This window comes from Staphylococcus sp. NWU MK-U1 (genome assembly GCF_033283505.1).
Lineage (GTDB): Bacteria > Bacillota > Bacilli > Staphylococcales > Staphylococcaceae > Staphylococcus > Staphylococcus haemolyticus.
This window is the reverse complement of sequence record NZ_JAVSMG010000005.1, coordinates 1-115,343: the sequence shown is the minus strand read 5'-3', so window position 1 is coordinate 115,343 and position 115,343 is coordinate 1. Positions and strand designations below refer to the sequence as shown.

The window sequence follows — 115,343 nt, the reverse complement described above, 5'->3', positions numbered from 1 at the left end:
TTTATCGAAGCCATATAGGGGGACACGCTCAAGGGTTACATGATTATATTGAGCAACAGATTGGTTTAGAAAAGAAACAAAAAATATATGATGAGCATAATGATACCAGCCATGAACTCGACATTATTGATACAGTTTCTTCATTAATGAAATATTTGAAACAACGACACATACCTATGGCGATTGCAACAAGTAGTTATAGAGAAGAAATTATGCCTACGATAAATGCGTTGGGTATCAATGAGTATGTCGATGTTATTGTTGGAAGAGAAGATGTCGAAGCGGTTAAACCTGATCCAGAACTTTATCTAACAGCTGTTCAACGTTTAAATTATTCACCAGCCCATTGCTTAGCCATAGAGGATTCAGCTAATGGAGCAACAGGTGCTATGAATGCTGGATTGGATGTAATAATTAATACTAACGAGATGACAGAAGCACAAGATTTTTCGACTATAAATTTTGTAGGTAAAGATTTAAGCTTTGAGGAAATTAAAAATCATTTCTTTGAGCTAAAAAAGGAGTAAACATATGTCGTGGCAAGTTATCCTATTCTTTTTAGCAGGTCCTATTATAATCGGCATAGGAAATCTAGTATTAGGTCCAATATTTAGTAAACATATACCATTTAAAGTTCAAATGCGTTCTTTCTTAGTTGGAACAATGATTTATTTACTTTTAGCTACAATCGGTTATTACTTATTATTACAAGGAAGAATATAGATTACGTAGTATAGTTTAAAAAAGAGATGGAAAAGGGTAGGAACATTGAATGATGTTCCACTGCCATTCCATCTTTTTTTTAATGACTGAAAATCATATGAGTTTAGTTAATAAATAATTTTAGTATGATTGTAACAACTAATAATACGATTAGGATTAAATCAATACCTACCATAATTGTAAAACGGGTTGATTTCTGTCCTTGCGATTTAGCTTGTTGCATCGCTTTGTAATTCGGCACTAAACTAAGAATAAGTAAGACAATAATTAATATAATTCCTATTGTGACAGACATTAATTTGTACCTCCATTTCGTTTGTCAATCCATTCCCAAATAAAACCGGCTGCTAGGCCAATGATAAGCCCTGCAATAATTCCAATTTCAAGCGTAAAAAAGATTCCACCTATAATTAAGCAAACAATTAAAGAGAGGGGTAACGTAATACCAAATTTAAGTTTGCGTTCATCTGAATTGAAAATCGTAAATATAGCTAAATATAATAAGAAAAATGTTAGAGTTGCGATAATCGTTCTTATTATTAGCGGATAAACTGTATCATGCTTGGCACTGAAATAATTTAATAGGAAGAAGACAATGCCAAATATTATAGAAATTTTAACGCTCTTTTTTAATAATGACTGCATTCATTAATTCTCCTTTTACCTAACAGTAAAAATCTATCAAAAGTATATCACACTCTAAATCGATTTTTTACGAAACACTAAGCAATACATTTCTATCGAACTGATTATATGCAATAGTATAAAATGATTTTTATTTATAAAAGTGAAATATTCCAATAAAAAATATTGTAAAAAGTAACTCATTTTTATTAATGAAAACGTTGTAAAATCAACGTTTTTTAAAATTTGAAAAGAGTAATCATAACAGTAATGGAAGCGATTTCAAAAATTTGTAAAATTTATGTTTTAATTTTGTCAAATTATAGTATAATAACTTCATTAAGGTAAAGGAACTTTTAAGGGAAAAGAAGGAAAGCAAAAGAGGGTTTTCTGAAAGACAAAAGTATTCGAACCTTAGATTTAATAGAGATGGGGTTATTTTAATGGATAACAATGAATTACATAGGGGGCTAAGTGCACGTCAGATTAGAATGATCGCACTTGGCGGTACTATCGGTGTTGGTTTATTTATGGGAGCAACTAGTACAATTAAATGGACTGGTCCATCAGTTATTTTTGCGTACTTAATTGCAGGTATCTTTTTATTCTTAATCATGAGAGCAATGGGAGAAATGATTTATTTAAATCCAACTACTGGATCTTTCGCAACATTTGCAAGTGATTACATTCACCCTGCTGCAGGTTATATGACGGCATGGAGTAATATATTCCAATGGATTGTAGTAGGTATGAGTGAAGTTATTGCAGTCGGTGAATATATGAACTATTGGTTCCCGAACTTACCTCAATGGATTCCTGGTGTGGTTGCAGTACTATTATTACTAGCAGCTAACTTGACTTCAGTAAAAGCGTTCGGTGAATTTGAATTCTGGTTTGCAATGATTAAGGTTGTAACGATTGTATTAATGATCATTGCAGGTTTCGGTTTAATCTTCTTCGGTATTGGTAATGGTGGCCATGCGATTGGTATCTCTAATTTATGGTCTCATGGTGGATTTATGCCAAATGGATTTGTAGGTTTCTTCTTTGCATTATCAATTGTTATTGGTTCTTACCAAGGTGTAGAATTAATTGGTATTACTGCTGGTGAAACTAAAGATCCACAGAAAAATATCAAAAGTGCGGTAAATGGTGTTATCTGGCGTATTTTGATTTTCTACATTGGAGCGATTTTCGTAATTGTTTCTATCTATCCTTGGAACCAATTAGGTGAAATCGGAAGTCCATTCGTAGCTACATTTGCAAAAATTGGTATCACATTTGCTGCAGGATTAATTAACTTCGTTGTATTAACAGCAGCATTATCTGGATGTAACTCAGGTATCTTTAGTGCAAGTCGTATGATTTTTACATTAGCACAAAAAGGTCAAATGCCTAAAATCTTTACAAGAGTAATGAAAAATGGTGTACCATTCTACCCAGTATTAGCCATTGCTTTAGGTATCTTAGTTGGTGCATTATTAAACGTTATTCTTCCTTTATTCATTAAAGGTGCAGATAGTATTTTCGTATATGTTTATAGTGCATCTATTTTACCGGGTATGATTCCTTGGTTTATGATTTTAATTAGTCATATTCGATTCAGAAAATTACATCCTGAAAAAGTTGAAGGACATCCATTTAAGATGCCTGGCGGTACATTTGCAAGTGCAATTACGATTTTATTCTTATTAGTCGTATTAGTAGGAATGTTATTTAACAAAGAAACAGTTGTTTCTGTAGTGATTGGTATTATCTTCTTAGCTGCGGTAACTGTATACTACTTCGTTCGCGGACATCATAAAAATGATGGATTCCGAAAAGTTAAATAGAATACTAAATAAATCATATTATAAATAATCAACACATTATTCAAACTAAACTAAGGCACAAAGTACTTAGATTCATGTTTAAAAGAGGTTGAGACAATAACGTTGTCTCAACCTCTTTTTGTGATAGTTTTTACTTAATAGCAGAATAACTGTGAATAACTTAGGTTAAAAGAAGAATAATAAACTTTGTTCATATTCATACCTTCTATATGTCTTGAATTTTTAATAGGAATCTTAATGTTTAAATTCCACATTAGATAGGTATTTTCGATAATTATCAAGAGCCATTTTAGATTGTGTGATGAAGTCTAATGACGATTCATAGTTTAGTGCGATATAACGATAGAAAAGAACATCAATGGTAAACATTTGCGCAAATAAAGAAGTTGTCGCACCCATACGTAATTCATTTTCGTCTGAATGTCCATATGTCAGAACAATGTCAGAATGCTGAGCTACGTGATTATGCTCTGAACTTGAAATTGTAATAACAGGGATATTATAATCCGACACAACTTTAACCATTGCACGAAGTTCACTTTGATCGCCATTATTAGATATAAATACAACGCAATCTTCTTTATCATGCGTAGACAACATGGTTGTGAATAAATGAGTTTCTTGAACGAGTTGGACATTGAGGCCAATTCGAGATAATTTTTGATATAAATCTGTCGCACAGACATACGATGCACCATAACCAAAGATAAAGATGTTATTTGCACGTTTAAAATGTTGGCATATGTTATCAATCGTTGTGTTATCTGCAAATGTAGAACTTTTTTGAAGTGCTTCTTCTGCACGATGATAAAGTTTCTTTTTTAAAGTATCTACCGATTCATTGTTAAGCAATTCTATCTTATAAGGTGTTTGTTGTTTTGGAAATAACATCGCAAGTTGTGATCTAACTTCATGAAAACTTTGATTGATCAATTTTTGGCTATATCGATTTAACGTTGAAACACTCATTTCAAGTTCTTTAGCAATCTCTTGATTCGACATGCTAATAACTTTATGTGGTGAGTTTAATATAAATCGTGATAATTTCTTTTCATTTTTAGAAAATGAAGCATAATTTTCGTCGATTAAATGTAAAATGTTTGTCATCTAATCACCTAGTTTGTTTAAGTTTCTCATTTCTTTAGTCGTACCGAAGAAGTATGTGAAAATAAAGCCAGCTAGGTACGCAGATAATAACCCTATGATGTAACCTAAATATTTTTGATGGGCAATTAACGGTAATAATGAAATACCACTAGGTCCGATAGCAGTGGCACCTATATGACCAATGCCACCTATAACTGCGCCACCGATTCCACCACCAAGACATGCTGTGATGAATGGGCGACCTAACGGCAAGGTAACACCATAAATAAGTGGTTCTCCAATTCCTAAAAATCCGACTGGTAACGCACCCTTAATTGCATTTCTTAAAGTAGTATTGTTTTTACATCTTACCCATAGTGCTAATGCAGCCCCAACCTGACCTGCACCAGCCATAGCGGCAATAGGTAACAAATATGTTGCACCTGACTGATTTATTAATTCAATGTGTATTGGGGTGAAAATATGATGCAATCCTAACATAACTAGTGGTAAGAAAAATGCACCTATAATAAACCCACTAAATATACCACCTACACCAATTACCCAATTCACTACGCCTACTAATCCATCAGAAATAAATCCAGCTATAGGCATAAAGAAGAATATGGTTAGTAATCCTATGATAAGTAGTGAAATTGTTGGTGTTACAATAATATCTATAGCATTGGGAACTATTTTATGTAGTTTTTTCTCAATTATACTTAATAACCATACCGCTAAGATCACTCCTATAATGCCACCTTGACCAGCTATTAATGGTTCGCCAGTAAATACATTTTTAATTGGATTATCTTCAGTAATACCTGTTAATAAAGTCGTACCCCCAATGACACCACCTAAACCTGGTGTTGCACCGAATACTTTTGCTGCATTAAAACCAGTGAAAATAGCTAAATAGGCTAACATGCCATCTTTAATGACATTTAATACGGCCACAAGTTGTTTTACCCAATCAGCTGAAATAGTACCAGCAGTTATAAAGTTATTCAATACAGCTGCAATACCACCAATAAGTCCAGCTCCTATAAATGCGGGTATGAGAGGTATGAAAATATTAGCAATTGACTTTAAAATTGTATTCATTTTACTTTGTTTACGCTTTTGTTGGAATTCACGTTTATTTTGATGTGCTTGATTTTTAATATTTGACGTGTTACTTAGATGGGGGATATCTTCACCTAATTGAACACCACTTAGCTTTACCATTTCTGCGGATACTTTATTTACCGTTCCAGGTCCGACTACAATTTGAAGTCGTTCATCTTGTACGACTCCGAGCACGCCTTCTATGTTTTTAAGTTTAGGATAATCAACTTGTGTCTCATCGTTAATTTTTAAGCGCACACGTGTCATACAATGGATAATATTATCCACATTATCAATGCCACCAACCGCATCTAAGATGTGATGGGCCAATTGTTGATCCTTATTCATATCGCTGCCTCCTTAAGATTGAATTGCTTTTTTTACAATGCCATTATTATTTACGAGTCTTGATTGAGCATCGCTCTTAGTTGTGTTACATAAATTCATAACGATTGCAATTTTAATATCATTGTCGGCTTTTATATAGAGTTCTTGAGCTTCTTCAAAAGTTAAGCCACAAATCTCTTCGATAATATGTATGGAACGCTGTTCAAGTTTATAATTTGTCGCTTTTAAATCGACCATCAAGTTATCATAAACTTTACCAACACCAATCATAGTCATTGTTGAAATCATATTAAGCACAAGCTTTTGAGCGGTACCTGACTTTAAGCGAGTAGATCCTGCTAATACTTCTGGACCAACATTGACTTCAAGTGCATGGGAAGCGACAGTACTAATGTCACTATTCGTATTGCAAGAGAGAGCAACAGTCGGTGCACTTATTTCATTCGCGTATATTAATGCCCCTTTAACATAAGGCGTGCGACCACTTGCTGAAATACCAATAACGACATCTTTTTCATTTAAATGGATTGCTTTCAAATCAGTCATTCCCATTTCATAGTTATCTTCAGCACCTTCAATCGCTTCAGTCATAGCTTGTTGCCCTCCAGCAATTAAGCCAATTACTTCATTAGGATGCGTATTGAAAGTTGGAACACATTCAGCTGCATCTAATACACCTAAACGACCACTTGTACCAGCTCCTATATATATTAGACGTCCACCATCTCGAAAGCGCGTAATTGTTTGTTCGATTACTCTGTTTAACTGGGGTAAAATAGGTTCAATTGCTTTAGCTACTAGTTGATCTTCTTTATTCATTGTTTTTAAAGCTTCTAAAATCGACATCTCATCTAAATGCATTGTTTGTGTGTTTCTGCTTTCAGTAGTTAAATGTTCCATTAGCGTTTCTCCTTTTCAGTAATAAATTCAAATGTGTCACCAGGTTGTATTAAATCAATAACGACTTTATCTTCATCACATATCGTTGCTACATGATTAATCGCCTTATGATTAGGCAAATCTGCTTTAATCACTTGTAGCTCACCTTCGTAACGTTGATTAAGTGAATTATCAACCGTGACGTCTCCCTTATAGCGATAATGATTGAAGTTATTGATTGGAGGAATATTTACTTTTGTTAATCTAGAATACTTGGAGCGTATTACATTCTCAGGTGCATCCAAACGAGATGTATGTTGTTTGAAAATGAGTTGTTCATATGATTTATCAAAATAAGATAGACGAAGTTTGAAATGACGGTGATAAATCATCTGCTGTAATGCAACTGCTTCTGCATAGTTGATTGCAGTATCACCAATAAGAATATAATCCAAGTTATATTTTAATAGTGAATGTGCAGATTGAAGTAATGTCATGTGTCTATGTTGTTCAATGGTAGGAAGTCCTTTATACAATGGACCTCTCAATGTAGTTCCAGGAATAAAAGCCATTATTGAGGCATGTTCATCATATTTTCTAATGAGGTTATTTCGTTGTTCAAAAAGGTTTAAAGCTAAACCTGTATCAGGTCTAGGATAATAGTTATGACAAAAATAGACTTTAGGTAATGATTTTTGATTATAAAGTGTATCCAAAATTTCAGTAGTGATAGTACTGGCATTTAGACAACACTGTAAATTATGATGAAACAAATCTGCAATTAAATCATAATTAAAATGATCATCAATTCTAATAACAAAGTCTCCATTAGAAAATTGATTGAAAAAACGATAAACATTCTGATTCAGTAATGATGGATTTATATCAATAATGTAGGTTACCGATTCATCTTTTAGCAATTGGCATAATTCTCCCAAATATGTCAATTTAGTTTGATCGTTTTCCTCAGGTATTTGTAGTGATGTGAAAATAACGTCGTAACCGAGATCAACCATATTTAATATGTATGATTTGTTTAATGGTTGACCTAAATAGACTGAGAAACCTAGCATATGAATCCTCCTAATTACTGTAATCACTTACAATTATAGCGTTTCACGTTTTTTATTACAATTTACATATATATTATATAATTTTTATAATTAATTGCTTGAGCGACTTGGATAATTAGTTAAATTGAAGGAGGTAGTTGAGGCGTTTATTACGCTATTAAAAAATCAAGGATTGGATATTGAAATTGCAAATGTGATATACGAGGTTCATTTACTTATATTCATTTAACAAATAAACTAATGTTTGGTGCAATTGGTCTTGACGTTGTTGTAAATCAACTAATATCGTCCCTTGATGGAATTTGTGTAGTGGTTTTAATGATAGATCATTTAGTAATTTAAAAAAGAAGTGATCTGATTCCATAGAGGATTTAGAGTCAAAGTTATTAGTACTGTTTTGAAGGGTTAACGATAAATTGTCAGTAAAATTTTTAATGGATGTGTTATACGCTTCTATTTCTCGATTTAAAAATCGATTGTCCATTAAATAGTAATATCTTATTTTTTCAACGTGAGTGAGTAAAATTATGAGTTGTTGACGCATTAATGTGGATTGAAGCATATTCAATGCAACTCCTTGAAAATATTAAATTGTAGAAGAGGTATGAATGAGGAGAACCAATCGAGAAAATTATTCATTCGTCTCAATTGGATTTAAAAATTGGGTATAATTATCAATGGATATGTCATAAGTTTTAATGGTCTTTTCAAAGGAATAAGAAATGTCATAAATATCAAGAACTGGTAATTCTCTTGTTCTTCCTAAACCGATTTCATAAATAATTGATAGCCACTCACCATTACGACATAGTAAACCAATGAATATGACATTCTCAGCAATAGTCTCTTGATTATCAATAAAGTCTATCAACATAACATTTCGTTCAGAACTAAAAATTAAAATGTCTGCAAATAAATGGGGTAATGTTATTTGTTCTGTATCTTCAAACTTAATTAAGTTAGTCATTTGGTTTAGTGATTTACGAACACGAGTATTAGGAATATTGATAATCTGATTAATGATAGATTGAATCTCGTTAGTGTATGGTAATGTTGAATAGGATTGGCTTTCTATTAAGGTAAGATACAGAGATAATAGTTGCTGTTCAGTAAAATTTAGTTTTATTTTATCTTCAGATTTTTGAATCTGATATCCACCATTTTTGCCTTTATGAGCATATATTTGAACACCTTGATTTTCTAAATCGACAATGTCACGACTAATTGTACGAACAGAAACATTTAAGTGTTGCGCCAATTCAGATGCATTAATTGTATGACCTTGTTGTATTAATGAAATAATTTGATTCTGGCGATCTAATTTCTTCAACATAAACACCACCTATAACCATTACATATTACATTAATTATAACATAACACTGCGTATGAAGACATTTTCATTACTTTAGTAGATTATGCGTGTAAAATTAAACATTTTTTTATTAGGAAAACGCTTACAAAATTAAATGTTTTATGCTATTATAATATTTGTAACAGGGGAGAACGAGTTCAAACAAAGGGGTAGAAGCTATATAACAGATAGCTTGTTGTGAATCGTTCAAGTTACATCGAAACATCTTCAATATTTATTACTTACTTTCCTTTCTATTTGTCGGCTAGCAGATGACTAGCCGATTTTTTTGTGTCTTCATTTAAAAATTCCTATGACAAATATGAGCAGTAAGATACAATAAAGTGAAATAGATAGTTGAGGTGAAATCATGCAAAACAAACTTCATAATATAGATGCGCATATCATGGATTGGTTAAAACATCTCGATGATGTTATCCCCAATTTGATAACAGATCTGATTACTGATACTAAAATAAATCGATTTGATTTAGTTACAAATGTAGATAAACAACTTCAAAATAAGTTTGAAGCGTATTTAGCTGAACACTTTCCAAGTCACCAATTATTAGGTGAAGAAAAAGATAATAGCATGATTCGGCCATATGAGGGACATTTATGGATTATGGATCCAATTGACGGTACAGCTAATTTAGTAAAACAGCAAGAAGACTATTGTATTATCATCGCATATTTTGTTGATGGCGAACCTAAACTTTCTTATATATATGATTATCCTCACGATAAATTATATAAAGCAATAGCGGGTGAAGGTGCATTTGTTAATGGGCAACAATTGGTGCCACCTAATGAATTAAAATTGCAAGACGCCATTATCTCTTTTGGGACTCAATATATAAATGATGATACAAGAAAAGCATTATACGATGCTTCGTTCAGTGTGAGAAATATTGGTTCATGTGGTTTAGATTCAGTAAGAGTGATTAAAGGACAATTTGGTGCACATATTAATACAAACCCAAAGCCATGGGACATTGCAGCGCAATTTTTATTTGCGAAAGAATTAAATTTGAAAATGAGTCAATTAAATGGCGAACCGTTAGACTTTGCTAAGAGTGGACCATTCATTATTAGTAATCACGGATGTTACAAAGATATACTAGCAATTATTAATCGGAATGGCGGGTATCATATTTAATAATATTGATAGCTGTTTTATGAAAAGTTACTTCTTAAGACGTATAGAAAGTTAATCATTTTAATATATAATAATTATATTAATTCATAAAACAGAATAGGAGTGGTAGGATGCGTAGAACGCATAGACGAATGAGCCTGCCCGTTAAAATAATTACATGGTTTATAGGAATATTAGTTGTTTTAGCAATAGTTGCGTCAATTTTTGTAGTAGCTAGTATTTTTATTACAAGTGGTAAGATTCATAATCCTCTAAACAGACAACATTCAGAATTGAGAACGAAAAATGTAAGTTTGTCAAATGGTGATCCATTTACTATTGCATTATTTGGTGTAGACTCAAATGCTCAACGTAAAAGTGAGAATGACGGTGAAAGAAGTGACACAATTATGCTTCTTTCTATTAACCCTAAGAAACAAACTACAGAAATTGTAAGTGTACCTCGTGATACACAAGCTGAAATTGTAGGTAAAGGCACGACTGAGAAGATTAATCATGCATATGCTTATGGTGGACCAACGATGGCTGTTAAATCATTAGAAAAATTAATGAATGTTCCTATTGATCATTATGCAACAGTTGATATGGATGGGTTACATGATATGATTGATGCTTTGGGCGGTGTGAATGTTACTAGTAATGATACTTTCACCACTAAAGGAACTAACTTTGTAAAAGGTCAATCAACTCATGTGGATGGAGATACTGCAATGGCCTTCATACGTAGTCGTAAAGAGGAAGGTGCTGGAGGAGATTTTGGTCGTCAAGAACGACAACAACTTATCCTTCAAGCAATGGCTAATAAGATGACAAGTACTTCGGCGCTCACGCATTTCCCATCATTAATTAATCAGATCCAGAAAAATGTTAAAACCGATTTAACATTGAATGACATGAATGATATTAGAAAGAATTATAAAAATGCTAATACAACTGTAAACCGACATCAATTAGAAGGTCAGGGTGGTATTCAAGACGATGGATTGTGGTATTTCATACCTAATGACGATTCAAAACAAAGTGCCACAGAAATATTGAATAATAATTTACAAAATTAAATTTTTAATGCAATAGACGTTTTTACTTTAGCAGTTAATACTAGGAAATTTATAGAGGTAGGACAATGAGTGAGAAATCATTTCAGTCCTATCTCTATTTTTTATTTTTAAATTGTATCTGCATTAAAGTTAGTTTTTTTAACATTTGAAACACAATGTATATTTAATTCTTTTAAAATTGCAAAAATTTATGAAACGCTTAACATTTAATGAAATAAGTAATATAATTAAAGTAATTCTATGTTCAATATATGTGGGGTATTGAAATGGAATAGTTAAGTAGCCAAAGTCATTTTACGGAAAATTTATATAGATGGGGTGGAAAGTATGCAAGAACATTTAATCGTCACGCTTGATGGCACTGATTATCTTGTAGAACCTGGAACAAGTTTACTCGAGTTTATAAAATCTCGTGATACTTTCGTACCTTCAATTTGTTATAACGAATCAATGGGACCAATTCAAACATGTGATACATGTATGGTTGAAATTGATGGCAAAATTGAACGTGCGTGTAGTACTGTTGTAGATCGACCTATGACAGTTAATACTCAGAATAGTGATGTTAAAGTTAGCCAAAAGGAAGCTTTAGATCGCATTTTAGAAAAACATATGCTGTATTGTACAGTATGTGATTATAATAACGGTGATTGTGAAATACATAACGCTATGGACGCATGGGGATTAGAAGAACAATCATACGAATACAAAACGAAACCATATGAAAAAGACTATGGTCCATTCTATCGATATGACCCAGACCAATGTATTCTTTGTGGTCGTTGTGTAGAAGCGTGTCAGGATATCGAAGTAAATGAAACAATTTCAATTGATTGGAATCGTGAGCATCCTAGAGTTATCTGGGATAATGATGTTCCTATTAATGAATCATCATGTGTATCGTGTGGACAATGTGCAACTGTATGTCCTTGTAATGCCATGATGGAAGTGAATATGGAAGGTAATGCTGGTTACATGACAGATACTGAACCAGGTTCACTTGCTGCAATGATTGATTTAACTAAAAAGGCTGAACCAGGTGATGGATTACTATTTGCAGTTTCTGATTCAGAAGCGGAAATGCGTAAAGAACGCATTAAGAAAACGAAAACAGTTTGTACATATTGTGGTGTAGGTTGTTCATTTGATGTATGGACTAAAGACAGAGAAGTGCTTAAAGTTCAACCATCACATGATTCTCCTGCAAACAAAATTGCTACATGTGTTAAAGGTAAATTCTCTTGGGGTCACATTAACTCAGACCAACGTTTAACGAAACCACTTGTTAGAAAAGATGGAGAATTCCATGAAGTTGAATGGGATGAAGCTTTAGATGTTATTGAAACTAACTTTAAGCGAATCAAAAATGAATATGGTGGCGATCATTTAGCATTTATCGCATCTTCTAAAGGTACTAATGAAGAATCATATTTAATGCAAAAACTTTCACGACAAGTCTTTGGATCTAACAACGTTGATAACTGTTCAAGATATTGCCAAGCACCAGCAACGAAAGGTCTATTTAGAACTGTAGGTCACGGTGGTGACTCTGGTTCAATTGAAGACCTTGAGAGAGCGGCTATGACTGTTCTAATCGGTACAAACACAGCTGAAGCGCATCCAGTTATTGCATCTAGAATGAAACGTGCACAAAAGTTATTCGGGCAAAAGATGCATGTATTCGATATTAGAAAACATGAAATGGCTGAACGTGCAGATGCATTCTATCAACCTAAGCCAGGAACAGATTTAGTTTGGTTAGGTGCAGCTACTAAATATATCATTGACAACGATTTACACGATAAAGCTTTCTTGAATGATTGGGTCGATAATTATGAGGATTACTATAAATCACTAGAATTGTTCACTATGGATTTTGCTGAAGAAACAACAGGTATTCCTAAAGAACAAATCATTAGTTTTGCAGAAGAAGCTGCAAAAGCTGAATCAATGTCAATTTGTTGGGCAATGGGTGTTACACAACAAGATATCGGTAGTGATACAAGTACAGCTATCTCAAACTTATTGCTCGTGACAGGTAACTATAGAAAACCAGGTTCAGGTGCTTATCCATTACGTGGTCACAATAACGTACAAGGTGCAAGTGATATGGGAAGTATGCCAGATCAATTCCCAGGTTATCAAAAAGTAGCTGATGATGAAGTGAGAGCAAAATTTGAAAAAGAATATGGTGTAGAATTAAATCCAACACCTGGACGCGATAATCACCAAATGATGGAAGGTATCCATAATGGAGATATTCAGTCATTATACTTATACGGTGAAGATACAGGTATTGTTGATTCTAATATTAATTTTGTTCAATCTGCTTTAGAAAAAGTAGACTTCTTAGTTGTTCAAGATGAGTTCCTAACTTTCACAGCAACATATGCAGATGTCGTCTTACCAGCTAGTCCATCATTAGAAAAAGATGGTACATTCACGAATACAGAACGCCGAATTCAACGTATTAATAAAGCATTACAACCGCTAGGCGATTCTAAACCAGACTGGGAAATCTTCCAATTAATCGCACAACGCATGGGCGTAGATTGGAATTACAAACATCCAAGTGAAATCATGGATGAAATTGCACGATTAACACCATCATATTCAGGTGTAAATTATGAACGATTACAAGGTTTCAATAGTCTTCAATGGCCTGTAGCACCAGATGGTACAGACCAGCCAACATTATATATGGATGGCTTTAACTTTGAAAATGGTCGTGCTAAGTTATTCCCATTAACATTTGACAATTTCTTTAAAGAAGATGAAGTTTATGACCTACATGTAAATAACGGTCGTTTACTAGAGCATTTCCATGAAGGTAATATGACTTATCAAACTGAAATGATTAAGTATAAAGTGCCAAATGCATTTGTAGAAATTTCTCCAGAGCTAGCTAAAGATCGTGATATTCATGAAGGCGCAGAATTACGATTGATTTCAGAAACGGGTGAAGCAACATTAATTGCAACAGTAACTGATCGAGTTAAAGGCAGAGAAATTTATATTCCTTTAAATAATGATGCTATGTCAAATGGTGATTTAGGTGCTATCAATAAATTAACTAATAGTGATGTAGATAAATATACAGATACACCATCTTATAAACGAACAAGTTGTCGTATGGAAGTATTGACCCGTAAAGGTAAATCACCATTAAATCCAACAAACTTCCGTGTCGATAAACAACGTAACCCGCAGTATAGTGTCCAAGTACAGAAAAAATGGGAACGTCCTGACTATGTTTTCCCAGGAAATGTGGTGGATAAATAATGGCTGAAAGAATAACTAAAATTAAACGTTTAGAGAAATCAGAAGAACAAATTAAAATCGAGAGTATCAATGAAGTAACAGATGCTATTGCAGAAAATAAAGATAGTATTTTAAAAGCAATACGTTTAGTAAAAGCATTAGATGAAGCTAAAATTCTTGATTTAATGAACGGTGGCATTAGAGGACGTCAAGTCATTATCAATAAATTTATGACAGAACTTAACAAAGATTTATATGCGGGTCTAATTACAAATTTAGCACCAATGGTCTTTATGTTAGGTGAGCTTAATGTTCAAGAGTTAAGCCAATTCTTAAATAAATTAAATAAAGGATTGCACGTTGCAAATCAAGCAAATCCTAATGCTAAAACAAGTATTCGTAGTCTAATGGGCGTACTCAAAGACGATGATATGAATCGCAGCTTAACTTATATGCTTAATTTACTTAAAGGGATGTCTAGAGAAGATAAATAATACATTAATGTATAAAGAGATTGGTACAAATTAAATAATCAAAGACTACAAAGTAAATATGCAGTAGATGACTGAATTGAGAAGGCACTTATTCTAAACTTACTTAGTTCAAGTCATCCTTAGGGGTGGGATAATGAATTCAAATCGAATTCTGTCTCGCTCCTTTCTTTCATTATTTAATAAGATTTATACGTACTTTCTACATAAATTATGGTAAGGTGTAGTATATATTATTACTAAAGAAGGGGTGAGAACAATTCATCCAAACGCGATTAAAATTATGACAGTTATTTCTAACGTCTTTATTGTTTTAGGAATTATTTTTTTAATTATGATGCAAATGGTGTTAGCGATTTCAATGTTCGCTGTGTCATTAGCAATTAGTTTAGTTATATTTAACGTGCTTTTTCGAGATCGAACTGGCATGAAGATAGTCATCAACATATCATTTGCTATAGTCTTAATTGTTATTATAATTACTTATTTTTATTTATCTTAAATAGCTATAAAGGATTGTCATCTACATGAAGCAATTAAATCATTTGCGTTTACCATTCATACTGTTGCTTATTATTATCATTATCTTCATAGTATTATTAATAATTAATCATTCAGAACTGTTGGACAATGATCGCAACTATAGCTTTCAAGAAGCAATTCAGAAACAAACAGATTCGAGTGTATTGAATACAGTAGACAGAGATGGTGAGTTTGTGAATGCAAATAGCCGAGAAATAGAGAGGGCAATGCGCATTACTCGAGACGATAATAAGTTTAAATACATGGATATTTCACAACAAGTTCCTATGACAAAACAAGAAGTTAAAAAGATGTTACAAGGGAATGGTATTCTTGAAGATCAAGCTGATGCTTTTATAGAGGCTCAAGACAAATATCAAGTCAATATTATTTATTTAATAAGCCATGCACGTGTGGAGACTGCTAATGGTAACTCTAAACTTGCCAGTGGTATTAAAGAAGGTAACAATCGTTATTACAACTTTTTTGGTGTCGGTGCTTTCGATGAAAATGCTATTCATACAGGTAAGAGTTACGCTAAGGAAGCATCATGGACTTCACCACGAAAAGCGATATTTGGTGGAGCTAAATTTATTAGAACGAATTATTTTGATAATGATCAAATTACGCTATATCAAATGAGGTGGAATCCAAAAAGTCCAGGCCAACATCAGTATGCAAGCGATATTTTGTGGGCAGATAAAATCGCAAAGTATATGCAAGCATATTATGACCAATTTGGTATAAAAAAAGATGATGTACGTAAGAACTTCTATGCCTCCTAAATTGATTGGCTAATAGAGTGATATACAATTTAAGTTGCAACTGCAACATACTGTTAAGATAAAATTTAGGTGAATTTAATATTGAGGTGTAAATAAATGAAAATTGCAATAATAGGTGCAGGTATAGGTGGTTTAACCGCTGGCGCACTTCTTTCACAAAAAGGACATGACGTTTCTATATTTGAAAGACAATCAAATATAAGTGAAGTTGGTGCAGGTATAGGAATTGGTGATAATGTTATCAAGAAATTAGGTAAACATGACCTAGCTAAAGGAATTAAAAATGCTGGCCAGAACTTATCTGCAATGAATGTACTAGATGATAAAGGAAATATTTTGTCTGCAGTAAAATTAAAAGAGGCTACGTTGAATGTAACATTAGCGCGACAAACTTTGATTGAATTGTTACAATCTTATGTTAATCCTCAATGCATTTATACAGACCATGATGTTATTAAGGTTGAAAATGTCGAAAAACATACGATGGTTCACTTTTCAAATCATGCAAGTCAAAGTTTTGATTTATGTATAGGTGCGGACGGACTTCATTCTGTTGTCAGACAAGCTATTCATCCGAATGCGAAGATACTTTATCAAGGGTATACGTGTTTTCGTGGCCTAGTGGATGATGCTGATCTACATAACATTGATATTGCTAGTGAATATTGGGGTAAACGTGGTCGAGTAGGAATAGTGCCACTTATTAACAACCAAGCTTATTGGTTTATCACAATTAATGCGTCTGAAAAGGATACCAAATATCAATCGTTTGAAAAACCACATTTACAAGCATATTTTAATAATTATCCTGAACCAGTACGTCAAATTTTAGATAAGCAAAGTGAAACAGGTATTCTGAAGCATGATTTATATGATATGAAACCACTCAAATCATTTGTAAATCAACGTATTCTATTGTTAGGGGATGCAGCGCATGCAACGACGCCTAATATGGGTCAAGGTGCTGGACAAGCTATGGAAGATGCGATTGTACTAGTTAATTGTTTAGAAGAATATGATATAGAAAAAGCATTAAAACGTTATGATAAATTAAGAGTTAAACATACTGCAAAAGTTATCAAACGCTCAAGAAAAATTGGTAAAATAGCGCAAAAAGATAAAACGTTTGCTATTTCATTACGTAATAGTGTTATGAAACGAACACCTAAACGTTTGTTAAGTGGACAAACTAAATTCCTGTATAAAGCGAAGCATAAATAAAATAAGACGGATACTGAAGACTAATTAAGCATATAAGTTAATGATTAATATGCTTCGTAGTCTCTTTCAGTTTCCGTCTTTTTTACATTATAAATTATTTATTAACTATAAACTGTGGAGTTTCACCATTTAACTTTTTAATCGTATCATTTGCGACGATTTTAGACATCATATCTCTAGCTTCATATGTTGCGTTACCAATATGAGGTGTGATAACTACATTATCTAGTGATTTCAAACCTTCTGTAATTTCAGGTTCAAATTCATATACATCTAATGCAGCACCTTCAATTTCTTTGTCTTCTAAAGCTTTTACTAAAGCTTCTTCATTAACTATTGGACCGCGACCAGCATTAATTAAATAGGCTGTAGATTTCATCAGTTTAAATTGTTCGGTATCAATCATATGATGTAAATCAGGATTATAAGCAGCATTGATTGTGATGAAGTCAGCATTTTCAAGTAAGGTATTTAGATCTAAATATTTTGCACCAATTTCACGTTCTTTTTCTTTCTTTTGGTGAGGACCAGTATATAAGATATCCATATCAAAAGCTTTAGCACGCTTAGCTACTGCACTACCAATTTCACCTAAACCGATTATGCCAATCGTTTTGCCAGACACTTCACGGCCTCTAAAGAATAAAGGTGCCCATCCATCAAAACCTTGTGTTCGAGATAATTTATCTCCTTCAACTATGCGACGCGCAACTGCTAAAACGAGTCCGAAAGTTAAGTCAGCAGTTGAGGCTGTTGATGCTTTAGGTGTATTTGTTACATCAATATCTTTTTCACGTGCATATTTAACATCCACATTATTAAAGCCAGCACCATAGTTTGCAATGATTTTGAGGTTACTTGCACTATCAATCACTTCCTGATCAACATTCGTAGATAGAATGCTTATAAGCGCAGAAGCATCTTTGACACCTTCAATAAGTGTTTCTTTATCAATAATGCCTTCACCTTCATACATTTCTACTTCAAAGTGTTCTTTAAGTAAATTTAATCCTACTTCTGGAATTGCACCTGCTATATAAACTTTTTCCATTAAGCTCACTCCTTATCAATAATCTCTCTTTAAGTATAATAAAAGGAGAAAACGTATACAAATGTAATTCATACAATTTTATTAAATCATTTTAAGGCCGATTACAGAGAAGAGTATCAAGAAAATAAAAATGATACGGCTAAAATGTGTTGATTCTTTGTAAAATAACATTCCTATAATAGCTCCTCCGGCTGTGCCAATACCAGTCCATATAGCATATGCTGTTCCCATTGGAATTGTTGTCATAGCTAATTTTAATACACTAAAACTAAAAATAAACGTAATTGCCATTAAAACAATATAAAATTTTTGTTTTGAGCGTGCATATTGGTTTAACCATATGACGCCAAGTACCTCTAATAATCCTGCAATGAGTAAATATAGCCATGACATATTACATTCCTCCCTTAGGTGAGTCATTCGTTGACAGTTTAAGTCCAATAATGCCAACTAGTAACAGAAGCAGTAATACAACTTTCATTATTGTAAATGGTTCTCCAAAGAAAAGCATATCTGCAATAACTGTACCAGCAGCTCCTATTCCCACAAATACTGCATAAACTGTACCGACTGGAAGTTGTTTAGAAGCGGAAATCATTAAGTAGAAGCTTAGTGCAATAAAAACTAATGTAAATAACCAAGTTGCAAAATTATGGGCATTATTTAATCCAATTACCCAAATAACTTCTATTAGGCCAGCTAAGATGACTTTAAGCCATTGCATACCTTCACACTCCTTATAAAATAAAGACTAATATGCGTATTCTCTCAAAGCGTTACCTTTAATTCAATTTTTAAAACTTAAAAAAGGACTAGGGAGTGGGACAAAAATAATATTTTCTCAAAATTTATTTCGTTGTAACCCCAGCTTGCATTGCTTGTAGAATTTCTTAATGAAATTCTCTTTGCTGGGGCCCCGAACCCCAGCTTGCATTGCTTGTAGAATTTCTTAATGAAATTCTCTTTGCTGGGGCCCCGAACCCCAACTTGCTTAGCTTGTAGAATTTCTTTGAGAAATTCTCTTTGTTGGGGCCCCGAACCCCAACTTGCTTAGCTTGTAGAATTTCTTTGAGAAATTCTCTTTGTTGGGGCCCCGCCTACGCCCTCAAGGATGACTAGGTCTGAAAAAAGCTTGATTCAAGCACATTTTCAAATCAGTCAGCTACTGACAAAATGATAAAAAAGGCTGAGACATTTTATTTTGTCCCAGCCTCAGTCCTACATGAATGATTAGAATTGAGAAATGCTTGATTTAAAGCGACTTCTCAATTCATTTAGCTACTGTGAATTTACAATACAGCTCTATAGTATAATGTTATTCTATATTTCTGATTAGCATCATTTAAGCTTTATTTAAAATTATGATAAATGGATGTAGTTATAAGAACTAGCTTGGCTAGCTGAAATTGTACGTGTATCTTTCACATATGGTCCACCAGAATAATTCATTTCAGAAACAGTTACTGAACCATCGCTACCAACACTTTCTACATACGCAACATGTCCATAAGAACCTTCAGATGTTTGAAGAATTGAACCTTTTTCTGGAGTATTATTTACAGTGTACCCAGCTGCTGATGCTGCACTCGCCCAGTTATTAGCATTTCCCCAAGTACTACCGATTTTACCACCAACTCTGTCATATACATACCAAGTACATTGACCGGCTGTGTATAAATTACCTGATGTAGAAGATGTAGTTTGAGTTGAAGAAGAAGTAGTTGTAGAAGAACTACTAGATGACGAACTTCCATCTGATGTTGTTGAAGTTATAGTACTTTGATTATAGTTGAAAGATTGTTGTTTAAATTGAGGTTGTTGATAACCTTGTCCTTGTTGATGACTAAATTGCATATTTTGACCATGTGGACCTTGTTGTCCGAATTGATTGTGTTGTGGTGCTGGATTGTGATTATATTCTGCAGCATCTGCATGGTTAGCATTTAATCCTAATGCTGATACACCAATGCCTGCTGTTAAAGTTGAAATTGTAATAATTTTTTTCATAGTAAAAAGTCCTCCCAAAATTTGTATTCAACAATAGGTTAAAAATAGCGATATGTTGAATAGACTTTGAATTTGTATTTTTTTGCCGCTCCCAACGACAAGTCATACTTTATCAGATTCTATTAGCACTGTGTGCAATGTTACGGTTTCGTAAATGAAATACAAAAACCTTGAACAACTCCGTAATAAAGAGTAGCTCAAGGTTACGTACTGTAATATAGCTTGAATTATGCATGTATACTACATTAACCTAATATTTAGTTAGTGTTAACAAATGATTATTGTTACAATCCTTTGTAATATTAGATGCTGTACAACTTATTTGAAGAAACGAATTGATAAAGGCACTACATACTCTTTTCCACCAAAATATTTAACGCAAGCAACGATATGAAAAACTACATATAGGATAGTAAGTACAATTAATAGTAATGAAAGAACAAATAATAATATTGTAGCGATAATGATCGCTGCTTCATTATTAACTACATATATGAAAAATACAGGTACCATACATATACCAATAACAAAGTTCCAAATTAAATAAGAAATAAGCATGTTGAAGTAATTCTTTCCAGCTTTATCAACTAATCGTGATTCATTGCGCTTGATAGCCCAAATAATAATTGGACCTATTACAGAAGTGAAGAACCCCAATAGGAAAATTAACATAGACATTAATCGGGCATCATCTTCATTATCTCTCTTTACGGTAGAGTCTTGTGATTGATCATAATAATCCGACATAATAATACTCCTCTCAATTAAAAAGTTATGTTTCATAATTAATATAACAAAGTTACTTAAAAAAGATTAGTTAATTTTAAAATAAATATAAATAATTGAGTTGTGTTTAATTTTTGAAAAATAGGATATAGTTTAGCGTTGTATAAAAATTGATTACTAATGATATTAGTAAAACTCATTATTAGGATTTGGGATTAGCTGACTGAATAGAAATAATGTTGATTTAAGATATATTTTTATTCTAGCCAACTTTGCCCGGGAGCGGGACTTAAATATAATCATTTTAATAAATGGTTGTATTTGAGGATATAAAGAAATCTATTTACATTTATTAGATTTCTAACCTGCTCCCTTTATTTTTAAATGAAAAGCAGAGATGCTGATTTGATTAAGAAAGGAAGTTATAACTATGAAAATAGCGGTAGTAGGATCAGGTAACGGTGCAGTTACAGCGGCAGTAGATATGGTAAATCAAGGACATGATGTGAAATTATATTGTCGAAATTCATCCATTAAAAAATTTAATAACGCATTAGAAAAGGGTGGATTTGATTTTAATAATGAAGGTGCAGAATCATTTGTACCATTTACAGAAATAAGTGATGACATTGAATATGTATTAAAAGATGCTGAGATAATTCAAGTTATCATTCCATCATCATATATTGAATACTATGCAGAAATTATGGCTGAGCATGTAACAAGTGATCAACTTATTTTCTTCAATATTGCAGCTGCCATGGCGTCAATTCGATTTATTAACGTACTTGAAGATAAACATATTGAGGTAGAGCCGAAGTTTGCTGAAGCTAATACACTTACTTACGGTACGCGCGTTGACTTTGAAAATGCACGCGTAGACTTATCATTGAATGTACGTAAAGTATTCTTTTCTACATATAATAAGAAGGAACTTAGTGACAGCTTTGAAAAAGTAAGTCAAATATATCCGTATCTTGTTAAAGAAGAAAATCTATGGAAGACAAATTTAGAAAACGGAAACCCAGAGGTTCATCCTGGTCCAACGTTATTAAATGTAGGAAGAATTGATTATGCTGATTCATTCGCCCTTTATAAAGAAGGTATTACGAAGCACACAGTAAGATTATTACATGCAATTGAGTTGGAACGTTTAACACTAGGGCGTAAATTAGGATTTGAACTTTTAACAGCCAAAGAAGCACGTATTCAAAGAGGCTATTTAGAACGTAAAGACGAAGATGAACCATTAAATCGTTTATTTAATACAAGTCCTGTGTTTTCTCAAATACCAGGGCCTAATTCAGTACAAAATCGTTATTTAACTGAAGATATTGCATATGGATTAGTACTATGGTCAAGTTTAGGGCGTGCAATTGATGTTGAAACGCCTAATATTGATGCTGTTATTATGATTGCATCAACCATTTTAGAACGTGACTTTTTCGATGAAGGTCTAAAAGTAGAAGAACTTGGTTTAGAAAAACTTGGTTTAGAATAATTAACAAATTTAGAATACTATAAATGAATCTTTAATAAACATTCTATTCATGACTAAATGCACATCTAACTATGAAAAGAGGTAATTAACTAAAAGGAAAAGAGGAATGTGTATGAAAAGACAGCCATCATTTTTGGAAGCCATATCTACAATTATCGTTATGGTTATTGTCGTGACAATAGGCTTTATAAAATTTAATATTCCCATTCAGGTACTGTTACTCATATCATCTGCATATGCAGCTTTGATAGCTTGGCGAGTAGGCTTAAAATGGAAAGATTTAGAAGAGGGAATCACTCGAAGATTAACGACAGCTATGCCTGCAATATTTATTATACTAGCTGTAGGTATAATAGTTGGGAGTTGGATGTATTCTGGAACTGTTCCAGCTTTAATATACTACGGTCTAAAGTTTTTAAATCCACATTACTTTTTAGTTTCTGCCTTTTTAATATCGGCTATTTGTAGTTTAGCAACAGGGACAGCCTGGGGATCAGCTTCAACAGCTGGTATTGCGTTGATATCAATTGCGCATCAGTTGAATATCGATATGGGTATGGCAGCAGGTGCTATTATTGCAGGTGCAGTCTTTGGTGATAAAATGTCACCATTATCAGATACAACTAACTTAGCTGCTTTAGTAACTAAGGTAAATATCTTTTCTCATATCAGATCAATGATGTGGACAACGATACCTGCTTCAATTATTGGACTAATAGTTTGGTTCTTTGCAGGGTTAACTTCAAAAGGGTCAGTGAATACGAAACAAATTAATAAGTTACTGAATGAACTTGATGGTATCTATAATATAAATATTTGGGTGTGGGTGCCATTACTAGTCATAATCATATGTTTAGTTTGTAACGTATCTACTGTACCATCTATGTTAGCATCAAGTTTAAGTGCCGTTATTATTGGAACATTAAATAATCATTTTAATATAGTTGATGGTTTTAAAGCTATGTTTAACGGATTTACACCTGCGATGACTGGACAATCCAATCTTTCTACCAATGCAACATCGCTATTAGAACAAGGTGGAATGATGAGTATGACAGAGATACTAGTGACAATATTTTGTGGGTATGCATTTGCAGGTATTGTTGAAGTATCGGGATGTTTAGATGTCATGTTAAAAACGGTTTCTAAAGGTATACATTCAGTTGGAACACTTATTTTAATAACAGTCATTTGCTGTTTAATGTTAGTATTTGCAGCTGGTGTAGCATCTATAGTAATTATTATGGTGGGTGTCTTAATGAAAGACATGTTTGTTAGTAGGAATTTAGATAAATCAAATTTATCAAGAACTTTAGAAGATTCAAGTACGATGGTGTTACCGTTAATACCATGGGGAACTTCAGGCATATACTACACGCAACAACTGGGAGTATCAGTAGATCAATTCTTTATTTGGACACTTCCATGCTACTTGTGTGCAGTATTAGCAATTATTTACGGCTTTACTGGAATTGGTATTCGTAAATTAGACGACAAAAGTAATGTAAAAAATTCGTAAAAATATGTTTAATCATTTGTGAAAAGGATATATTTAAGTATGTTAAAACATTACATAGATATTTTTGTAGCGATGATATCTGATGCTATAAAGTTTTAACTGTAAAATATCCTCAAAATATTTAACAGTAGTGGGTTCAATTTTTGGAGCGAGAATTGGATTCATGAACGATGGACAAACGAATTTATTATCAACAATTATGTAGTAATAGATATAACAAATCAAGAAAGAATGAATTTGTTCGAAATAGATTAAGATTGGAAAGTATTGATTATTACTTTCCAATCTTTTTTGTTTTTAATTATATGGCAGGATGCTATTTATATATCATAATAAGATTTTCAAACTAGTATAGGTGCATGTTGTTTAATGTTTATATCTTTGAGTATAAAAGTAAACGCAAAAAAGCGATCCTTTTTGGATCGCTTTTAAACTTACTAATAGAATTAGTGAATGTAGTTATATGAAGCAGCTTGGCTAGCTGAAATAGTACGTGAAGTAACAACACCAGCACCGTGACCATAGTTCATTTCTGATACTGTAACTGAACCGTCACTACCAACACTTTCAACGTATGCTACGTGACCATATGCACCTTGTGAAGTTTGTAAAATAGCACCAGCTGATGGTGAATTGTTTACTGTGTAACCTGAAGCAGCTGCAGCGCTTGCCCAGTTATTAGCATTTCCCCAAGTTGAACCGATTTTACCGCCAACTCTATCAAATACATAATATGTACATTGACCAGCAGTATATAAGTTACTACCTGAACTTGAAGTTCTTGAAATTGAAACGCCAGTTGATTGTGATGATGGAGCAGTAGTTGTAGTTACTTTAATGTTACGATCTGAAGTTGAGTAACTAGCACCTAAACCACCAGTTTGTTGAGTATTTGCACTATATGATTGAGTGTTATTGCTGTAGTTGTTGTAGTTATTATAGTTATTGTAATTATATGAATAGTTGTTGTATGAATAATTAGATTGACTAGAGTGATTTACTTGATTTGGGCTCCAATTACCTTTCCAAGTGTAATGATAGTTACCTTGTTGGTCGATAGTGTAAGAGTAGCTGTATGAAGTTGGATCATTTGGGTTATATCCTTGTTCTGCTGCATGTGCCTCATGACCATGTCCAGCGATAGCGATTGTTGCAACTCCTGCAGTAGCGATTGTAGCTGTAGCGATTTTTTTCATTGTAAAATTTCCTCCTGAGAATTAAATTAATATTTTATATTTAATAGTCATTTGATGACCCTTGAGTCCAGTTTTTAATAAGTTTCTTAACGACAAGACATACTTTATCAGAAAAAAATCATTTTGTGTGCGTTGTTATCATTTTGTAATTTTTTGCTAATAAATAGTGTTGAGTTAAATACAATAAGTAATTTTTTGTAATATTAAAAAACGTTGTCATAACAACGTTTAAAAAAATATATGAAAAAGATACTCATTTTCTTGTAACATTTTTGTAAAGTAACAGCAAAAATAAATTTGATATAAAATTAATAGAATTCATTATTTTTGTATTGTTTTAAAATTATATGTATACAAAAGATCTATTAATTAAATTGTATTATTACTCTGAAATGCTATAAAAGAAGCTCTTATTGGGGATTATTCATACAAACATTATAAAAAATATACAAAAACATTTATATAAGATAATAAAATGATATAATTGGTTAAAAGTTTGCTGCTGCTAATACCGAAATAAAACATACAATTATATATGAAGATAGGCATTCAAAAAAAGCGTTTAATTAGAAAATCGTTATTAATGCAGCAATAGTTATTAGCATTATGGGGGATAATTTATTATTTCTGTTTATGTCATATCTTTATATATTATAAAGTGAAAGGACGTTCGTATGATTGATAACTTTTCGGTAAAGCTTTTAAAAAATATAAAGATAAGTAGTCAAAAGGAATCAAATATTAAATTAATCTATTGGCTAAAGGGGTCAGGGAGAGTAATTTTAAATTTAAAGAAATTTCAAATGAAAGAGAGAGATTTATTATTTGTAATGTTAAATGATATTTACTCGATTGAGAATGAGGATGGAGCAATTATCGCTAGTATTGAAATAGCATTCAAAGATTATTTGAAATATGCTGATGATTATATTAAGTCTAATGGATATAAATTTCCTTCTATTGAAAGAAAACAATTAGAACCCTTTATTTTAAATTTACTTGATTTTGAAAGTAGTAAGTCAGATAAATTACAAATAAAAGATAAGCTGGTAAAACACTTATGTGTAGAATTAGGATACTTGCAGAGAAATCAACGCATTCGTTACAAACTAGATAATGCCTTAGTTGACAAAGTACATGAGTATATTATTAAACATCACAGTAATAAGATAAGTCGCCAAGATATGGCTAATGCACTCAATATGTCAGCCAAGGAACTTAGTAAAGTCATCAAGTATCACACACCTTATCATAATATTACACAATATATTAATGATGTTAGATTAAAATTATGTTTGATAGACATTTTAAAAAGTAATCATTTAATACAAGATATTGCATATAAGCATGGATTCAATCATTTTCCACATTTCATTGCTTTATTTAATAAAAAATACGGCACCACACCTGGTCAAATCAAAACTAAGAATCAATCACATCAATATCAATCATTTAATCAATCAGAAATACCATTAGATGAAGAAACACAATTATTAATTGCTGAAGCAAAAGATAATTACAGTTTAGCCGAATAATAATAAATATAAGTCAAACATGATGATTGAGTACAAGTAAACACGACCTTTCAATTGATAAATTATAAAGATAATGTTGTTTATTTAAGAATTCAAGTCAATGTCTATCTTTAATAGATTGGGTAAATATAGAGTTATATATTTAATAGTTTCAAATGCAGTTTTAAAATATGGACTATGATTAGACAATTTGTTATCAAATTAGCATGGCAACTCTTAACCGCCCAATCCTGAAATAGTGTTTTGAGGTGATAGATATGATGGATAAAAATAAGCTAGAAACATTACTATTTTATCTTGTTTTTATGAAAGCGGTAGGTGAGGTGCTAAAATATAGTTACCAACTAAAATTTGAGCAATTAAAAACATTGTATGAAATCATTAAATATTTTCATGTTCATCAACAGGGCGTTTATATAGATGAGTTAATCACTTATCAAACCATTTCAAAAAGACAATTACGACATCATTTAGAGCATTTATATCATTTAGGATGGATCACTAAATTGAGTGATGATAATGACCAAAGACGTATATTATTTCTCCCATCCAATAGCTGTCAAGAGAAACTGAACATTATGTTTATGGAAGTTAGTGAAATGGTAAAAGGGAAGAATTTTGATTATTCAATAGAAACAACAGCCCACTATAATCAATTAGGGCATGTTTTAACCATTTTTGACGCACTTTACAAAGTTCGAAACATAGCAAAGGAGTCTAATTTGAGTTTGGATGAATTGTTTTTATTAGGTAAGTTACTATCAAGTCGACAAGTTATTTCATTAAAAGAAATTCAGGCAATGTCATATCGATATTTAATATGTATGAACGTGGTTATTAATGATCTTTATCAAAAAGGGTATTTAGAAAAGTATCGTAATTCAATAGATGAACGTATTGTAAATGTAAAATTTATTGAATCACGAGCATATGAAACAAATCAATTATTTATTAGATGTTACAATAAGTTCCAAGAGGAAATGAAGTACAGTAAAATATCATAATAAGTAAGGAGAATGAATTCATGATTCTAGATAATGTGAATCCCAACGATTTGTTTCCAACAGAGTCAAAAGGCCCTTCAGTATTAGGCGTCATTGAGTATAATGTTCAAGGCCAAAGTGAATTTGAAGGAGCATTTATTGCTACTTCTGAAAGACTAATTATGAATGTAGATATGAATGGTCAATTCTATTATAGAAATATCCCATATAATGAAATAGAAGAAATACATTTTGATGGCACAGATATTGTGTTTACTTTTAATATTGGGAAAGTACCAATGAAACAAATCAAAACAAAAGACGTTAAAGCATTCGTTGATTATGTGGAGTCTAAAATTAAATAATCAAAAAGTTGAATAATATCTAAAATACGCTACTATGATTCTAAAGGAAGCAACGCTTGTTATAGTTATATTATTATTACAATTAGCCGAGGCTAAAAAAACATGTGAGTCTGGAACGTAAATAATATAATGATGCTACTTTGCAGATTCGCAGTAGCTGACTGACCTGAGAAGACGCTTAAATGATGCTTTTCTCAGTTCGGGTCATTCTAGTAGGGGTGGGACGACGAATTTAAAAAGAATTCTGTCCCAGTCCTCTTTTTTATCTCCAAATGAATACCTATTGTGACTAATTGATTATATATAATTTAATTGATGTAACTTGTTATTGATAATTAATATCATTTTAATTTCATAAAAATATTGAAATATTATACATAAATGTTATAAAATAAATTTTATAGCATAAGAAATGTTTGGTAAGTAATAAATAGTAGACATGAACCTTGTAGCAACAAGACGTACATCAGAGGAGTGGTTTAGAATATGGGACAAATTAAAGACATCAATGATTTAGTTAACGCAACATTTCAAGTTAAAAAGTTCTTCAAAGATACTAAAAAGAAATATAATTTAAATTATGAAGAGGTTTATATTTTAAATTATATTGCGAGAAGTAAAACGAATGAAATAACTTCAAAGGAAATTGCAACGTATTCAGAGTTTAAACCTTATTACTTAACTAAAGCATTACAGAAGTTAAAAGATTTACAGTTACTTTCAAAAAAACGTAGCATACAAGATGAAAGAATAGTTATTCTTTATGTAACAGATGAACAACGAGACAAAATTAATAAACTGATTGCTGAATTAGAGAAGTACATTAAGTAATCAACGTTTATTCATAAAAGACTTAAGCTTTGAGAGATTCAATCTCATTGACTTAAGTCTTTTTGTGTTTATAATCCCTTAAGTGGTTAACTTCCAATTTGTAATGTCGAGTGATAAACTAGGTTTAAATAATAATGACAATGAACAGGTGATATAATTGATCGATTCAGTTCTGATTAATACAGATATTCAAAAGAAATGGATAAAAAAATTTCAATCAATAGAAGAGACGTTTAAAGCAAGAGCAACAGAGAATGATAAACAGTCTAGGTTCCCTTATGAGAATATTGAATGGCTAGTTAAAGAAGGTTATAGCTTACTAACGCTACCGGTAAAATATGGTGGAGAAGGTGCCACTATTGAAGATATGGTTGTTTTGCAAACATATTTAGGTGCTATTGACGGAGCAACAGCATTATCTATTGGTTGGCATTTAAGTGTTATAGGACAAATATATGAACAAACGATGTGGAATCAGGATATGCTTAATCGCTTTGCAAAAGATATCGAAAATGGAGCTCTTGTTAATCGAGCGGTAAGTGAAGCGGATACAGGAAGCCCAACTCGCGGAGGCAGACCTGCAACACACGCAGTAAAACAAGATGACGGTTACTTATTAAATGGTGTTAAAACGTTCACATCAATGAGTAAAGCATTGACCCATTATATTGTAGCTGCATATGTAGATGATTTACAGGAAGTAGGTTTCTTCTTAGTACCAAGAGAATTTGATGGTGTAGAAATTGCAGATAATTGGAATATGGTAGGTATGAGAGCTACAGAAAGTCACGATTTAGTATTGAATGATGTATGGATACCTAAAGACTTTTTCGTAGAGTCAAAAAGAAAGCCACAACCGAATGGCTGGATATTACATATTCCAAGCACATATTTAGGAATTGCACAGGCGGCAAGAAATTATGCTATAGACTTTGCGACAAGTTATGGTCCGAATAGTATAGAAGGAACTATTAGTCATTTACCAACTGTACAACAAAATATTGGGAAAATGGAGTCTTTACTTTTATCAGCGCGTCACTTTTTATGGAGTACCGCAAAAGGATATAATTGTTCAGAAAATCAACCGCACTTATGGAATGAAACATCTGCTAGTAAAGTGCTAGTGATGAATCAAGGGTTAGAAGTTGTTGACTTAGCGATGAGAATTGTTGGTGCAAAAAGTCTGGAAATGGATCGTCCGTTACAACGCTATTATCGAGATATGAGAGCTGGATTACACAATCCACCAATGGAAGATGCAGCATACACTAATATAGCGAAATCTTTATGTAATTTATTTTAAGAGAATAATAACTATAGATTTTAGGGAGTAGGACAGAAATAATAATTTCTCAAAATTTATTTCGTTGTCCTACCCCGTCAAGGATGACTAGGTTTGAAAAAAGCTTGATTCAAGCGCATTTTCAAATCAGTCAGCTACTGACAAAATGATAAAGTAGGCTGAGACATTTTATTTTGTCCCAGCCTCTTTTTTATTTCAAAAATTATTAAAATTTTTATTTCACAAATTATTAAAATTTTTATTGTAAATAATGAAGTAGTAGTATATAATTTTTGATGAAATTGATAATCGTTTTCAACAGGAGGATGTTATGAAAAAGTTAATTTTACCTTTACTTGTTCTAATCATCGTTTTAGCTGCATGTGGTAATAATGGTGGTTCAGGTAAATCCGATTCAAAAGAAGAAACAAAATCATATAAATTAGATAGTGGGAAAACTATAAAAATCCCTAAAGATCCTAAACGTATTGCGGTAGTAGCACCTACATTTGCGGGTGGTTTACATAAATTAGGCGCAAATATTGTTGCAGTAAATAATCAAGTTGATCAAAGTCCAATTTTAAAAGATAAATTTAAAGACACGACTAAAATTGGTGAAGCTGACGTTGAGAAAGTTGCTAAGAAAAAACCTGATTTAATTATTGTTTACTCTACTGATAAAAACATTAAAAAATATCAAAAAATTGCCCCAACAATTGTAGTTGATTATGGAAAACATAAATATTTAGAACAACAAGAAATGCTAGGTAAAATTATGGGTAAAGAAGACGAAGTTAAAAAATGGGAAGACAAATGGAAGAAACAAACTGAAAAAGATGGAAAAGAAATCAAAGATGCAATTGGTAAAGATTCAACAGTTTCTATCTTAGATGAATTTGATAAAAAAGTTTACACATATGGCGATAACTGGGGTCGTGGTGGCGAAGTATTATATCAAGCCTTTGATTTAAAAATGCCTAAAGGCCAACAAGATTTAGTTAAAAAAGAAGGCTGGGCTGAAGTAAGCCAAGAAAAAATTGAAGACGTAGCTGGCGATTATATCGTATCAACTGGTGAAGGTAAATCTAAACCAAGTTATGAAACAACTAATATATGGAAAAATTTACCTGCAGTGAAAAATAATAACGTTATTGAAGTTAAAGCTGAAACATACTGGTATAATGACCCTTATACGCTTGACTTTATGAGAAAAGATTTAAAAGACAAGTTACTTAAAGCTAGTAAATAAAATATAAAAACGATAATCAATTAATTATGTTATTTAAGCTATGATTACATATAATGTAGTCGTAGCTTTTTTAAATTTACAAATGTATGTAAGGAGGAAACATTTTGCGTAAAGTATATTTTAATCACGATGGTGGAGTAGATGATTTAATATCTTTGTTTTTATTATTACAAATGGATGATATCGAATTAGTAGGTGTTAGTACTATAGGAGCAGATTGTTATTTAGAACCTTCAGTCAGCGCTTCATGTAAAATTATAAATCGATTTTCTAATAATTCTTTACAGGTTGCGCCGTCCTATGAACGTGGGGCTAATCCTTTTCCAAAAGAATGGAGAATGCATGCATTCTTTATGGATGCGTTACCCATATTAAATGAATCAACTACCAATGAACAGTCTACCATCAGTGATGTAGAAGCGTATGAGGACATTATCAGAGTGTTAAGTCAATCAAGTGAACCTGTAACTTTACTATTTACTGGACCACTAACAGATTTGGCTAAAGCGCTTAAAATTGAACCTAGCATTCAAAATAATATTGAAAAATTAGTTTGGATGGGTGGAACGTTTCTCGAAAAAGGTAACGTAGAAGAGCCTGAACATGATGGAACAGCTGAGTGGAACGCGTTTTGGGATCCGGAGGCGGTTAAGACAGTATTTGATAGTGAGATAGCGATAGATATGGTAGCTTTAGAAAGCACCAATCAAGTTCCGTTAACCTTAGACATTCGACAAATGTGGGCTGATGAACGTCAATATCCAGGTGTAGATTTTTTAGGTGTTAGCTATGCTGCAGTACCACCTTTGACACATTTTATTACAAATTCTACATACTTCTTATGGGGTGTTTTAACCACTGCTTATATAGGGAAACCTGATTTAGTTCAATATAAATCATTGAATGTAGATGTAGAATTTAAAGGTCCTAGTCAAGGCCGTACATTTATTAAAGAAAGTGGGCGTCCTATCAAAGTTGTCACCGATGTTAAGCATGATGACTTCTTTAATTATATTACTGATTTAGCTAAAAAAGTAGATTCTCCTTCTTAAATGTAAACTTTTTATTTTATAAAGTTTACATTAGTGGTATAATCATTCTCGTAGAAGGAGGATACAACATGAATACACGAAATTTAGTTTACACAGCTTTAATGACAGCAATTATTTGTGTTTTAGGATTGGTACCAGGAATCCCGCTTCCAATTATGCCAGTACCTATTGTTTTACAAAATATAGGCATATTTTTAGCAGGTATTATTCTAGGAAAAAAATATGGGACACTGAGTGTCATCGTCTTTTTATTATTAGCTGCTGCAGGTTTACCAGTTCTATCTGGTGGACGTGGAGGAATCGGAGTATTTGCGGGACCATCAGCCGGATTCTTATTCTTATATCCAGTAGTTGCATTTGGTATAGGATTAGTGAGAGACCGATACTTTAATAAAATTAACTTCGCGATATTGTTAGTCGCTACTTTAGTTATTGGTGTATTATTCTTAGATATCGTGGGAACGATTATTATGGGCTTCATTATAGATATCCATGCAAGTAAAGCATTCTTATTGTCATTTACATTTATACCTGGAGATATTATTAAAGCCATTATTGCAAGTTTAATTGGCGTAACACTTCTAAATCATTCACGCTTTAAAAGTTTGATACAATAAATTTATCAAGCTAACAAGGTGGGTGAATATAGCAATGTCAAATATATCAATACATAATATTGCTCAAGATGGGCATTTATATCATGAAGATAAGCAGAAAATTATTTATTTAACACCTTCAGAACCGCTTAAGTATGATACGAATAAGTGGTTTTATAAAGAAATGCCCACATTAGATCAGTGGTTCAAGGATATGACCTCTCAATGTGAACTGCATCAAAAACAGCATTCAAATCACTTAGCGTTTACTTTTCCAGAGAATGAAAGATTAAGCCAAGAGTGGATAAATGCAATTAAAGATAGAGGTTTTCAATTAGGCATACTTGAATTCTATATTATAGAAGGAACTGAATTAACACAGCTAACTAGTAGAAATGATGTAGACATTAAAGAAGTTGATGAAAGCAATATAGAAGATTATTTGAATATCTATTATTCATTTGCCTTGCCCTATGGTAAACCATTTGCTATTGAAAGTGTCAATAATGCAAGACAAACCATCCTACAAAAAAAAGACGATAAAAAACGATTAGTTGCTTATGTTGATAATGAACCAGTAGGGACTGTTGATGTTATTATTACTGACGAAACTATTGAAATTGATAGTTTTGGTGTAATTGAGCAATTTCAAAGACAAGGTATTGGATCAACAATACAAGCATACATAGGTGACTTAGCAAATGAACGACCAGTTATACTTGTAGCTGATGGAGAAGACACAGCAAAAGATATGTATTTAAAACAAGGTTATACGTATCAAAGTTTTGTTTACCACATAGTTAAAGAAGAAGTTAATTAAATAAACCACAGAGTAGTTTAAACTAATTATTCCAACTACTCTGTGGCTTTAATACGTTCAGGGTGACTATAAACATTAAAACTTCCATCTCTAATAAAGCCAATAGCAGTAATATTTAAATCGTTGGCTAATGTAATAGCTAAAGTCGTAGGTGCGGATTTAGATAATATAACGCCTACACCTATTTTAGCTGCCTTTAATAATATTTCAGATGAAATACGTCCACTAAATATAAGCACCTTATTTCTTACAGGAATACGTCTTTCAAGACAAAACCCATATAGCTTATCAAGTGCATTATGGCGACCAATATCTTGTCTATGTTCGAAAAATTCATCACCATCGCTAATGGCGGCATTGTGCAACCCACCAGTTTGTTTAAATAATGTACTTGCAGTTTGTAATCCAGTCATCATATTGAGTACTTGTTTAGGAGTTAAGGTTATTTTTGACATTGAGGTTTTAGCTATTGCCGCATCATTGTGAAAGTAAAATTCTCTACTTTTTCCGCAACAAGATGCAATCATGCGTTTAGTAGAGTATTCAAAGCGATTGCCTAAATCTTTAGTTAACTCTACATGCGCAAAGCCTTTGCTATCATCTATTTGTAAGGATTTTATTTCTTCTTTTTTATAAATAGCTCCTTCTGAGGCTAAAAATCCAACTACAAGTTCTTCCATATGTGTAGGGCTACAAATAACCGTTGCGAATTCCGTACCGTTTACATTGATTGTCAATGGAAATTCTGTAACATAACTATCTGTTGTATTTATTAATTGTCCATCTTCATAGCGGATAATAGATTGCCCCTGTAACACATCTTTGTTCATTTATATTTCTCCTTTAGGGATATGTAATTCTATATTAAAACTTTTAGTCACAATTTGAAAAGATTTAAATTGCATATAAATAATTAATAGTATATTAAATACATTTAATAATATGGAGATTAGGTGAATTTTTATAATTTATATCTTTCAAAAGATTAAGACTAGCGTATAATATAATGTATAAAAGGAGGGGTTTATGAAATGAATATTAAACATTTCATGGCAGTAATTGTCACATTAGTTATTATTTTAGCAGGATGTTCAAATTCTGGTAGCAATGATAGTGGCAATAAATCATCTGATTCAAATAAAAAAGATAATGACAAAAAGCAAGAATTACAAATTTCGGCTGCCGCGAGCTTAGGTGATGTTAGTAAAGCATTAGAAAAAGAATTTAAAAAAGATCATAAAAATGTTGATGTAAGCTTTAACTATGGTGGTTCAGGCGCATTAAGACAACAGATTGAAAAAGGTGCTCCAGCTGACGTATTCATGTCTGCAAATACTAAAGATGTTGATATGTTAAAAGACAAAGACAAAGCACACGATACATATAAATACGCTCATAATAAACTTGTCTTAGTCGGAGATAAAAATAGCGATAAATCATCAGTTAAAGATTTAAAAGATAATGAAAAATTAGCGATTGGTGAAGTTAAAACAGTTCCAGCAGGTAAATATGCGAAACAATACTTAGAGGATCAAGGTTTATACGGTGAAGTTAAAGATAATTTAGTTTACGCTAAAGATGTTAAACAAGTATTAAATTATGTTGAAAAAGGCAACGCTGAAATGGGCTTTGTTTATGAAACTGATTTATATACTGATAAAAAGAAAACAGATAAAGTAAACGAAATTAAAGAAGCGGAACTTAAAAAACCAATCACTTACGAAGCAGGTGCTACTTCAGATAAGAAACTTGCAAAAGAGTGGATGGACTTCTTAAAATCTAAAAAAGCAAAAGATATCTTGAAAGAATATCATTTTGAAATTTAGGAGGTAATAAGTATGCCTGACATTACACCTTTTTGGATTTCGATTCAAGTGGCTGTCATAAGTACCATTATTGTATCAGTACTAGGTATCTTTGTTTGCCGGTTACTTTATAAAGGAAAAGGGCATCTTACTAAACTCCTTGAAAGTTTTATATTATTACCCATTGTTCTACCTCCCACGGTGCTAGGGTTTATTTTACTTATAATATTTTCTCCTAGAAGTGTTGTAGGACAATTTTTTGAAAACATACTACATCTTCCAGTAGTATTCACAATGACAGGTGCAGTAATTGCATCTGTCATTGTTAGTTTTCCGTTAATGTATCAACACACTATTCAAGGATTTAGAAGTATTAACCCGAAAATGCTAAATACTGCTCGCACCATGGGGGCAAGTGAGAATAAAATATTCTATCGTCTAATTTTACCTCTATCTAAACGTTCAATTATAGCGGGTATAATGATGAGTTTTGCACGTGCAATAGGTGAATTCGGTGCAACATTAATGGTTGCAGGCTATATACCCAATAAAACTAACACGTTACCACTTGAAATTTATTTCTTAGTTGAACAAGGTAGAGAGAATCAAGCTTGGTTATGGGTGCTTGTGTTAGTTGCATTTTCAATTACGGTAATTGGTGTATTGAATTTTGCGAATAAAGATAAATATAGGGAGGTAGAGTAGATGTTAGAGTTAAAGATTCAATATCAATTAAAAAAGACATTTATTGATATTAACATTAACGATACAGTCCCTAAAATTTACGCAATACGAGGGCCTTCTGGAATAGGTAAAACCACAGTGCTAAATATGATAGCAGGCTTAAGAACCCCAGATAAAGCCTATATCAAAATCAATGACAGACTGATTACTGATACTGAGCATAAAGTTAATATGAAAATACAAAATCGCAAAATTGGCTATTTGTTCCAAGATTACCAATTGTTTCCTAATATGACAGTTTACAAAAATATAACTTTTATGTCTAAACCATCTGTCCATATAGATGATTTAATGGATCGACTAAATATTCATCATCTAAAAGAGCAATATCCATCGACACTTTCTGGCGGAGAATCTCAACGTGTTGCTTTAGCTCGAACACTAAGTACAAAGCCAGACTTGATTTTATTAGATGAGCCATTTTCAAGTCTAGATGATGCAACGAGAGGTGAAGGAATAAAGTTAATTAAACGTATTTTTAAAGAATGGAAAATACCAATCATCTTTGTCACACATTCTAATTTTGAGGCTGAAGTATTGGCTGATAAAATTATTAAGATAGGTTAATTAAAGCTAGATTGGGATGAAAATAATAAAATTTTAGCGTTATAGCGAATTTATGATTATTATCTAAGTTAATAAGGCACTTATAATAGACTTTTTAAATCTAGTCAACATTGCGGGGTGGGCCGAAGAATTCATATTGTATTCTGTACCACTCCCGCTTTGTTCGATATAATGATAGAAATGGATATTAACTAGAGAGGGCAATGAATATGACGAGTGAACGTTATTCTAGACAAACTTTGTTTAAAGGAATAGGACACGAAGGACAACAGAAAATTAGTCAAAAACATGTACTCATTGTTGGTATGGGAGCGTTAGGAACTCATGTTGCTGAGGGTCTCGTTCGTGCGGGAATCAAAACACTTTCAATTGTAGATAGAGATTATATTGAATTTAGCAATTTACAACGACAAACATTATTTACTGAAGAAGATGCTAATACTATGTTCCCTAAAGTTGTAGCAGCGGAACGCCATTTAAAAGCATTGCGCCATGACTTGAAACTAAATACTTTTATCACACATGTCGATTATTATTTTTTAGATAAGTATACTAAACATGTAGATCTTATTATTGATGCGACAGATAATTTTGAAACAAGACAATTAATTAATGACTTTGCTTTTAAAGAGAATGTACCTTGGATATATGGGGGTGTCGTGCAGAGTACTTATATAGAAGCAGCATTTATTCCAGGAGAGACACCTTGTTTCAACTGTTTAATGCCTCAACTACCAGCAATTAATTTAACTTGTGACACTGTAGGTGTTATACAACCTGCTGTTACGATGACTACAAGTTTTCAATTGCGAGATGCCTTTAAATTATTAACTGAGCAATCAGTGCCTACTAAATTAACTTATGGAGATATATGGGATGGTCAACATTTTACATTTGGTTTTAGCCGTATGTTTAGAAAAGAGTGTCCAACATGTGGTTCAAATCCATCCTTTCCTTATTTAAATAAACAGCATACATTATATGCAACGTTATGTGGTAGAGATACAGTACAATATGATAATGATAAAATTTCCCAGGAAATGGTACGTGAATTTCTTAAGCAACATCACCTTAATTATCGAGAAAACAAATATATGATAATGTTTGAATATAAAGGACATCGAATTGTTAGTTTTGAGGGTGGACGAATGCTTATACATGGTACAACGAAGACGTTAGATGCCATTCATTTAATCAATCAATTATTCGGATAGGAGTGGAATTAATGCATCAACATGATCATGCGAAAGTAGATAGAATAATTCAATGTGCAGTTTTGACTGTATCTGATACTAGGGATAAAGAGATGGATAAAGGTGGTCAACTTGTCCAAACTTTAATACAAGATATCAATGTCGAAGTATTAAATTCAAACTATGCTATTGTCAAAGATGATAAAGTAGCTATTCAATCTCAAATTGAACAATGGTTGGCATCTGATATTGATGTCATAATTACAACTGGTGGAACTGGCATTGCACAAAGAGATGTTACGATAGAAGCGGTTAAGCCATTTTTGGATAAAGAAATCGAAGGTTTTGGAGAATTATTTAGATATTTAAGTTACACAGAGGATGTCGGAACTAAAGCATTGTTATCAAGAGCAGTAGCTGGTTCAGTGAAGAACAAATTAATTTATACTCTACCAGGATCTACTGGAGCTGTGAAATTGGCTATTGAAAAGTTAATCAAGCCAGAATTAAACCATATGTTGCATGAATTGAATAAATAATAAAATAGTCATGGATTTAAACTTAAATGATAGGTTTCCCTAATTGAAGTTTTGCATCCATGACTTTATTATTTAAATTGAAACATTATATGAGCGCTCGAAATAACTTAACGACGATAGTCACCAGATTTGCCACCTGATTTTGATTCAAGGTAAGTCTCACCGATAATCATACCTTTATCGACTGCCTTTGTCATATCGTAAACAGTTAAAGCAGTTGCAGAAGCGGCTGTTAATGCCTCCATCTCAACGCCTGTTTTTCCAGTAGTGGAGACAATAGCCGTGATATTTAATGTGTATGTAGTATTATCATTAATTTGCCAGTTAAATTGAACATCTATACCTGTTAAAGGTAGAGGATGACACATAGGTATAATCGTCGATGTGTTTTTAGCTGCCATAATACCAGCAATTTGTGCAGTGTTAAGTACATTGCCTTTTTTATTAGTATTATCTATAATTTGTTGATAAATTGTTTCATTAACAGTAATGCTAGAATGAGCTTGAGCAGTACGTTTAGTAATATTTTTATTTGATACATCTACCATTTTAGCATTACCTTGTTCATTGATATGAGTGAATTTTGACATAATAACCCTCCTGATAGGGTTAGTATATCATGATTTTAAATTATAATTTGGAGATGATAAGTATGTCAGTTGAAAAAAGAAACCCAATACCAGTTAAAGAAGCGATAAATCGTGTTGTTCAACAGGATATATATTTGAATACTACAGAAGTGAAGTTAGAAGATAGCTTAGGATATGTACTTGCGGAGGATATTGTTGCAACTTATGATATTCCTCGTTATAATAAATCACCTTATGACGGGTTTGCTATTCGAAGTAAAGATTCTGCTGGTGCATACTCAGAAAATCGTAAACGATTCAAAGTGATTGATCATATAGGCGCAGGTTCAGTTTCAGATAAAATACTAGGTCAAAATGAAGCAGTACGTATTATGACAGGAGCCCAAATTCCAGAAGGTGCAGATGCAGTAGTCATGTTTGAACAAACAGTTGAGGATGGAGATACCTTTACAATACGTAAGTCATTTGAAGCAAATGAAAATGTATCTCTTAAGGGTGAAGAAACAACAACAGGTGATATTGTCTTGAAAAAAGGTCAAGTCATTAATCCAGGTGCAATAGCCGTTCTAGCAACATATGGTTACTCTAAAGTTCCTGTGACACAACGCCCAAGTATTGCAGTCATTGCAACTGGTAGTGAGCTATTAGATGTGGATGATGAATTAAAACCAGGTAAAATACGCAATTCAAATGGTCCAATGATCAAAGCACTATCTGAAAAAGCTGGATTAAACGTTGAAGCATATAAAATTCAACAAGATGATTTGCAAAGTAGTATTTCAGTTGTCAAAGATGCCATGTCAAAACATGACATCGTAATTACTACGGGTGGCGTTTCTGTTGGAGATTTTGACTATCTACCTGAAATTTACAAAGCTGTAAATGCAGAGGTATTATTTAATAAAGTTGCAATGAGACCAGGTAGTGTAACAACCTTAGCTGTTGCAAATGGGCAATATTTGTTTGGTTTATCAGGTAATCCATCAGCTTGTTTCACTGGATTTGAATTATTTGTCAAACCTGCGATTCAACATATGATGGGGGCAACTGCCTATTACCCTCAAGTTGTTAAAGCTACTTTAATGGAAGATTTTACTAAGGCGAATCCCTTTACTCGTTTTATTCGAGCATCTGCTACATTTTCACAGAGTGGTGCGACAGTAGTGCCATCTGGATTTAATAAATCTGGTGCAGTAGTAGCAATTGCACATAGCAATTCAATGATTATGATGCCAGGGGGCACTAGAGGATTTAAAGCAGGTCATACAGTTAATGTTATTTTAACAGAATCGAATGTCTATGAAACGGAAATGACACTATGATTTTGCAAATAATTGGTTTTAAAAATTCAGGAAAAACAACCTTGATGCAACACACGATACAATTTTTAAAATCTTATGGTTACACAATAGCTACAATCAAGCACCATGGCCACATTGGTGAGGATATAACACTTCAAGAAGACCATGTAGATCATATGAAACATTTTAATGCTGGAGCAGATCAGAGTATTGTGCAAGGTGAACACTATCAACAAACTGTCACGCGTGCATATAAACAAAATCTTACTCAAATGATTGACCAATCTGTTACAATTGATTGTAATATCATTTTGGTTGAAGGGTTTAAAGATGAACATTTTGATAAAGTGGTCGTCTATCAGACTACTGAAGAATTAGAACGGTTAAAGCAATTAACCGGTGTTAAATATTGTTATGATGTTCATGATAAACATGCGTTATCACACTATGATAATTGGTTATTACAATGGATAGAGCAAAGGGATTGACATTAAATGAAACAATTTGAAATCGTTACTGAACCCATCCAAACAGAACAGTATCGAGAATTTACTATAAATGAACACCAAGGTGCTGTAGTTGTATTTACAGGACATGTAAGAGAATGGACTAAAGGTATTAAAACAGAATATTTAGAATACGAAGCATATATACCTATGGCAGAGAAAAAATTAGCACAAATAGGTGATGAAATTGAAGCGCGTTGGCCAGGAACGATTACAACAATTGTTCATCGCATTGGGCCACTTCAAATTTCAGATATAGCGGTGTTAATTGCAGTTTCATCACCCCATCGTAAAGATGCATATAGAGCTAACGAATATGCTATTGAACGTATCAAAGAAGTCGTTCCAATTTGGAAAAAGGAAATTTGGGAAGACGGTGCAGAGTGGCAAGGACATCAAAGAGGTAGCCACGATCTAGCTGCTAAAGGAGAGGACTAACGTGAAGGTATTATACTTCGCTGAAATAAAAGAAATGTTGCAAACTGATAGTGAAACAATTGATATTAATGAATCAATTAACGTTGATGCTTTTAAACAAAATCTGTTTGAGAGACATCCTTCAATTAAATCTAAAAAGTTTCAGGTTGCAGTAAATGAAGAATTTGTACAGGATGAGGATATCATACAACCAACAGACACTGTTGCATTGATTCCTCCAGTAAGTGGAGGTTAACGGGAAATGAAAGCAATTATTTTAGCAGGTGGTCATTCAGAACGTTTTGGTAAGGCAAAGGCATTTGCCGAAATAGATGGACAATTATTTTACCAACGAATTGTTCAAACCTTACAAGAGACTAATATGTTTAATGATATTATTATAAGCACCAATGATCAATTAGCTAATCAATTTAAACATGACAATGTTATTATAGATGACGCTAACAATAAAGATAAAGGGCCACTTGCCGGTATTCATACTGTAATGAAACAATACAACGATGAAGAACTGTTTTTTGTAATATCTGTTGATACCCCTATGGTAACAGGTAAGGCTATTAGTGCTTTATACCAATTTCTAGTATCAAGACTCATAGAAGATCAAATTGATATAGCTGCTTATTCTGAACATGATCGAGTTATACCAACTATAGCCTTTTATCATCCAAATTGTATAAACGTTATGAATGAAGCTTTAGCTTCGAATGACTATAGTCTACGACATGTTTATAATAATGTGACGACGGAATGTTTAGATGTTACTAACATACAATCACCTGAATATTGGTATAAAAATATCAACTATCAAGAAGATTTAGATGACTTGAAACAACAGATAAATCATTAAGGAGGGTCCATTTATGGTTGCACAAATCAAAGATAAATTAGGTCGACCCATTCGCGATTTGCGTATCTCAGTAACAGACCGTTGCAATTTTAGATGTGACTATTGCATGCCTAAAGAAATCTTCGGTGATGACTATGTATTCCTACCTAAAGATGAGTTATTAACGTTTGAAGAAATGGTTAGAATCGCGAAAGTTTATGCAGAACTTGGTGTGAAGAAGTTACGTATAACTGGTGGCGAACCACTACTTAGACGAAATTTATATCAACTTATAGCTGAGTTAAATCAAATTGATGGTATTGAAGATATCGGTATGACCACTAATGGTCTATTATTAAAAAAACACGGACAAAAATTATACGATGCCGGTTTACGTCGCATTAATGTTAGTTTAGATGCCATAGATAATGAAGTGTTCCAAGCGATAAATAATCGCAATATCAAAGCAACTACCATTTTAGATCAAATTGATTACGCCGTTTCTATTGGTTTCCATGTTAAAGTAAACGTTGTAATTCAAAAAGGTATTAATGATGATCAAATTATTCCAATGGTAGATTACTTTAAAGATAAGAATATTGAAATCAGATTTATCGAGTTCATGGATGTAGGTAATGATAATGGCTGGGATTTTAGTAAAGTTGTAACTAAAAATGAGATGCTAGATATGATTGAGTCTCATTTTGATATTGAACCAGTACCCCCCAAATATTTCGGAGAAGTAGCGAAGTACTATAAGCACAAAGATAATGGCGCTCAATTTGGTTTAATTACAAGTGTGTCAGCATCATTTTGTTCTACTTGCACGAGAGCACGATTATCATCTGATGGAAAATTTTATGGATGTTTATTCAGCACTGTTGAGGGCTTTAATATTAAATCATTTATACGATCAGGCGTAACCGATGATGAATTAAGAGAACAACTTATTAGCTTGTGGAATGTTCGAGATGATCGATATTCAGATGAACGTACAGAGCAAACGGTTAAAAATCGACAACGCAAGAAAATTAATATGAACTACATCGGTGGTTAGGTAACATCTCTAGCAATGGTTATGACTATTGCTAGAGTTTTTTATTTTTGGAAAATATATACAATTAATACTTTAAATTTAAAGTAAATCATTATTGAATGTAATACCTATGATTAAAGAATATGATTATCATAATAGCATTGAGTATATGAATAACTGAATTTGTATTAAACATTAATCGGAAAATAAATAAAATTTGTAATAGATTAAATTGTGTATATGTTATATAATTTTATTAAGGAAATTCAATTTATAAAGCTATAACTACATCTTAGAATTTACATTGGAGGGCTTTAATTATGACAACAGAAAAAGTACAACGTTTTATTGCAGCAGAAAGAGAATTAAGCCAGTTGAAACATTGGTTAAAATCATCGTACAAAATTTCAATAGAGGAATTTGTAGTGTTATTTAAAGTTTATGAAGGTAAGAAAATTAGTGGTAAGGAGTTACGAGATACATTACATTTCGAGATGTTGTGGGACACAAGTAAAATTGATGTAATTATACGTAAAATTTATAAGAAAGAACTTATTTCTAAATTACGATCTGAAACTGATGAACGACAAGTATTTTATTTCTTTAATGCAACGCAACAGAAATTACTTGATAAAATGAAATCTGAAATTGAAGCAATTAGTATTGCTAATTAATAGATTATAAAAAGCGCTGGAAAATATTGACATATTTTCTAGCGCTTTCTACATATTAATTTAATTGTGTTTTAACTTTTCGTCCATGAACAATAAAGTAAAGTACGGTGCTAAGTGCAGCGACGATGGCCATAATGACATAAACTTCTGTATAACTAATGAAACCTGTGAATAAGCCTAATAAAGATGGACCAAATCCTATACCTATATCTAGACCAATAAAGTAAGTTGAAGTTGCAATCCCATATTTATTAGTAGGTGATACTTTAATTGCAATAGCCTGCATAGATGATGATAAATTACCATAACCAATACCTAAGAAGACACCAGCTAGTAATAACATCCATCCACTATAACTGAATACTAATACTATAAAAGTAATGATAAGTGCGATAAATGCAGGATAAACGACAACATTTTCTGTACGTGCATCAATCATTTTACCTGCAATTGGACGTGTAATTAAAGAAGCGATCGCGTAACAAATAAAGAAGTAACTAGATGCTTCTAATAAATGACGTTGTTCAGCAAAAAATTTCAAGAAAGTCAGTATTGAAGCATAGTTCAGTGCAATGATCATCATAACTATTGATACTGGTACTGCTTCTTTTGCAATGAAGTTGTGTATATTAAAGCCTGATGCTTTAGCAATTTTAGCATCTGTATTATTATGAACAGCATCAAAATCAATTTTAATAAATAGTGAAATTATTAAACTGATCACACCTAAAACTAAACATATAGCAAATAGTAAATTGATAGAGAATGATTTTAATAATAAGATACCGAAGAATGGGCCTATAGCTGTACCAAGTACTAAACTAAGTGAAAATAGACTAATACCTTCGCTCTTACGCTCAACCGGTGTGACATGTGCTGCAATAGTACCAGTTGCAGTAGTAGCTATAGCAGTCGCAATCCCGTTAATTAGACGTACGAACATTAAGAATGTGATTGATCCAGGGATGAAGTAAAGTAATTGTGTAATCACAAGCAATAATAATCCAGTAATTAATATTTTCTTTGGACCAAATTTATTTACATATTTACCAGTTCCAAATCTACCTATTAAAGAACCAATAATAAATAATCCTACTACTAATCCAGCTAAACTATCTGAGGCGTGATAAGTTGTCTTACTGTAATCAGCGATAATTACTAATAAAAGATACATACACAAATAAACGAAAAAATTGATTGAGAAATTAACTGTAAAACTTTTCGTGAAAATAGGCTGTTTTACACTCGTATTCTGAGTCATTCTGATTCCTCCTCTAAAAATGCATGATGAAGTTTGTTCATTACTGAAATAACATTTTCAAGTTCCACGTCAGATAATCCAGCATTTTCAATAAGCTCACGCTGAACTGGTAATATCTTACGATAAACGTCTTCATATAATGTTTGACCTTTATCAGAGAGACTTAGTAACTTCTCACGCTTATCTTCCTTACTTGGTTCTACAATTAATAACTCTTTATCAGATAACACTTTAATAATTTTACGTGTAGTGGGTTTTTCAATAAAACGACGTTTAGAAATATGAACTAAGGTCGTTGGAGAGGTACTGGCAATATCTCTTAATATCAACCATTGACCAGGATGTAAATCAAATTGGTCCAGTATAGATTGCGTTCGTTTCATATATGGACGGTATAAACCAATGAAACTGTTAAAAAATTCATTTGTTAACATAATATACTCCTTTCAACAAGTTAGCTTTGCTAACTATTTTAAGACAAAAAATATTATATGACGTATTTTAAAAAAATGCAATACTAAATCAATAAGATACGTGAATAAAAGAAGTAATCTTACAAGAAGTTTGATAAGATAGATGCAAGTCGAACAATTAAAGGGGAATACGATCAATGGAACTCAGATTTGACCATATTATTCATTATGTAGACAACCTTAAAAACTTTAAATATCCAGGAGATATTCTGAAAATTAGTTCTGGTGGCAAACATCACAAATTTGGAACATTCAATCGTTTATCATATATTAATGAAAATTACATAGAATTGATAGATGTAGAAGATAAAGAAAAATTAAATAAAGAATCTAAAACAGAAGAAGGTCGTGTTGCTTTTGCGACTAAAATCGTTCAAGACCATTACAAACAAGGGTTTAAAACAATTGCATTAAGAACATCAAATATTGCATTGATAAAAAAATCTTTAGAAGAACGTAACATTGATACGATTGGACCAATAGAAATGCATAGAGAGAATAAAAAAGGTGATAAAGTAAATTGGAAATTACTTTACATTGCAGACCCTGATTACATGGTAAAGCCTCCATTTTTCATAGAATGGGATGAAAGGGAAGAAGTGCACAATCAGAAATTAGACCCGCTTTTCCAAAAACAATTTAAAATCCATAAAATAATTATTGATAGTGAAAAACGCTCTAAAACACTATCTAAATGGAAAAAATGGTTCGATGTGACTATTCTTGAAGAAGGAGAAAATTATACAGATGTACAATTAACGGTAGATCATATTATTTACCGTATTCAAGATGGTAAAACGTCAGGCTATAATACGATTATATTTAAAGATACAGAAACGACTGCACCTTACTCAATTATTACGAAAGGTGCGAAATATCGATTCGAGCCTGAAGGTTAGTATAGATAAATATAAGTACTATGGGCGATAAGTGCCATATGAACGATTGAAAGTATTAGAGATAGTATGCTGAGATATGTAGTCACTTTAGACTTCCTTAAAAGTAAGAAAAAGATAGTTAAGACGAACGACAGTCCAACGAACATTACTCTTAAACTAAAATATGAAACTGTTAAAGGTTGAGTCATAGTGACAACAATAGCTATCGTGTTAAACAAAATAAATAGTATTAATAATAAATATCGCATGTTAAACCTCTTTTTAAAGACTAATTTAAAATTTTAAGTTTTTATAGTATATCAAAAATTTAAAACTAGAAATAATATTTTAATCGCACGGCGAGTTTGTCGACACTCAAAACATGACATTGTATAATTATAATTAATGTAAAGAAAAAGGAGTTTTTATAGCATGGAAAAGATGAATATCACTAACCAAGAGCATGATGCGTTTGTGAAAGCTCATCCTAATGGTGATTTATTACAGTTAACAAAATGGGCAGAAACTAAACGCCTAACAGGATGGTATTCAAAGCGTGTGGCAGTGGGCGAAGATGGTGAGATTAAAGGTGTAGGTCAATTATTATTTAAAAAGATACCTAAACTACCATTCACGCTTTGTTACGTTTCTCGTGGCTTCGTAACGGATTATAGTGATAAAGCTGCATTGGAACAGTTATTAGAAGAAACTAAAAAAGTAGCTAAAGCAGAAAAAGCCTATGCTATTAAAATTGATCCAGATGTAGAAGTAGACAAAGGTATAGATGCACTTAAAAATTTAAATGCGCTAGGTTTTAAACATAAAGGTTTCAAAGAAGGATTGTCTAAAGACTATATTCAACCACGTATGACAATGATTACGCCAATAGATAAATCAGATGAGGAAATATTCCAAAGTTTTGAGCGCCGTAATCGTTCTAAAGTAAGACTCTCATTGAAACGTGGTACTAAAGTTGAACGTTCAAATCGCGATGGACTTAAAAATTTCGCTGAATTAATGAAAATAACAGGAGAACGTGACGGCTTTTTAACACGTGATTTAAGCTATTTCCAAAATATTTATGACTCATTACATGAAGATGGCGATGCTGAATTATTCCTTGTGAAATTAGAACCAAAACCTGTCTTAGATGATATTGATAATGAACTTAAGGAACTTGGAAACGAAAAAACGCAACTTCAAAATAAATATGAGAGAAAGCAAGATAAAAAGACTAAAAATAAATTAAACGATGTCGAATCTAAAATTCAAAAATCTATTGAAAGAAAAGACGACATGACTGACTTATTAGCAAAACATCCTAATGGAATTTATTTATCTGGTGCATTGTTAATGTTTGCAGGATCTAAATCATATTATTTATATGGTGCTTCATCGAATGATTACCGTGACTTCTTGCCTAACCATCATATGCAATATGAGATGATGAAGTTTGCGCGTGAACATGGCGCTAAAACATATGATTTTGGTGGAACTGATAATAACCCAGATAAAGACTCTGAACACTACGGTTTATGGGCATTTAAACGTGTCTGGGGCACTTATTTAAGTGAAAAGGTAGGGGAATTTGACTATGTATTAAATCAACCCCTTTATCAATTAATTGAACAAGTTAAACCACGATTAACAAAAGCTAAAATTAAAATTTCTCGTAAATTAAAAGGCAAATAGTCATTAACGATTAAATTTAAATCTGAACGATTCCACAATAACCATTGTGAAGTTCAGATTTTTTTAGGATAATAGGAATGATTAAAAAATAAAGAAATTATAGCTTTTTAAAAGAAAAAGAATGGGGGAAGTAAATAAGTGATAAAGAAGATGTTAACGTTCTCGTTGGGAAATAAATTCGCAATTTTCTTAATGGTTGTTTTAGTAATATTAGGAGGCATATATTCTAGTGCTAAATTAAAATTAGAATTACTTCCAGATGTTGAAAATCCAGTTATATCTGTACAAACAACAATGCCAGGTGCTACACCTCAAACAACCCAAGATGAGATTAGTTCTAAAATTGATAACCAAGTACGATCTCTAGCATACGTTAAAAGTGTAAAAACACAGTCGATACAAAATGCATCAATTGTAACTGTTGAATATAATAACGGTACAGACATGGATAAAGCTGAAGAAGTATTAAAGAAAGAAATAGATAAATTAGACTTTAAAGATGGGGTTAGTGAGCCAGAATTAACACGAAATTCCATGGATGCTTTCCCAATCGTAGCTTATTCATTTACTAATAAGAATGATGACTTAAAAACCACAACAAAAGAAATTAATGACCAACTTATTCCTAAATTACAAACCGTTGATGGCGTTCAGAATGCTCAACTTAATGGTCAAACAACGAGACAAGTTACATTGAAATTTAAACAAAACAAATTAGATGAAGCGGGACTAACAGCTGATGACGTAGAAAATTACATAAAAACAGCAACTCGAGAAACACCTCTGGGATTGTTTCAATTTGGAAAAAATGAAAAATCCTTAGTAGTGGATGGACAATTTAAATCTGTTAAAGCACTTAAAGATTTAGAAATCCCATTAACAATAAGTGGCCAGAGTCAATCAGGCAGCAATGATGATCAATCAAGTAGTGAGATGAGTAGTACTGGAGATAATGCATCATCTTCAAGTTCTCAATCTCAAATGAGTAATCAATCTCAAGCTTCAAGTGGAGAAATGCCAAGCGTACCATTAAATGAATTAGCAACAATAACTGTAGGAGATGAACGTGAGTCAATTTCTAAGACGAACGGAAAAGATGCAGTTAATGTACAAATTATGAAAGCACAAGATGCTAACACAGTTCAAGTTGCTAAAGAAGCTCAAAAGAAAATTGATGAATTTGTAAAAAATAATGATGACATAAAAGCTACGAAAACCATGGATACTGCTAAACCAATTGAAGATTCATTATATACAATGGTTGAAAAAGCAGCTTTAGGAACGATAGTCGCAATTATAGTTATCTTATTATTCTTGAGAAATATTAGAACAACGGCTATCTCAATTGTTTCCATTCCTCTTTCGATTTTAATAGCACTTATCGCATTAAAATTAAGTGATGTATCGCTAAACATTTTGACATTAGGTGCATTAACAATTGCTATCGGTCGTGTGATAGATGACTCAATTGTTGTTGTAGAGAATATTTATCGAAGATTATCAGATTCTAAAGAAGAATTGTCTGGCAACAATTTAGTCATTAGTGCAACAAGAGAAGTATTTAAACCGATTTTGTCTTCAACAATCGTTACTATAATCGTGTTCTTACCACTAGCATTTGTGTCAGGTTCAGTTGGTGAAATGTTTAGACCTTTCGCATTAGCAATTGCATTTAGTTTATTAGCATCTTTACTTGTATCCATTACTGTGGTGCCAGCATTGGCTTCTACATTTTTTAAAAAAGGTATTAAGTTAAAACGTAATTCACAACATCAGAATGATAGAGGACTAGGTGTTGTAAGCAAGAGTTATCGTAAAATTTTAAATTGGTCATTAAATCATAAATGGATAGTCTTAATTATTAGTGTCGTTATTCTAGTAGGAAGCATTGCGTTAGGTGGTGCAAAATTAGGTACAAGCTATATTTCAACAGGTGATGACAAATTCTTAGCCGTAACCTATACACCTAAACCCGGTGAAACTGAAAAAGCTGTTTTAGATCATGCAAAGCAAGCGCAGAAATATTTACAATCCAAGGATAAAGTAAAAACAGTTCAATATTCAGTGGGAGGTCCTTCACCAGCAGACCCAACTGGTAGTACGAATAGTATGGCTATTATGGTTGAATATGACAAAGATACACCTAACTTTGAAGAAGAGCCTGATAAAGTTATCTCGCATTTATCAAAAATGAATCAACCAGGTGAATGGAAAAATCAAGACATGGGTAATGGTTCTGGTAATGATTCAGTTGAAGTTACAGTCAAAGGGCCATCTACGAATGCAATTAAAGATACAGTTGCTAAAGTAGAGCAAAAGATGAAATCAGTAAACGGAATCACCAATGTAAAATCAGATTTATCGCAAACCTATGATCAATATGAAATTAAAGTAGATCAAAATAAAGCAACAGAGAAAGGTATTTCTGCAGGACAATTAGCATTAAATTTAAATGAGAATTTGCCTGAAAAGACGATTACTACAGTTAAAGAAAATGACAATAAAGTCGATGTCAAAGTAAAACAAAACAAGCAGACGGATTGGTCTCGAAATAAATTAAATAATATGGAATTAAAATCACCAACAGGTGAAACGGTAAAACTTAAAGATATAGCCGAACTAGAACGTACAACTACGCCAAGTAAATTAGTTCAAGAAGATGGTGACTACGCAACAACTGTTTCCGGTAAAATTACTGATTCAGACGTAGGTGGTGTATCTAGTAAGGTAATGAATAAAATCAATAATATAGATAAACCAGACAACGTTAAAGTTAATGTGGGTGGTGCTACTGATGACATTAATCAAGCGATGACGCAACTGGCATTCGCCATGTTAGTCGCTATTGTTATCGTATATTTAGTATTAGTCATCACATTTAAAGGTGGCTTAGCACCTTTCACAATACTATTCTCACTACCATTTACTATTATTGGTGTCGTATTAGCATTATTGATTACAGGTGAAACAATATCTGTTCCAAGTTTAATTGGAATGTTAATGTTAATTGGTATCGTAGTAACCAATGCCATAGTGTTAATTGATCGTGTGATAACAAATGAACATGAAGGTATGTCAATGAAGGAGGCATTGTTAGAAGCGGGAGGCACTCGTATTAGACCAATTCTTATGACTGCCATTGCAACAATTGGTGCATTATTGCCTTTATTATTTGGACAAGATAGCTCAATATTGATTTCAAAAGGTATGGCAGCAACTGTAATCGGAGGATTGATTTCATCTACACTTCTTACATTAATTGTTGTTCCCGTAATTTACGAAATTCTCTTTACACTTAAAGGTAAGTTAACAAGAAAATAAAAAACAAAAGAGGCTGGGACATAATTCCTAGAGAAATAGCCAGTAAATGAGTTTTAACAAATTCATTTACTGGCTTCTTTATTTACAATACTCCGTATTGTTGGCTCGCTTGCCCAACGTGCTTTGCTTGTAGAAACTAATTAACTCAGTTTCTCTGTGTTGGGGCCCTTCTTAGGGGACAGCTTCAGCCTTGTAGTCTTCAGCTTGTCCTGTTCCCTCAAGAGTCTCGCCAAAATACTTTGTATTTATATGTAATTTTACATTGTAATACTTTAAAAAAATAAGGCACTTTCGTATAATTTAATAAACATCACTAAACTAAATTAACGAGGTGCCTTATGTATAAAAATTATAACATGACTCAACTTACTCTACCAATGGAAACTTCAGTTCTTATCCCCACAAATGATATTTCACGACATGTAAATGATATTGTTGAAACAATTCCTGACAATGAATTCGACGAATTCAGACATCACCTTGGTGCAACTTCGTACCATCCTATATAACTATATATTGGCAGTAGTTGACTGAATTATACTAATTTAATACATGATAAAAGTTAAAATAACATAATTGATAAATAATATAACTGATAAAATATTTAAAATTGAAACAGCTTTAGTATCATGTTTCAATTCTTTGAATGCAGTTACTTCAACATTACCAACAAGTAATGCTAAAACAATAAATACCCACCAGTTTTCAGCAGGGAATTGTAGAGTTGTAACTGCTAGTACAAACAGTAATAATACACCCATAATAATGCGTAAAATGCGAGTAATAATCGAATGCATTTTAAAAATGCTTATGTAACTAACGATGAGATATAAAATAGGCAATAATAATAAGTAAAGTTTCACCTGTTGTCTTCCTTTCTATAATGAACCTTAGACAAAATATAATTTTGACACTATATAACAAATTCGAAGTTGCTGACTGAATTACTGAATAGAAATCATACTAGATTTACACAACTTTAATCATCTCATAAGATAGAAAAATTATTTATTTCTGACGTAATTTTGAACGTATCTCAGAGATTTGTAATTCAATATCTTCAAGTTGCTTAACGAGAGGGTCTATATTTTGATTTAAAGATTCCCGTTTCTCGAGGTCATTTTGTAAACGAACATAATCATACTTCAATTCATCTAATTGTGATTCTAAATTCATTAATCTTAAACCCCTTTAATTTCAAAATTTAACAATCACATTGAATTATATCATGAAACAATCCACTTCTAAAAATGAAGTAAATTATGTTAAAGTAATTAACTGTAATAATAACGTTAAAAAGAAGGAAGGAACTATCGTGACAGAGCAGTTTATAATGATTATTCTTTTAATCGCATTAGGTTATTTATTGAAATGGATAAACTTTTTAAAAGCGGCAGATAGTCAGGTATTATCAACATTAGTACTCAATGTCACACTACCTTCTTTAGTCATTGTCAATCTAAATAGTGCAGAATTAGATTTGTCATTTTCGATATTACCTATAATGATGATTGTGTATGGCGTCCTTGCTAAAGTCACTGTATTATGGCTGTTTAATAAGCATAACAATCATATAAAAGGTACAGTTGGAATGATGACTGCATCACTTAATATAGGTTTATTTGCATATCCACTTGTTGATACGATTTGGCCAAAAAATGGAATGATTTATTTTGGAATGGCTGATATAGGTGGGGCAATTATTATGTTTGGAGTAACTTATTTTGTAGGAAGCTATTTCAGTCAAGGTGGAGATCAGTTTGATTTTAAATTTTTAGGCAAAAAATTAATTACTTCTGTGCCCCTTGTCACATATATCGTCATGTTTACTTTAAATATGTTAAATATTCATTTGCCTAAAGTATCAATTGATTTTTTCACTATAATATCTAAAGCGAATATGCCACTATCAATGATACTTTTAGGTGTTATGCTTAATTTTAAAATTGAACGTCATTTCCTACCAATCGCAGTTAAATATTTATTAGCTCATTATGGTTTAGGTTTATTAGCTGGTTTACTCGTTCATTTCTTCTTACCTGTTTCAGATAATATGATTAAAACGACATTACTCATTGCTTGGTTATTACCAGTAGGAGTAGCGATTATTCCGTATTCTATTCAATTTAAATACAAGACATTGCCTTTAGTAGGTATGGTTACTAACATTTCGATTATCTTAAGTATAATCATTTTATATGTTTATCAAGCGATATTTATTTGATTAAATATGAAAAAAGCAAGCAATTCTACTTTAAGGATTGCTTGCTTTTTATTGCATAGTGTTTGAAATTTAACCTTTACCACCCATAAAGGCAGGGTAGTTAGTCATACCACCATCAACGTAAATGGTAGTACCGTGAATATAGTTCGCTAAATCTGAAGCTAAGAATAATGCCACATTAGCTACATCTTGAGCTTCACCAATTTCTTTAGCCGGAATCATTTCCAATGTCTCAGCACGAGTTTCTGGATCAGAGAATTTCTCCTTAGTATGCTCAGTGACTATCGCACCTGGAGAAATGTTGTTTATGCGTATACCATATTGTGCGTATTCCATAGACATTGTTTCCATCATTAACTTTAAGCCACCCTTACTAGCAGCATAATTAACATAATTAGGCCATGGAATCGTATCATGTACACTTGATGTATTGATGATTATTCCTTTTTTATCTTCTTTTAAAAATTGATTAACTGCTTCTCTAGAACCTATGAATGCACCAGTTAAATTAATATCTATCACTTTTTGCCATTCATCAACTGACATTTTATGGGTTGGGATAGGTTTTTCAAATCCTGCATTATTTATCATAATATCTAGCGTGCCAAATTCTTTAACAGCAGATTGAACTAATCGTTTTACATCTTCCTCGACAGCCACATCAGCTTGTACGGCAATTGCTTCACCACCAGCATCGCTAATCATATGCTTAATTTCTTCAATTTCATCTAAATGACGATCAGAGCGATAATTTAAAACCACTTTTGCTTTTGATTTACCAAAATTTTCTGCAAAGGATTTACCAATACCACTCCCAGCACCAGTTATAATTACAACTTTACCTTCTAAATCTGAAAACATTTTGGTTCCTCCTTTGTAATGTTAAATTATTTAAGATTTCCGAGTATAAATGCGGCGATAACGATTAAGATTATACCAGACCAAATTCCAATCATTTGGCGTTTGTCTTTTTTCTCACCTAGTAAGAAAATACCACCTAGAGTAGAAACGATTACGAGTAGTTGTGATAATGAGAAACTTGTTGCAACACCAACTTTAGGTTGTGAATAGAACATAAACAAGTTACCAATCGCCCATACAACACCTGGTATTAAGTTAAGGGCTGTAGATTTAATATTAGTTTCATGTTTCATTGATAACAAGAAGCCACCTATAGCCATACCAATTGATTGGAAGAATAATGCATCAGTACCACTGACACCTAAGATATCGGCTATTACTACATATCCAACATAACCAATTGTTGAAATCACTAATATTAACATTGCTTTCTTAAATTCTGGATCATTCGATTTACCTTCATTTTTACCGCGTAAAGAGGTTAACGCGATACCTGTAACTAATAGAACCATGGCAATAATTCCCATTGTTACTTGAATACCAGTACTCCATTCTCCAAGAAAAATAGCACTAAATAATGTAGTACCAACTAATTGCATACCTGTAGAAATAGGCATTGTTTTAGAAACGCCAATTAAACTAATTGAACGTAATTGGTTACCTTGTCCAAAGGCCCACAAAGCACCTGAAATTAAACCAACAATAATTACTGTTAAATTATCAAATTGTGCTTTACCAATTAAGAGCAATACAATACCAACTATAAGTGCACCCAATGTTGTACCTCTTATTTGGTTGTAAGGTCCGCCCCCAACAAAAACATTAATTAAAACGACACTCCCCCAAAATAGGGCAGGTAATAATGCGATAAGTATATCTATAAATTGCATTATGTAAACACTCTCCTTATTTATTTACTTCAAGTGTTTCCTTCCTATAACACTCGTGAACATTTTATCTGAAAAAAATAACTTTTAAAATGTAAACGCTCATACGTTGAATTAAATAAAAAAAGCATATTAAGATTTAATGTGTAATTATCTTAATATGCTCTAATGGCATGCTAGTAATTCAATTGACTTGGATCAATTTTATATTTAGTATATTCACTTTCAATTTCGAATCCCAATTCATTAAATCGTTCAACTAAAGTGGCGTTTTTACTACTTATTTTAAAATAAACTTTATCAATAGAATAATGCTCAAATGCATAATGAATTGCATATGAAAGTAAGTCAAATGCTATCCCTTTTAGACGATAATCAGTATGTGAACTAAAATATCGTATTTCAGCTAGTGATGATAACGTGTCTATTTGTAAATAAAGGTATCCTTTTAACAAGCCTTCACTAACAAATAAAAATAATCGGTTATGTTCATCTAAAGTATTGACTATTTCTTTAGGAGTTAATGCGTTGTGTCTAAATGTCTGTTCATGTAACTTACTGAAAGCTCTTTGGAACCCTGGCTGATATTCAATGATATTGAAATCTGACTCGGGTTCATTTAATGATTTATAAACATTTAAATAGTAATCTGTGAAGTTATAATTAGCATGAATTAACTTCATTAAAGGTTTTGAATCTTGTGCACAATCATTATAAGAGAAGTTAAAAGTAGCATGAACAGATTGTGATTCCATTAATGCAGAAAATAATGAGATAAAATGATTATCTGTAAGAGTAAAATCTTCACTAACAAATGGTCCAATAACTTTGTATTTATCTTCTTCATATAAAATTCCAGTGATTAATGCGACAATTGAATCATCTTCTATTAAACAGAAAACACCAGTAGTATGGATAGATTCATTTAGTAACTGTTCTACATCACCTTTAGACGTATGAAGTTTATATATATAAGACGCAAGGGTGTCTGATGATGTATTAATAAAAGATATGATTTGGTTCAGGTTGCTTACTTTGACTATGTCCATAGCGTACCTCCATTTCAATATCATTTTGTTAAATTAATTATAAGTTTATTTATTAGTAATTGAAAGTTTAGACTATTGTCTATCGTGTTACAATTGTATTTACATCAAATACATGTATTAAGAGATCTTTTATTGAAAGGAAAGTTCTATGAAATCATTAATTTTGGCAGAGAAACCATCCGTAGCTAGAGATATAGCTGAAGCTATGAACGTAAAGGGAAAACGTAATGGATATATTGAAAACGAAAAGTATGTTGTCACATGGGCATTGGGTCATTTAGTCACTAATGCTCAACCGGAACACTATGATAAAGCGTACAAGGAATGGAAACTTGAAGATTTACCTATCATACCGAAACACATGCAAACAGTAGTTATTGGTAAAACAAGTAAACAATTTAAAACTGTTAAGTCACTGATTTTAGATAAAAAAGTGAAAGAAGTTATTATAGCGACTGATGCTGGAAGAGAAGGGGAACTAGTTGCACGGTTAATATTGGATAAAGTTCATAATAAAAAACCGATTAAGCGCTTGTGGATTAGCTCCGTTACCAAAAAAGCAATTCAAGAGGGATTTAAAAAGCTTAAAGACGGACGTGAATTTCAACATCTTTATGAAGCGGCATTAGCTAGAAATGAAGCGGATTGGATTGTGGGTATCAATGCAACACGTGCATTAACGACGAAATATGATGCTCAATTATCATTGGGTCGAGTTCAAACACCAACAATCCAATTAGTTAATGCTAGGCAACAAGAAATCAATCATTTTAAACCGAAGAAATATTATACACTATCTACTGAAATAGGTGGATTAACTTTCCAATTAAGTACAAAGAAGCAGCACATGACTAAGGAAGACGCAACTCAAATTGCTAATGAAATAGAACATGTAGAAGGTATTGTTGATAATGTTGAAAAGAAAGTTAAAAAAAGTCATCCTAAGCCTCTGTATAACTTAACCGATTTGCAACAAGAGGCATACCAACGATACAAAATGGGGCCTAAGGAAACACTTAATACCATTCAAAATTTATATGAACGCCATAAAGTTCTTACTTACCCACGTACAGATTCTAATTATTTAACAGATGATATGGTGGATACTATTAAAGAACGACTTTATGCTTTATTAGCAACTGACTATAAATCACAAGTCAAATCATTGTTGGGGCAATCTTATTCAAGTAAAATGCGGATCTTTAATAATCATAAAGTATCAGACCATCACGCAATTATTCCAACAGAAGTACGTCCAGATATGCAAAGTTTGAGTAACAGAGAAAGTAAGATATATATGATGGTAGCTGAAAGGTTCCTAGAATCATTAATGGCACCTCATGAATATGAAGCGGTTAGAGTTAATGTTACTGTTGGCCAACATATCTTCGTTTTTAATGAAAAAGTCACACGTCAATTAGGTTATAAAGCACTTAAAACGAACAATGATAATGTGGTAAAGAAAGTTGCTTTTCAAAAAGGGGAAAAGTATCACCTTCAAAGTTTAAAAGTAAATGAACATGAAACGACACCACCTGATTACTTTAACGAAGGTTCATTGCTAAAAGCCATGGAGAACCCTCAAAATTATATACAACTTAAAGATAAGAAACATGCTAACACATTGAGACAAACTGGAGGGATTGGCACAGTTGCTACAAGAGCGGATATAATTGAGAAACTATTTAATCTTAATGCAATCGAATCTAGAGATGGCAAAATCAAAGTAACATCTAAAGGAAAGCAAATTCTGGATTTAGCGCCTCAAGAATTAACATCTCCATTATTAACTGCCGAGTGGGAAGAGAAACTATTATTAATAGAAAAAGGAAGATATAATTCTCGACACTTTATTGACGAAATGAAGGCATTTACTCAATCGATTGTAAATACTATTAAAAGTAGCGAGCAAAAGTATAAGCATGATAATTTAACTACTACTGAATGTCCGACATGTGGAAAATTCATGATTAAAGTTAAAACTAAAAATGGACAAATGTTAGTATGTCAAGATCCTACATGTAAAACTAAAAAGAATGTCCAACGTAAGACAAATGCACGTTGTCCAAATTGTAAGAAGAAAATGACATTGTTTGGACGTGGAAAAGATGCAGTTTATCGATGTGTCTGTGGTCATACTGAAACACAAGAACAGATGGATAAACGATTTAAAAATAAATCCAGTGGCAAAGTATCTAAAAAAGAAATGAAAAAGTATATGAATAATGAAGATTCACTTGAGAATAATCCGTTTAAAGATGCATTAAAAAACTTGAAATTATAGTTTAAAATCGAACTTAATCATATTTGTTGGTAAAAAAGTTCGTTTTTAGTATTGTGTTTTTCGAAAAGTAATATTAAAATATTAAAGTATTTTAATAAAAGGAGTTTAAAACCGTGAAAAAATACTTTCAATTCGACGAGTATGATACTAATTATAAGAAAGAGATAATCGGTGGTATCACAACTTTCTTATCAATGGCATACATTTTAGCTGTAAATCCTCAAGTATTAAGTTTAGCAGGTGTTAAAGGTGTATCAGGTGACATGAAAATGGATCAAGGAGCTATTTTCGTGGCAACTGCTTTAGCAGCGTTTGTTGGTTCTTTATTTATGGGACTTATTGCAAAATATCCAATAGCACTTGCGCCAGGAATGGGACTAAATGCGTTCTTTGCTTTTACAGTAGTTTTAACGATGGGAATTCCTTGGCAAATAGGTTTAACTGGCGTACTTTGTTCAGGTATATTCTTTGCTATACTTACAGCAACCGGTCTTCGAGAGATAATAATCAATGCTATTCCATATCAAATGAAAATGGCTGTATCTGCTGGTATAGGATTATTTATTACCTTTGTTGGTTTACAAAGTGCTGGTATCATTGTGAAAAATGACTCAACATTAGTTACATTAGGACATTTAACAAAAGGTCCAGTTTTATTAGCAATCTTTGGAATTGCGATTACAATTATTTTATATGCTAGAAAAGTACCAGGTTCAATTTTTATAGGTATGATTATAACTGCTATAGTTGGAATGATAACTGGATTAATACATACACCTTCTGACGTAGTTGGTAAAATCCCTAGTATAACACCAACATTCGGTGCAGCATTTGAAGCCTTTAAGGATCCAAGTCAATTATTTACGATTCAATTTTTAATTGTAATTTTAACTTTCTTCTTTATAGATTTCTTTGATACTGCTGGAACATTAGTGGCAGTAGCTACTCAAGCAGGTATTATGAAAGATAACAAGCTTCCTAGAGCAGGTAGAGCTTTATTTGCTGACTCTTTAGCTACTATTGTTGGTGCCATTTTTGGTACAACAACAACTACATCTTATATTGAATCTACTTCTGGTGTAGCTGTGGGTGCGAGAACAGGTTTTGCTAGTATCGTGACAGGGATTTGTTTCCTATTAGCATTATTCTTTAGTCCGTTAATTGAAATTGTTACAAGTGCAGTAACAACACCTGCATTAGTAGTAGTTGGGATTTTAATGGCAGCTAACTTTGCAGAAATAAATTGGAAGAAATTTGAAGTTGCAGTTCCAGCATTTATAACAATTATTATGATGCCACTATCATATTCAATTGCGACTGGTATCGCTTGCGGATTTATATTTTATCCAATAACTATGCTTATCACAAAAAAACACAAAGAAGTACATCCAATTATGTATTTCTTAATGGTACTATTTATTTTATATTTTGTATTTGTACACGGTTAATAAGGAAAAGGACGATGCTCTATTAAGAGACATCGTCCTTTTTTTACCATTTATTTGAATGATCATCTTTGTACTGAGTATAAATGACTTTTGCATCTTTATTACGAATATAGGTAGGTGCGCTCAATACTATAAAAATAAAGAAGACCAGTAAGAAAAATAGCACCCAATGAACAAACATTCCTACAATGGGAATAAATGCAACAAAAGATCCCACAATACCAATTATTGGAATAATTGACATAGGCTTGATTGCATTTTGATTATCAACTAAAAGAATAATTGCTAGTATGAGATATAAAAAAGCATTAATTAACAATGGTTGCCAACCAAAACCTAATATAAAGCTTCCACCTAGAAATGGAATGCCATAGAAAAATTCACATACTAATAAGAAGAAACTTATCAGAGCAAGAGCTACTTTAGTATTTCTTTTCAATATAACTACGCCTCCAACTATTTATTAAACCAAATTTTAAATTCCTACTATTATAATAGTAGAAGCTTAATTTAAGACTTAACTTATATACATTATAAAGTAAAAATAAAAAAAGGGAAAAAATTTACTTAAAATGGTTGATGTACAAAACTATTTAAAGTACAATACTTAGGTATGTGTTAGACAAAGTACAAAAAGTTACAGAAAAACCTTGATTTATCACCGTTTTTCCTGTAACATATCTAATGTTGGACTTGATGAAAGCGATGAAGCGAAAGGTTACTGACACACCCGGCCGCTTTGCCATGGCGTTGTGTGAGATAGTTTTCGTGGAGAAGTCTATCACTTTTAAAGTAGACGAATAAGGAGGGAAAATTATGGCAAAACAAAAAATCAGAATCAGATTAAAAGCTTACGATCACCGTGTGATTGATCAATCAGCAGAGAAAATTGTTGAAACTGCAAAACGTTCTGGTGCAGAAGTTTCTGGACCAATTCCGTTACCAACTGAAAAATCAGTTTATACAATTATCCGTGCGGTGCATAAGTACAAAGATTCACGTGAACAATTCGAACAACGTACTCATAAACGTTTAATCGACATTGTTAACCCAACACCAAAAACAGTTGATGCCCTAATGGGATTAAACTTACCATCTGGTGTAGACATCGAAATTAAATTATAATAGAAAATTTTAGGAGGTGGACTTTCGATGACCAAAGGAATCTTAGGAAGAAAAATTGGGATGACACAAGTATTCGGAGAAAACGGTGAATTAATCCCAGTTACAGTAGTAGAAGCAAGTCAAAACGTAGTATTACAAAAGAAAACTGAAGAAGTAGATGGTTATAACGCTATCCAAGTAGGTTTTGAAGACAAAAAAGCATACAAAAAAGATGCTAAATCTAATAAATATGCTAATAAACCAGCTGAAGGTCACGCTAAGAAAGCGGGCACAGCACCTAAGCGCTTCATTCGTGAATTCAGAAACGTTAATGTTGATGAATACGAAGTAGGTCAAGAAGTCACAGTTGATACTTTTGAAGCTGGAGACATTATTGATGTAACAGGAACTTCAAAAGGTAAAGGTTTCCAAGGTGCTATTAAACGTCATGGCCAAGCTCGTGGACCAATGGCTCACGGTTCTCATTTCCATAGAGCGCCAGGTTCAGTAGGTATGGCTTCAGATGCTTCAAGAGTATTCAAAGGCCAAAAAATGCCTGGACGTATGGGTGGAAATACAGTTACTGTTCAAAACTTAGAAGTAGTTCAAGTTGATACAGAAAACAATGTAATTTTAGTAAAAGGTAACGTACCTGGACCTAAAAAAGGTTTCGTAGAAATCCAAACTTCAATTAAAAAAGGTAATAAATAATAAGTAGCGAAAGGAGGAAAAGCATAATGGCTAATTATGATGTATTAAAAGTAGACGGATCTAAATCAGGTTCTGTTGAATTAAGCGATTCAGTATTCGCTATTGAACCAAACAACAGTGTTCTTTTCGAAGCAATTAACTTACAACGTGCTTCATTACGTCAAGGAACTCACGCAGTTAAAAATCGTTCAGCTGTACGTGGTGGCGGACGTAAACCATGGAGACAAAAAGGTACAGGACGTGCGCGTCAAGGTACAATCCGTGCTCCACAATGGCGTGGTGGTGGTATCGTATTCGGACCAACACCAAGAAGCTATGCATACAAAATGCCTAAGAAAATGCGTCGTTTAGCATTACGTTCTGCATTATCTTTCAAAGTTAAAGAAAACAACTTCACTATCGTTGATAATTTTGGTTTTGAAGCTCCAAAAACAAAAGAATTCAAAAATGTATTAACTACACTTGAACAACCTAAAAAAGTGTTAGTAGTTACTGATAGCGAAGACGTAAACGTTGAATTATCTGCACGTAACATTCCTGGTGTACAAGTAAGTACAGCTCAAGGATTAAACGTTTTAGATATTACTAGCGCTGACAGTGTTATTATTACTGAATCAGCTGCGAAAAAAGTTGAGGAGGTGCTCGGATAATGGAAGCAAGAGATGTTCTTAAGCGCCCCGTAATTACTGAAAAATCTTCTGAAGCAATGGCTGAAGATAAATATACTTTTGACGTAGATACTCGTGCTAATAAAACACAAGTTAAAATTGCAGTTGAAGAAATTTTCGACGTTAAAGTTGCAAATGTAAACATCATCAACTACAAACCTAAGAAAAAACGTATGGGCCGTTACCAAGGCTATACAAACAAAAGAAGAAAAGCAATTGTTACTTTAAAAGAAGGTTCAATTGACTTATTCAACTAAACAATAAAATAAAAGTTACCATTAAGGAGGTAAGCGACAATGGCTCTTAAAAAATATAAGCCAATAACAAATGGTCGTCGTAATATGACTAGTTTAGATTTCGCTGAAATCACGAAATCTACTCCTGAAAAGTCATTATTACAACCGCTACCGAAAAAAGCGGGTCGTAACAACCAAGGTAAATTGACAGTTCGTCATCATGGTGGAGGACATAAACGTCAATACCGCGTTATCGATTTCAAACGTAATAAAGATGGAATCACTGCAAAAGTTGATTCAATCCAATATGATCCAAACCGTTCAGCTAACATTGCTTTATTAGTATATGCTGATGGTGAAAAACGATATATTATTGCTCCAAAAGGATTACAAGTAGGCCAAGTAGTTGAGAGTGGTGCAGATGCTGACATTAAAGTTGGTAACGCATTACCATTACAAAACATTCCAGTTGGTACTGTAATTCATAATATCGAATTAAAACCTGGTAAAGGTGGACAATTAGCTCGTTCAGCGGGTGCAAGTTCACAAGTACTTGGTAAAGAAGGTAAATACGTACTAATCAGATTACGTTCTGGTGAAGTTCGTATGATCTTATCAACTTGCCGTGCTACAATTGGTCAAGTTGGTAACTTACAACATGAATTAGTTAATGTTGGTAAAGCAGGACGTTCTAGATGGAAAGGCATCCGTCCTACAGTTCGTGGTTCAGTAATGAACCCTAACGATCACCCACACGGTGGTGGTGAAGGTCGTGCACCTATCGGTAGACCATCTCCAATGTCACCATGGGGTAAACCAACGCTTGGTAAGAAAACTCGTCGTGGTAAAAAATCATCAGACAAACTTATCGTTCGTGGACGTAAGAAAAAATAATAACAACTTATTTGGGTGTGCGGCTTAATTGCTGCACGCACACAATAAGAAGGGAGGCGCCCAAATGGCTCGTAGTATTAAAAAAGGACCTTTCGTCGATGATCATTTAATGAAAAAAGTAGAAGCTCAAGACGGAAGTGAAAAGAAACAAGTAATCAAAACATGGTCTCGTCGTTCTACAATTTTCCCAAATTTCATCGGTCATACTTTTGCAGTATACGATGGTCGTAAACATGTACCTGTTTATGTAACTGAAGATATGGTAGGTCACAAATTAGGTGAATTTGCTCCAACTCGTACATTTAAAGGACATGCTGCAGACGATAAAAAAACTAGAAGATAATAAATAGAAGTAGAGGAGGAAATCCTAATGGAAGCAAAAGCGGTTGCTAGAACAATCAGAATCGCACCTCGTAAAGTAAGATTAGTTCTTGACTTAATTAGAGGTAAAAATGCTGGAGAAGCTATTGCTATTTTAAAATTAACTAACAAAGCTTCATCACCAGTAATTGAAAAAGTATTAATGTCCGCTTTAGCAAATGCTGAACATAACTATGACATGAACACTGATGAATTAGTTGTTAAAGAAGCATATGCAAATGAAGGACCAACTTTAAAACGTTTCCGTCCACGTGCACAAGGTCGTGCAAGTGCTATCAATAAACGTACAAGCCACATTACAATCGTCGTAAGTGACGGTAAAGAAGAAGCTAAAGAAGCTTAATAACTATTTAAGGAGGGAACACTGTGGGTCAAAAAATTAATCCTATCGGACTTCGTGTCGGAATCATCCGTGACTGGGAAGCTAAATGGTATGCTGAAAAAGATTTCGCTTCACTTTTACACGAAGATTTAAGAATCCGTAAATTCATTGATAACGAATTAAAAGAAGCATCAGTTTCTCACGTTGAAATCGAACGTGCTGCTAACCGTATTAACATTGCTATTCACACTGGTAAACCAGGTATGGTAATTGGTAAAGGCGGATCAGAAATTGAAAAACTTCGTAATAAATTAAACAACTTAACTGATAAAAAAGTACACATCAACGTTATCGAAATCAAAAAAATTGATATCGATGCTCGTTTAGTTGCTGAGAATATTGCACGTCAATTAGAAAACCGTGCTTCATTCCGTCGTGTACAAAAACAAGCCATTTCAAGAGCTATGAAACTTGGTGCTAAAGGTATCAAAACTCAAGTATCAGGTCGTTTAGGCGGAGCTGACATTGCTCGTGCTGAACAATATTCAGAAGGAACTGTTCCACTTCATACTTTACGTGCTGACATCGATTATGCACATGCTGAAGCAGACACTACTTACGGTAAATTAGGTGTTAAAGTATGGATTTATCGTGGTGAAGTTCTTCCTACTAAGAATACTAGTGAAGGAGGAAAATAATAATGTTACTACCAAAACGTGTTAAATATCGTCGTCAACATCGTCCTAAAACAACTGGTCGTTCAAAAGGCGGTAATTATGTAACATTTGGTGAGTATGGATTACAAGCTACTACAACATCTTGGATCACATCTCGTCAAATCGAATCTGCTCGTATTGCTATGACACGTTACATGAAACGTGGCGGGAAAGTTTGGATTAAAATCTTCCCTCATACACCATATACTAAAAAACCTTTAGAAGTACGTATGGGTGCTGGTAAAGGTGCCGTTGAAGGCTGGATCGCTGTTGTAAAACCAGGTAGAATTTTATTCGAGGTTGCAGGCGTATCAGAAGAAGTTGCTCGTGAAGCATTACGTTTAGCAAGTCACAAACTTCCAGTGAAAACTAAGTTTGTAAAACGTGAAGAATTGGGTGGTGAAACAAATGAAAGCTAAGGAAATTAGAGACTTAACCACTTCAGAAATCGAAGAACAAATCAAATCTTCAAAAGAAGAGCTTTTTAACCTACGCTTTCAGTTAGCTACAGGTCAATTAGAGGAAACTGCACGTATTCGTACAGTTAGAAAAACAATTGCACGTCTAAAAACTGTTGCTCGTGAAAGAGAAATCGAAGAAAGCAAAGCTAATCAATAATATATTCGAAAGAGGAGGTTACAAAAGTGAGTGAAAGAAACGATCGTAAAGTTTATGTAGGTAAAGTTGTTTCAGACAAAATGGACAAAACTATCACTGTATTAGTTGAAACTTACAAAACACACAAATTATACGGTAAACGTGTAAAATACTCTAAAAAATATAAAACTCATGATGAAAACAATTCAGCTAAATTAGGAGACATTGTTAAAATTCAAGAAACTCGTCCTTTATCAGCATCAAAACGTTTTCGTTTAGTAGAAATTGTTGAAGAGTCAGTAATTATTTAATACAAGATTAGAGATAAGGGAGGTTTAACTAATGATCCAACAAGAAACTCGTTTAAAAGTAGCAGACAACTCTGGTGCTCGTGAAGTCCTTACAATTAAAGTATTAGGTGGATCTGGTCGCAAAACAGCGAACATCGGCGATGTTATCGTATGTACTGTTAAAAATGCAACACCAGGTGGCGTTGTTAAAAAAGGTGACGTAGTCAAAGCTGTTGTCGTTAGAACTAAATCAGGCGTTCGTCGTAATGATGGTTCTTATATCAAGTTTGATGAAAATGCATGTGTCATTATTCGTGATGACAAAGGCCCACGTGGTACTCGTATCTTTGGTCCTGTTGCTCGTGAATTACGTGAAGGTAACTTCATGAAAATCGTTTCATTAGCACCAGAAGTACTTTAATTTATAAAAACCAAATCATTTAAGGAGGTGCCCACATGCATATCAAAAAAGGTGACAACGTAAAAGTTATCGCAGGTAAAGACAAAGGTAAAGAAGGTAAAGTAATCGCTACTGAACCTAAAAAAGACCGTGTCGTTGTGGAAGGTGTTAATGTTATTAAAAAACACCAAAAACCAACTCAATTAAATCCTGAAGGTGGAATCTTAGAAACAGAGGCAGCAATCCATGTTTCTAACGTACAATTATTAGATCCTAAAACAAACGAACCTACCCGTGTTGGTTACAAATTTGTTGATGGTAAAAAAGTTCGTATCGCTAAAAAATCTGGCGAAGAAATCAAAACTAATAATTAATAACTAGTTGAAAGGAGGATCCACTTTGAACCGTTTAAAAGAAAGATACAATACTGAAGTTACTGAAAACTTAGTGAAAAAATTCAACTATAGTTCTGTAATGGAAGTACCAAAAATCGAAAAAATCGTTGTAAATATGGGTGTAGGTGATGCAGTTCAAAACTCTAAAGTGTTAGATAACGCTGTAGAGGAATTAGAATTAATCACTGGTCAAAAACCATTAGTAACAAAAGCAAAAAAATCAGTTGCAACATTCCGTTTACGTGAAGGTATGCCAATCGGTGCGAAAGTTACACTTCGCGGAGAAAGAATGTATGAATTCTTAGATAAATTAATCGCAGTTTCATTACCTCGTGTACGTGACTTCCAAGGTGTTTCTAAAACAGCATTCGATGGTCGTGGTAACTACACTTTAGGAATTAAAGAACAATTAATTTTCCCAGAAATCGACTATGATAAAGTAAGTAAAGTAAGAGGAATGGATATTGTTATCGTAACAACTGCTAACACTGACGAGGAAGCTCGTGAATTGTTAACAAACTTCGGTATGCCATTTCGTAAATAATCTCTAAAAGGAGGCTAATTAAGTGGCTAAAACTTCTATGGTTGCTAAGCAACAGAAAAAACAAAAATATGCAGTACGTGAATATACTCGTTGTGAACGTTGTGGTCGTCCACATTCTGTATATCGTAAATTCAAATTATGCCGTATTTGTTTCCGTGAATTAGCTTACAAAGGGCAAATCCCTGGCGTACGTAAAGCTAGCTGGTAATATATAAGAGTCTGAAAGGAGGCAACAATCAATGACAATGACAGATCCAATCGCAGATATGCTTACTCGTGTTAGAAACGCAAACATGGTGCGTCACGAGAAATTAGAATTACCTGCGTCTAACATTAAAAAACAAATTGCTGAAATCTTAAAAAATGAAGGTTTCATTAAAAACGTAGAATACGTTGAAGATGATAAACAAGGTGTTATTCGTTTATTCTTAAAATATGGTCAAAACAATGAACGTGTTATCACAGGATTAAAACGTATCTCTAAACCAGGTTTACGTGTATATGCTAAAGCAAACGAAGTACCTAAAGTATTAAATGGTTTAGGTATTGCATTAGTTTCAACTTCTGAAGGTGTTATCACTGACAAAGAAGCTAGAAAACGTAACGTTGGCGGAGAAATTATCGCATACGTTTGGTAATAATAAATAAGGAGGTGCCATAACATGAGTCGTGTTGGTAAGAAAATTATTGACATCCCTAGCGACGTTACAGTAACTTTTGATGGTCATACTGCTACTGTAAAAGGTCCTAAAGGTGAATTAACTAGAACATTTAACGAAAGAATGACTTTCAAACAAGAAGAAAACACTATCGAAGTTGTAAGACCTACTGAGTCTAAAGAAGATAGAACAGTTCATGGTACAACTCGTGCTTTATTAAATAATATGGTACAAGGTGTTTCTCAAGGTTTCGAAAAAACACTTGAGCTTGTTGGTGTAGGTTACCGTGCTCAAATGCAAGGTAGTGACTTAGTATTAAACGTTGGTTACTCTCACCCTGTTGAAATTAAAGCTGAAGATGGCATTACTTTCGCAGTAGAGAAAAACACAACTGTTAGAGTATCTGGTGTATCTAAAGAACAAGTTGGAGCAATTGCTTCTAACATCCGTTCAGTAAGACCTCCAGAACCTTACAAAGGAAAAGGTATCCGTTACCAAGGTGAATATGTTCGCCGTAAAGAAGGTAAAACAGGTAAATAATAGATAACTCTCTTAAGAAAGGAGTAATACAATGATCAGTAAAATTGATAAAAACAAAGTGCGTTTGAAAAGACATGCTCGTGTGCGTACTAAATTATCAGGTACAGCTGAAAAACCACGTTTAAATGTATATCGTTCAAACAAACACATTTATGCACAAATTATCGATGATGTTAAAGGCGAAACTTTAGTTCAAGCTTCATCAAAAGATAAAGATATCGCAAGTGATTCAACTTCTAAAGTAGATTTATCTACTAAAGTAGGAGAAGCAATTGCTAAAAAAGCATCAGACAAAGGTATTAAAGAAATCGTATTTGATCGTGGCGGTTACTTATACCATGGTCGTGTAAAAGCTTTAGCAGAAGCTGCTAGAGAAAGCGGATTAGAATTTTAATTTAAAGGAGGGACAAATACATGGCTCGTAGAGAAGAAGAAACGAAAGAATTTGAAGAACGCGTTGTAACAATCAACCGTGTTGCTAAAGTTGTTAAAGGTGGTCGTCGTTTCCGTTTCACTGCATTAGTAGTAGTTGGAGACAAAAATGGTCGTGTAGGTTTCGGTACTGGTAAAGCTCAAGAGGTACCTGAAGCTATCAAAAAAGCTGTTGAAGCAGCTAAAAAAGATTTAGTAGTTGTTCCACGTGTTGAAGGAACTACTCCTCACACTATCACTGGCCGTTATGGTTCAGGTAGCGTATTCATGAAACCAGCTGCACCTGGTACAGGAGTTATCGCTGGTGGTCCAGTTCGTGCCGTATTAGAATTAGCAGGTATCACTGATATCTTAAGTAAATCATTAGGATCTAACACACCAATTAATATGGTTCGTGCTACAATCAATGGTTTACAAAACCTTAAAAATGCTGAAGATGTTGCTAAATTACGCGGCAAATCAGTAGAAGAATTATATAATTAAGGAGGGAAAATAGATAATGGCTAAATTACAAATTACCCTCACTCGTAGTGTTATTGGTCGTCCTGAAACACAACGTAAAACTGTTGAAGCATTAGGTCTTAAAAAGACTAATAGTTCAGTAGTAGTTGAAGATAACCCTGCTATCCGTGGGCAAATCAACAAAGTTAGACACTTATTGACAGTAGAAGAAAAATAATTAAGGAGGTGCCTATATAATGAAATTAAATGAGTTAAAAGCAGCTGAAGGTTCACGTCGTGTACGTAACCGCGTTGGCCGTGGTGCTGGTTCTGGTAACGGTAAAACTAGTGGTCGCGGACAAAAAGGTCAAAAAGCACGTTCAGGTGGTGGCGTAAGAGCTGGATTTGAAGGTGGACAATTACCTTTATTCCGTCGTTTACCAAAACGTGGTTTCACTAACATTAATCGTAAAGAATATGCTATTGTTAACTTAGACCAACTTAATAAATTTGAAGATGGTACTGAAGTAACTCCAGCTTTATTAGTTGAAACTGGTGTAGTTAAGAATGAAAAATCTGGTATCAAAATACTAGGTAATGGCTCACTTGATAAAAAATTGACAGTGAAAGCTCATAAATTCTCAGCTTCAGCAGTAGAAGCAATTGATGCAAAAGGTGGAGCACACGAGGTGATCTAATGTTTCAAACGCTTGTGAGCTTCTTTAAAACTAAAGAAGTTCGAAACAAGATTTTCTTTACCTTAGCAATGTTAGTTATATTCAAAATAGGAACTTACATTCCGGCTCCAGGAGTTAACCCTGAGCCTTTTGAACAACAAGGTTCTGATCAAGGAGTCGCCGCTCTTCTTAATACGTTTGGTGGCGGAGCCTTAAAGAACTTTTCAATATTTGCTATGGGCATCATGCCCTACATCACCGCATCTATCGTAATGCAATTACTACAAATGGATATTGTTCCGAAATTCTCTGAATGGGCGAAACAAGGTGAAGTAGGTAAAAGAAAGCTTAGCAATGTAACACGTTATTTCGCTATCATTTTGGCTTTTATACAGTCAATTGGTATGGCATTCCAATTTAATAACTATTTAGGTGGTAAATTAATTATTCACCAATCTATTATGAGTTATTTATTGATTGCCGTTGTTTTAACAGCAGGAACTGCATTTCTAATTTGGCTTGGTGATCAAATCACTCAATTCGGAGTTGGTAATGGTATTTCTATCATTATCTTTGCAGGTATTTTATCAACTTTGCCTTCATCAATTATTCAATTCGTGCAACAAGCATTCGTTGGTAATGATGATACTACATTGGCATGGTTAAAAGTTATTGGTTTAATTGTAGGATTAGTTTTACTAACAATTGGTGCTATTTATGTACTAGAAGCGAAACGTAAAATTCCTATCCAATATGCTAAAAAACAGTCTGCTCAAAGATTAGGATCACAAGCAACTTATCTACCTTTAAAAGTTAACTCTGCAGGGGTAATTCCAGTAATCTTTGCGATGGCATTTTTCCTATTGCCAAGAACATTAACATTGTTCTTCCCAAAAGCTGATTGGGCGCAAACTATATCTGAATATGCTAACCCTTCAAACACTTACGGCATGATTGTTTATGTAGTATTAATTATTGCATTTACGTATTTCTATGCCTTTGTTCAAGTTAATCCTGAAAAAATGGCTGATAACTTGAAGAAACAAGGTAGTTACGTTCCAGGTATAAGACCTGGTGAACAAACTAAAAAATATATTACTAAAGTACTTTATCGCTTAACTTTTGTCGGCTCTATTTTCTTAGCAGTCATTGCGATATTACCAATATTAGCGACTAAGTTCATGAGTTTACCTCAATCAATACAAATTGGTGGTACAAGTTTATTAATCGTAATTGGTGTTGCAATTGAAACTATGAAATCACTTGAAGCTCAAGTGAGTCAAAAAGAATATAAAGGCTTTGGTGGTAGATAATTTGTAGGAGGGCAATTTATGAATATCATTTTAATGGGTTTACCTGGCGCAGGTAAAGGAACTCAAGCGAGTGAAATTGTTAAGAAATTCCCAATACCACATATATCTACTGGTGACATGTTCAGAAAAGCGATTAAAGATGAAACAGATTTAGGAAAAGAAGCTAAATCTTACATGGATCGTGGAGAATTAGTCCCTGATGAAGTTACTGTAGGTATCGTTAAAGAAAGAATATCTGAAGACGATGCAAAAAAAGGATTCTTATTAGATGGCTTCCCAAGAACAATCGATCAAGCTGAGGCGTTAAATGATATTATGTCTGAGCTTGATAGAAACATCGATGCTGTCATTAACATCGAAGTTCCTGAGGAAGAATTGATGAATCGTCTTACAGGTCGTCGTATCTGTGAAAAATGTGGTACGACTTATCATCTTGTATTTAATCCTCCAAAGGTTGATGGTATTTGTGATATCGATGGTGGAAAGCTTTATCAACGCGAAGATGATAATCCTGAAACAGTATCTAATCGCTTAAACGTTAATGTTAAACAGTCAAAACCTATTTTAGAGTACTATAATGAAAAAGGTGTGCTAAAAAACATTGATGGTGCGAAAGATATTGACGATGTAACCAAAGATGTCATTGATATCTTAGATCAATTAAAATAGATCAACTTAATACGGTCTAGATTTATGTGAATTTGATTAGGTTTCTCTGGCAAGAATTAATTTTCTGAGTGTCGAATGACGATAATAATTCCCGCATTTTGTTAAACTTATTTTAACTAGTCACTATATTAGATTCGTATCGTTGAAGTTGTCTATTGACGATTACCTTACTATTGTAAAAAGGGAGGAAGTTAATCAATGGCGAAACAAGATGTAATTGAATTAGAAGGTACAGTATTAGATACTTTACCAAATGCTATGTTTAAAGTAGAATTAGAAAATGGTCATGAGATTTTAGCTCACGTAAGTGGTAAAATTAGAATGAATTATATTCGTATTCTACCTGGCGACAAAGTAACTGTAGAAATGTCTCCGTATGATTTATCACGCGGTAGAATTACTTATCGTTATAAATAATCGTCACTCCATAATATAGGGAGGTATAAAAATGAAAGTAAGACCATCAGTTAAACCAATTTGCGAAAAATGTAAAGTCATTAAACGTAAAGGTAAAGTAATGGTAATTTGTGACAATCCTAAGCACAAACAAAGACAAGGTTAATAAAAGAGAGGTGTAAATATATATGGCACGTATTGCAGGAGTAGATATCCCACGTGAAAAACGCATTGTTATCTCATTAACATATGTATATGGTATTGGTACTTCAACAGCTAAAAAAATCGTTGAAGAAGCTAACGTATCAGCAGACACACGTGTAAAAGATTTAACAGATGACGAATTAGGTCGTATTCGTGAAGTTGTTGACAGTTATAAAGTTGAAGGTGACTTACGTCGTGAACAAAACTTAAACATTAAACGTTTAATGGAAATTTCTTCATACCGTGGTATCCGTCACCGTCGTGGTTTACCAGTTCGCGGTCAAAAAACTAAAAACAACGCACGTACTCGTAAAGGCCCAGTTAAAACTGTAGCTAACAAGAAAAAATAATAGGTAAAGGAGGCAAATATAAATGGCACGTAAACAAGTATCTCGTAAACGTAGAGTTAAAAAGAATATTGAAAATGGTGTGGCTCACATCCGTTCAACATTCAACAATACAATCGTAACTATCACTGATGAATTTGGTAATGCTTTATCTTGGTCATCAGCTGGTGCATTAGGTTTCAAAGGATCTAAAAAATCAACACCATTCGCAGCTCAAATGGCTTCTGAAACTGCTTCAAAATCTGCAATGGAACATGGTTTAAAAACTGTTGAAGTAACAGTAAAAGGACCTGGACCAGGTCGTGAATCAGCTATCCGTGCATTACAATCAGCTGGTTTAGAAGTAACTGCAATCAGAGACGTTACTCCAGTACCTCATAATGGTTGTCGTCCACCAAAACGTCGTCGCGTCTAATTTATAATAGATTGTTATTGTTACAGGTCACTGAGCGAAACAGTTTAAAATTAAGTCGACGTAATTAAGGAGGATTTTTGTAAATGATAGAAATTGAAAAACCTAGAATTGAGACAATTGAAATTAGTGAAGATGCTAAATTCGGTAAGTTCGTTGTTGAACCACTAGAACGTGGCTACGGTACTACACTAGGAAACTCCTTACGTCGTATCCTACTATCTTCATTACCAGGTGCAGCCGTTAAGTACATTGAAATCGAAGGTGTTTTACACGAATTCTCAGCTATAGATAATGTTGTTGAAGATGTTTCTACTATTATTATGAACATCAAAAAATTAGCACTCAAAATCTATTCTGAAGAAGATAAAACATTAGAAATCGATGTTCGAGATGAAGGCGAAGTTACTGCAAGTGACATTACTCACGATAGTGATGTAGAAGTTCTAAATCCAGAACTTAAAATCGCAACAGTGTCTAAAGGTGGACATTTAAAAATTCGTCTAGTTGCTAACAAGGGTAGAGGTTACGCATTAGCAGAACAAAATAATACTAGTGATTTACCAATCGGTGTAATTCCTGTTGATTCACTATACTCACCAGTTGAACGTGTTAACTATACAGTTGAAAACACACGTGTCGGTCAAAGTAGTGATTTTGATAAATTAACTTTAGATGTTTGGACTAATGGTTCAATCACTCCACAAGAGTCAGTATCATTAGCTGCTAAGATTTTGACTGAACATTTAAATATTTTTGTAGGTCTTACAGATGAAGCTCAAAATGCTGAAATCATGATTGAAAAAGAAGAAGATCAAAAAGAAAAAGTACTTGAAATGTCTATTGAAGAATTAGACTTATCAGTACGTTCATACAACTGTTTAAAACGTGCAGGAATCAATTCAGTTCAAGAGTTAGCTGATAAATCTGAAGCTGATATGATGAAAGTTCGTAATTTAGGTCGTAAATCTCTAGAAGAAGTTAAATATAAATTAGAAGATTTAGGATTAGGATTAAGAAAAGAAGATTAATAAGTTAAAGGAGGTCAACTCATGGGTTACAGAAAATTAGGTCGTACTTCTGATCAACGTAAAGCTATGTTACGTGACTTAGCTACTTCACTTATCGTTAGTGAGCGCATTGAAACTACAGAAGCTCGTGCAAAAGAAGTTCGTAGTGTTGTTGAGAAATTAATCACTTTAGGTAAAAAAGGAGATTTAGCTTCTCGTCGTAATGCTGCAAAAACATTACGTAATGTTGAAATCTTAAATGAAGATGAAACTACACAAACTGCACTTCAAAAATTATTCGGTGAAATTGCTGAACGTTATACAGAACGTCAAGGTGGTTACACTCGTATTCTTAAAGTAGGTCCTCGTCGCGGAGACGGTGCTGAATCAGTTATCATCGAATTAGTAGATTAATTCAAGATATAAATACACTAACTACTTATATGTAAAGCAAATGAGTGCAACGATAATGTTTGCCACATACAAATATTGTCTAGCTCAGAGTGCCCCATCAATTAAATATATTTCAAAGCGTGAACTCAACTAAAATATGATGGGGTGCGCGCTTTTTTATTTTCAAAGAAGCAATTAGCTTCTATTCAACCAATAAATTATTATATATAATACTAAGAACTCAAATGGTCATAGTTTATATTGAAAAAATCGCATTAGTTGACCAAAATGAAAGCTTTTATTTAGTTTTTCAGTTTTAGTCATCCTTAATAGGGGCGGGACAATGGATTCGAAATGAATTCTGTCCGGTCCCTTTTTATTTTGAAAAAATGAAATAAAACAATAATATACATGCAAATCATATTCATGTAAACTATACTAGTACAAAGTTTTAGGAGGGATTCTAGTGGAGGCGAATAACACTAATATTATTGAACTTAAGCAAGTTGACTTTCAATATCAAGGCGATGCAGCCTTCACATTAAATAATGTATCCTTTAAGATTCCTAAAAATCAATGGACTTCAATTGTTGGACATAATGGGTCAGGAAAATCAACAATAGCTAAATTAATAGTTGGTATTGAAATTGCAACCAATGGTACGATTTTTTTCAATCAATCACCTATCTCTAATAATGATTTCAAAGATATACGAGAACACGTTGGAATTGTCTTCCAAAATCCAGAAAATCAATTTGTAGGTTCGATTGTTAAATACGATGTTGCGTTTGGTTTAGAGAACCACGCTGTTCCAACTGAAAAAATGAAAGAAATAGTAGCACAATCTATTAGTGACGTTGGAATGACGGATTATGCAGATAGTGAACCACATTCATTATCAGGAGGACAGAAGCAACGAGTAGCTATTGCAGGTGTATTAGCATTAAGTCCTTCAGTCATTATTTTAGATGAAGCGACATCTATGTTAGACCCTCAAGCAAAGAAATCATTGATGAGTTTAATACAAGAAGTTAAAGCAACTAAAGATGTAACAATTATTTCGATTACGCATGAGTTAACTGAGGCGCTCGAAGGTGATCATGTCATAGTGATGAATCAAGGAACAGTTTATAAAGAAGGAAATCCACAAACAATATTTAAAGATATAAAAATGTTACAAGAAATTGGACTAGATTTACCTTTCTCAATGAAAATCAATCAACTTTTAGGATTTGATGACCACTTTATTACTTACGAAGGGTTGGTCGAAAAGCTATGAAAATTAAGTTTAATGATGTTACCTACACCTATCAACAGGGTACACCATATGAGTATAAAGCGTTAGACCACATTAATTTAACTATTGAGCAGGGTAAATACTATGCAATTGTTGGACAAACTGGAAGTGGAAAATCAACTTTAATTCAGCATTTCAATGGGTTATTAAAACCTACTTATGGCAATATTGAGCATGATGAACTTACGATTCATTCTAAAACTAAAGATAAATTTATTAGACCGATCAGACAAAAAGTTGGGCTAGTTTTTCAATTTCCTGAATCACAATTATTTGAAGATAATATTGAAAGAGAAATTGAGTTTGGACCTAAGAATTTTGGAATGAATGTTAAAGAAGTGAAAGAAAGAGCTTTTGATTTATTGTTAGAGTTAGGTTTTCCAAGAAATGTTATGTCTTTATCACCATTCCAAATGTCTGGCGGCCAAATGCGTAAAATTGCAATTGTTTCAATCTTAGCTATGAACCCGGATGTCATTGTTTTAGATGAACCTACTGCTGGATTAGACCCAAAGAGCCGTCAACAAGTAATGGAGCTATTTAAAGAAATACAACTAAAACAAAATAAAACAATCATACTTGTATCTCATGATATGAATGAAGTTGCGAAATATGCTGAAGAAATTATCGTGATGAATGATGGAAATATTATCGAGCAAGTCACACCAAAAGAGTTGTTTAGACAAGGTAGTAAACTTGAAGAGTGGCATATAGCCTTACCAGATATTGTTCAGTTACAACGTGATATTGAAATTAAACATGGTATCAAATTTAAGACAATCGCACTTACTGAGAAGGAATTTGTAAGTATGTACCAGGAGTGGCAACATCATGAAGAATAAATTAATTATAGGTAGATATTTACCTAATAACTCTGTAATTCATCAGCTAGATCCACGAGCTAAAGTTTTATTTGTATTTATGTTTATTATTTTAATATTTTTTGCTCATTCTTTTGCAACGTTTGGGTGGATTATCTTATTAATTCTAATGTTTATGTTTTTAGCGAAGATTAAATTATGGTTTTTAATTAAAGGATTAACACCAATATTTATTTTTACTATATTCACATTCTTCATGCATATCTTCTTCACACATGGTGGAACAAGATTAGTTGATTTTGGAATTATTAAAATTGATAGTGCTGGTATTTTAGAAGGTATCTTTATTTCATTACGTCTCATCACAATTGTTATGGTTGCAACAATATTGACGCTATCAACGAGCCCAATCGATTTAACAGATGCTTTTGAAAAATTGCTAACGCCATTAAAATGGTTTAAATTGCCTGTGCATCAATTAAGCATGATTATGTCAATCGCTTTAAGATTCATTCCAACTTTAATGGATGAATTAGATAAAATCATACTAGCTCAAAAATCACGAGGTTCTGAACTAAGTTCAGGTAGCTTAATGACACGTATAAAAGCATTTATTCCTTTAATGATTCCATTATTTATCTCAGCTTTTCAAAGAGCAGAGGAATTAGCAATCGCTATGGAAGTACGTGGTTATGATGCTAATGTAAAACGAACAAGTTACAGAAAGCTACAATGGCATATTGGGGACACGATGTGCTTAATAAGTATCATCCCAATAGCCATAGTATTATTAGTATTAAAATATATTGGAGTGTAATACAGTGCGTATACTTGTTAATATTTCTTATCAAGGAAGTCAATTTCTAGGGTTTCAAATTCAACAGCAAGGAAGAACTGTGCAACAACAATTTGAAAAGATATTAAAGCGTATGCATCGGCGACATGTTCGCATTCATCCTTCAAGTCGTACGGACAGAGGTGTACATGCGTATGAACAATTTTTTCATTTTGATACAGACTTAAATATTGAACCACAGCAATGGAAGTATGCGATGAATAGTGCTTTACCTGATGATATATACGTCAAAGAAGTTCAACAAGTCGATGATCATTTTCATTGTCGTTATGACTGTCTAGGCAAGCGATATCGCTATAAAGTATATCAAGCAACGCATCGTAATCCTTTTGAAAGTGGCTTAAAGACATTTATTAAAGAAGATTTAAATTATTCAAAAATGAACGAAGCTGCAAAACATTTCATTGGAACACATGATTTTACAGGATTCTGCTCTCAAAAGACTGAAGTCGAAAGCAAAATACGTACGTTATATCAAAGTGAAATCATTCAAACAGATGAAGGGTTTGACTATGTTGTGACAGGGTCAGGCTTTTTATATAATATGGTTCGCGTGTTAGTAGCGTTTCTAATTGAAGTAGGAAAAGGTAAACGTCATCCAAGTGAAGTGCCAACGCTATTAAATGAAAAAAATAGAGATAGTGTACCATTTACAGCACCTGCAGAAGGTCTCTATTTAGAGAAGATATATTTAACAGAAAAAGACTTAACAACAGACTTTGGAGACAATATTAAAATTCATCGTAAAAAATCATTACAAAATGACTAAATTGCATTGACAAACGGAGCTATAAAATATAACATAGTTAACGGTATTGTTTTATATCCACCCCATGATAAGCCCCGGAAACTTATTGTGTTACAAGATATATAAGCAAATTATACAGGAATAAAATAAATGAACATTTACGCTTTGAAAATCGTAACAGAATGAATAGATTGCAGGCCTCGTTCGTAGGTTCGACTGCGATACGTACCTGTAATCTAAAACGAAGCATTTATTTTTAGGAGGACAATTATTATGCGTCAAACATTTATGGCAAATGAATCAAACATTGAGCGCAAATGGTATGTTATTGATGCTGAAGGCCAAACATTAGGTCGTTTATCATCTGAAGTAGCATCTATCTTACGCGGTAAAAATAAAGTAACTTATACACCACACGTTGACACTGGTGATTATGTAATCATCATTAACGCTGCTAAAATCGAATTAACTGGTAAAAAAGAATCAGATAAAATTTATTATCGTCACTCAAACCACCCAGGCGGTATCAAATCAGTTACAGCTGGTGAGTTAAAACGTAATAATCCAGAACGTTTACTTGAAACTTCAATCAAAGGTATGTTACCAAGTTCACGTTTAGGTGAAAAACAAGGTAAAAAATTATTTGTATATGGTGGCGCTGAACATCCACACGCTGCACAACAACCAGAAAACTACGAGTTACGTGGTTAATTAGAAGGAGGAAATTACATTGGCACAAGTTGAATATAGAGGCACAGGCCGTCGTAAAAACTCAGTAGCACGTGTACGTTTAGTACCAGGTGAAGGTAATATCACAGTTAACGAACGTGACGTACGTGAGTACTTACCATTCGAATCATTAATCTTAGACTTAAACCAACCATTTGATGTTACAGAAACTAAAGGTAACTATGATGTATTAGTTAACGTACACGGTGGTGGTTTCACTGGACAAGCACAAGCTATCCGTCACGGAATCGCACGTGCATTATTAGAAGCAGATCCTGAATACAGAGGTTCTTTAAAACGCGCAGGTCTATTAACTCGTGACCCACGTATGAAAGAACGTAAAAAACCAGGTCTTAAAAAAGCACGTCGTTCTCCACAATTCTCAAAACGTTAATGCTGGAATTGTTGCAAACTTGTTTGCTTACAAGTCCAGTACGCAAATTGCATCAGCAATTTGTGTTCCATTGGAACGTTCAAAGCACTTCTCAACTTTGAGAAGTGCTTTTTTTGTATGCAATAAAAGCTAGAGATCCATAAAACCTCTAGCTTTTGAAGTTTATATTTATTTTTTAAATACTTCCTCAACAACTTCTGTCATATCGTTATGAATGACTAAATCTGCTTTTCTATCATACGGTGTTTTATCTCGATTAATAATGACTAAATTATCTCCTGTGAAGTTTGAAATGAAGCCAGCAGCAGGTTGCACTACAAGTGATGAACCTAACACAATAACAGTGTCTGCCTTTTGGATTTTATCAAGCGCACGGAAAACTGTTGGTTGATCTAACATCTCGCCATATAAGACAATGTCAGGTCGAATAACTTCACCACATGATTCACAATATCTTAATTCATGTTCCATGACATATGATTTTGTATATTCTTTACCACATTTAATGCAATAGAACCGATTGAGTGTACCATGAATTTCATCGATATTCTGACTTCCAGCATCTTCATGTAAGCCATCGATATTTTGTGTGATGACACCTAAAGATTTACCTTCTCTCTCTAACTCAGCGATCCATTCATGAACAATATTTGGTTTTTTATCCGCTACAAGTAAACGTTTATGATAAAAATCAATAAAGCTTTCTTTATTATCATTAAGATGGTCAACACTCAATAAATATTCAGGAGAATAGCCATCTTTAGATATTTCATCAAATAGTCCACCCATTGATCGGAAATCAGGAATACCACTTGCGACAGAAACACCTGCACCTGTAAAGAATACAATGCTATTTGATCTATCTACAATTTCTTTTAATTTTTCTATCTTGTTGCTCATTGAAAACACTCCATATACAGAATTTAATGCTTACTTTTGGTAAAATAATTTTAATATTACTTATATATCTATTACAACATACAATTAAATACACTTTCTAGAAATAATGTCTTAATTTATAAATGCAGAAAGTTAGATTATTGACGAAAAGTATTAGAGTTAACTAGATTAATAGTATAAAATTAATATGCGCAAATAAACTTTATAAATTCAAGTATTCATTTATTATAATAATACTTGAAAATGTGATGTGGGAAGTGAAGAATTGAATGAATAAATACGATCGTTTAGATGAAATTACTAAACTCGTAAATCAAAAGGGTACCGTTAGAACAAATGAAATTGTAGAAGAATTAAATGTATCAGATATGACGGTACGACGTGATTTAGCAGAACTCGAAGAAAAAGGTTTGCTCACTAAAATTCATGGTGGCGCAAGAAGTAATTCCATCTTTCAATTTAAAGAGAAATCACATCAAGAGAAACACACACACAATATAGAAGAAAAACGTAGTGTTGCACGTAAAGCAATTCAAATAATTGAAGAAAATGATACGATTTTTCTGGGACCAGGTACTACTATTGAGTGCTTAGCAGAAATAATGGAGTTGAAATCATTAACAGTTATTACCAATTGTTTTCCTGTATTTAAAATATTATTCGAAAAAAGATCGATTAATTTCAAAGTCTATTTACTAGGTGGCGAAATGAGAGATTTAACTGAATCCTTTGTAGGAGAAATGGCTAATACACTACTGAAAACAATGCGATTTAGTAAAATGTTTTTTAGTTGTAATGGCATAAAAGATATCGATGTACTCACTTCGACTATAGATGAAGCATATACTCAACAATTGGCTTTGGAGCGTTCAGTTGAAAAGTACTTACTAGTAGACTCATCAAAATTAGGAAAAGAAGACTTCACTCAATTATGCAAGTTAGATGATTTAACTGCCGTCATCATTGATAAGGGTGATATTGATAACATAGAGAAATTAAAATTACATACTGAAGTGATTGATTAAATCACACTATAAGCCTGATATTGTTTGAAATTGAACAATATTAGGCTTTTTTGTCTTTCTAAAAGATTAAACAAACATAAATAAAACTTATTTGTTTAAAACAACTAATTATCAAACAATATTCAAACATTTAATGTTGATTAATTGTTTATTTATGTTTATAATTTAAACATAAAGAGTTGAAAGCGCTTTTTCACAATATAAAAATAGACACATATATGTGAATCAATTTATTAAAGGAGAATGATTATGACAGTTATTATTGGTTCAGATGTAGACGGTAAACGACTCAAAGAAGTAGTAAAAGCATTTTTAAAAGAAAATAATCATGAAGTAGTAGATGTGACAGAAGGCAAGGATGTAGACTTTGTTGATTCAACATTAGCCGTTGCTCAAGAAGTACAAAAGAATGATGAAAATTTAGGCATAGCAATTGATGCATTTGGCGCAGGAAGTTTCATGGTAGCTACGAAAGTTAAAGGGATGATTGCAGCAGTAGTTTCAGACGAAAGATCTGCTTACATGACACGTGGTCACAATAATGCACGTATGATTACGATGGGTTCAGAAATAGTTGGAGATACACTTGCTAAGCATGTCGCTAAAGAATTTGTAAATAGACACTATGACGGTGGTCGTCATCAAATCCGTGTAGATATGTTAAATAAAATGTGCTAAATAGGAGGACTTTAATATGAAAATAGCTATTGGTTGCGATCATATTGTAACAGACACAAAAATGGCAGTTTCAAAACATTTAAAAGAACAAGGACACGAAGTAATTGATGTAGGAACTTACGATTTCACAAGAACACACTATCCAATTTTCGGTAAGAAAGTTGGTGAAGCTGTAACAAGTGGAGAAGCGGATTTAGGCGTATGTATTTGTGGAACAGGAGTTGGAATAAGTAACTCTGCTAATAAGGTGCCTGGCGTACGTACTGCTTTAGTTCGTGATATGACTACAGCACTATATTCTAAAGAAGAATTAAACGCAAATGTCGTAAGTTTTGGTGGAAAAATTGTAGGTGAACTTTTCATCTTCGATATTGTAGATGCTTTCATAAAAGCTGAATATAAGCCGACAGAAGAAAATAAAAAATTAATAGCTAAAATTGAACATTTAGAAGCACATAACGAAAAACAAGCTGATCCTCATTTCTTCGATGAATTTTTAGAAAAATGGGACAAAGGTGAATATCACGATTAAGGGTGACAATCTATGATTCTAACATTAACACTAAATCCTTCGATTGATATTTCATATTCTTTAGATCAATTTAATCTTGATACAGTGAATCGCGTTAATAAACCGATTAAAACTGCAGGAGGCAAAGGATTAAATGTAACTCGAGTTTTATCAGAATATGGAGAAGATGTTGAAGCGAGTGGTTTCTTAGGAGGTAAGTTGGGAGAGTTCATTGAGCAACAATTGAACAACGCTCAAATTAACCATAATTTTTTTAAGATTAAAGAAGAAACTCGAAATTGTATTGCCATTCTACATGAGGGTCAACAGACAGAGATTCTTGAGCAAGGTCCTTCAATTACCAAAGAAGAAGCTACGGAATTTAAAACACATCTTTCACATTTATTAAGAAGAGTTGAAGTTATTGCTATTTCTGGTAGTTTACCAAAGGGCTTAAAGTCGGATTACTATGCTGATTTAATTCAATTAGCTGATCAACATCAAATATCGACTGTGCTCGATAGTTCGGGTCAATCTTTACTAGATGTCCTACTTAGTGACTATAAACCAACGGTAATCAAACCAAATATCGATGAGTTAGCACAATTATTACAAACTAAAGTAACCACTGAAGTAGAGTGTCTTAAAGATGCAGTGAATCAACCCATATTTGATGGTATATAGTGGATTATCGTTTCACTAGGCAGCCAAGGCGCGTTCGCTAAACATCATAATAAGTTTTATAAAGTAAATATTCCTCACATAAAAGTAGTAAATCCTGTAGGATCAGGTGATTCTACTGTAGCAGGCATAGCCTCAGGATTAATTCATGATGATGAGGATGATGTGTTATTAAAAAAAGCCAATGCATTTGGAATGTTGAATGCAATGGAAAGCCAAACAGGACATATTAATGTAAATAAATTTGACGAAATATTCCAACAAATTGAAGTTATAGAGGTGTAACTAATGACAAAATCACAACAAAAATTAGCATCAATAGAACAATTAAGTACTAAAGAGGGGGTTATCTCAGCTTTAGCATTTGACCAACGTGGTGCTTTGAAAAGAATGATGGCAGAACATCAAACAGAAGAACCAACTGTTGAACAAATTGAACAATTAAAAGTTCTAGTTTCAGAAGAATTAACTAAATATGCGTCATCAATTTTATTAGACCCTGAATATGGACTTCCAGCATCTGATGCTCGTAATAAAGACTGTGGTTTATTATTAGCCTACGAAAAAACAGGTTATGACGTAAACGCTAAAGGTCGCTTACCTGACTGTTTAGTTGAATGGTCAGCAAAGCGCTTAAAAGAGCAAGGAGCTAATGCTGTTAAATTTTTACTTTACTACGATGTTGATGATGCTGAAGAAATTAATATTCAAAAGAAAGCATATATTGAAAGAATTGGATCAGAGTGTGTAGCAGAAGATATACCATTCTTCTTAGAAGTACTAACATACGATGATAATATTCCAGATAATAAGAGTGCTGCGTTTGCAAAAGTAAAACCACGTAAAGTAAATGAGGCAATGAAATTATTCTCTGAAGAACGATTTAATGTGGATGTTCTAAAAGTTGAAGTACCTGTAAATATGAATTATGTAGAAGGATTTGCTGAAGGTGAAGTCGTTTATACAAAAGAAGAAGCGGCTCAATATTTCCGTGATCAAGAGGCTTCAACACAATTACCTTATATCTATTTAAGTGCTGGTGTATCTGCAGAATTATTCCAAGAAACATTAAAATTTGCACACGAAGCTGGTGCTAAATTTAACGGCGTACTTTGTAGTCGTGCAACGTGGTCAGGTGCAGTGAAAGTATATATCGAACAAGGTGAAGAGGCTGCACGTGAATGGTTACGTACAACTGGTTTCAAAAATATTGATGATTTAAATAAAGTACTAGAAACAACTGCAACATCATGGAAATCAAAATAATTTAAAGGAGGCGTTAATGATGAATAGAGAAGAAGTGCAATTACTTGGGTTTGAAATTGTAGCATATGCTGGCGACGCTCGTTCTAAGTTGTTAGAAGCACTAACAGCAGCTAAAAATGGGGAGTTAGATAAAGCTGAACAATTAACTGAAGAAGCCAATGAATGTATTGCAAATGCTCATAAAGCTCAAACAAGTTTATTAGCAAAAGAAGCACAAGGAGAAGATATTGCCTATAGTGTCACAATGATGCATGGTCAAGATCATTTGATGACGACATTATTATTAAAAGATTTGATGAAACATCTATTAGAATTATATAGAAGAGAGAGTTGAGTACTATGAACAAATTAATTGCCTGGATTGAGAAAGGAAAGCCATTCTTTGAAAAAATATCACGTAATATTTATTTAAGAGCAATTCGTGATGGATTTATAGCAGCAATCCCAATTATCTTATTCTCTAGTATCTTTATTTTAATTACGTATGTTCCTAACGTATTTGGTTTCACATGGAGTAAAACAATGGAAGGTATCCTAATGAAACCATATAACTATACGATGGGTATTGTTGGTTTTATTGTAGCAGGTACTACTGCCAAATCGTTAACTGATTCATTTAACCGGAAGCTTGATAAAACAAATCAAATTAACTTTATATCTACGATGATGGCAGCAATGTGTGGGTTCTTATTCCTAGCAGCTGATCCTGCTAAAGATGGTGGATTTTTAAGTGCATTTATGGGAACTAAAGGTTTATTAACAGCCTTCCTTTCAGCTTTTATCACTGTAATTGTATATAACTTCTTTATCAAACGTAATATTACAATCAAAATGCCTAAAGAAGTTCCACCTAATATTTCGCAAGTATTTAAGGATATCTTCCCGTTATCAGCAGTAATTATTATTTTATATGCATTAGATTTAATTGTTAGAGCTACTGCTCATACGAATGTAGCAAACGGCATATTAAAATTATTCGAACCATTATTTACAGCAGCAGATGGATGGGTCGGTGTAACAATTATCTTTGGTGCCTTTGCATTCTTCTGGTTCGTGGGTATCCATGGTCCATCAATTGTAGAACCAGCAATTGCAGCAATTACTTATGCTAACTTAGAAGCAAACTTACATTTAATTCAAGCTGGAGAACATGCTAATAACGTTATTACACCAGGTACTCAAATGTTCGTAGTTACGATGGGGGGGTACTGGTGCAACTTTAGTCGTGCCATTTATGTTCATGTGGTTAACGAAATCGAAACGTAATAAAGCGATTGGTAGAGCATCTGTAGTACCTACCTTCTTTGGTGTAAATGAACCGATTTTATTCGGTGCACCATTGGTATTAAACCCAGTATTCTTTATTCCATTTATCTTTGCACCAATTGCAAACGTATGGATATTTAAATTCTTCGTCGATGTATTAGGAATGAATAGTTTTAGTATCTTCTTACCATGGACTACGCCAGGTCCTTTAGGTATCGTGATGGGTACTGGTTTTGCATTCTGGTCATTCGTATTAGCAATCGTCTTAATCGTGGTAGATGTTATCATTTACTACCCATTTGTAAAAGTTTATGATGAACAAATTTTAGAAGAAGAATTAGGAAACAAAGAAGCTAATAATGAATTACAAGACAAAGTGGCAGCAAACTTTGATACTAAAAAAGCAGATGCCATCCTAGCATCAGCTGGAGCAACTGAAGCTAGTCATGCACAGTCTAACCAAAGTAATGATTCAGAAGAAAATAAAGCGAAACAAAGTAATATAACAGAACAAACAAATGTACTTGTATTATGTGCTGGTGGAGGAACTAGTGGATTATTAGCTAACGCATTAAATAAAGCAGCTGAAGACTATAATGTTCCAGTTAAGGCAGCAGCAGGTGGTTATGGTGCTCACATGGATATAATGAAAGATTATCATTTAATTATATTAGCACCACAAGTGGCTTCAAATTATGAAGACATTAAACAAGATACAGATCGACTAGGTATTAAATTAGCTAAAACACAAGGTGTTGAATACATTAATTTAACTCGAGATGGCAAAGCAGCATTAGACTTCGTTCAACAACAATTTGAAAAATAATTAGGAGATGAAAGTATAATGAAAAAATTACCAGAAGATTTTATATTCGGTGGTGCGACAGCAGCCTATCAAGCAGAAGGTGCGACCCAAACAGATGGAAAAGGTCGTGTAGCTTGGGACACTTATCTTGAAGAAAACTATTGGTATACAGCTGAACCAGCAAGTGATTTTTATAATAAATATCCTATAGATTTAGAATTAAGTGAAAAATTTGGTGTGAATGGCATTCGTATTTCGATTGTATGGTCACGCATATTCCCTAAAGGATATGGTGAGGTTAATCCTAAAGGTGTTGAATACTATCATAATTTATTTAAAGAATGTCATAGAAGACATGTAGAACCATTTGTAACATTACATCACTTTGATACACCAGAGACACTACATAGTGATGGCGATTTCTTAAATCGTAAGACAATTGAGTACTTTGTTGAGTATGCAAAATTCTGTTTCGAAGAATTTGAAGAAGTAAATTATTGGACTACATTTAATGAGATTGGGCCTATCGGTGATGGCCAATATTTAGTAGGTAAATTCCCTCCTGGAATTAAATACGACTTTGCTAAAGTGTTTCAATCACATCACAACATGATGGTTGCACATGCGAAAGCAGTTAAATTGTTTAAAGATAATGGCTATAGTGGTGAAGTAGGTGTCGTTCATGCGTTACCAACTAAATATCCTTATGATCCAACTAATCCTGAAGATGTTAGAGCGGCTGAATTAGAAGATATTATTCATAATAAATTCATTTTAGATGCAACTTATCTTGGTAAATATTCTCGTGAAACTATGGAAGGCGTCCAACACATTTAATCTGTAAATGGTGGTAAATTAGATATACCAGAAGAGGATTATAAAGTACTAGAAGCGGCTAAAGATTTAAATGACTTCCTTGGTATCAATTACTACATGAGTGATTGGATGAGAGGTTATGATGGCGAATCTGAAATTACACATAATGCTACTGGTGATAAAGGTGGTTCTAAATATCAACTTAAAGGTGTAGGTCAACGTGAATTTGATGTTGATGTACCACGTACTGATTGGGACTGGATGATTTATCCTAAAGGCTTATATGATCAAATCATGCGAGTAGTTAAAGATTATCCTAATTACCATAAAATTTATATTACTGAGAACGGACTTGGTTATAAAGACCAATTTGATGAGGAACGTAAAACTGTAGATGATGATGCACGTATAGATTATGTGAAAAAACATTTAGAAGTCATTTCTGATGCTATTCGTGATGGTGCGAATGTGAAAGGGTACTTCAATTGGTCACTGATGGATGTATTTTCTTGGTCAAATGGTTATGAAAAACGATACGGTCTATTTTATGTCGATTTTGAAACGCAAGAACGTTATCCTAAGAAGAGCGCATATTGGTACAAAGAACTAGCGGAAAGTAAGGAAATAAAATAATTGCATTTAATATAACTTTGTAACAAAAAGCAATGATAGATACAATTGTAAGGTAGGATTGGGAAATGCTAAATTTAGCTTTTCTCAGTCCTATTTATTTTTTCTTGGCTTGATCACATGAAAAAAATTAAAAAATATATATTCAACTTATTACCACATATGCTTAAACGTTCTATTTAACTTAATTTTCATTTTTGTAACTACATCATTTATACTTAAAGAAAACAAATTGGAGTATTATTATGAGAACTTTTAAAAAGATAATATTTAGTTTAATTATTAGCCTAATGATTTTTACATTAGTAGGATGTCAATCAAAGAGTAACAATTCATCTCATTATCAAAGTAATGATAAAAAGCAAGTTGCAACTTTATTTATGCATGGATATGGTGGAACCAATAATTCTGAAAAATATATGGTCAATCAAGCTGTAAAAAAAGGTGTCACCAAGGATGTAGTTACAGCATATGTTTTATCAAGCGGAGAAGTACAGTTTAGTGGCAAAATTTCAAAGAAGTCTAAAAATCCAATTATAAAAATATTATTTGAGGATAATAAAAATGGTGACATAATGCAAAATGCTCAAAACATAAAAAATGTACTTACAAAAATGAAATCAAAATACAATATAGATAATTATAATTTTGTAGCGCATTCAATGGGAAACTTATCTTTTGCTTATTTTATGAAATATTATGGAAATGATAAACAATTACCTCAACTTCAAAAAGAAGTAAATATAGCTGGTACATATAACGGTGTCTTAAATTTAAATGAAAAAGTAAATGAAATTACTGTCGATAAAGATGGTAAGCCTAGTAAAATGAATGCTGATTATGAAAAATTATTAGGTCTAAAAGATGTCTATATAAATAAAAACATAGAAGTGTTAAATATTTATGGGGATTTGAAAGACGGAACACACTCTGATGGAAGGGTTTCTAATAGTTCGTCTCGCTCTTTAAAATACTTGTTGGGCAATAGTCCTAAAACATATAAAGAATCTGAATATAAAGGGGAGAAAGCGCAACATAGTGCGCTACATCATAATAAAGAAGTGTCATATGAAATCATAAATTTTTTATGGCAATAGTAAGTTATAACATAACTTGAACATTGAAATAATCAAAGTTTAAAGTGAATTATTGGCGACTAATTGAATCAATTCCAATCTTGCTTGTTCCCCATATACATGAGGCATTATCATGATTTCATCCACTTGATACGTATTTAATAAATAAGTTAATTTTAGATGAATATCTTTAGGCAATCCACTTATGACACGGCTTTTATTTTGCTCAATTTTATTACGTTCACGAGTGCTATACTTACGTTTTTGAGCAGTATTAATAGAAGGATATGATTTAGGTTGGTTAAGATAATTAATGCGTAAAAGCCATAAATGTAATGCATCTAATAAATCATCAACTTTATTAAGCGTGTTTGCAGTAACTACAAATGTCGACATAATTACATATGGCTCATTAGATTTTGAAATATCATTCAATTGTTTGTATCGTTGTCGATAATATTCTATTAGGCTATTAATCTTGGTTTGAGATTGTCCCATAAATGCAATGACGAATGGTAGCCCTTTTTGAGCAGCTAATTCCGCGCTTCTCTCACTCAGACCTAGAATAAACATTTGTGGAGAAGTATCAATTTCAGGTGTTGCTATAATAGACATGAATCGATGTGGGGCTTCATATTTGTTGCTAAAGTAGTGTAGTAAGTCCTCTATTTGATTGTCTAAATTTGGTTTTGTTGATTTAAACTCATTAAGTGCTTCATTTACTTGCTTGAAACTCGGAGAACGACCTAAACCCATATCTACTCTATTAGGATGGCGAGCTTCCATTATTCTAAATTGTTCTGCCACTTTGTAGGCACTGTAGTGCGGTAACATGACACCTCCGCTTCCTATTTTAATAGTTTGTGTTTGCTCTAATAACATCATCATTACGATCTCAGGTGCACTTGACGCAACAGAGATTACATTATGATGTTCAGCAACCCAATATCTTGTATAACCTAATTGTTCAGCAGTTTGGGCTAATGTAATGCTATGATTAAATGCATCATGGGCGTTTCTACCTTCAAAAATTGGAACATAATCTAAAATACTTAATTTCAATTTTTATATGCTCCTTTCAATGATTTTATAGGATAAATTAGATTTAGTTGTATTTTAAATTGAAGGCTTCTATATTGCTATATATTTGTTTGAAATATTATACTTAGTGTAATATTAGCTTTGAAAAAGGTGGCGGATGAATAGTGAAAGCAATTGGATTTGAACAATCGTTTAAATTATCAGATGGAAATTTATTTAAAACTTATAATTTAGATATACCAGAACCAAAAGCACATGAATTATTAGTTAAAATTCAGTCTATTAGTGTCAATCCCGTTGATACAAAACAGCGATTAATGGATGTATCAAAAGCACCTCGAATACTAGGATTTGATGCGATTGGTGTGGTTGAATCTGTTGGAAGTGAAGTTACTATGTTTAATCAGGGTGACGTTGTATATTACTCTGGTTCACCTGATCAAAACGGTTCAAATGCAGAATACCAATTGATTGATGAGAGATTAGTAGCTAAGGCACCTAAAAATATTAGCGCTGAGCAGGCAGTAAGCTTACCATTAACCGGTATAACAGCATATGAAACATTGTTTGATGTGTTTGGTATTTCACGCAACCGTAATGAAAATGAAGGTAAAACGTTGTTAATTATAAATGGTGCAGGTGGCGTAGGAAGTATTGCTACTCAAATTGCTAAGGCCTATGGTTTAAGGGTTATTACTACAGCATCGCGTAATGAAACGATTGAGTGGACTAAAAAAATGGGTGCTGATATTGTACTCAATCACAAAGAGAGTTTACTAAATCAATTTAAGACACAAGGTATTGAACTGGTTGATTACGTATTCTGTACATTTAATACGGATATGTACTATGACGACATGATTCAATTAGTGAAACCTAGAGGGCATATTGCTACTATTGTAGCTTTTGAAAATGACCAAGATTTAAATGCTTTGAAACCAAAAAGCTTAAGTTTCTCACATGAATTTATGTTTGCTAGACCATTAAATCAAACTGATGATATGATAAAACATCATGAATATTTAGAAGACATAACAAATAAGGTTGAACAAAATATTTATCAACCTACAACAACTAAAGTTATAGAAGGATTAACCTCTGAAAACATCTATCAAGCACACCAAATATTAGAATCCAATACAATGATTGGCAAATTGGTCATTAATTTAAATTAACAAACTATTATATTTCTTTATAAATGGCGTTTATTCCTATAAAAAAAGGCAATAAGATAAACGTCATTTTATTTTGACTTAAATGTTTAATTAACCATTTTATTGAAAGGAGTATTATGATGCGAAAGAAATCAATTAGTTTTGTGTTTTGGACAGCATTAGCTATTTGTACACTATTCGTTTTATACGGCGCGTTTATGCCTAAACAATTGGAAACAGGAACACAAAACATTACTTCATTTATAGCAAAGAATTTCTCTTGGTATTATTTGTTACTGGTTTTACTCATATTCTTTGTTTGTGTATATTTATTGTTTTCAAGATATGCATCGATAACACTTGGTGAAGAAGGGGAAGATCCTGAATTCTCACTACCATCTTGGTTTGCCATGTTATTTAGTGCTGGTATGGGTATTGGACTAGTATTTTGGACTACTGCAGAACCAATAAGCCACGCATTTACGTTAACCCCTATACATAAAGCAGGTACTCAATCTGCAATCAATGATGCATTTCAATTTTCGTTCTTTCATTGGGGATTACATGCATGGGCAGTATATGGAATTGTAGCATTAGTCTTTGCATATTTTAGTTTCCATAAAGGCTACCCTGGATTAGTAAGTGCAACCTTAGTTCCTATATTTGGTGAAAAATCAATGAAAGGCCCTATAGGTGGTGCAATTGATGTATTAGCTGTTATCGCCACTGTTACAGGCGTCGCAGCAACTCTCGGATTTGGTGCACTTCAAATAAATGAAGGCCTAAATTTCCTATTTAATGTACCAAGCAATTTCGGTACACAGGTAATATTAATTATTATTGCGACTATATTGTTTACATGGTCTGCTTGGTCAGGTATTGATAAAGGGATTAAAACGCTTAGTAACGTCAATATGTTGTTAGCCTTTATTGTACTAATTGGCTTATTTATTGTTGGCCCAACACTTTATATTCTAAATACATTTACAAATGGTTTAGGTAATTATATCTTTAATTTCTTTAGTATGAGTTTACGCATTCCAATGAATGGAGGAGAAAAATTCCAATGGCTCCAAAACTGGACAATATTCTATTGGGCTTGGTGGGTATCATGGGCACCATTCGTGGGTATCTTTATTGCTAGGGTATCTAGAGGTCGTACAATTAAAGAATTTATACTTGGTGTTCTATTTGTACCTACACTTGTATGTTTCTTCTTCTTTGCTGTATTTGGAGCATCTGCCGTTTATTTACAAGATAAAGGCATTGCTAACATTGCAAAAGAAGCTACTGAAACTGCAACATTTGCTACGTTGGAACATTATCCACTAGGATTTATTCTTAGCATAATCACTCTCATAGTTATTATGATCTTCTTCGTGACTTCAGCCGATTCAGCAACATACGTATTGGGTATGCTTAGTTCAAAAGGTGACATCAATCCTGCATCATTTGTTAAAGTCAGTTGGGGTATTATTCTAGCATTATTTGCAATGATTATGATTTATACAGGTGGTACACAAGCGATTCAAAACTTATTAATCATTGCCGCTTTACCATTTTCAATAGTTATTATTTTAATGATTTGGTCATTGTTTAAATCATTAAGTATCGATCATCCAAGAACTTCTAATAAGTTTCCAAACATACTACAGTATAAAAGTTCAAAGCAAAACGAATTGAAAAAATAATAATAAAATATATGTTTTTATTGTGCTAAATTTGGGAATATTCTATCTAGAAAGTAAAACTTTAATAAATATTTATATAATTAAATTAATAGTTTTTCATTAATGTTTTGAAAAATATTTAAAGGGTATTATTTTCTATATAATAATTCAACAATAATTTAGGAGGTGCATACGAGGTGAAAAGGCTAAAAAACTTTATCCTCGGCCTATTAATAGTTGCTATTGTTGGATTCCTATTGTTTATGTACATAAAAGATAGTCGTATATCTAAGTATCAAGACTTCTTCTTACAATTCAATTGGTTCCAACCACTATTAATTGGTTTAGCTGCTCTACTTATATTGATAGGTTTAATATTAGTATTCAGCATCTTTAAACCAACATATAGAAAACCAGGATTATACAAAGATTATGATGATGGTCATATTTATGTATCTCGTAAAGCAGTTGAAAAATCAGCTTACGATACACTTACTAAATACGATCAAGTAAGACAACCTAATGTTGTAGCGAAGCTTTATAATAAGAAAAGCAAATCTTACATTGATATCAAGGCTGACTTCTTAGTACCAAATGATGTACAAGTTAAGTCACTAACTGAAAGTATTCGTTCAGACATTAAGCATAATGTAGAACATTTTACTGAATTACCAGTGAGAAAACTTGAAGTAAATGTCAGAGATCAAAAAACTGCTGGACAACGCGTTCTGTAAGGGAGGGATAACATGGCTGATAATAATAATCAAAATGGACAAGATGCAAGTCAACAAATCATTGACTTCATTAAATCATATAAATGGCGTATCATTGGTTTCTTTGCATTTTTAATTATAGCAATCTTATTCCTAACTTTAGGATTTTGGAAAACAATTTTGGTTATCGTTTTATGTTTAATCGGAATTGGTGTTGGGTATATTAAAGACCGTACACAGGATTTCATGAATTTCTTAAATAGATGGAGTTAAATAATTTATTTAAGAACTAAATAATAAAAGAAAAAATTCAATTATAAAGGAGAATGTAATATGTCAGTAGATAATAACAAAGCTAAACAAGCTTACAATAATCAAACTGGAGTTAATGAAAAAGAAAGAGAAGAACAACAAAAACAAGCTGAACAATACAGAGAACAAAATGAACAACAACAATTTGAAAACAAATTAACTTTCTCAGATGAAGTTGTAGAAAAAATTGCTGGAATCGCAGCTCGTGAAGTTAAAGGTATCTTAGATATGAAAGGCGGTTTCGCTGATAACTTTACTAACGCATTCTCTAGTGGTAACAATGTAACTACTGGTGTTTCTGTTGAAGTTGGCGAAAAACAAGCAGCAATCGACTTAAAAGTAATCTTAGAATACGGTGAATCAGCACCAAAAATCTTCCGTAAAGTTACTGAATTAGTAAAAGAGCAAGTTAAATACATCACTGGCTTACAAGTTGTAGAAGTTAACATGCAAGTTGATGATGTTATGACTAAAAAAGAATGGCAACAAAAAAACGAAAAAAACAACAATAATAATAACAACAACAATTCTGAAAGATCAGGATTACAATAATAATAGATTTAACCCTTTAGGTTTATATAACCTAAAGGGTTTTTTATTTTAGAATTAAGTTTTGATTTCTAATATCATTTAACCATGTAGCGGATTACTTACTTTAATATAAGTATAGTGATGTGCTTCATCTTCTAAACGCATCGTTGTCACGCATTTATAATCAATGTCTCTATCAAACATAATTTGTTTAATTTCTGAAATGCGGCTTGTGTTAATATCCGTTAAGCTATTTAAAATGTTATGAATAATTTTGCTTACGCTATCCCACAGTTTAGATTCAAATTCCTCATCTTCAATGAATTTTGAAACAGTTAATATAAGTTCACCTATGTGATTTTGAACTGTCGAGTAAAAGACTTTATTAAATACTGTTGTTTTAGAATCGGTCAAGATTCTAGATTTTTCGTGAAATTCATTTGTCGTATATCCAGCTTCATTTAAAAGTTGTTCATCAATACGTAAGCCTTCAAAATCGCGAATATAAATAGTATTTAATCGTCCATCAGCGTTAAATGTTGCAATTGAATTTTGTAAATGTGCTTCAAGTGCAATGCCATATTTAGCATATAAAGGAATCACTATGCCTAACAATTGAGAAATGTAATCTGACAACCATTCTTGAGCTGCGATATCAAGATTAGATTTGTCATAATGATGTTTATAACGTTGAATTAAACTAATAATTGGTGGTTCTTCATTATATTTATAATTAACCACTAAACTTGAAGGAATCATAGGAATACTATCTTTTTCAGTTAGATTGTACACATTGTCCCTAAAGAGCGTTCCTAATTGTTCACTTCGATCTGTTTGAATAGCTTCCTCGTCATTTAAATTATAAAAGTGAATACCAGCAAATTCATTTAAAATACCAACTCTATAATGAGTGAAATCTTTATCTTGCTTTAAAATGTCATTTAAGATTTGAGTAACTAAAGGACCATTGTAAGTTGTTTGTTCAGATAAAGTTCTAATTTCACCAGTAATATGCACATTGGTAGATAACTTAATATGTGGTGCCATGCTTGGGAATTTTGGCATTAAAGTTCTAAAAGATAAACCAGCGTAATAAGGTATTTCTATCTTTAGTGGAATCATTAAATTATTATTTATTTCCTCTTCGTATTGACTTAATAATACATTATCTAACTGCCAAGGATGAACAATCATTAAATGATATTCACTCAGATTACTCAAGTTATCACACTCAGTTTTAATTTGGCTATATAGTTCTGAAAATTGTGCTTCTAATTCAGCATTATAAGTAAACGATAAAGATTGTGTTCTAGCGATACTTTGGTGAATAAGCACACTCTTTAAATGAATTTCTTTATTATATTCTGAACTATATTTAATATTCTCATTAGCATTAAGGCCTTTGCGCAATTTAGCTCCAGGATGAAGTGGATGTCCCTCTATAACTGCCTGCTCTGAACGCAAATAACTATCTTGTTCATTAAAAATTATTTCCAATAAAGGTTCATTTGAATGTTGCATCTCATATGCTTGATATGCAAGTGCTAACGCCATATTTGCAACACTGTTTTCCATATCGTCTTTGAATTGAGAACTTGCCTCATTATCTAGCTCTGGATTTTCGTTTAAGATATCAGATAATACTTCATTAGGATGAATTGTACGAACACATTGGCTACCATCACTATCACAATAATAAAATGGACCTTCAACATCTACACGACCAAATGCATGTGTTCCGGAAACTTTTGCGAATAAATATTTATCGCTTTCGGGAAAATGCACACGCATAATTTGGTGTTCTCCACTTATTGGAAAGTTTTTAATATCACATGACGAGACAAAGGTACTATTTGATTTAGCGTTGGCTAAATTTTCTCTGTAAAGGGATGTAATTAAGCGTTGAGAAATTTTATCTCGTGCAACGAGCAATTCATTTTTAAAGTAGTTTACTAAATGGGGCATTTCTTGCTTTAAAAACGATAAAGCTCCTAATTCTTCATCAGTTAAATGTAAATCTATATTGTCTATTGAAATTAAATTATCCATATTGCACCTCAAATTCATTTTACAAAAATCTAAAGCATTTGTATAATCCATAATATCGATAATGATATTCATTATCAATTATAAAATTTATTATAAATAAGTAGGTGGAATACTGTGGCGAAATTTTTCTTCTCTAGTTCCTTTTTATTATTTCTAGGGAATTGGATAGGACAAATTGGCTTGAATTGGTATGTACTTACTAGTTATCATAACGCAGTCTATTTGGGATTGGTTAATTTTTGCCGACTCGTACCAATTTTGTTACTAAGTGTCTGGGCTGGCGCTATAGCTGATAAATTTGATAGAGGAAAATTATTGAAACTTACCATTTCATCTTCATTTTTAGTGACAAGCACACTATGTGTTTGTACCTTTTTATTAGAACAAGTGCCGATTATTATCATCCTTATTTATGCCACACTTCGAGGTATGATCAATGCGACGGAAACACCAATAAGGCAAGCTGTATTGCCCGATTTATCTGTACATTTAAATACAAGCCAAGCCGTTTCATATCATTCTTTTATCATAAACATATGTCGCTCAATAGGTCCGGCAATCGCAGGATTGATACTCTCAATTTACCATGCACCGTTTACTTTCCTAGCCCAATCAATGTGTTACTTCATTGCTGTACTATTGTGTTTACCATTAAGCTTCAAGACAGTTGGTGAGGTAAATAAAGCTAACAAAGGGTTTTCATTTACGGTTGTGTGGGAATACTTTAAGAATAATATGCAGGCCTCAAGAATATTTATTACGTCATTGATTATCATGGCTACTGGGTTTTCGTATACTACACTAGTGCCAGTATTAGTACATGATCTCTTTCCTGGTCGCTCAGAAATCTTTGGTGTGTCAATGACCTTTTGTGCTGTAGGTGGTATGATTGCAACACTTATACTACCCATAATTTTGAAAAAGTTCACCACTGTTCAAATGTATTATTTAAGTTCTTGTCTATTTGGATTAGCGCTTGTAGGTGTCATTATGCATAACATTATATTCATGTTTATCTGCATGTCACTTGTAGGTTTATTTGGTCAATTAGCTAGAACATCAAATCGTATATATTTTCAAGAGGATATAGCATCAGAGCACCGAGGAAAAATATTAAGTATCGTCATGATGGATAGAGGGATGATTCCTTTAGGTAGTTTAATATTAACAACATTATCAGAAATAATGGGACCTATTAATACATTTATCACAATGGGAACATTTACTTTTGTAATTGCATTTATTGCATATATAATTCAAAGACCAATTAAATTGGAGGAGTAAAGTATGAATTTAAACGCATGGCAAAATGCGGATACTAATATACAATATCGTATTTTAAATGCTTTAATAAAAGAAGGCATTTGGCAAGAACAAACTATTATTACAACTAAAGATGATCAATTAGATATACAATATCATGGATGTATACTTTCTACTCACTTTAATCATAACAGTGTAATGTCAAGGTATGAATTTGTAGGACCAATTACATATCAATGTGGTGCTAATATAATGGAAGTATCAACAGTAGAAGCTTTATTAGAAATATTAAGTAATCATTTTGACATTAATATACATCAGCAATTAATAGATGAAATAATACATAGTAGAGATAGTTTTGTTGAAATTTATAAACAATTTTATCAACGTCAACATAATGTGCAATCTAGTATGCAATTTTCTGGTATGCCAACAACTTTAAATTTTTTTGCATGGTTACAACATTTGAGTGACGCGAATGAAATCAATGATTTGTTATATTCAGAAAGCTTAGTATTAGAAGGTCATCCTACACATCCACTTACTAAAACGAAACTGCCATTAACTATGGATGAAGTTAAAATGTATTCACCTGAGTTTGAAAAAGTAATACCGTTAAAAATTATGTTAATCCATAAAGACTGTGCACAAGCTACGTGTATAGATAATGATGAAGATTACATATTGAAGAAAGTAATACCTGAATATCAAACAAGAATTAGAAAATATGCACAGTCTATTCATATTTCGTTAGAAGACTATTTTGTGATATTAGTACATCCATGGCAATACAACCATACTATCTACGATAAGTTTGCGAATTGGATTGAAAATAAGTTTTTATTAACAACACCATTTGATGTCGATTCGAAAGCAACACTATCATTTAGGACGATGGCACTCATCAATAAGCCATATCATATAAAATTACCTGTCAATGTACAAGCAACGAGTGCTGTCAGAACAGTTTCAAGTGTTACAACGGTAGACGGACCTAAATTAAGTAGCGCTTTACAAAATGTATTAAATCAATATCCACAACTAAATGTTGCATTAGAACCTTATGGTTTAAGTGCGAAAACAAATGACGAGGATGCTAGACAGCTAGCATGCATTGTCAGAGAAACACCTTATATTGCAAACAATGGGGTGACTATTGTTACTGGTGCATTGGTTAATCCTAATCCAATTGATCGACATATTACAGTTGATAGTTATATCGAATGGGTTAATGGTGAGTTAAATAATAGAGGTATATTAACCTTTATTCAAAATTATAGTCGACAACTTATTACGCCTTTAATCAATTTAATTCAAGAGTATGGCATAGCTTTAGAAGCGCATATGCAAAATACTATAGTTAATTTAGGACCTAATTATCAAATGAATTTTATTGTGCGTGATTTAGGTGGGTCTCGTATCGATTTAAATACACTTACGCATAAACTGAAAAATATCAACGTGTCCAATCAAAGTTTATTGGCAAATTCAATTGAAGAAGTTATTGCGAAATTTCAGCATGCTGTTATTCAGAATCAGTTAGCTGAATTAATTCATCACTTTTCAAAAACGGAATTTGTAACTGAAGAAGAATTGTTCGCTCTAGTTCAAAATGAAGTTAAATTAGCAATAAGTGATAATAAACCACATGCTCAAGCTTTAAAAGATGTACTCTTTGGTTCAAAGATTACTGTTAAGGCATTATTACGCATGCGTATGAGCAATAGAGTGAAAAAATATTTAAATATCGAACTTGATAATCCAATTAAAGATGAGGTGAGATAATTGGCTCAAATCAATATAAACTTATCTAAAATTGAATATAATGCAGATGCACTAAGAACGTTATTAGAAAATAATGATATACATTTAACCCCAGTAATTAAATGTGTAGCTGGTGATAGTCGAATTATCGAAACATTAATTCAATCAGGGTTCACCCATTTTGCAGAATCAAGACTTGAAAATATAAATGAAGATTTCAAAGGGCAATGCGATTATCTTTTACTAAGACCAACATCTAAAAAACATTATACTCAACTGATTAAATCAGTGAAAATGAGTATGCAAACTGAAATTGAGTCAATTAGAGAGATTAATGAGATTGCTAAACAGTTAAATCAAAAACATCAAATTATGTTAATGATAGATTGGAAGGATAGACGTGAAGGGGTTATAACTTATGATGTACTAAATTATATTGAAGAAATCATCAAAATGACTCATATTCAATTAATAGGTATTGCATTTAACTTTATGTGTTTCAAGTCTTCGGCTCCGACTGAAGAAGATATATTAAAGATAAATCAATTCGTTGATGCTATTGAATATAATTTAGGGTTTAGACTAAAAGTTGTATCAGGTGGAAACTCAAGTATGATACCCCAATTAATGTACAATGATTTGGGTAGGATTAATGAGTTACGAATAGGTGAGGCATTATTTAGAGGGATAGATACTACAACAAATCAGTCTATACCCATGCTTTTTCAAAATGCAATTACAGTAGAAGCGGAAATTTTAGAGATTAAACCACGACTATCTGACAATAACCAATGCTATTTACAAGCGATTGTAGATATTGGATATGTTGACACAGACGTAAATAAAATTAAACCTATTAAGAATGATGTTAGCATTGTTGGTGCATCAAGTGATCATCTAATGATTAATTTAAATAATCAAGATTACTATAAAATTGGTGATATTATAGAATTTGCTATGGAGTATGAGGCGCTTTCTCAAGTAATGTATCATAACCATATGACAAAGCACTATTTTAAGGATAATTATATTCACTCTTTGAATAGTAAGATGGTCAATTCTCCATTATTGATTAATAAAAAATGTTAATCAATTCTTTGTAGGTATTATTAATCATATAAACTTTAATAAATGAATTAGCCTTTAATTTTGAATTTATTCTGATTAATGGCTTTTTATTTTATCAATTATAGGTAAAATCCATTAATAATTAAAATTCTAATCTACTTTTATAAAAAATTTAAAAAATATACTAAATTATATTGACATTGATAATCGTTATCAATAAACTATGTATTGTAAACCTATACATATTAAGGAGTGGAATTCATGAAAGGCTTTAAGTTTGCAGGTATAGTCGCATTATTATTTGCATTAGTTTTAGTTACTGCTTGTGGTAATGTTAGCAATAATGGATCAGGTGATTCAGGTAATAAATCGTCATCGAAAGATTCTATTAAAATTAAACACGAATTAGGCACAACTAAAGTTCCTAAAGATGCTAAACGTGTCGTAGCGTTGGAATTTTCATTTGTAGATGCTTTAGCGGCACTAAATGTTAAACCTGTTGGGGTTGCTGATGACAACAAACCAAATCGTATTATTAAACCATTAAAAGAAAAAATTGGAGATTATAAATCTGTTGGTGCTCGTAAACAACCCAACCTAGAAGAAATCAGTAAATTAAAACCAGATTTAATTATTGCAGATAGTAACAGACACAAAGGTATTTACAAAGAATTAAGTAAAATTGCTCCAACAATTGAATTAAAAAGTTTTGATGGAGATTATAATGATAATATAGATGCTTTTAAAACAATTGCCAAAGCTTTAAATAAAGAAGATGAAGGTAAGAAACGTTTAGAAGAGCATAAAGAAAAACTTGCAAAATATAAAGATGAAATTCAATTTGATAAAAATGAAAAAGTATTACCAGCTGTAGCGTCTAAATCTGGATTATTAGCTCATCCAAGTGAATCTTATGTAGGTCAATTCTTAAGTCAACTTGGTTTTAAAGAAGCATTAAATAAAGACGTCACTAAAGGGTTAAGCAAATATTTACAAGGACCTTATTTACAACTTAATGCAGAAACATTAAAAGACGTCAATCCTGAACGTATGTTTATAATGACTGATGGCGCAAGTCCTAAAGAACCATCATATCAAGAAATGAAAAAAGATCCGGTTTGGGACACATTAGATGCGGTTAAACATAATCGTGTAAGTATCGTTAGTCGTGATACTTGGGCAAGAGCTCGAGGGTTAATATCTTCTGAAGAAATGGCTAAAGAACTTGTAGAAATTTCAAAGAAAGATAAAGAAAAGTAAGGTGGCAAAATATGACTATTAGATCTACTGATAGTCAATCTGCTTTAGACAAAGCAAATAAGGGACGCACTGCACTCACATTTATTGTGAGTGGGTGCTTTCTTTTTATTTTTGCTTATTTTAATTTAGCGATTGGCTCGTCTGAAATTCATGCTAAACATATTTTTGAATACTTTTTTACATGTATAAATAATAAGCAAACATTTCTAATTCATAATGTGAGAATGCCAAGAATGATTGGTGGGTTATTAATTGGCGGTGCGTTAGCCTTAGCTGGCCTCTTAATGCAAGCGATTACTAGGAATCCATTAGCGTCTCCACAAATATTTGGTGTTAATTCAGGTGCATCATTTGTAATAGTATTAGTGACGATATTAATACCTTCACTAGGTAACTATGCAACATATCTGGCATTCTTAGGGGCATTTATTGGCGGACTAACTGTATATATACTATCTGGTTCAACGAAAAAAATAACGCCAATTAAATTAGCTCTTGCTGGAATGGCAATTCATTTATTTTTCAGTAGTTTAACGCAAGGTATCATAATACTAAATGAAGATTCTAATACTACTGTTATGTTCTGGTTGGTAGGATCTCTTAATGGATTGAAATGGACTGCAGTATTGTCGGTTATGCCTTGGTTAATTTTATCACTAATTATAACTATGTTATTAGGACGTCAATTAACCATTATGAAATTAGGGGACGACATAGCGAAAGGGTTAGGACAAAAGACACAATTGATTAGAATTGTAATAGGTATACTTGTAATTGTATTAGCAGGTGCATCTGTTTCAATAGCTGGTCCGATTGGATTCATTGGTTTAATCGTCCCTCATATAGTTAAACGTTATATAAGTAAAGATTACTTCTTAATGGTGCCTTTAACTTTTTTGATAGGTGCCGATTTATTATTACTATCAGATATGTTAAGTAGACTTATTACATTTCCTTACGAATCTCCAGTTGGTATTGTCACTTCATTTGTTGGGGCAATTTATTTCCTATTAATAACTTTAAAAGGGGTGAAACGAATATGACAAAACGACAATTATCTATTCGTTACACTGTTGTAATCATCTGCTTAATTGTAAGCATATTTGTAAGTTTATGTGTTGGTTCAACAATGTACAGTCCTTTGAAAGCAATTCACGTAATTCTAAAATTTGATGATTTCATTTTAAACGAGTACCGAATTCCAAGAACGTTACTAGGATTAGTTGTAGGAAGTAGTTTGGCCATTTCTGGCGCGGTGATTCAAGGGGTAGTTAGAAATCCACTAGCATCTCCAGATGTTATAGGTATAACTAAAGGCGCAAGTTTGGCAGCTATTATAGTAATTATGCTATTTCCTTCAGCGCCGCTATTAGTACTACCTATTGGTTCCTTCATAGGTGCATTATTTATTAGTTTGATTTTGTCATTTTTAATTTCTAAATATAATATTAAAGGCTCAACTTTAGCTTTAATAGGGTTAGCTATCGGTGCTATATGTACCGCTGTAGTTCAATTTTTACTTATTAGAAACCCTATGGATGCAAATAATGCATTAGTTTGGTTGACAGGAAGTTTATATGGTCATACTATTGAAAATTTCTATTCAATCATACCCTGGTTTGTTATAACCTTACCACTCGTATTATGTTTAAGTTATCAATTAGATATTTTAAATTTAGGAGAAAATATTGCTACGGCGCTTGGTGCAAGAGTACAAAGACTCAAAATGATCTTACTTATTTTGTCGGTTATGCTGGCTGGTGCCTCCATTTCAGTAGTAGGCGGTATAAGTTTTCTAGGCCTAATTGCACCACATATCGCCAGATCTATTGTAGGTCAGCGTTACTTCCATGTTGTAATTATGTCTGGTTGTATAGGTTCAATTTTAATCTTGTTCAGTGATGGGTTAGCGAGAGGAATTCATCCACCATTAGATATACCTGTGGGTGTAATAATTGCTATCATTGGGGTGCCGTATTTCTTATTTTTATTAAGACGAATTTAATGAAATTTAAGAGCTAATTATTCTCATATTTATGATGAAAATTAGCTCTTTTTATATTGCATATCAATTAAAAATGATATATAGTATTTAATATGCTATTTATAAAAATGCATATATTCTTATATTTATATAAAAGTTTGCTGTTTTACTTAATATATTTACATAATCAATGAATATAAAAGCATCAATAATGAGAAAGAAAGAGGTTATTAGTGGTGGAAGGTTACTCAAAGCAACAGATTGCCAAAGGTAGAGCGAAATTCATAACTATGTCTATTATTGGAATTATACTTTTCTTAATTCCAGTACCAGTTACACAAGATGGTGAGAAACAAACTACATTACCTGTAGCCTTTTTTGCAAATTGGCTAAAAGGTCTACTTGGTGATGCAATGCCAATTATTATAATTTTTATTATTACATTGTCTGCAATATTAACAGTACTTTATTCGACAATTTTTAAAAATAAAGTTAAACCAGGCGGATTATTAGATAGTGCATTTAAAGTTGGTCCAGTCTGGATGACATTAAGATTATTAGCCGTCGTCTTTGTATGGATGACCTATTTTAAACTTGGTTCAAAGGTTATTTATTCAGAGGATACTGGTGGTTTAGTGTTTTATGATCTTTTACCTACATTGGTTGCAGTATTTTTATTTGCTGCACTATTCTTACCTTTTTTAATGGAATATGGTTTATTAGAATTTTTAGGCCCCTTATTTAGACCAATTATGAGACCATTATTCACATTGCCAGGGCGCTCTACAGTAGATAATTTAGCATCGTTTATTGGTGATGGAACTGTAGGTGTCCTAATAACAAGTCGTCAGTATGAAAGAGGCATTTACTCTAGAAGGGAATCCATAGTGATTTCTACTACGTTCAGTGTCGTTTCTATTACTTTTGCTATCGTTATTGCAGAAACTGTGGGATTACAACATAAATTTTTTGCGTTTTATTTAACTGTAATTATTTCATGTTTTGTTGCTGCAATGATCATGCCACGTATTTGGCCATTAAACAAAATACCTGATGAATTTACTAAAGAAGTTTCTGAGAATACTAGATTAGAAAAACTACCTGAAGGTAAAACGGCACTGGGATATGGTTTTGAAGAGGCGACTATTGTTGGTTTGAAAGCACCAGGGTTTAAAGAGTTTTGGGAATCCGGTTTAAAAACTGTAATAGATATGTGGTTTGTTATCCTTCCAGTCGTTATGAGCATCGGAACGCTTGCGACTATGATAGCTAATTATACGCCGGTATTTTCAATTATTGGTCAACCTTTTATTCCAATACTTGAATTATTGCAAATACCAGAAGCGGCTAAAGCCTCTGAAACATTATTGATTGGTTTTGCAGATATGTTCTTACCATCTATATTAATTGCTGATGCGCACAGTGAGATTACAAGATTTGTAATTGGTGCTTTAAGTATTTCTCAATTAATATATTTATCAGAAGTTGGTGGTGTAATATTAGGTTCTAAAATACCAGTAAGTTTAGGTAAATTATTTATGATTTTCCTAATTAGAACTGCAATCACTTTACCAATTATAGCGTTAATGGCTCATTTATTATTATAAAATAGTAAAGGCAATGAAGTCATAGGTTAGAAATGTTGAAATAAACAATTCCTATGTATACTTCATTGCCTTTTTTTAATTTAATGTAGATAATACCGTAGCTTTAACAATTTCACTGCTAATCACCGGTGAAGATTCAGACGATGTTTTGTCTCTGTTTTGATGTGCTTCTTTAAATGCATCGCTTTTAGTCCAAGCTTCAAAGTCTTTTTCAGTCTCCCACCATGTATTTACGTACATGTCTTCACTTTCATGATCTCGTGCCACTTTCCAAACTTCAATTTTATGAAAACCTTGCAATGCTTCAATTTTTCCACCTTTAGTGAATCTTGGCGCCATTTTTTCTGCAAATCCTTTTTTTACGGTAATTCTATTTGTAACAACAAACATAATTTAACCTCCTTATCTAAGTGTAGTTTAATTAATATTAAGAAAAATAAAAAGTAATACAGTATTTATTATTTTAGATTAAAAAACTGTCAACTACATAGCGGAAGTTGACAGTTTTTTTATAACTTTGCGAATGAAAAATGTATATTGTTATTACTTAGTTAATTCGTTATAAACCTTTTGGTCGTTATGCGTATAAATAATGTATTCATGATCATCTGTATCAATAATCACTCTATTAGTTTTACCAAAGGTAGAACCAATACGTGAAATATTTTTAGAATCTAAATCTGGAACGGCATGAATTTCTTGGTCTTGTGAAATATTTTTAATTTCACTAGTAGGGATTTTGATATCAGCTACTCTCCATTGAATTCTAACTTCATTATTATCTTTCTTAACAGTCATTGCCATTAAAGAACACATCCTTTATGTTATTTATGTCTATATCATATATCAGTGTGTAATCGTTTTCAAGTATTAATGATATACTTTTTAAATTTTGTGATACACTATTTAGTTAACACCGAAAATATGTTCGTATTTTAGAGTGGTTTATGTTAAAATGTTCTCTATAAAGGAGAAGGTTTATGACAGGCAAAACTCACGTATCTGCTGGATTACTAGTAGGTGCATTAACAACCGAACACTTTCAAACAGATTTGTTCTCAACTGTTACAGTAATATGTTTATCTGTAGTTTCAAGTTTATTACCAGACATTTGTCACACTGGAAGTAAAATTGGTAGAAAATTAAAATTGCTTAGTTTAATTATAAGGCTGTTATTCGGTCATAGGACATTCACTCACTCCTTATTATTTATAGGTATCATTGTATTTCTCCTTAATTTGATTCAAACTCCTACTTACTATTTGGTTTCTATTATCGGTGGTATGGCCTCTCATGTTATACTAGATATGTTAACGCCAAGGGGAGTAAAGTTACTTTATCCTATTCCTTTTACTATTAAGTTCCCGTTTACCTTTAAAACTGGTGGCTTAGTCGATGTATCACTGGCTACTGCATTAAGTATTGGCGCATTATACATATTATTTCAAACTTCTATTAGTCATTTATTAAAATATATAAGTCAGTCCATTTTAGGGTAACTATCAAATAATGAGAGTATGAATACATATTGAATTAATCACAAGGAGAGTTAAAATGTTAGATCAAAATCAATTAAAGAAATATAATCAAGAACATTTGAGTGAATATGAAAAGTTAATGAGCAGCAATGAAAAAGAAAAATTAGAATCGAAAGTGAATGAATTAGATTTAGAAAGTATTCAACAATTATTTCAAGATTTATATGTTAACCGTCAATCAATTTCTGATGTGTCATCTGTTTCAGAAGTAAAATATCTACGCAAGACTGAATTGACTAATCAAGAAAGTGCTAAATATGAACAAAAAGGCATAGAAGCAATACGAAACGGTGAATTTGCAGTTTTATTAATGGCCGGTGGTCAAGGTACGCGTTTAGGTTATAAAGGCCCTAAAGGTTCATTTGAAATAAAAGGAGTTAGTTTGTTTGAATTACAAGCACGACAATTACTTAAACTTAAAAAGGAAACTGGTCATTTAATCAATTGGTATATCATGACTAGTGATATCAATCATGAAGAAACGTTATCGTACTTTGAACAACATGATTATTTTGGTTATAACCCTGATAATGTACATTTCTTTAAACAAGAAAACATGGTCGCATTAAGTGAAACTGGGCAATTGGTACTTAATGAACAGGGATATATAATGGAGACGCCAAACGGAAATGGTGGTGTATTTAAATCATTAGAAAAAAATGGTTACTTGGATAAAATGGCATCTGATGGTGTGAAATTTATTTTCTTAAATAACATTGATAACGTATTAGTTAAAGTATTAGATCCATTATTTGCTGGGTTTACAGTGGTAAACGATTGCGACGTAACTTCTAAATCAATTCAACCTAGGGATGGTGAAAGTGTCGGACGATTAGTAAATCAAAATAGTAAGGACACGGTTCTTGAGTATTCTGAATTGGATGAAGCGGTCGCTAATACGTTTGATAATGCAAACATTGGAATTCATGCCTTTAAAGTTGCATTTATTAAACAAGCAGTAAATAATGATTTACCATATCACTTAGCAGTGAAAAAATTAAAGCAATTAGATGAAGATTTTGGAGTTGTTGAAAAACCAACATTGAAATTTGAATTGTTTTATTTTGATATTTTTAGATATGCAACAAGTTTTGTAACGTTGCAAGTTAATAGAGAAGATGAATTTTCTCCACTTAAAAATAAAGAAGGCAAAGATAGTGTTGAAACTGCTACATCAGATTTAGAACGTTTGAATTTAATTTAAAAGGTGGTGGAGCCAGATGTCTAACTCAACTAAGAATGTAAAAGGTACTGTTGTCGAATCATTTAAAGACATCATTCCTCTATCTTTCGGTGAAGAAATTGGTAACTCAGTTTCACATGGTGTAGCTGCGTTACTTACACTTTTTTTACTACCATATGCTGCAGTTCATAGTTATATAGCACATGGAACGTTAAGCTCAGTTAGTATTTCTATATTTGTAATTAGTATTTTTATGATGTTTATCTCTTCAACTATATATCATGCAATGAAAAATAATACTGCTCACAAATATATTTTAAGAATTATTGATCATAGTATGATTTATGTTGCTATTTCAGGAACTTATACGCCAGTTTTATTAACTGTCGTAGGAGGATGGATTGGTTGGTTTGTATTCATATTACTTTGGGGTACTACAATTTGGGGAATTTTGTATAAGTCCATTTCTGTTAATGTGAATCCTAAATTAAGTTTGATTGTCTATTTAGTAATGGGATGGGTTGGTATTATTTTTCTACCTATTATCATTATGCGTACATCTTGGTTATTTATCTTATTCATTGTACTAGGAGGCTTATCTTACACTATTGGTGCTTGGTTTTATGCCCAAAAAAACCGTCCATACTTTCATATGATTTGGCATATTTTTATCGTAATCGCTTCAATGTTTCATTTAATAGCAATACTTTATTTTATATAGAGAATTCAAAATAAGGTTGATGATTTTATCGGTCATCAGTCTTATTTTTTATTAAAAGTAATCATTCTATTGCATGTAAAATAAAATGTTGATTATCCTATTAAAGAATCTGAAATTTATTTAGGAGGAATAATGTTCATGAACTTTAAATCAATAGGTATCGTCGTAACTTTAGTTTTAACTATGTTTATGGCTGCAATAGAAAGCTCAATTATCTCATTAGCGATGCCCACTATAAGAACTGATTTAAACGCTGGTGCATCTATATCATTAGTATTTACTGTTTATTTCATAGCGCTTGTAGTTGCGAATCCTATTGTTGGTGAATTATTAACAAGATTTAAAATATTATATATTGCAATGGTAGGCGTGTTTTTATTTGGTATTGGTAGTTTAATGTCAGGAATGAGTGGCACATTTATAATGCTTATTATCTCTAGAATTGTTCAAGGATTGGGAGCAGGAGTTATGATGTCGCTGACTCAAATTGTTCCAAAATTAGCATTTGAAATACCATTTAGATACAAAATTATGGGAATAGTAGGAAGTGTCTGGGGAATTTCAAGTATTATTGGACCATTATTAGGTGGGGCAATTTTAGAGTTTGCAACATGGCATTGGTTATTTTTTATAAACATTCCAATAGCAGTTATTGCAATTATACTTGCATTTATTACTTTTCATTTTCCAGAAGAAGCAGAAGTTAAATCCTCAAGCTTCGATGTTAAAGGACTTTCTTTCTTTTACATATTTATAGGATTATTTATGTTTGGTTTATTGAATAAGTCATCAATAGTATTAAATATTATTTCATTGATGTTAGCTTTCATTTTTATCTTTATTTTATTTAAATTTGAGAGCAAAATAAAAAATCCATTTATCCCAATTTCAGAGTTTAATCGTTCAGTTTCACTAGTGTTTGTAACGGATTTATTAATAGCTATGTCTTTAATGGGATACAATTTATACATTCCAATCTACTTACAAGATCACTTACATCTTTCACCACTTCAAAGTGGTTTGGTAATATTCCCACTATCAGTAGCTTGGTTAGTTTTAAATTTTAACTTAGCAAAGGTAGAAGAGAACTTAACTCGAAAAGCATTATATATTAGTGCTTTTACATTATTATTGATTAGCAGTATCATACTCATGTTTGGTCTCAAATTACCATTATTAATAGCAGCAACAGTAATTCTTGCTGGGTTAAGTTTTGGATTTGTTTATACAAAGGACAGTGTCATCGTTCAAGAAGAAACAGATCCTAGACATATGAAAAAAATGATGTCTTTCTATGCATTAACTAAAAATTTAGGTTCATCAATAGGTTCAACTGTAATGGGATATTTCTATGCTATGTCAGTTGGAATCATGGATGGGCATTTTTACAATATATTATTTGCAGTTTCATTAGTCGCTATTCTTCTTATTATTATGTGGTCAACGCTTTATAGATCCGATGTATAGAGTGTTTAATCACTCAAATGTAATATAATTGGAGAATAATAAAGTTTTAGACTAACGTACTTTAAATTTTATATCGTGATTTATTAATGATAAAATTACCGTGTATAAAAAGGAGGACAGAAAGATGAAGTTTTTTAAAAATAATTATAAAAATATTTTATCAACTTTACTTGTCCTCACTATCTTTATCATTTCAGGTGCTATTTTTTTAATGTTTTTAGGATTTGGTTTATTTGGATTAAGTCGAATTCTAATTTTTTTTAAGCTAGGTTATTTTACCTATAATAAAAATTTAGTAGATAATTTAGTTTATTATGGTAGCTATATTGTTTTTGGTTACTTCATTTTATTTGCCATTGAACATTTAATGGATTATTTTAGAAAACAATTGCCCAATAATCCATATTTTAATGGCAGTTTGTACCACTTGATTTCATATGTTGTTACTACGATACTCTTCTATTTTATTATTCACATACATTATGTTTATATCGAGATTGATTTTTGGGTTATTTCAGTCATCATAGGATTGTTATATATATTTAAAATTATATTTTATCCAGATAGTGAGAACCTTAATAATAAGAAATAGCAAGCATTTAGTTTGCTTGGCATACTAAAGTTTGATTGAATATAAAAATATGTATGAAATAAAAGGAGTTTTTATATGGCGAATATAGAAGTATCCACAAAAAAACGGAACCTTATCGTAGCGGTAATGCTATTAAGTGCATTTATCGCTATTTTAAATCAAACTTTACTAAATACGGCTTTGCCACACATTATGAGAGAATTAAATACATCTGAAAATACTGCTCAATGGTTAGTAACAGGCTTTATGCTTGTAAATGGGACGATGATTCCTTTAACTGCTTATCTGATGGATCGAATAAAAACAAAACCATTATATTTAGTTTCAATGGGAATTTTCTTAGTTGGTTCAATTATAGCTGCCATTGCACCTAGCTTTGGTGTCCTAATGTTTGCCAGAGTGATTCAAGCTATTGGTGCCGGAATTATTATGCCACTCATGCAGTTCACATTGTTTACTTTATTTTCAAAAGAAAAACGTGGATTTGCAATGGGATTGGCTGGTTTGGTCATACAATTTGCTCCAGCAATAGGTCCTACGTTTTCAGGGTTAATTATTGATAATACAAGTTGGAGAGTGCCTTTCATTATAGTTGTAGGCATTGCGCTCGTAGGATATATATTTGGTGCTATCACGCTATCTAGTTATAACGAGACTAAAAAGACAGCGTTAGATAAAAGATCAGTTGTTTATTCAACGTTAGGATTCGGATTAATGCTTTATGCGTTCAGTAGCGCAGGTAATTTGGGGTTCACTAATCCAATTGTTATAATCTCGGCCATTATTGGTATTCTAATAGTTATCACATTTATTAGAAGACAGTTAAGTATCACTAATCCTTTGTTAAACCTCAGAGTTTTTAAAAGCAAAATATTCACTTTCAGTACTATAACTTCAATGATTGTAATGATGTCAATGGTAGGTCCAGCCCTCTTAATTCCTTTATTTGTTCAAAATGGACTTGGGTTGAGCGCATTTATGTCTGGATTGGTCATTATGCCCGGAGCCATTTTAAACGGTATAATGTCTGTTTATACAGGTAAAATATATGATAAGTATGGGCCTAGACTTTTAATTTTAATTGGTTTCATTATTCTTATCGCAACAACGGCATCTCTAAGTTTCTTGAAATATGATTCATCATACACTATGTTAGTTGTTGTTTATGCTATAAGAATGTTTGCAGTTTCACTACTAATGATGCCTATCAATACTGCAGGCATCAATGCACTTAGAAATGAAGATATATCACATGGTACTGCCATCATGAACTTCGGTCGTGTTATGGCCGGCTCTCTAGGAACAGCTTTAATGGTCACTTTCATGAGTATTGGTGCAAAAATACTAAGCACTGGTTCATCAGCAAGTTCGAACCATGAAATATTACAAAGACAGAGTGTTGCAGCTGGTGTAGATTTATCGTTTGCAATAGTAACTGGTCTTGTAATTATTGGTTTTATTTTCTCTTTATTCATCAAAGAGGAAAGACACTATAATAAAAATTCAACAAATACACGGGATATGTAATTCTCATATTGATAGAAGTTAGCGAACAGATAGTGAGCTAACTTCTTTTTTTATACATTTAAAAAATATATACTAATTTAGAAAGTCAATACATATTAATATTTGATATTATAGAGGTATAAAGAATACTAAGGGGGATTTTCATTGTTAACGGTAGATCAAGTGAAAGAAATAGTTGGAGCATTAAAAGATCCAATTATAGATGTACCACTTAAAGAGACAGACGGTATTGTAGAAGTAACTATTAAAGAAGAAATAGAGCATGTTAGTGTCAAAGTGGCAATGGCACAATTAGGCGGACAACCGCAATTAGATTTACAAATGGCAATAGTTAAAGCACTTAAAGATAATGGTGCTAATACTGTTGGCATAAGATTTGAAGAATTACCTGCCGAAACGGTTGAGCAATATACTGGTAAGAAAGAAGAACAACCTAAGACCATTGAGGGGCTTTTATCTAAAGACAACCCTGTAGAATTTATAGCGATTGCTTCAGGAAAAGGCGGTGTAGGTAAATCTACAGTAGCAGTAAATTTAGCAGTAGCATTAGCCCGCGAAGGTAAACGTGTTGGTTTAGTTGATGCGGATATTTATGGTTTTAGTGTTCCAGATATGATGGGTATTGATGAGAAACCAGGAGTTCAAGGAAAAGAGATTATTCCAGTAGAACGTCATGGAGTGAAAGTTATATCAATGGCCTTTTTCGTAGAAGAGAATGCACCAGTAATATGGCGTGGCCCTATGTTAGGGAAAATGTTAACCAATTTCTTTGTAGAAGTGAAATGGGGAGAACTTGATTACTTACTATTAGACTTACCTCCAGGAACAGGTGATGTAGCTTTAGATGTACATTCAATGCTACCAAGTAGTAAAGAGATAATTGTAACGACACCGCATCCTACTGCAGCATTTGTTGCGGCTAGAGCAGGGGCAATGGCAAAACATACCGAGCACTCTATTCTCGGTGTTATCGAAAATATGAGTTATTTCGAAAGTAAAGAAACAGGTAATAAAGAATATGTCTTTGGTAAAGGCGGAGGACGTAAACTAGCAGATGAATTAAATACTCAGTTATTAGGAGAACTACCATTAGAACAACCTACTTGGAATCCTAAAGATTTCTCACCCTCTATTTATCAAGCAGATGATCGTTTAGGAAAAATCTACACATCTATCGCTCAAAAAGTGATTGCATCTACAATTAAAAAATAAAGATAGATTTAGTGTAAAATTGACGCATGGAATTTTAAATTTCATGCGTTTTTTCTATTGCAAAATATCTTGAATCTGATAGAATAATTTCTTGTGAGTAACATATCCATTTGAATAATAAATAATTTATAATTTAGTTCAAAAAAGTGTTGACGTAATACTTTTATCTTGATATTATATAAAAGTCGTCAAAAACGGAATGTTAATTCTTTATAAAGTTTGTTTCGATGGTGTAAAAGTTACCATTGCAAAACAAATTAAGATGACTTAAAATATTAAAAGTAATCAACAAAAGTTATTGACTTTTTTAAATGAAAGTTATATAATTAAGAAGTTGATTTTAAAAAATGAACATTGAAAACTGAATGACAATATGTCAACGTTAATTCCAAAACAGTAACTTAAATGTTACAAACACTATTTAGTATTATGAGCTAATCAAACATCATAAATTTTTATGGAGAGTTTGATCCTGGCTCAGGATGAACGCTGGCGGCGTGCCTAATACATGCAAGTCGAGCGAACAGATAAGGAGCTTGCTCCTTTGACGTTAGCGGCGGACGGGTGAGTAACACGTGGGTAACCTACCTATAAGACTGGGATAAC

Annotated in this window: 129 protein-coding genes, 1 rRNA gene and 5 pseudogenes (1 of these 135 running past the window's edge); 105 read left to right on the top strand and 30 right to left on the bottom strand. The window is 32.6% G+C overall.

Annotated features, from left to right (window positions below):
- Both SBL16_RS08695 and SBL16_RS08690 read left to right on the top strand, forming a co-directional pair.
- On the top strand, nucleotides 1–527 hold the 3' portion of the coding sequence (locus SBL16_RS08695) for an HAD family hydrolase (protein ID WP_053016621.1). It extends 118 nt beyond the left edge of the window; only the last 527 of its 645 coding nucleotides appear in the window; its start codon lies off the left edge, out of view; its stop codon occupies nucleotides 525–527.
- A gap of 4 nt (nucleotides 528–531) precedes the next feature.
- On the top strand, nucleotides 532–723 hold the full coding sequence (locus SBL16_RS08690) for a hypothetical protein (RefSeq protein ID WP_053016622.1): 192 nt from the start codon (nucleotides 532–534) through the stop codon (nucleotides 721–723).
- A 103-nt stretch (nucleotides 724–826) separates the two neighbouring features.
- Here SBL16_RS08690 and SBL16_RS08685 read toward each other — a convergent pair whose 3' ends face one another.
- Both SBL16_RS08685 and SBL16_RS08680 read right to left on the bottom strand, forming a co-directional pair.
- The gene (locus SBL16_RS08685) at nucleotides 827–1,018 is read right to left on the bottom strand and encodes a hypothetical protein (RefSeq protein ID WP_011275061.1); all 192 of its coding nucleotides are present in this window, start codon (nucleotides 1,016–1,018) and stop codon (nucleotides 827–829) included.
- Nucleotides 1,018–1,368, bottom strand: a complete 351-nt coding sequence (locus SBL16_RS08680; RefSeq protein ID WP_107612200.1) for a hypothetical protein — start codon at nucleotides 1,366–1,368, stop codon at nucleotides 1,018–1,020. Before SBL16_RS08680 ends, SBL16_RS08685 begins: the two co-directional genes overlap by 1 nt.
- A gap of 422 nt (nucleotides 1,369–1,790) precedes the next feature.
- On the opposite strand from SBL16_RS08680, the gene SBL16_RS08675 reads away from it, so the two are divergent.
- A complete protein-coding gene (locus SBL16_RS08675) occupies nucleotides 1,791–3,179 on the top strand; it encodes an amino acid permease (protein WP_037535896.1) in 1,389 nt (462 codons plus the stop codon).
- A gap of 234 nt (nucleotides 3,180–3,413) precedes the next feature.
- Here the strand turns inward: SBL16_RS08675 and SBL16_RS08670 are convergent, their stop codons facing one another.
- The 6 genes from SBL16_RS08670 to SBL16_RS08645 all read right to left on the bottom strand — a co-directional run bounded on the left by SBL16_RS08670 (nucleotide 3,414) and on the right by SBL16_RS08645 (nucleotide 9,002).
- On the bottom strand, nucleotides 3,414–4,286 hold the full coding sequence (locus SBL16_RS08670; RefSeq protein WP_107612199.1) for a MurR/RpiR family transcriptional regulator: 873 nt from the start codon (nucleotides 4,284–4,286) through the stop codon (nucleotides 3,414–3,416).
- Nucleotides 4,287–5,720 (bottom strand): PTS transporter subunit EIIC, encoded by a 1,434-nt coding sequence (locus SBL16_RS08665; protein WP_107612198.1) that lies wholly within the window; start codon nucleotides 5,718–5,720, stop codon nucleotides 4,287–4,289. It lies immediately after the preceding gene.
- A 12-nt stretch (nucleotides 5,721–5,732) separates the two neighbouring features.
- Entirely contained in the window at nucleotides 5,733–6,620 is an 888-nt protein-coding gene (gene murQ, locus SBL16_RS08660) for an N-acetylmuramic acid 6-phosphate etherase (RefSeq protein WP_107612197.1), read from the bottom strand.
- A complete protein-coding gene (locus SBL16_RS08655; RefSeq protein ID WP_107612196.1) occupies nucleotides 6,620–7,672 on the bottom strand; it encodes a MupG family TIM beta-alpha barrel fold protein in 1,053 nt (350 codons plus the stop codon). Before SBL16_RS08655 ends, murQ begins: the two co-directional genes overlap by 1 nt.
- Nucleotides 7,673–7,883: 211 nt before the next feature.
- Complete coding sequence (locus SBL16_RS08650; protein WP_107612195.1) at nucleotides 7,884–8,234, bottom strand: hypothetical protein; 351 nt, start codon at nucleotides 8,232–8,234, stop codon at nucleotides 7,884–7,886.
- 69 nt (nucleotides 8,235–8,303) lie between these two features.
- Nucleotides 8,304–9,002 (bottom strand): helix-turn-helix transcriptional regulator, encoded by a 699-nt coding sequence (locus SBL16_RS08645; RefSeq protein ID WP_182703543.1) that lies wholly within the window; start codon nucleotides 9,000–9,002, stop codon nucleotides 8,304–8,306.
- A 389-nt stretch (nucleotides 9,003–9,391) separates the two neighbouring features.
- Between SBL16_RS08645 and SBL16_RS08640 the strand changes: the two genes are divergently transcribed.
- The 7 genes from SBL16_RS08640 to SBL16_RS08610 all read left to right on the top strand — a co-directional run bounded on the left by SBL16_RS08640 (nucleotide 9,392) and on the right by SBL16_RS08610 (nucleotide 17,521).
- Complete coding sequence (locus SBL16_RS08640) at nucleotides 9,392–10,183, top strand: inositol monophosphatase family protein (RefSeq protein WP_411861525.1); 792 nt, start codon at nucleotides 9,392–9,394, stop codon at nucleotides 10,181–10,183.
- 110 nt (nucleotides 10,184–10,293) lie between these two features.
- Nucleotides 10,294–11,241 carry an LCP family protein gene (locus SBL16_RS08635; protein ID WP_049395577.1) on the top strand — a complete coding sequence of 316 codons (948 nt, stop codon included), beginning with the start codon at nucleotides 10,294–10,296 and terminating at the stop codon, nucleotides 11,239–11,241.
- 327 nt (nucleotides 11,242–11,568) lie between these two features.
- Nucleotides 11,569–14,523 (top strand): formate dehydrogenase subunit alpha, encoded by a 2,955-nt coding sequence (gene fdhF / locus SBL16_RS08630; protein WP_107612192.1) that lies wholly within the window; start codon nucleotides 11,569–11,571, stop codon nucleotides 14,521–14,523.
- Nucleotides 14,523–14,996, top strand: coding sequence for a DUF1641 domain-containing protein (locus SBL16_RS08625; RefSeq protein ID WP_037535920.1), 474 nt, complete (start codon nucleotides 14,523–14,525; stop codon nucleotides 14,994–14,996). Before fdhF ends, SBL16_RS08625 begins: the two co-directional genes overlap by 1 nt.
- Before the next feature lie 280 nt (nucleotides 14,997–15,276).
- Nucleotides 15,277–15,495, top strand: coding sequence for a hypothetical protein (locus SBL16_RS08620; RefSeq protein WP_029376663.1), 219 nt, complete (start codon nucleotides 15,277–15,279; stop codon nucleotides 15,493–15,495).
- Between the two features lie 25 nt (nucleotides 15,496–15,520).
- Nucleotides 15,521–16,300, top strand: a complete 780-nt coding sequence (locus SBL16_RS08615; protein WP_107612191.1) for an N-acetylglucosaminidase — start codon at nucleotides 15,521–15,523, stop codon at nucleotides 16,298–16,300.
- Between the two features lie 96 nt (nucleotides 16,301–16,396).
- On the top strand, nucleotides 16,397–17,521 hold the full coding sequence (locus SBL16_RS08610) for an FAD-dependent monooxygenase (protein ID WP_317953711.1): 1,125 nt from the start codon (nucleotides 16,397–16,399) through the stop codon (nucleotides 17,519–17,521).
- A gap of 94 nt (nucleotides 17,522–17,615) precedes the next feature.
- On the opposite strand, the gene SBL16_RS08605 is transcribed toward SBL16_RS08610, so the two are convergent.
- The 5 genes from SBL16_RS08605 to SBL16_RS08585 form a co-directional block, all read right to left on the bottom strand.
- Complete coding sequence (locus tag SBL16_RS08605) at nucleotides 17,616–18,572, bottom strand: 2-hydroxyacid dehydrogenase family protein (RefSeq protein WP_317953709.1); 957 nt, start codon at nucleotides 18,570–18,572, stop codon at nucleotides 17,616–17,618.
- Nucleotides 18,573–18,653: 81 nt separating this feature from the next.
- Nucleotides 18,654–18,965 (bottom strand): DMT family transporter, encoded by a 312-nt coding sequence (locus SBL16_RS08600; protein ID WP_053016633.1) that lies wholly within the window; start codon nucleotides 18,963–18,965, stop codon nucleotides 18,654–18,656.
- 1 nt (nucleotide 18,966) lies between these two features.
- Nucleotides 18,967–19,296, bottom strand: a complete 330-nt coding sequence (locus tag SBL16_RS08595) for a DMT family transporter (RefSeq protein WP_037535934.1) — start codon at nucleotides 19,294–19,296, stop codon at nucleotides 18,967–18,969.
- 635 nt (nucleotides 19,297–19,931) lie between these two features.
- The gene (locus tag SBL16_RS08590; protein ID WP_107612187.1) at nucleotides 19,932–20,579 is read right to left on the bottom strand and encodes a CHAP domain-containing protein; all 648 of its coding nucleotides are present in this window, start codon (nucleotides 20,577–20,579) and stop codon (nucleotides 19,932–19,934) included.
- 318 nt (nucleotides 20,580–20,897) lie between these two features.
- Nucleotides 20,898–21,326 carry a DUF4870 domain-containing protein gene (locus SBL16_RS08585; protein ID WP_107612186.1) on the bottom strand — a complete coding sequence of 143 codons (429 nt, stop codon included), beginning with the start codon at nucleotides 21,324–21,326 and terminating at the stop codon, nucleotides 20,898–20,900.
- Between the two features lie 409 nt (nucleotides 21,327–21,735).
- On the opposite strand from SBL16_RS08585, the gene SBL16_RS08580 reads away from it, so the two are divergent.
- Nucleotides 21,736–22,806 carry an NAD/NADP-dependent octopine/nopaline dehydrogenase family protein gene (locus SBL16_RS08580; RefSeq protein WP_011275081.1) on the top strand — a complete coding sequence of 357 codons (1,071 nt, stop codon included), beginning with the start codon at nucleotides 21,736–21,738 and terminating at the stop codon, nucleotides 22,804–22,806.
- Nucleotides 22,807–22,918: 112 nt separating this feature from the next.
- Nucleotides 22,919–24,325: a Na+/H+ antiporter NhaC gene (gene nhaC, locus SBL16_RS08575; protein ID WP_107612715.1), complete on the top strand. Its 1,407-nt coding sequence runs from the start codon at nucleotides 22,919–22,921 to the stop codon at nucleotides 24,323–24,325.
- Nucleotides 24,326–24,771: 446 nt separating this feature from the next.
- Here the strand turns inward: nhaC and SBL16_RS08570 are convergent, their stop codons facing one another.
- Nucleotides 24,772–25,521 (bottom strand): CHAP domain-containing protein, encoded by a 750-nt coding sequence (locus SBL16_RS08570; RefSeq protein WP_011275085.1) that lies wholly within the window; start codon nucleotides 25,519–25,521, stop codon nucleotides 24,772–24,774.
- Between the two features lie 803 nt (nucleotides 25,522–26,324).
- Between SBL16_RS08570 and SBL16_RS08565 the strand changes: the two genes are divergently transcribed.
- The 9 genes from SBL16_RS08565 to SBL16_RS08525 all read left to right on the top strand — a co-directional run bounded on the left by SBL16_RS08565 (nucleotide 26,325) and on the right by SBL16_RS08525 (nucleotide 34,234).
- A complete protein-coding gene (locus SBL16_RS08565) occupies nucleotides 26,325–27,056 on the top strand; it encodes a helix-turn-helix transcriptional regulator (protein ID WP_233664078.1) in 732 nt (243 codons plus the stop codon).
- A 260-nt stretch (nucleotides 27,057–27,316) separates the two neighbouring features.
- Nucleotides 27,317–28,060: a transcriptional regulator, SarA/Rot family gene (locus tag SBL16_RS08560; protein WP_107612706.1), complete on the top strand. Its 744-nt coding sequence runs from the start codon at nucleotides 27,317–27,319 to the stop codon at nucleotides 28,058–28,060.
- Nucleotides 28,061–28,080: 20 nt separating this feature from the next.
- Complete coding sequence (locus SBL16_RS08555) at nucleotides 28,081–28,404, top strand: PH domain-containing protein (protein WP_011275088.1); 324 nt, start codon at nucleotides 28,081–28,083, stop codon at nucleotides 28,402–28,404.
- Nucleotides 28,405–28,890: 486 nt separating this feature from the next.
- Nucleotides 28,891–29,235 carry a transcriptional regulator, SarA/Rot family gene (locus SBL16_RS08550; RefSeq protein ID WP_107612704.1) on the top strand — a complete coding sequence of 115 codons (345 nt, stop codon included), beginning with the start codon at nucleotides 28,891–28,893 and terminating at the stop codon, nucleotides 29,233–29,235.
- A 160-nt stretch (nucleotides 29,236–29,395) separates the two neighbouring features.
- Nucleotides 29,396–30,538, top strand: coding sequence for an acyl-CoA dehydrogenase family protein (locus SBL16_RS08545; RefSeq protein ID WP_182477443.1), 1,143 nt, complete (start codon nucleotides 29,396–29,398; stop codon nucleotides 30,536–30,538).
- A 310-nt stretch (nucleotides 30,539–30,848) separates the two neighbouring features.
- Nucleotides 30,849–31,766 (top strand): ABC transporter substrate-binding protein, encoded by a 918-nt coding sequence (locus SBL16_RS08540; protein WP_037535953.1) that lies wholly within the window; start codon nucleotides 30,849–30,851, stop codon nucleotides 31,764–31,766.
- 101 nt (nucleotides 31,767–31,867) lie between these two features.
- On the top strand, nucleotides 31,868–32,818 hold the full coding sequence (locus tag SBL16_RS08535) for a nucleoside hydrolase (protein ID WP_182477442.1): 951 nt from the start codon (nucleotides 31,868–31,870) through the stop codon (nucleotides 32,816–32,818).
- 68 nt (nucleotides 32,819–32,886) lie between these two features.
- Nucleotides 32,887–33,435: a biotin transporter BioY gene (locus SBL16_RS08530; protein WP_053016643.1), complete on the top strand. Its 549-nt coding sequence runs from the start codon at nucleotides 32,887–32,889 to the stop codon at nucleotides 33,433–33,435.
- A gap of 34 nt (nucleotides 33,436–33,469) precedes the next feature.
- Nucleotides 33,470–34,234 (top strand): GNAT family N-acetyltransferase, encoded by a 765-nt coding sequence (locus SBL16_RS08525; RefSeq protein WP_107611835.1) that lies wholly within the window; start codon nucleotides 33,470–33,472, stop codon nucleotides 34,232–34,234.
- Between the two features lie 35 nt (nucleotides 34,235–34,269).
- On the opposite strand, the gene fdhD is transcribed toward SBL16_RS08525, so the two are convergent.
- Entirely contained in the window at nucleotides 34,270–35,064 is a 795-nt protein-coding gene (gene fdhD / locus SBL16_RS08520) for a formate dehydrogenase accessory sulfurtransferase FdhD (protein WP_107611834.1), read from the bottom strand.
- A 201-nt stretch (nucleotides 35,065–35,265) separates the two neighbouring features.
- Between fdhD and modA the strand changes: the two genes are divergently transcribed.
- From modA to SBL16_RS08495, 5 genes are all read left to right on the top strand, one after another.
- Nucleotides 35,266–36,060, top strand: coding sequence for a molybdate ABC transporter substrate-binding protein (gene modA, locus SBL16_RS08515; RefSeq protein WP_037535964.1), 795 nt, complete (start codon nucleotides 35,266–35,268; stop codon nucleotides 36,058–36,060).
- A 12-nt stretch (nucleotides 36,061–36,072) separates the two neighbouring features.
- Nucleotides 36,073–36,744, top strand: coding sequence for a molybdate ABC transporter permease subunit (modB, locus tag SBL16_RS08510; RefSeq protein WP_011275097.1), 672 nt, complete (start codon nucleotides 36,073–36,075; stop codon nucleotides 36,742–36,744).
- Nucleotides 36,745–37,350 carry an ATP-binding cassette domain-containing protein gene (locus tag SBL16_RS08505; protein ID WP_107611833.1) on the top strand — a complete coding sequence of 202 codons (606 nt, stop codon included), beginning with the start codon at nucleotides 36,745–36,747 and terminating at the stop codon, nucleotides 37,348–37,350.
- A gap of 209 nt (nucleotides 37,351–37,559) precedes the next feature.
- On the top strand, nucleotides 37,560–38,564 hold the full coding sequence (locus tag SBL16_RS08500) for a ThiF family adenylyltransferase (RefSeq protein ID WP_107611832.1): 1,005 nt from the start codon (nucleotides 37,560–37,562) through the stop codon (nucleotides 38,562–38,564).
- Between the two features lie 11 nt (nucleotides 38,565–38,575).
- Nucleotides 38,576–39,082 (top strand): molybdenum cofactor biosynthesis protein B, encoded by a 507-nt coding sequence (locus tag SBL16_RS08495; RefSeq protein ID WP_107611831.1) that lies wholly within the window; start codon nucleotides 38,576–38,578, stop codon nucleotides 39,080–39,082.
- Nucleotides 39,083–39,189: 107 nt separating this feature from the next.
- Here the strand turns inward: SBL16_RS08495 and moaC are convergent, their stop codons facing one another.
- Nucleotides 39,190–39,672, bottom strand: coding sequence for a cyclic pyranopterin monophosphate synthase MoaC (moaC, locus tag SBL16_RS08490; RefSeq protein ID WP_011275101.1), 483 nt, complete (start codon nucleotides 39,670–39,672; stop codon nucleotides 39,190–39,192).
- 62 nt (nucleotides 39,673–39,734) lie between these two features.
- On the opposite strand from moaC, the gene glp reads away from it, so the two are divergent.
- The 7 genes from glp to SBL16_RS08455 all read left to right on the top strand — a co-directional run bounded on the left by glp (nucleotide 39,735) and on the right by SBL16_RS08455 (nucleotide 44,453).
- Complete coding sequence (gene glp, locus SBL16_RS08485) at nucleotides 39,735–40,994, top strand: gephyrin-like molybdotransferase Glp (RefSeq protein ID WP_317953695.1); 1,260 nt, start codon at nucleotides 39,735–39,737, stop codon at nucleotides 40,992–40,994.
- Nucleotides 40,991–41,461 carry a molybdopterin-guanine dinucleotide biosynthesis protein B gene (mobB, locus tag SBL16_RS08480; protein ID WP_317953693.1) on the top strand — a complete coding sequence of 157 codons (471 nt, stop codon included), beginning with the start codon at nucleotides 40,991–40,993 and terminating at the stop codon, nucleotides 41,459–41,461. The genes glp and mobB overlap by 4 nt, the downstream gene beginning before the upstream one ends.
- A gap of 6 nt (nucleotides 41,462–41,467) precedes the next feature.
- A complete protein-coding gene (locus tag SBL16_RS08475) occupies nucleotides 41,468–41,917 on the top strand; it encodes a molybdenum cofactor biosynthesis protein MoaE (RefSeq protein WP_107611829.1) in 450 nt (149 codons plus the stop codon).
- 1 nt (nucleotide 41,918) lies between these two features.
- On the top strand, nucleotides 41,919–42,152 hold the full coding sequence (gene moaD / locus SBL16_RS08470) for a molybdopterin converting factor subunit 1 (RefSeq protein WP_037535979.1): 234 nt from the start codon (nucleotides 41,919–41,921) through the stop codon (nucleotides 42,150–42,152).
- Between the two features lie 6 nt (nucleotides 42,153–42,158).
- Complete coding sequence (gene mobA / locus SBL16_RS08465) at nucleotides 42,159–42,764, top strand: molybdenum cofactor guanylyltransferase MobA (RefSeq protein ID WP_037535981.1); 606 nt, start codon at nucleotides 42,159–42,161, stop codon at nucleotides 42,762–42,764.
- Between the two features lie 13 nt (nucleotides 42,765–42,777).
- The gene (gene moaA / locus SBL16_RS08460; protein ID WP_053016652.1) at nucleotides 42,778–43,800 is read left to right on the top strand and encodes a GTP 3',8-cyclase MoaA; all 1,023 of its coding nucleotides are present in this window, start codon (nucleotides 42,778–42,780) and stop codon (nucleotides 43,798–43,800) included.
- Between the two features lie 299 nt (nucleotides 43,801–44,099).
- On the top strand, nucleotides 44,100–44,453 hold the full coding sequence (locus SBL16_RS08455; protein ID WP_011275108.1) for a SarA family transcriptional regulator: 354 nt from the start codon (nucleotides 44,100–44,102) through the stop codon (nucleotides 44,451–44,453).
- A gap of 55 nt (nucleotides 44,454–44,508) precedes the next feature.
- Here SBL16_RS08455 and SBL16_RS08450 read toward each other — a convergent pair whose 3' ends face one another.
- Together SBL16_RS08450 and SBL16_RS08445 are read right to left on the bottom strand one after the other, a co-directional pair.
- Nucleotides 44,509–45,714 (bottom strand): MFS transporter, encoded by a 1,206-nt coding sequence (locus tag SBL16_RS08450; protein WP_107611828.1) that lies wholly within the window; start codon nucleotides 45,712–45,714, stop codon nucleotides 44,509–44,511.
- The gene (locus SBL16_RS08445) at nucleotides 45,711–46,148 is read right to left on the bottom strand and encodes a MarR family winged helix-turn-helix transcriptional regulator (RefSeq protein WP_037535988.1); all 438 of its coding nucleotides are present in this window, start codon (nucleotides 46,146–46,148) and stop codon (nucleotides 45,711–45,713) included. Before SBL16_RS08445 ends, SBL16_RS08450 begins: the two co-directional genes overlap by 4 nt.
- Nucleotides 46,149–46,324: 176 nt before the next feature.
- On the opposite strand from SBL16_RS08445, the gene SBL16_RS08440 reads away from it, so the two are divergent.
- Nucleotides 46,325–47,086 (top strand): VOC family protein, encoded by a 762-nt coding sequence (locus SBL16_RS08440; RefSeq protein ID WP_107611827.1) that lies wholly within the window; start codon nucleotides 46,325–46,327, stop codon nucleotides 47,084–47,086.
- Here SBL16_RS08440 and SBL16_RS08435 read toward each other — a convergent pair.
- Complete coding sequence (locus SBL16_RS08435) at nucleotides 47,083–47,334, bottom strand: hypothetical protein (protein WP_107611826.1); 252 nt, start codon at nucleotides 47,332–47,334, stop codon at nucleotides 47,083–47,085. The genes SBL16_RS08440 and SBL16_RS08435 overlap by 4 nt on opposite strands.
- A gap of 163 nt (nucleotides 47,335–47,497) precedes the next feature.
- Between SBL16_RS08435 and SBL16_RS08430 the strand changes: the two genes are divergently transcribed.
- The 4 genes and pseudogenes from SBL16_RS08430 to SBL16_RS08420 all read left to right on the top strand — a co-directional run.
- Nucleotides 47,498–48,757: a lipid II:glycine glycyltransferase FemX gene (locus tag SBL16_RS08430; RefSeq protein ID WP_107611825.1), complete on the top strand. Its 1,260-nt coding sequence runs from the start codon at nucleotides 47,498–47,500 to the stop codon at nucleotides 48,755–48,757.
- 138 nt (nucleotides 48,758–48,895) lie between these two features.
- Nucleotides 48,896–52,078, top strand: a complete 3,183-nt coding sequence (locus SBL16_RS08425) for an efflux RND transporter permease subunit (RefSeq protein ID WP_107636117.1) — start codon at nucleotides 48,896–48,898, stop codon at nucleotides 52,076–52,078.
- A gap of 46 nt (nucleotides 52,079–52,124) precedes the next feature.
- A pseudogene (locus tag SBL16_RS12210) lies at nucleotides 52,125–52,333 on the top strand (hypothetical protein).
- Nucleotides 52,334–52,416: 83 nt separating this feature from the next.
- Nucleotides 52,417–52,581, top strand: a pseudogene (locus SBL16_RS08420) (IS5/IS1182 family transposase); the annotation flags it as partial.
- Between the two features lie 42 nt (nucleotides 52,582–52,623).
- Here the strand turns inward: SBL16_RS08420 and mspA are convergent.
- Together mspA and SBL16_RS08410 are read right to left on the bottom strand one after the other, a co-directional pair.
- On the bottom strand, nucleotides 52,624–52,941 hold the full coding sequence (gene mspA, locus SBL16_RS08415) for a membrane stabilizing protein MspA (protein WP_107611823.1): 318 nt from the start codon (nucleotides 52,939–52,941) through the stop codon (nucleotides 52,624–52,626).
- Nucleotides 52,942–53,086: 145 nt separating this feature from the next.
- Nucleotides 53,087–53,254, bottom strand: a complete 168-nt coding sequence (locus SBL16_RS08410; RefSeq protein WP_011275116.1) for an SE1832 family protein — start codon at nucleotides 53,252–53,254, stop codon at nucleotides 53,087–53,089.
- A 139-nt stretch (nucleotides 53,255–53,393) separates the two neighbouring features.
- Here SBL16_RS08410 and SBL16_RS08405 point away from each other — a divergent pair, with 139 nt between their 5' ends.
- Nucleotides 53,394–54,302 carry an AEC family transporter gene (locus tag SBL16_RS08405; RefSeq protein ID WP_107611822.1) on the top strand — a complete coding sequence of 303 codons (909 nt, stop codon included), beginning with the start codon at nucleotides 53,394–53,396 and terminating at the stop codon, nucleotides 54,300–54,302.
- Between the two features lie 69 nt (nucleotides 54,303–54,371).
- Here SBL16_RS08405 and SBL16_RS08400 read toward each other — a convergent pair whose 3' ends face one another.
- The 3 genes from SBL16_RS08400 to SBL16_RS08390 all read right to left on the bottom strand — a co-directional run bounded on the left by SBL16_RS08400 (nucleotide 54,372) and on the right by SBL16_RS08390 (nucleotide 57,099).
- The gene (locus tag SBL16_RS08400) at nucleotides 54,372–55,163 is read right to left on the bottom strand and encodes a glucose 1-dehydrogenase (RefSeq protein ID WP_037535999.1); all 792 of its coding nucleotides are present in this window, start codon (nucleotides 55,161–55,163) and stop codon (nucleotides 54,372–54,374) included.
- 26 nt (nucleotides 55,164–55,189) lie between these two features.
- On the bottom strand, nucleotides 55,190–56,053 hold the full coding sequence (locus SBL16_RS08395) for a GRP family sugar transporter (RefSeq protein WP_107611821.1): 864 nt from the start codon (nucleotides 56,051–56,053) through the stop codon (nucleotides 55,190–55,192).
- Nucleotides 56,054–56,226: 173 nt separating this feature from the next.
- Nucleotides 56,227–57,099, bottom strand: coding sequence for a GNAT family N-acetyltransferase (locus SBL16_RS08390; protein ID WP_107611820.1), 873 nt, complete (start codon nucleotides 57,097–57,099; stop codon nucleotides 56,227–56,229).
- 148 nt (nucleotides 57,100–57,247) lie between these two features.
- Here SBL16_RS08390 and SBL16_RS08385 point away from each other — a divergent pair, with 148 nt between their 5' ends.
- Entirely contained in the window at nucleotides 57,248–59,383 is a 2,136-nt protein-coding gene (locus tag SBL16_RS08385) for a DNA topoisomerase III (protein ID WP_107611819.1), read from the top strand.
- A 113-nt stretch (nucleotides 59,384–59,496) separates the two neighbouring features.
- Nucleotides 59,497–60,831: an NCS2 family permease gene (locus SBL16_RS08380; RefSeq protein ID WP_107611818.1), complete on the top strand. Its 1,335-nt coding sequence runs from the start codon at nucleotides 59,497–59,499 to the stop codon at nucleotides 60,829–60,831.
- Between the two features lie 43 nt (nucleotides 60,832–60,874).
- Here SBL16_RS08380 and SBL16_RS08375 read toward each other — a convergent pair whose 3' ends face one another.
- The gene (locus tag SBL16_RS08375; protein ID WP_037536006.1) at nucleotides 60,875–61,270 is read right to left on the bottom strand and encodes a hypothetical protein; all 396 of its coding nucleotides are present in this window, start codon (nucleotides 61,268–61,270) and stop codon (nucleotides 60,875–60,877) included.
- A 377-nt stretch (nucleotides 61,271–61,647) separates the two neighbouring features.
- On the opposite strand from SBL16_RS08375, the gene rpsJ reads away from it, so the two are divergent.
- From rpsJ to rpsI, 35 genes are all read left to right on the top strand, one after another.
- Entirely contained in the window at nucleotides 61,648–61,956 is a 309-nt protein-coding gene (gene rpsJ / locus SBL16_RS08370) for a 30S ribosomal protein S10 (RefSeq protein ID WP_015900978.1), read from the top strand.
- Between the two features lie 27 nt (nucleotides 61,957–61,983).
- Nucleotides 61,984–62,646 (top strand): 50S ribosomal protein L3, encoded by a 663-nt coding sequence (gene rplC, locus SBL16_RS08365; protein ID WP_037536010.1) that lies wholly within the window; start codon nucleotides 61,984–61,986, stop codon nucleotides 62,644–62,646.
- A gap of 26 nt (nucleotides 62,647–62,672) precedes the next feature.
- Nucleotides 62,673–63,296 carry a 50S ribosomal protein L4 gene (gene rplD / locus SBL16_RS08360; RefSeq protein ID WP_011275126.1) on the top strand — a complete coding sequence of 208 codons (624 nt, stop codon included), beginning with the start codon at nucleotides 62,673–62,675 and terminating at the stop codon, nucleotides 63,294–63,296.
- Nucleotides 63,296–63,571, top strand: a complete 276-nt coding sequence (rplW, locus tag SBL16_RS08355; protein ID WP_011275127.1) for a 50S ribosomal protein L23 — start codon at nucleotides 63,296–63,298, stop codon at nucleotides 63,569–63,571. Before rplD ends, rplW begins: the two co-directional genes overlap by 1 nt.
- A gap of 39 nt (nucleotides 63,572–63,610) precedes the next feature.
- The gene (gene rplB / locus SBL16_RS08350; RefSeq protein WP_011275128.1) at nucleotides 63,611–64,444 is read left to right on the top strand and encodes a 50S ribosomal protein L2; all 834 of its coding nucleotides are present in this window, start codon (nucleotides 63,611–63,613) and stop codon (nucleotides 64,442–64,444) included.
- A 64-nt stretch (nucleotides 64,445–64,508) separates the two neighbouring features.
- Nucleotides 64,509–64,787 (top strand): 30S ribosomal protein S19, encoded by a 279-nt coding sequence (gene rpsS, locus SBL16_RS08345; RefSeq protein WP_001829710.1) that lies wholly within the window; start codon nucleotides 64,509–64,511, stop codon nucleotides 64,785–64,787.
- Nucleotides 64,788–64,814: 27 nt separating this feature from the next.
- Nucleotides 64,815–65,168 (top strand): 50S ribosomal protein L22, encoded by a 354-nt coding sequence (gene rplV, locus SBL16_RS08340; RefSeq protein ID WP_001829734.1) that lies wholly within the window; start codon nucleotides 64,815–64,817, stop codon nucleotides 65,166–65,168.
- A 23-nt stretch (nucleotides 65,169–65,191) separates the two neighbouring features.
- Nucleotides 65,192–65,845 carry a 30S ribosomal protein S3 gene (gene rpsC, locus SBL16_RS08335; protein ID WP_011275129.1) on the top strand — a complete coding sequence of 218 codons (654 nt, stop codon included), beginning with the start codon at nucleotides 65,192–65,194 and terminating at the stop codon, nucleotides 65,843–65,845.
- A 2-nt stretch (nucleotides 65,846–65,847) separates the two neighbouring features.
- A complete protein-coding gene (gene rplP / locus SBL16_RS08330) occupies nucleotides 65,848–66,282 on the top strand; it encodes a 50S ribosomal protein L16 (protein WP_002432945.1) in 435 nt (144 codons plus the stop codon).
- Complete coding sequence (gene rpmC / locus SBL16_RS08325) at nucleotides 66,272–66,481, top strand: 50S ribosomal protein L29 (RefSeq protein WP_011275130.1); 210 nt, start codon at nucleotides 66,272–66,274, stop codon at nucleotides 66,479–66,481. Before rplP ends, rpmC begins: the two co-directional genes overlap by 11 nt.
- Before the next feature lie 26 nt (nucleotides 66,482–66,507).
- Complete coding sequence (gene rpsQ, locus SBL16_RS08320) at nucleotides 66,508–66,771, top strand: 30S ribosomal protein S17 (protein ID WP_011275131.1); 264 nt, start codon at nucleotides 66,508–66,510, stop codon at nucleotides 66,769–66,771.
- Between the two features lie 31 nt (nucleotides 66,772–66,802).
- Nucleotides 66,803–67,171, top strand: a complete 369-nt coding sequence (rplN, locus tag SBL16_RS08315) for a 50S ribosomal protein L14 (RefSeq protein WP_002466492.1) — start codon at nucleotides 66,803–66,805, stop codon at nucleotides 67,169–67,171.
- A 35-nt stretch (nucleotides 67,172–67,206) separates the two neighbouring features.
- On the top strand, nucleotides 67,207–67,524 hold the full coding sequence (gene rplX, locus SBL16_RS08310) for a 50S ribosomal protein L24 (protein WP_033079619.1): 318 nt from the start codon (nucleotides 67,207–67,209) through the stop codon (nucleotides 67,522–67,524).
- 25 nt (nucleotides 67,525–67,549) lie between these two features.
- Nucleotides 67,550–68,089, top strand: coding sequence for a 50S ribosomal protein L5 (rplE, locus tag SBL16_RS08305; protein ID WP_011275133.1), 540 nt, complete (start codon nucleotides 67,550–67,552; stop codon nucleotides 68,087–68,089).
- Between the two features lie 22 nt (nucleotides 68,090–68,111).
- Entirely contained in the window at nucleotides 68,112–68,297 is a 186-nt protein-coding gene (locus SBL16_RS08300; protein ID WP_001140799.1) for a type Z 30S ribosomal protein S14, read from the top strand.
- A 31-nt stretch (nucleotides 68,298–68,328) separates the two neighbouring features.
- Nucleotides 68,329–68,727 carry a 30S ribosomal protein S8 gene (rpsH, locus tag SBL16_RS08295; protein ID WP_002448514.1) on the top strand — a complete coding sequence of 133 codons (399 nt, stop codon included), beginning with the start codon at nucleotides 68,329–68,331 and terminating at the stop codon, nucleotides 68,725–68,727.
- A gap of 24 nt (nucleotides 68,728–68,751) precedes the next feature.
- A complete protein-coding gene (gene rplF / locus SBL16_RS08290; RefSeq protein ID WP_011275135.1) occupies nucleotides 68,752–69,288 on the top strand; it encodes a 50S ribosomal protein L6 in 537 nt (178 codons plus the stop codon).
- A gap of 31 nt (nucleotides 69,289–69,319) precedes the next feature.
- The gene (rplR, locus tag SBL16_RS08285) at nucleotides 69,320–69,682 is read left to right on the top strand and encodes a 50S ribosomal protein L18 (RefSeq protein WP_011275136.1); all 363 of its coding nucleotides are present in this window, start codon (nucleotides 69,320–69,322) and stop codon (nucleotides 69,680–69,682) included.
- A 20-nt stretch (nucleotides 69,683–69,702) separates the two neighbouring features.
- Nucleotides 69,703–70,203: a 30S ribosomal protein S5 gene (gene rpsE / locus SBL16_RS08280; protein ID WP_011275137.1), complete on the top strand. Its 501-nt coding sequence runs from the start codon at nucleotides 69,703–69,705 to the stop codon at nucleotides 70,201–70,203.
- A 16-nt stretch (nucleotides 70,204–70,219) separates the two neighbouring features.
- Nucleotides 70,220–70,399: a 50S ribosomal protein L30 gene (gene rpmD, locus SBL16_RS08275; RefSeq protein WP_011275138.1), complete on the top strand. Its 180-nt coding sequence runs from the start codon at nucleotides 70,220–70,222 to the stop codon at nucleotides 70,397–70,399.
- A gap of 19 nt (nucleotides 70,400–70,418) precedes the next feature.
- Nucleotides 70,419–70,859, top strand: a complete 441-nt coding sequence (gene rplO / locus SBL16_RS08270; protein WP_119472098.1) for a 50S ribosomal protein L15 — start codon at nucleotides 70,419–70,421, stop codon at nucleotides 70,857–70,859.
- A complete protein-coding gene (gene secY, locus SBL16_RS08265) occupies nucleotides 70,859–72,151 on the top strand; it encodes a preprotein translocase subunit SecY (RefSeq protein ID WP_011275140.1) in 1,293 nt (430 codons plus the stop codon). The genes rplO and secY overlap by 1 nt, the downstream gene beginning before the upstream one ends.
- Nucleotides 72,152–72,169: 18 nt before the next feature.
- Entirely contained in the window at nucleotides 72,170–72,820 is a 651-nt protein-coding gene (locus tag SBL16_RS08260) for an adenylate kinase (protein WP_037536020.1), read from the top strand.
- 198 nt (nucleotides 72,821–73,018) lie between these two features.
- Nucleotides 73,019–73,237, top strand: coding sequence for a translation initiation factor IF-1 (gene infA, locus SBL16_RS08255; protein ID WP_001829792.1), 219 nt, complete (start codon nucleotides 73,019–73,021; stop codon nucleotides 73,235–73,237).
- A 31-nt stretch (nucleotides 73,238–73,268) separates the two neighbouring features.
- Complete coding sequence (rpmJ, locus tag SBL16_RS08250) at nucleotides 73,269–73,382, top strand: 50S ribosomal protein L36 (protein ID WP_001829709.1); 114 nt, start codon at nucleotides 73,269–73,271, stop codon at nucleotides 73,380–73,382.
- Between the two features lie 22 nt (nucleotides 73,383–73,404).
- The gene (rpsM, locus tag SBL16_RS08245) at nucleotides 73,405–73,770 is read left to right on the top strand and encodes a 30S ribosomal protein S13 (protein ID WP_011275142.1); all 366 of its coding nucleotides are present in this window, start codon (nucleotides 73,405–73,407) and stop codon (nucleotides 73,768–73,770) included.
- Nucleotides 73,771–73,792: 22 nt separating this feature from the next.
- Nucleotides 73,793–74,182: a 30S ribosomal protein S11 gene (rpsK, locus tag SBL16_RS08240; protein ID WP_000101625.1), complete on the top strand. Its 390-nt coding sequence runs from the start codon at nucleotides 73,793–73,795 to the stop codon at nucleotides 74,180–74,182.
- A gap of 83 nt (nucleotides 74,183–74,265) precedes the next feature.
- On the top strand, nucleotides 74,266–75,210 hold the full coding sequence (locus SBL16_RS08235; protein WP_011275143.1) for a DNA-directed RNA polymerase subunit alpha: 945 nt from the start codon (nucleotides 74,266–74,268) through the stop codon (nucleotides 75,208–75,210).
- A gap of 21 nt (nucleotides 75,211–75,231) precedes the next feature.
- Nucleotides 75,232–75,603, top strand: a complete 372-nt coding sequence (gene rplQ, locus SBL16_RS08230; RefSeq protein ID WP_011275144.1) for a 50S ribosomal protein L17 — start codon at nucleotides 75,232–75,234, stop codon at nucleotides 75,601–75,603.
- Nucleotides 75,604–76,048: 445 nt separating this feature from the next.
- Nucleotides 76,049–76,861, top strand: coding sequence for an energy-coupling factor transporter ATPase (locus SBL16_RS08225; RefSeq protein ID WP_107611815.1), 813 nt, complete (start codon nucleotides 76,049–76,051; stop codon nucleotides 76,859–76,861).
- Nucleotides 76,858–77,721 carry an energy-coupling factor transporter ATPase gene (locus SBL16_RS08220; RefSeq protein ID WP_107611814.1) on the top strand — a complete coding sequence of 288 codons (864 nt, stop codon included), beginning with the start codon at nucleotides 76,858–76,860 and terminating at the stop codon, nucleotides 77,719–77,721. Before SBL16_RS08225 ends, SBL16_RS08220 begins: the two co-directional genes overlap by 4 nt.
- Nucleotides 77,711–78,517 (top strand): energy-coupling factor transporter transmembrane component T, encoded by an 807-nt coding sequence (locus SBL16_RS08215; RefSeq protein ID WP_317953640.1) that lies wholly within the window; start codon nucleotides 77,711–77,713, stop codon nucleotides 78,515–78,517. Before SBL16_RS08220 ends, SBL16_RS08215 begins: the two co-directional genes overlap by 11 nt.
- A 4-nt stretch (nucleotides 78,518–78,521) precedes the next feature.
- Nucleotides 78,522–79,325, top strand: coding sequence for a tRNA pseudouridine(38-40) synthase TruA (truA, locus tag SBL16_RS08210; protein WP_107611813.1), 804 nt, complete (start codon nucleotides 78,522–78,524; stop codon nucleotides 79,323–79,325).
- A gap of 252 nt (nucleotides 79,326–79,577) precedes the next feature.
- Nucleotides 79,578–80,015 carry a 50S ribosomal protein L13 gene (gene rplM, locus SBL16_RS08205; RefSeq protein WP_011275149.1) on the top strand — a complete coding sequence of 146 codons (438 nt, stop codon included), beginning with the start codon at nucleotides 79,578–79,580 and terminating at the stop codon, nucleotides 80,013–80,015.
- Nucleotides 80,016–80,034: 19 nt separating this feature from the next.
- Entirely contained in the window at nucleotides 80,035–80,427 is a 393-nt protein-coding gene (gene rpsI / locus SBL16_RS08200) for a 30S ribosomal protein S9 (protein ID WP_011275150.1), read from the top strand.
- 168 nt (nucleotides 80,428–80,595) lie between these two features.
- Here the strand turns inward: rpsI and SBL16_RS08195 are convergent, their stop codons facing one another.
- A complete protein-coding gene (locus SBL16_RS08195) occupies nucleotides 80,596–81,327 on the bottom strand; it encodes an NAD-dependent protein deacylase (protein ID WP_107611812.1) in 732 nt (243 codons plus the stop codon).
- Between the two features lie 269 nt (nucleotides 81,328–81,596).
- On the opposite strand from SBL16_RS08195, the gene SBL16_RS08190 reads away from it, so the two are divergent.
- From SBL16_RS08190 to SBL16_RS08150, 9 genes and pseudogenes are all read left to right on the top strand, one after another.
- Nucleotides 81,597–82,352 carry a DeoR/GlpR family DNA-binding transcription regulator gene (locus SBL16_RS08190; RefSeq protein WP_037536036.1) on the top strand — a complete coding sequence of 252 codons (756 nt, stop codon included), beginning with the start codon at nucleotides 81,597–81,599 and terminating at the stop codon, nucleotides 82,350–82,352.
- Between the two features lie 249 nt (nucleotides 82,353–82,601).
- Nucleotides 82,602–83,030: a galactose-6-phosphate isomerase subunit LacA gene (lacA, locus tag SBL16_RS08185; protein WP_107611811.1), complete on the top strand. Its 429-nt coding sequence runs from the start codon at nucleotides 82,602–82,604 to the stop codon at nucleotides 83,028–83,030.
- A gap of 16 nt (nucleotides 83,031–83,046) precedes the next feature.
- The gene (gene lacB, locus SBL16_RS08180; RefSeq protein WP_037536041.1) at nucleotides 83,047–83,562 is read left to right on the top strand and encodes a galactose-6-phosphate isomerase subunit LacB; all 516 of its coding nucleotides are present in this window, start codon (nucleotides 83,047–83,049) and stop codon (nucleotides 83,560–83,562) included.
- A 12-nt stretch (nucleotides 83,563–83,574) separates the two neighbouring features.
- Nucleotides 83,575–84,507: pseudogene (locus tag SBL16_RS08175) on the top strand (tagatose-6-phosphate kinase).
- A gap of 3 nt (nucleotides 84,508–84,510) precedes the next feature.
- Entirely contained in the window at nucleotides 84,511–85,488 is a 978-nt protein-coding gene (lacD, locus tag SBL16_RS08170) for a tagatose-bisphosphate aldolase (protein ID WP_107611810.1), read from the top strand.
- A gap of 19 nt (nucleotides 85,489–85,507) precedes the next feature.
- Nucleotides 85,508–85,822: a PTS lactose/cellobiose transporter subunit IIA gene (locus SBL16_RS08165; protein WP_037536047.1), complete on the top strand. Its 315-nt coding sequence runs from the start codon at nucleotides 85,508–85,510 to the stop codon at nucleotides 85,820–85,822.
- Nucleotides 85,823–85,827: 5 nt separating this feature from the next.
- Nucleotides 85,828–87,580: pseudogene (locus SBL16_RS08160) on the top strand (lactose-specific PTS transporter subunit EIIC).
- Between the two features lie 15 nt (nucleotides 87,581–87,595).
- Nucleotides 87,596–89,008: pseudogene (lacG, locus tag SBL16_RS08155) on the top strand (6-phospho-beta-galactosidase).
- A gap of 242 nt (nucleotides 89,009–89,250) precedes the next feature.
- A complete protein-coding gene (locus tag SBL16_RS08150) occupies nucleotides 89,251–90,102 on the top strand; it encodes an alpha/beta hydrolase (protein WP_107642762.1) in 852 nt (283 codons plus the stop codon).
- 39 nt (nucleotides 90,103–90,141) lie between these two features.
- Here SBL16_RS08150 and SBL16_RS08145 read toward each other — a convergent pair whose 3' ends face one another.
- Entirely contained in the window at nucleotides 90,142–91,143 is a 1,002-nt protein-coding gene (locus SBL16_RS08145) for an LLM class flavin-dependent oxidoreductase (RefSeq protein WP_107612319.1), read from the bottom strand.
- A gap of 143 nt (nucleotides 91,144–91,286) precedes the next feature.
- On the opposite strand from SBL16_RS08145, the gene SBL16_RS08140 reads away from it, so the two are divergent.
- The 5 genes from SBL16_RS08140 (at nucleotide 91,287) to SBL16_RS08120 (ending at nucleotide 95,523) form a co-directional block, all read left to right on the top strand.
- Nucleotides 91,287–92,297: a zinc-binding alcohol dehydrogenase family protein gene (locus SBL16_RS08140; protein WP_107612320.1), complete on the top strand. Its 1,011-nt coding sequence runs from the start codon at nucleotides 91,287–91,289 to the stop codon at nucleotides 92,295–92,297.
- A gap of 119 nt (nucleotides 92,298–92,416) precedes the next feature.
- On the top strand, nucleotides 92,417–93,967 hold the full coding sequence (locus SBL16_RS08135; protein ID WP_107612321.1) for a BCCT family transporter: 1,551 nt from the start codon (nucleotides 92,417–92,419) through the stop codon (nucleotides 93,965–93,967).
- Nucleotides 93,968–94,143: 176 nt separating this feature from the next.
- Complete coding sequence (amaP, locus tag SBL16_RS08130; RefSeq protein ID WP_037536063.1) at nucleotides 94,144–94,680, top strand: alkaline shock response membrane anchor protein AmaP; 537 nt, start codon at nucleotides 94,144–94,146, stop codon at nucleotides 94,678–94,680.
- 12 nt (nucleotides 94,681–94,692) lie between these two features.
- Nucleotides 94,693–94,932: a DUF2273 domain-containing protein gene (locus tag SBL16_RS08125; protein WP_011275167.1), complete on the top strand. Its 240-nt coding sequence runs from the start codon at nucleotides 94,693–94,695 to the stop codon at nucleotides 94,930–94,932.
- Between the two features lie 60 nt (nucleotides 94,933–94,992).
- Nucleotides 94,993–95,523, top strand: a complete 531-nt coding sequence (locus tag SBL16_RS08120) for an Asp23/Gls24 family envelope stress response protein (RefSeq protein ID WP_053022048.1) — start codon at nucleotides 94,993–94,995, stop codon at nucleotides 95,521–95,523.
- A 78-nt stretch (nucleotides 95,524–95,601) separates the two neighbouring features.
- Here SBL16_RS08120 and SBL16_RS08115 read toward each other — a convergent pair whose 3' ends face one another.
- Nucleotides 95,602–97,551 carry an IucA/IucC family protein gene (locus SBL16_RS08115; protein WP_317953624.1) on the bottom strand — a complete coding sequence of 650 codons (1,950 nt, stop codon included), beginning with the start codon at nucleotides 97,549–97,551 and terminating at the stop codon, nucleotides 95,602–95,604.
- A 114-nt stretch (nucleotides 97,552–97,665) separates the two neighbouring features.
- Here SBL16_RS08115 and SBL16_RS08110 point away from each other — a divergent pair, with 114 nt between their 5' ends.
- From SBL16_RS08110 to SBL16_RS08080, 7 genes are all read left to right on the top strand, one after another.
- Nucleotides 97,666–98,835 carry an MFS transporter gene (locus tag SBL16_RS08110; RefSeq protein WP_107612323.1) on the top strand — a complete coding sequence of 390 codons (1,170 nt, stop codon included), beginning with the start codon at nucleotides 97,666–97,668 and terminating at the stop codon, nucleotides 98,833–98,835.
- 3 nt (nucleotides 98,836–98,838) lie between these two features.
- A complete protein-coding gene (locus tag SBL16_RS08105) occupies nucleotides 98,839–100,599 on the top strand; it encodes an IucA/IucC family protein (RefSeq protein ID WP_107612324.1) in 1,761 nt (586 codons plus the stop codon).
- Entirely contained in the window at nucleotides 100,600–101,667 is a 1,068-nt protein-coding gene (locus SBL16_RS08100; RefSeq protein ID WP_053022052.1) for an alanine/ornithine racemase family PLP-dependent enzyme, read from the top strand.
- Between the two features lie 240 nt (nucleotides 101,668–101,907).
- On the top strand, nucleotides 101,908–102,906 hold the full coding sequence (locus tag SBL16_RS08095; RefSeq protein WP_053022053.1) for an ABC transporter substrate-binding protein: 999 nt from the start codon (nucleotides 101,908–101,910) through the stop codon (nucleotides 102,904–102,906).
- 11 nt (nucleotides 102,907–102,917) lie between these two features.
- The gene (locus SBL16_RS08090; RefSeq protein ID WP_317953619.1) at nucleotides 102,918–103,949 is read left to right on the top strand and encodes an iron ABC transporter permease; all 1,032 of its coding nucleotides are present in this window, start codon (nucleotides 102,918–102,920) and stop codon (nucleotides 103,947–103,949) included.
- Entirely contained in the window at nucleotides 103,946–104,911 is a 966-nt protein-coding gene (locus SBL16_RS08085; protein WP_107634629.1) for a FecCD family ABC transporter permease, read from the top strand. The genes SBL16_RS08090 and SBL16_RS08085 overlap by 4 nt, the downstream gene beginning before the upstream one ends.
- 269 nt (nucleotides 104,912–105,180) lie before the next feature.
- The gene (locus tag SBL16_RS08080) at nucleotides 105,181–106,497 is read left to right on the top strand and encodes a YjiH family protein (RefSeq protein ID WP_411861524.1); all 1,317 of its coding nucleotides are present in this window, start codon (nucleotides 105,181–105,183) and stop codon (nucleotides 106,495–106,497) included.
- A 75-nt stretch (nucleotides 106,498–106,572) separates the two neighbouring features.
- Here SBL16_RS08080 and SBL16_RS08075 read toward each other — a convergent pair whose 3' ends face one another.
- Both SBL16_RS08075 and SBL16_RS08070 read right to left on the bottom strand, forming a co-directional pair.
- Nucleotides 106,573–106,887 carry a heme oxygenase gene (locus tag SBL16_RS08075; protein WP_037536087.1) on the bottom strand — a complete coding sequence of 105 codons (315 nt, stop codon included), beginning with the start codon at nucleotides 106,885–106,887 and terminating at the stop codon, nucleotides 106,573–106,575.
- Between the two features lie 153 nt (nucleotides 106,888–107,040).
- Nucleotides 107,041–107,301, bottom strand: a complete 261-nt coding sequence (locus SBL16_RS08070; RefSeq protein WP_011275180.1) for a hypothetical protein — start codon at nucleotides 107,299–107,301, stop codon at nucleotides 107,041–107,043.
- 176 nt (nucleotides 107,302–107,477) lie between these two features.
- Here SBL16_RS08070 and SBL16_RS08065 point away from each other — a divergent pair, with 176 nt between their 5' ends.
- From SBL16_RS08065 to SBL16_RS08030, 8 genes are all read left to right on the top strand, one after another.
- Complete coding sequence (locus SBL16_RS08065; RefSeq protein WP_107612327.1) at nucleotides 107,478–107,996, top strand: metal-dependent hydrolase; 519 nt, start codon at nucleotides 107,478–107,480, stop codon at nucleotides 107,994–107,996.
- Between the two features lie 55 nt (nucleotides 107,997–108,051).
- The gene (locus SBL16_RS08060; RefSeq protein WP_107613840.1) at nucleotides 108,052–109,239 is read left to right on the top strand and encodes a UTP--glucose-1-phosphate uridylyltransferase; all 1,188 of its coding nucleotides are present in this window, start codon (nucleotides 108,052–108,054) and stop codon (nucleotides 109,237–109,239) included.
- A gap of 16 nt (nucleotides 109,240–109,255) precedes the next feature.
- Nucleotides 109,256–109,939: a PAQR family membrane homeostasis protein TrhA gene (gene trhA / locus SBL16_RS08055; RefSeq protein ID WP_053019130.1), complete on the top strand. Its 684-nt coding sequence runs from the start codon at nucleotides 109,256–109,258 to the stop codon at nucleotides 109,937–109,939.
- A gap of 138 nt (nucleotides 109,940–110,077) precedes the next feature.
- Nucleotides 110,078–111,406 carry a multidrug efflux MFS transporter SdrM gene (sdrM, locus tag SBL16_RS08050; protein WP_107612329.1) on the top strand — a complete coding sequence of 443 codons (1,329 nt, stop codon included), beginning with the start codon at nucleotides 110,078–110,080 and terminating at the stop codon, nucleotides 111,404–111,406.
- 124 nt (nucleotides 111,407–111,530) lie between these two features.
- Nucleotides 111,531–111,998: a SepA family multidrug efflux transporter gene (locus SBL16_RS08045; RefSeq protein ID WP_016931351.1), complete on the top strand. Its 468-nt coding sequence runs from the start codon at nucleotides 111,531–111,533 to the stop codon at nucleotides 111,996–111,998.
- 75 nt (nucleotides 111,999–112,073) lie between these two features.
- Complete coding sequence (locus SBL16_RS08040) at nucleotides 112,074–113,525, top strand: MDR family MFS transporter (protein ID WP_053016683.1); 1,452 nt, start codon at nucleotides 112,074–112,076, stop codon at nucleotides 113,523–113,525.
- 144 nt (nucleotides 113,526–113,669) lie between these two features.
- Complete coding sequence (locus SBL16_RS08035) at nucleotides 113,670–114,737, top strand: P-loop NTPase (protein ID WP_037536100.1); 1,068 nt, start codon at nucleotides 113,670–113,672, stop codon at nucleotides 114,735–114,737.
- A 454-nt stretch (nucleotides 114,738–115,191) separates the two neighbouring features.
- Nucleotides 115,192–115,343, top strand: a 16S ribosomal RNA gene (locus SBL16_RS08030); the annotation flags it as partial.

What these genes read in the sequence shown, in the direction of transcription:
- SBL16_RS08690 (WP_053016622.1), top strand. Translation starts at nt 532, where the DNA reads ATGTCGTGGCAAGTTATCCTATTCTTTTTAGCAGGTCCTATTATAATC.
- SBL16_RS08685 (WP_011275061.1), bottom strand. Translation starts at nt 1,018, where the DNA reads ATGTCTGTCACAATAGGAATTATATTAATTATTGTCTTACTTATTCTT.
- SBL16_RS08680 (WP_107612200.1), bottom strand. Translation starts at nt 1,368, where the DNA reads ATGCAGTCATTATTAAAAAAGAGCGTTAAAATTTCTATAATATTTGGC.
- SBL16_RS08675 (WP_037535896.1), top strand. Translation starts at nt 1,791, where the DNA reads ATGGATAACAATGAATTACATAGGGGGCTAAGTGCACGTCAGATTAGA.
- SBL16_RS08670 (WP_107612199.1), bottom strand. Translation starts at nt 4,286, where the DNA reads ATGACAAACATTTTACATTTAATCGACGAAAATTATGCTTCATTTTCT.
- SBL16_RS08665 (WP_107612198.1), bottom strand. Translation starts at nt 5,720, where the DNA reads ATGAATAAGGATCAACAATTGGCCCATCACATCTTAGATGCGGTTGGT.
- murQ (WP_107612197.1), bottom strand. Translation starts at nt 6,620, where the DNA reads ATGGAACATTTAACTACTGAAAGCAGAAACACACAAACAATGCATTTA.
- SBL16_RS08655 (WP_107612196.1), bottom strand. Translation starts at nt 7,672, where the DNA reads ATGCTAGGTTTCTCAGTCTATTTAGGTCAACCATTAAACAAATCATAC.
- SBL16_RS08650 (WP_107612195.1), bottom strand. Translation starts at nt 8,234, where the DNA reads ATGCTTCAATCCACATTAATGCGTCAACAACTCATAATTTTACTCACT.
- SBL16_RS08635 (WP_049395577.1), top strand. Translation starts at nt 10,294, where the DNA reads ATGCGTAGAACGCATAGACGAATGAGCCTGCCCGTTAAAATAATTACA.
- fdhF (WP_107612192.1), top strand. Translation starts at nt 11,569, where the DNA reads ATGCAAGAACATTTAATCGTCACGCTTGATGGCACTGATTATCTTGTA.
- SBL16_RS08625 (WP_037535920.1), top strand. Translation starts at nt 14,523, where the DNA reads ATGGCTGAAAGAATAACTAAAATTAAACGTTTAGAGAAATCAGAAGAA.
- SBL16_RS08620 (WP_029376663.1), top strand. Translation starts at nt 15,277, where the DNA reads ATGACAGTTATTTCTAACGTCTTTATTGTTTTAGGAATTATTTTTTTA.
- SBL16_RS08615 (WP_107612191.1), top strand. Translation starts at nt 15,521, where the DNA reads ATGAAGCAATTAAATCATTTGCGTTTACCATTCATACTGTTGCTTATT.
- SBL16_RS08610 (WP_317953711.1), top strand. Translation starts at nt 16,397, where the DNA reads ATGAAAATTGCAATAATAGGTGCAGGTATAGGTGGTTTAACCGCTGGC.
- SBL16_RS08605 (WP_317953709.1), bottom strand. Translation starts at nt 18,572, where the DNA reads ATGGAAAAAGTTTATATAGCAGGTGCAATTCCAGAAGTAGGATTAAAT.
- SBL16_RS08600 (WP_053016633.1), bottom strand. Translation starts at nt 18,965, where the DNA reads ATGTCATGGCTATATTTACTCATTGCAGGATTATTAGAGGTACTTGGC.
- SBL16_RS08595 (WP_037535934.1), bottom strand. Translation starts at nt 19,296, where the DNA reads ATGCAATGGCTTAAAGTCATCTTAGCTGGCCTAATAGAAGTTATTTGG.
- SBL16_RS08590 (WP_107612187.1), bottom strand. Translation starts at nt 20,579, where the DNA reads ATGAAAAAAATTATTACAATTTCAACTTTAACAGCAGGCATTGGTGTA.
- SBL16_RS08585 (WP_107612186.1), bottom strand. Translation starts at nt 21,326, where the DNA reads ATGTCGGATTATTATGATCAATCACAAGACTCTACCGTAAAGAGAGAT.
- SBL16_RS08580 (WP_011275081.1), top strand. Translation starts at nt 21,736, where the DNA reads ATGAAAATAGCGGTAGTAGGATCAGGTAACGGTGCAGTTACAGCGGCA.
- nhaC (WP_107612715.1), top strand. Translation starts at nt 22,919, where the DNA reads ATGAAAAGACAGCCATCATTTTTGGAAGCCATATCTACAATTATCGTT.
- SBL16_RS08570 (WP_011275085.1), bottom strand. Translation starts at nt 25,521, where the DNA reads ATGAAAAAAATCGCTACAGCTACAATCGCTACTGCAGGAGTTGCAACA.
- SBL16_RS08565 (WP_233664078.1), top strand. Translation starts at nt 26,325, where the DNA reads ATGAAAGAGAGAGATTTATTATTTGTAATGTTAAATGATATTTACTCG.
- SBL16_RS08560 (WP_107612706.1), top strand. Translation starts at nt 27,317, where the DNA reads ATGGATAAAAATAAGCTAGAAACATTACTATTTTATCTTGTTTTTATG.
- SBL16_RS08555 (WP_011275088.1), top strand. Translation starts at nt 28,081, where the DNA reads ATGATTCTAGATAATGTGAATCCCAACGATTTGTTTCCAACAGAGTCA.
- SBL16_RS08550 (WP_107612704.1), top strand. Translation starts at nt 28,891, where the DNA reads ATGGGACAAATTAAAGACATCAATGATTTAGTTAACGCAACATTTCAA.
- SBL16_RS08540 (WP_037535953.1), top strand. Translation starts at nt 30,849, where the DNA reads ATGAAAAAGTTAATTTTACCTTTACTTGTTCTAATCATCGTTTTAGCT.
- SBL16_RS08530 (WP_053016643.1), top strand. Translation starts at nt 32,887, where the DNA reads ATGAATACACGAAATTTAGTTTACACAGCTTTAATGACAGCAATTATT.
- SBL16_RS08525 (WP_107611835.1), top strand. Translation starts at nt 33,470, where the DNA reads ATGTCAAATATATCAATACATAATATTGCTCAAGATGGGCATTTATAT.
- fdhD (WP_107611834.1), bottom strand. Translation starts at nt 35,064, where the DNA reads ATGAACAAAGATGTGTTACAGGGGCAATCTATTATCCGCTATGAAGAT.
- modA (WP_037535964.1), top strand. Translation starts at nt 35,266, where the DNA reads ATGAATATTAAACATTTCATGGCAGTAATTGTCACATTAGTTATTATT.
- modB (WP_011275097.1), top strand. Translation starts at nt 36,073, where the DNA reads ATGCCTGACATTACACCTTTTTGGATTTCGATTCAAGTGGCTGTCATA.
- SBL16_RS08505 (WP_107611833.1), top strand. Translation starts at nt 36,745, where the DNA reads ATGTTAGAGTTAAAGATTCAATATCAATTAAAAAAGACATTTATTGAT.
- SBL16_RS08500 (WP_107611832.1), top strand. Translation starts at nt 37,560, where the DNA reads ATGACGAGTGAACGTTATTCTAGACAAACTTTGTTTAAAGGAATAGGA.
- SBL16_RS08495 (WP_107611831.1), top strand. Translation starts at nt 38,576, where the DNA reads ATGCATCAACATGATCATGCGAAAGTAGATAGAATAATTCAATGTGCA.
- moaC (WP_011275101.1), bottom strand. Translation starts at nt 39,672, where the DNA reads ATGTCAAAATTCACTCATATCAATGAACAAGGTAATGCTAAAATGGTA.
- glp (WP_317953695.1), top strand. Translation starts at nt 39,735, where the DNA reads ATGTCAGTTGAAAAAAGAAACCCAATACCAGTTAAAGAAGCGATAAAT.
- mobB (WP_317953693.1), top strand. Translation starts at nt 40,991, where the DNA reads ATGATTTTGCAAATAATTGGTTTTAAAAATTCAGGAAAAACAACCTTG.
- SBL16_RS08475 (WP_107611829.1), top strand. Translation starts at nt 41,468, where the DNA reads ATGAAACAATTTGAAATCGTTACTGAACCCATCCAAACAGAACAGTAT.
- mobA (WP_037535981.1), top strand. Translation starts at nt 42,159, where the DNA reads ATGAAAGCAATTATTTTAGCAGGTGGTCATTCAGAACGTTTTGGTAAG.
- moaA (WP_053016652.1), top strand. Translation starts at nt 42,778, where the DNA reads ATGGTTGCACAAATCAAAGATAAATTAGGTCGACCCATTCGCGATTTG.
- SBL16_RS08455 (WP_011275108.1), top strand. Translation starts at nt 44,100, where the DNA reads ATGACAACAGAAAAAGTACAACGTTTTATTGCAGCAGAAAGAGAATTA.
- SBL16_RS08450 (WP_107611828.1), bottom strand. Translation starts at nt 45,714, where the DNA reads ATGACTCAGAATACGAGTGTAAAACAGCCTATTTTCACGAAAAGTTTT.
- SBL16_RS08445 (WP_037535988.1), bottom strand. Translation starts at nt 46,148, where the DNA reads ATGTTAACAAATGAATTTTTTAACAGTTTCATTGGTTTATACCGTCCA.
- SBL16_RS08440 (WP_107611827.1), top strand. Translation starts at nt 46,325, where the DNA reads ATGGAACTCAGATTTGACCATATTATTCATTATGTAGACAACCTTAAA.
- SBL16_RS08435 (WP_107611826.1), bottom strand. Translation starts at nt 47,334, where the DNA reads ATGCGATATTTATTATTAATACTATTTATTTTGTTTAACACGATAGCT.
- SBL16_RS08430 (WP_107611825.1), top strand. Translation starts at nt 47,498, where the DNA reads ATGGAAAAGATGAATATCACTAACCAAGAGCATGATGCGTTTGTGAAA.
- SBL16_RS08410 (WP_011275116.1), bottom strand. Translation starts at nt 53,254, where the DNA reads ATGAATTTAGAATCACAATTAGATGAATTGAAGTATGATTATGTTCGT.
- SBL16_RS08400 (WP_037535999.1), bottom strand. Translation starts at nt 55,163, where the DNA reads ATGTTTTCAGATTTAGAAGGTAAAGTTGTAATTATAACTGGTGCTGGG.
- SBL16_RS08395 (WP_107611821.1), bottom strand. Translation starts at nt 56,053, where the DNA reads ATGCAATTTATAGATATACTTATCGCATTATTACCTGCCCTATTTTGG.
- SBL16_RS08390 (WP_107611820.1), bottom strand. Translation starts at nt 57,099, where the DNA reads ATGGACATAGTCAAAGTAAGCAACCTGAACCAAATCATATCTTTTATT.
- SBL16_RS08385 (WP_107611819.1), top strand. Translation starts at nt 57,248, where the DNA reads ATGAAATCATTAATTTTGGCAGAGAAACCATCCGTAGCTAGAGATATA.
- rpsJ (WP_015900978.1), top strand. Translation starts at nt 61,648, where the DNA reads ATGGCAAAACAAAAAATCAGAATCAGATTAAAAGCTTACGATCACCGT.
- rplC (WP_037536010.1), top strand. Translation starts at nt 61,984, where the DNA reads ATGACCAAAGGAATCTTAGGAAGAAAAATTGGGATGACACAAGTATTC.
- rplD (WP_011275126.1), top strand. Translation starts at nt 62,673, where the DNA reads ATGGCTAATTATGATGTATTAAAAGTAGACGGATCTAAATCAGGTTCT.
- rplW (WP_011275127.1), top strand. Translation starts at nt 63,296, where the DNA reads ATGGAAGCAAGAGATGTTCTTAAGCGCCCCGTAATTACTGAAAAATCT.
- rplB (WP_011275128.1), top strand. Translation starts at nt 63,611, where the DNA reads ATGGCTCTTAAAAAATATAAGCCAATAACAAATGGTCGTCGTAATATG.
- rpsS (WP_001829710.1), top strand. Translation starts at nt 64,509, where the DNA reads ATGGCTCGTAGTATTAAAAAAGGACCTTTCGTCGATGATCATTTAATG.
- rplV (WP_001829734.1), top strand. Translation starts at nt 64,815, where the DNA reads ATGGAAGCAAAAGCGGTTGCTAGAACAATCAGAATCGCACCTCGTAAA.
- rplP (WP_002432945.1), top strand. Translation starts at nt 65,848, where the DNA reads ATGTTACTACCAAAACGTGTTAAATATCGTCGTCAACATCGTCCTAAA.
- rpmC (WP_011275130.1), top strand. Translation starts at nt 66,272, where the DNA reads ATGAAAGCTAAGGAAATTAGAGACTTAACCACTTCAGAAATCGAAGAA.
- rplN (WP_002466492.1), top strand. Translation starts at nt 66,803, where the DNA reads ATGATCCAACAAGAAACTCGTTTAAAAGTAGCAGACAACTCTGGTGCT.
- rplX (WP_033079619.1), top strand. Translation starts at nt 67,207, where the DNA reads ATGCATATCAAAAAAGGTGACAACGTAAAAGTTATCGCAGGTAAAGAC.
- rpsH (WP_002448514.1), top strand. Translation starts at nt 68,329, where the DNA reads ATGACAATGACAGATCCAATCGCAGATATGCTTACTCGTGTTAGAAAC.
- rplF (WP_011275135.1), top strand. Translation starts at nt 68,752, where the DNA reads ATGAGTCGTGTTGGTAAGAAAATTATTGACATCCCTAGCGACGTTACA.
- rplR (WP_011275136.1), top strand. Translation starts at nt 69,320, where the DNA reads ATGATCAGTAAAATTGATAAAAACAAAGTGCGTTTGAAAAGACATGCT.
- rpsE (WP_011275137.1), top strand. Translation starts at nt 69,703, where the DNA reads ATGGCTCGTAGAGAAGAAGAAACGAAAGAATTTGAAGAACGCGTTGTA.
- rpmD (WP_011275138.1), top strand. Translation starts at nt 70,220, where the DNA reads ATGGCTAAATTACAAATTACCCTCACTCGTAGTGTTATTGGTCGTCCT.
- rplO (WP_119472098.1), top strand. Translation starts at nt 70,419, where the DNA reads ATGAAATTAAATGAGTTAAAAGCAGCTGAAGGTTCACGTCGTGTACGT.
- secY (WP_011275140.1), top strand. Translation starts at nt 70,859, where the DNA reads ATGTTTCAAACGCTTGTGAGCTTCTTTAAAACTAAAGAAGTTCGAAAC.
- SBL16_RS08260 (WP_037536020.1), top strand. Translation starts at nt 72,170, where the DNA reads ATGAATATCATTTTAATGGGTTTACCTGGCGCAGGTAAAGGAACTCAA.
- infA (WP_001829792.1), top strand. Translation starts at nt 73,019, where the DNA reads ATGGCGAAACAAGATGTAATTGAATTAGAAGGTACAGTATTAGATACT.
- rpmJ (WP_001829709.1), top strand. Translation starts at nt 73,269, where the DNA reads ATGAAAGTAAGACCATCAGTTAAACCAATTTGCGAAAAATGTAAAGTC.
- rpsM (WP_011275142.1), top strand. Translation starts at nt 73,405, where the DNA reads ATGGCACGTATTGCAGGAGTAGATATCCCACGTGAAAAACGCATTGTT.
- rpsK (WP_000101625.1), top strand. Translation starts at nt 73,793, where the DNA reads ATGGCACGTAAACAAGTATCTCGTAAACGTAGAGTTAAAAAGAATATT.
- SBL16_RS08235 (WP_011275143.1), top strand. Translation starts at nt 74,266, where the DNA reads ATGATAGAAATTGAAAAACCTAGAATTGAGACAATTGAAATTAGTGAA.
- rplQ (WP_011275144.1), top strand. Translation starts at nt 75,232, where the DNA reads ATGGGTTACAGAAAATTAGGTCGTACTTCTGATCAACGTAAAGCTATG.
- SBL16_RS08220 (WP_107611814.1), top strand. Translation starts at nt 76,858, where the DNA reads ATGAAAATTAAGTTTAATGATGTTACCTACACCTATCAACAGGGTACA.
- SBL16_RS08215 (WP_317953640.1), top strand. Translation starts at nt 77,711, where the DNA reads ATGAAGAATAAATTAATTATAGGTAGATATTTACCTAATAACTCTGTA.
- rplM (WP_011275149.1), top strand. Translation starts at nt 79,578, where the DNA reads ATGCGTCAAACATTTATGGCAAATGAATCAAACATTGAGCGCAAATGG.
- SBL16_RS08195 (WP_107611812.1), bottom strand. Translation starts at nt 81,327, where the DNA reads ATGAGCAACAAGATAGAAAAATTAAAAGAAATTGTAGATAGATCAAAT.
- SBL16_RS08190 (WP_037536036.1), top strand. Translation starts at nt 81,597, where the DNA reads ATGAATAAATACGATCGTTTAGATGAAATTACTAAACTCGTAAATCAA.
- lacA (WP_107611811.1), top strand. Translation starts at nt 82,602, where the DNA reads ATGACAGTTATTATTGGTTCAGATGTAGACGGTAAACGACTCAAAGAA.
- lacB (WP_037536041.1), top strand. Translation starts at nt 83,047, where the DNA reads ATGAAAATAGCTATTGGTTGCGATCATATTGTAACAGACACAAAAATG.
- lacD (WP_107611810.1), top strand. Translation starts at nt 84,511, where the DNA reads ATGACAAAATCACAACAAAAATTAGCATCAATAGAACAATTAAGTACT.
- SBL16_RS08165 (WP_037536047.1), top strand. Translation starts at nt 85,508, where the DNA reads ATGAATAGAGAAGAAGTGCAATTACTTGGGTTTGAAATTGTAGCATAT.
- SBL16_RS08150 (WP_107642762.1), top strand. Translation starts at nt 89,251, where the DNA reads ATGAGAACTTTTAAAAAGATAATATTTAGTTTAATTATTAGCCTAATG.
- SBL16_RS08135 (WP_107612321.1), top strand. Translation starts at nt 92,417, where the DNA reads ATGCGAAAGAAATCAATTAGTTTTGTGTTTTGGACAGCATTAGCTATT.
- SBL16_RS08125 (WP_011275167.1), top strand. Translation starts at nt 94,693, where the DNA reads ATGGCTGATAATAATAATCAAAATGGACAAGATGCAAGTCAACAAATC.
- SBL16_RS08120 (WP_053022048.1), top strand. Translation starts at nt 94,993, where the DNA reads ATGTCAGTAGATAATAACAAAGCTAAACAAGCTTACAATAATCAAACT.
- SBL16_RS08115 (WP_317953624.1), bottom strand. Translation starts at nt 97,551, where the DNA reads ATGGATAATTTAATTTCAATAGACAATATAGATTTACATTTAACTGAT.
- SBL16_RS08105 (WP_107612324.1), top strand. Translation starts at nt 98,839, where the DNA reads ATGAATTTAAACGCATGGCAAAATGCGGATACTAATATACAATATCGT.
- SBL16_RS08095 (WP_053022053.1), top strand. Translation starts at nt 101,908, where the DNA reads ATGAAAGGCTTTAAGTTTGCAGGTATAGTCGCATTATTATTTGCATTA.
- SBL16_RS08090 (WP_317953619.1), top strand. Translation starts at nt 102,918, where the DNA reads ATGACTATTAGATCTACTGATAGTCAATCTGCTTTAGACAAAGCAAAT.
- SBL16_RS08085 (WP_107634629.1), top strand. Translation starts at nt 103,946, where the DNA reads ATGACAAAACGACAATTATCTATTCGTTACACTGTTGTAATCATCTGC.
- SBL16_RS08080 (WP_411861524.1), top strand. Translation starts at nt 105,181, where the DNA reads ATGTCTATTATTGGAATTATACTTTTCTTAATTCCAGTACCAGTTACA.
- SBL16_RS08075 (WP_037536087.1), bottom strand. Translation starts at nt 106,887, where the DNA reads ATGTTTGTTGTTACAAATAGAATTACCGTAAAAAAAGGATTTGCAGAA.
- SBL16_RS08070 (WP_011275180.1), bottom strand. Translation starts at nt 107,301, where the DNA reads ATGGCAATGACTGTTAAGAAAGATAATAATGAAGTTAGAATTCAATGG.
- SBL16_RS08065 (WP_107612327.1), top strand. Translation starts at nt 107,478, where the DNA reads ATGACAGGCAAAACTCACGTATCTGCTGGATTACTAGTAGGTGCATTA.
- SBL16_RS08060 (WP_107613840.1), top strand. Translation starts at nt 108,052, where the DNA reads ATGTTAGATCAAAATCAATTAAAGAAATATAATCAAGAACATTTGAGT.
- trhA (WP_053019130.1), top strand. Translation starts at nt 109,256, where the DNA reads ATGTCTAACTCAACTAAGAATGTAAAAGGTACTGTTGTCGAATCATTT.
- sdrM (WP_107612329.1), top strand. Translation starts at nt 110,078, where the DNA reads ATGAACTTTAAATCAATAGGTATCGTCGTAACTTTAGTTTTAACTATG.
- SBL16_RS08045 (WP_016931351.1), top strand. Translation starts at nt 111,531, where the DNA reads ATGAAGTTTTTTAAAAATAATTATAAAAATATTTTATCAACTTTACTT.
- SBL16_RS08040 (WP_053016683.1), top strand. Translation starts at nt 112,074, where the DNA reads ATGGCGAATATAGAAGTATCCACAAAAAAACGGAACCTTATCGTAGCG.